Consider the following 115,343-nt stretch of genomic DNA (forward strand, 5'->3'; position numbering starts at 1 on the left):
AGGAGCGGGAGACGCTGGCAAACGGCGGTTCGCTGGCATAGATGCTGTGCCTGGCAGCGCATCAGCCCGTGCGCTACGGCCAGGAAATAGCATCTGCAACAAAATACTCAACTTACGACTGAAGTTACGCGCCCCCCGAGCGCCCGTTTTTCCGGCTCGTTGCTCGCCTTGCACCTGAGAACTTTTCAATTGCCTGTGTGTTTTGAGGTATTGAAAGACACTTTCTTTAAAATTATCTTTTCAGAAAAGACAATCTCCTCTCGCAAAGCCGCTGAGAACGCAAAGAAGATGGGCAGCCAAATCAGTTAACCTTGTATTTTTCTCTGCGTCTTCGCGACTTGAGTGAGCGCAGCGAACGGGCGTGAGATCCTGCCTTTCCATTCGCGTTTATTCGCGTCTATTCGCGGTAACTTCCGTGTCTTCCGTGATTTCCGTGGTTAAAGCTCTTCCGGTTTCCCTTCCCCACAGTCTTTGCGTGAAATTTCCCCATTCGTGCATATTCGTGTTCATTCGCGGTGGAAACTGCTTTTCCCTTTGCCTTTCTTTGCGCCTTTGCGGGCTTTGTGTGAAAATCTCTTCGTTTTTGAGCAGTCGCTCGTTGCTGCTTTTCCTTGGCGTCTTCGCGACTTGAGTGAGCGCAGCGAACGGGCGTGAGATCCTGCCTTTCCATTCGCGTTTATTCGCGTTTATTCGCGTCTATTCGCGGTAACTTCCGTGTCTTCCGTGATTTCCGTGGTTAAAGCTCTTCCGGTTTCCCTTCCCCACAGTCTTTGCGTGAAATTTCCCCATTCGTGCATATTCGTGTTCATTCGCGGTGGAAACTGCTTTTCCCTTTGCCTTTCTTTGCGCCTTTGCGGGCTTTGTGTGAAAATCTCTTCGTTTTTGAGCAGTCGCTCGTTGCTGCGACGTACCTGGCGAATCTGCCGTCACCAATGTCCAACCGACTCCTGCGCATGCGTCATCTTCTTCACCCTATCCCTTTTCTTTTCCTGCAGCTGGCGGAAAAACGCTTGACCCCTTGACCATCTACACGTAACCTCTTTTGCAGAAATACTTTCCTTTCTTTCACTGCTCTGACTGCCCATCTGCGGGCAGATATCATACTTTTCACAGGAGGTACGCTGCATGCAAGATGAACGAGACCCCATGGTGCCCGATGGCGAAGTCAATCCCATCGACACGGACTACCAGGTCGGCCAGGACAATGTGGTCATCAACCTGGGGCCATTCGGCCTGGATATTCACAACCGGGTTTTTGCCATTTCCGGTCTGGGGGTTATCGCTTTCGTGGTGCTGACTCTGGCATTTCAGAATCATGTGGAGCCCCTTTTCAGCGGTCTGCGCGGATGGCTGACAGCTCACCTCGACTGGTTTTTTATCAGCGCGGGCAATATTTTCGTACTGCTCTGCCTGTTCCTCATCGTCTCACCCCTGGGAAAAGTTCGCCTGGGCGGCACTGAGGCCAAGCCTGATTACTCTTATCTGGGCTGGTTCTCGATGCTTTTCGCGGCGGGTATGGGTATCGGCCTGATGTTCTATGGGGTTTCGGAACCCATTTCCCACTTCACCACGGCCTTTGGGGGCACTTCGGTGGAAAATGGTGTGCGCACTGACTGGTCTCCCCTGGGTGGGGCTGCCGGAGATGCGGCAGAGGCTCAGCGCCTGGGCATGGCGGCTACTATTTACCACTGGGCGCTGCATCCCTGGGCAATTTATTCTGTTCTGGCGTTGGGGCTGGCCCTGTTCGCCTTCAACAAGGGGTTGCCCCTGACCATGCGCTCGGTTTTCTACCCGCTGCTGGGCGAGCGGGTGTGGGGCTGGCCGGGCCACGTGATTGATATTCTGGCTATTCTGGCCACGCTTTTTGGTCTGGCCACATCCCTTGGTCTCGGAGCCTCCCAGGCCAGTGCCGGTCTGCACTATCTGTTTGGACTCCCCGAAGGGGTAACAACCCAGGTGCTCCTGGTTATCGGCATTACGGCTATCGCGCTGGTCTCGGTTGTGGCCGGGCTGGATGCCGGGGTCAAGCGCCTCTCCCAGATCAATATGACCCTGGCGACTCTGCTGCTGCTCTTTGTGATCATCGTGGGCCCGACCATGCTCATCCTGAGCGGCTTCTTCGCCAATATCGTTGCCTACTTTCAGTATCTGCCGGCTCTGGCAAATCCCATCGGGCGCGAGGACGCAAACTTCTCCCAGGGCTGGACGGCCTTCTACTGGGCATGGTGGATTTCCTGGTCGCCCTTTGTGGGAATGTTCATTGCCAGGGTCTCCCGTGGGCGCACGGTGCGCGAATTTCTCATTTCCGTGCTGATTATCCCTTCCACGGCCTGCATACTCTGGATGAGTGTTTTCGGAGGCACAGCCATTCATCAGTATGCACAACAGGGTTACGAAGCGGTGGCATCGGCGGGCCTGCCCCTGCAGCTCTTCACCATGCTGGATGTGCTGCCTCTGGCCCAGATCACTTCATTTGTGGCAATTATCCTGGTGGTGGTCTTCTTTATCACCTCTTCAGACTCCGGTTCCCTGGTCATTGATGTGATTTCCGCAGGCGGAAAAATTGACGCGCCCACGCCCCAGCGCGTTTTCTGGTGCACGTTCGAAGGGCTGGTAGCCATCGCGCTGCTGGTAGGTGGTGGTCTGGTGGCTCTGCAGGCCATGGCGGTGTCCACCGGCTTTCCCTTTACGATTCTGCTGCTGATCGCCTGCGTCTCTCTGGTCAAAGGGCTGGCATCGGAGCCACGCGGTACGTAACAGACGTTTTTGTGGGGGACACCGTGGAAGTTGAACACCTGGAGATTCTGGATTTTCTGCGTTCCCACCAGCCCTTTCGGGATCTGCCCGAAGAGGTTCTGGCTGGAGTGGCCAGCAGGGTGGAAATCAGCTACTTCAAGGCGGGAACACCCATCCTGGAATTTGGCCAGGAGATTGATGCCCTGCACGTGGTGCGCAGCGGCGCGGTGGAAATTTTCCGTCGCAATGGCGAACTCTATAACCGCCTCAGTGAAGGGGGCATTTTTGGAGAGTTCGGGCTGCTGCGCAACCGCCGGGTGCGCTTTCCCGCCACTGCCCTTGAGGATTCCCTGATCTACCTGATCCCGGAACCGGTTTTCAGCGAACTCTTCGAACAATTTGAACTCTTTGCCGACTTTGTGGAAATTGAGGATCGCACGCGCCTGCGTCAGGCTGTTTCGCGCCGGGAGGATGCCAACGAGCTGATGACGGCCAAGGTACTGACCCTGGTGCAGCGCGATCCGGTGGTTATCGGCGTCCAGGCCACCGCGCAGCAGGCCTGTCAGAAGATGTCCGAAGAGTCGGTCTCTTCGCTGCTGATCGTGAATGACACGGCAGAAAACCGCGAGAACACTTCCCCCATGGCGGGCATCATCACCGATCGCGATATCCGCAACCGCCTGGTCACGCCCGGTCTGGACTACAGCACACCCGTAGCGCAGATCATGTCCACAGAGCTGGTCACCGTTGAACACAATCAACTGGTCTTTGAGGCGATGCTGCTGATGCTGCGCCACAACGTCCACCACCTGCCGGTGCTGAAAAACCACAAACCCATCGGCGTCGTGGCCATATCCGACATCATTCGCTATGAGTCACAGAACAGCCTCTTTGTGGTCAGCAGCATCTTCCGCCAGAACGACGTGGAAGGCCTGCAGTCCCTGCGCGCCGATGTGCGCTCCTGCTTCCTGCGCATGGTGAACGAAGATGCCAACTCCCGCATGATCGGCAGCGCCATGGCGGTCATTGGCCGCAGCTTCAAGCAACGGCTGCTGGAATTGGCCGAAGAACAGCTGGGACCACCACCAGTGCCCTACTGCTTCCTGGCGCTGGGCTCCATGGCCCGCGACGAACAGACCATTGTCACCGACCAGGACAACGCCCTGATCCTCGACAACCATTTCGACCCGCAGCAGCACGACGAGTACTTCCAGAAGCTGGCCGCCTTTGTCAGCGATGGGCTGGCTGCCTGTGGCTACACCTACTGCACCGGCGGCATCATGGCCACCAACAGGCAGTGGCGTCAGCCCCTGCACGCGTGGGAAGCCTGTTTTCGTGACTGGATCGACAAGCCCACCCCCCAGTTCCTGCTCAACAGCTCCATATTCTTTGACCTGGAGGGAGTATGGGGGAAAACCCAGTGGGCCGACCAGCTCAACGACCTGATCGCCCACCGCGCCAGGCGCAGCTCCCGCTTCCTGGCCTGCATGGCCCGCAATGCCCTGGGACGCACCCCACCCCTCGGCTTTTTTAAAGATTTTGTCATGGAGCAGGATGGCAAGCACAGCAACTCCATCAATATCAAGCGGCGCGGTACCGCTCCCCTGACAGACCTGATCCGGGTGCACAGCCTGGCAATCGGTTCCCAGGCCCGCAACTCCTTTGAGCGCCTCAGCGACATCATAGACGCCGGCATCCTGCCCAGCGGGCGCGGGCCCGACCTGCGCGACGCCCTGGAATTCATCGCCATGGTGCGCATCCGCCACCAGGCACTGTCTCTTCAGGAAGCAGAGGAGCCCGACAACAGTGTTGTTCCTGAACAGCTTTCCGACTTTGAGCGCAAGAACCTCAAGGATGCCTTTCAGATTCTCAGCAACGCCCAGAAATTCCTGAAATTCCGCTACCAGCCCGGTCGCGTCAACTGAAGGGCACCCCATGTTCTACCTGCCTTCGCCACGCAAAGAGGAACCACAACTCAACCAGGTGGAAACCACCGCGCCCGACTGGCCCACCCGTTTGCGCGCCCTGGCGGCGAAAGCTCGCGATCAGCGCCTTCAGGCCTTTTATGGCGCCGGGGTGGTGGATGGCGACACCCCCATCTCCCAGGTGCCCCTGCTGGCCCTGGACTTTGAAACCACAGGCTTTGACCCGAAGCGCCACGGCATTGTCAGCATCGGCCTCGTGCCCATGAGCCTGCAGCGCATCCGCTGTGCCGAGGCGCGTCACTGGATTGTCAAGCCACGGGTACAGCTGGAAAGCCAGTCCATCGTCGTGCACGGCATCACCCATTCCGACGTCGCCACGGCTCCTGATCTGGCGCGAATCCTTGATGAACTCCTGGAAGCCATGGCCGGCCATGTCATGGTCGTCCACCACCGGGGAATTGAACGCAGCTTCCTGGACGCAGCCCTGAAAGCCCGTATCGGCGAGGGCATCCAGTTCCCCGTCATCGACACCATGGAGCTGGAAGCGCGGCTGCACCGCCAGAAACCTCCGGGGCTGCTGGCGCGCCTGCTGGGCAGAAAACCCGTCTCCATACGGCTGGCCGCCAGTCGCGCTCGCTGCAACCTGCCCCACTACCGCCCCCACCACGCCCTGACCGATGCCCTGGCCACAGCAGAGCTGCTGCAGGCCCAGATCGCCCACCACTTTTCACCTGAAACCCCCATACAGGAGCTGTGGAAATAACTGGAGTTTTGCATCTTGCCATCCTGGTTTCAGGTGCCATTGATCTGATGCTTACCACGTGTACGGATACTGTCCTTTTTGACCGCGCAAAAAGAACGAAAAACGCGCCCCCCGAACGCCCGTTTTTCCGGATCGTTAGCTCGCCTGTTCTGGAGATCCGGCAGCAGGCTGCTGAAAAGCCTCACCTGCGGCGTTGCACGCCTTGCACCTGAGCATTTTTCAATTGCCTGTTTATTTTGAAGTATTTTCAGCAAGCTCTTAACTGCCTTTCTTTGCGTCTTCGCGACTTGAGTGAGCGCAGCGAACGGGCGTGAGATCCTGCCTTCCCATTCGCGTTTATTCGTGTTCATTCGCGGTAACTTCCGTGTCTTCCGTGATTTCCGTGGTTAAGCTCTTCCGGTTTCCCCTCCCCACAGTCTTTGCGCGAAATTTCCCTATTCGCGTTTATTCCCGTTCATTCGCGGTGGAAACTGCTTTTCCCTTTGCCTTTCTTTGCGCCTTTGCGGGCTTTGTGTGAAAATCTCTTCGTTTTTGAGCAGTCGCTCGTTGCTGCAACGTACTCAAGCGACGCCGTCAGCGCAGAACCATTTCCGCCATTTCAGCATGGCATCAGGGTCGGTGCCGTCGGAGATGCGAACGTTGAGAGATAACAGAAAAAACCCTCTGCCAAATGGGCAGAGGGGAAGGAAAGGGGATCTATGGAAGGAAGGAGAGTTGCCAGAGAGTATTGCATATGGGATGCCAAAACAAAAACCCTTCATTGTCAACAGGTTACCTGGCAGCAAAAAAACAACTGAATGGTTGAATTTTGCCCAGGTGAGCAGATTCTGCGCAGACACGATGCGCGAAAAGCCACCCGCGCAACAGACCTCACGCCGGATGGTTGCTCTTGGCCGTGAAGGCATCCACACGCATACGCAGCACCAGCACGTGCTCCAGCACCCGGCTGTCAAAATCGAAGTCCGTCCGTCCAGAGTGGTGCTCCATAATGCGCAGCAACCCCTCCACCTTGAGGGCTTCGTCATCAACCGTCTCAACGCGCCCGGAACCGGCAACACTGCGGTATTTCATGCTCCACTGACAGGCGCTCTGCCCTTCCACCAGACGGTGATCGGTGTCGATGAAAAAGTACCCTGAATCGTTACTCCGCAGAATATCAAGCTTGCGCCCATCCCGCGCACAGTGAAAATACAGCGTCAACTGGTTTTCTTGAAAGTGGAACCCATAGTTCAGAGCGACCAGATAGGGCGCCCCCCGATCCACCAGGGCCAGGTGACACACCTGCGCCTGACGCAGAATACTCTCCACCATTTCACCATCGTGAATCTGCCGATCTGTGCGACGCATGTTCACCCCCCTGCAGCCGGTAGACGCCGGCTATGCTCTTCATGCAGCTGTCGCAGCTGCTCATCCTTCTCCTGCCAGATATCCGTTACCCACTGCTGAATCTCCTGACGCAACAGAGGATCGCTCCCGTAGTCGCCCTGACTGAAGTGCGCCGGAATCGGCTTTTCATCAATGCGCACCACACAGCGGCGAAACGCACCGCACATCATCGCCCAGAAAGTGGGAATCCCGTCAGGATAGTAAATGGTCACATTGGTCAAAGCACTGAACCGATCCCCCAGGGACTGAATCGCAAAGGCCAGACCGCCGGCCTTAGGCTTCAGCAGGTACTGGAAAGGCGACTGTGTGCGCCTGCGCTTCTGCTCGGTGAAGCGGGTACCCTCCAGGAAGTTCATCACACTGGTGGGCACCTGGGAAAACTTCTCGCAGGCCCTGCGCGTCTGCTCCAGATCCTTCCCGGCCTTTTCCGGATACCGGGCCAGATACTCACGGGAGTAACGGCGCATAAAGGGAAAGTCCAGCGCCCACCACGCCTGCCCCACAATCGGCAGATAGGCGAGCTCCCGTTTGATAAAAAACTTCAAAAGCGGCACCTTGCCCAGATAGAGGGCGTAGAGCACAAAAATATCCACCCAGCTCTGGTGATTGGCATTGATCAGAAACCACTCCCGCCGACCAATGCGACTCAACCCCTGAATATCCCACTGAACCCGGTACACATGGTTCAGCCACCACAGAATACCCCGCACCCACAAACCCGCAGTGGCCTCGACCAGGGGATTGGCCACACCCCTGGCCAGACCTTGCGGCAGAATCAGGCGCAACAGGATAAAGACATAGAGGAACGCTCCCAGAAACAGCGTATACAACAGCAGCGCAAGGGAACTCAGAACACCCAGCAGGAAAGACCCTCCCGCAGCAGGAGCTTCCCAGGCAGCATTCGACCCAGCAGTGGTTGGCAAAGTACTCCGGCCCATCGCGCTTACCCCTGCAACCCAAAGGCAGCCTGCACATATTCAGCAACATGCCGATCCGCAATATCCTGAAGCGCGCGCAGTTTGATATGACGACGCAGTTTGCCGCCACCCTCCAGAACGCCGTGGGGATCGGGCAGCATCGCCCCCCGACTGAACTCCAGCGAAACATGACCCGTATAGGCAAAAATACCGCAGAACGGTTCAGCCCCGCTGAAAAGGATGCCCCCGTACTTCATCTCTTCGCCACTCCCCTGGCAAACCGCCAGCACCGTTTCTCGCAACGCCCTCACAAGCGCGTACTGCGATTCGCTGTGGTTTTGCAGATCATTGAGAAAGGTTTCGACACGCATAGTGCTCATGGGCACTCCCGGAAAAGAAATTCAGACCAGCCCGTCTTCAATACGCCGCCAGTTGCGCCATCTTACCAGCCCCACAGCACTATCGGCAACACCCATAGCGGCACACGCTGCAGCCATGACAGCCGGAAGCATTGCACCGGCCAGAAAGAGCCGCTTTCCAGCATCTGGCGACACCATGGACGCTGAAGAAGAGTTCCATGCCACCGCCGCTGAACTCATCATCAGCCCCACCGGCCAGGTGGACCACCTCGTCTTCGAATGGAACCACGAATGGGGAAAAAGCCGTCAAGGCTTCAAGAGACATTATGAACCACGAATAAACGCGAATATGCACGAATGGGGGAAATTTCACGCAAAGACTGTGGGGAGGGGAAACCGGAAGAGCTTAACCACGGAAATCACGGAAGACACGGAAGTTACCGCGAATAGCCGCGAATAAACGCGAATGGAAAGGCAGGATCTCACGCCCGTTCGCTGCGCTCACTCAAGTCGCGAAGACGCAGAGAAAAATACAAGTTTAACTGATTTGGCTGCCCATCTTCTTTGCGTTCTCAGCGGCTTTGCGAGAGGAGATTGTCTTTTCTGAAAAGATAATTTTAAAGAAAGTGTCTTTCAATACCTCAAAACACACAGGCAATTGAAAAGTTCTCAGGTGCAAGGCGCTCGCAGAGCACGGAATGAAGCGCACTCCCCGTACGTTGCAGCAACGAGCGACTGCTCAAAAACGAAGAGATTTTCACACAAAGCCCACAAAGGCGCAAAGAAAGGCGGCCTGCAGAGGTACGCTACAGCCTCACCTGCGGCAACTCTGCCGCCACATCCCTATACCTGAGTGCTTTCCCACGAATATGGGAGCACAGTGCTGCGGCAAAGTCCCGTTCTTCAGGTGTCAGATCCCCTTCAGATGCCAAATTTTCCACCTGTTCCCCGGCGGAGTGGCACATGGCCAGAAGCGTTTTGGCCACCTGCCGTCTGGGCAGGCCACACATTTCGCACAGAAGGGCCAGCTGGAAGGCGAATATCTTCTGCGGATCAAAGGCGTCACCAATCGCCATGGCCAGGTCCTGCTCGAAGGTGGCGCCATACATCTCCACGCACAGCAGGTCATACCAGGGGGCAACGCTCATGCCATGCCGCTCCACAAAAAAAGAGATGTTTTTCCCGTGCGCATCGCTGTTGCCAATCAGCAGGTTAAACAGTACCCAGTGCAGCAGGGTGCGTTTGGCAACAGCGGGTACACGGCAATGCCTGCTGCTGGCGATCAAGTCCGGCACATTCGCTCCGGTGCGAATATGCGCCACATGCCCGCCCTTGCCAAAGGGCCGCTCATACTTTGCGCCGGGGGGAAGGTTCAGCATCTGGCAGCCGTCGATAATGTGTCGCCGCCGTATGCGGTGGGGCCCATCGGGGAAGCGGTCGAATCGCTCCACAATCAGAACGGGTTCACCATCAAAACGCCACAGCTGCGTTGGTGGCACCACAAAGCCCATTGCGTGTGCCAGCCGCATGCACAGGTACTCGTTGATGACCACATGCATGGCCATGGGGGAGCCGAACTTCAGAATATGGCTTGAAGCAAGCATGCCCTCGCCAAACCCCATGGAGCCATCTGGCCGTATCAGCAGGGGCAGCTTCTCCTGCACACCAGCCACGGACAGGCGCAGCCTGTTATCCCATAGGGCGATGGAGACATTCTGCCGCCCAGCCACTCGCTGGCCAAGCTCCTCACGGGAGATTTCCCTGAAACATGACGGGGGAGACTCAATGGAGCCTGATGGCGCGCTGAAACCCAGCGCACCCGCAGTTTCCGAACCAATGGCACCGATCAATCCGAAAATATTGTGTTTCGAGATATGCAGGTGGCGGGATACCTCATCAAGCCACCGACCTTCCGGCAGCAGATTGGACAGGAAATGGTGAACGCTTTCCGGGGAGGCCCCAGGCAATACGTGGGGTGACACGGGAAAGCCTTCCCCGGCGAGCCAGTGCGGTTCATATTCAAAGTGCAGGGTATCCTTGGCGATATCAGCGGTAATGTTCCCTATCGGCTCATGATCCAGGGTAACCTGCAGCACCGGGTTCATTCATCACCATGGGCTGCAAGGGTTATGGTAACACCGAGCATCTGGCATACCTGCAGCACCGAACTCAGGCGCACATCCCCCTTGCCCTGTTCAAGTTTTGACAGAGTGCTGACGGAAACACCGCAGAAGGCGGCAGCCTCGTGAATGCCCATACCCGTTTGTGTGCGGGCGGCACGAATAAAGGCAGCTAGGACCTGGGCATCGCTCAGGCTTTGGGGCTTCGGCATAGCGGTAGGGATAACGGCGCGGGGCACGGGCTCCTCCATATATTGATACTGCGATAGCATTATATACTGGCCGTACCAGCCACGTGTAAAGATAAATTCTGCGATAACGGTATTATTTAGCCGAGAGTGCAAGAAAAGCTCATTTGTACTGCCATAGCAGTACGAATAATAGTGGACATTCTGTCTGTCTGGCGTTCAGTGCTTTTCTGCAGTTTCTGAAATCTGCCCGCAGACTTGAAGAACCCAAAGACATTATTAACCACGGATGGACACGAATATGCACGAATGGGGGAAATTTCACGCAAAGACTGTGGGGAGGGGAAACCGGAAGAGCTTAACCACGGAAATCGCGGAAAACACGGAAGTTACCGCGAATGAACACGAATAAACGCGAATGGGAAGGCAGGATCTCACGCCCGTTCGCTGCGCTCACTCAAGTCGCGAAGACGCAGAGAAAAAAACAAGGTTAACTGATTTGGCTGCCCATCTTCTTTGCGTTCTCAGCGGCTTTGCGAGAGGAGATTGTCTTTCTGGAAAGACAATTTTAGGGAAAGTGTCTTTCAATACCTCAAAATACACAGGCAATTGAAAAGTTCTCAGGTGCAAGGCGCTCGCGGAGCACTGAATGAAGCGTACTCCCCGTACGTTGTAGTGACGCGCGAAGGCGAGCAACACCGGAGATGAGGCTTTTCAGCAGCCTGTCACGTGTAAATGGACTTGCGCAGACCAACCCGCAACACCAGGAGTGTCAACACCTCGCCATCAACGCGAAAAAGCACCCGAATCTTGCGGGCTACGATAAAGCGATATTGCCCGGAAAAGCGGCTTCCCTTCAGTTCAGTGACTTTCCCGGTCTGCTTCAGAGAATTGAAGTTATCCCGCAAATAATGGATTTTTTTGACAATGAGCTGGCGATCGACGCTGTTGAATCCGTGAAGATCCTTGACCGCCTGTTCGGAGTATTTAGGACTTATCCATAAATTACGCCGATTTTCCTGTATGTGATTATCGCCGCCGCGAGACACGTCAATCCGTAGTGAGTGACCTCAAGCTTCTCAAAGCGCACATGAATCTTCCTGAAACGGTTGAACCAGGAAATAGATGCTTCCACTATCCAGCGCCTCGCCTTCTTTGATGGGTCACGCTTCTTGTCCTCGATCTCTTCTTTTCGCTGCTTTACATGGGGTATGTATCCGCGCTGAAGAATGCTGCTGAGCGCCGGCTTTCCCTTGTAGCCACAATCTGCGCAAAGATGCTGCTCCTGCTCTGCAGGCTTCTCGAAGACTACGCCATCAAGAACGGCTTCAAGCTGGCTCACATCATGCCGGTTCGCTCCGGTTACGACGATGGACAACGGGACGCCACGACCGTCCACCAGGACATGACGCTTGCTCCCGTTTTTTTCCCCGATCCGTCGGGTTCTTCCCTACGGTTTCAAGAGCCATTGGAGCTTTGTACATTCCGCCATCTATGCTTTGCCACTCCCAAGCTATCCCCTCCATCTCGTCATACTCAGCCAGCCCCTGACGCCAAATAGCTTCGAATACACCGGCCTTACTCCATTCAATGAAGTACTTGTGCACTGCACTGGCGCAACCAAACTGCTCCTTGGGTATCGCTTTCCACTGACAACCGGTGCGCAGCACATAGACAATGCCGGAAAACGCCTTCCTGGGGTCAAGTCGCTTGCGCCCACCACCAGGCTTGCGCTTGTAGATCTTGTCAGGATCTCTTTGCTGGATTGGCAGTAAAGGCTCAACTCTTTGCCAGAAGGCATCTGAAACTTCCCATGATTGCACTTTAGACATAAATCACCGCCATGAATGATCTTTTGTGGATCATTCTACAGCGAAACATTGCTCGGGTCAATGATTATTTATGGACAAGTTCTTAATCTCCAATATCCACTCCCAACTCCGCATACACGTCCGCACTCTCCAGAACACGCATCTTTCCATCCTGGATATCCTGGCTTATTTTGTCGGCCAGCAGGGCGTCAGTATGGTCGAAGTAGTGATCAAGAGCCGACTCCACCACTTCCCTCTGCGTCTTTTGCAGAGCCTGAGCCACCAGTTCCAGCTCCTTCGCCAGGGAGTCATCAAGAGTGAAGAGCTTTTTTACCGCCATGGCACACTCCTTTCGCATATCCAATCAGATATCTGTAAGTATATGTCGTTTTGCCAGGCTGTCAAGCCTTCAAGAGGCATTATGAACCACGAATAAAGTCGCTAATATGCACGAATGGGGAAGAAAACCGTCAAGGCAGGTTTCTCGCCAAGCCGCAAAGTCGCGAGGGGAAAAACAACGGATAAATTCCCCATCTACAGGTTATGCAATAAATTGTATTTGCGCGTAACGTTTGCTGTGCTACTATGCAAGTTGAACCTGGCATCCGGCTTGGAATGATACGGTTTTGCAAGTTGCATATTTGTCGGATAAACTTTGGCAAATGCACCTCTGTGCAAAAAATTGTCGTTTCTGCAAGGGTTGCATCCAGAGCTTCAGAATGGGGGATTTTATGTGTCACTTTGGACGTTTTTTCAAAAAGTGCATAGCGTCAGTTTTGACGCCTAAATGTAGTTCGATGCTCTTCATCCTTTCTACTACAGGAAAGGCGCAAAAAATATGAACAATAAAGCGGACACCGTGACTGAGTGGCTTACAGAGCGGCCCCAGTGGCTCCAGATTGCGGCTACTCGGCTACTTCAGCAGCCTGAGCTTACTGACAAAGACGTCTCTGAGCTCGCAACCCTGTGCCAGCAGGAAGCCGAAGGTAAGCTGCCCAAAACGACCTGTTCCTTTCCCGCTACCGCGTTCTCCCAGGGCGCAGCAGGCACTCTACGTTTGTGTTCGATCAGTGATGTTGAAGGAGTAAACGCCCTTGCTCCGAAGAAACCACTGGAGTTTGGCAAGGGCAATATCACGATTGTTTATGGCAACAACGGGTCAGGCAAATCCGGTTACGTCAGACTCCTCAAACATGTATGCGGTGCCCGCGAGACGGGTACCCTTCACCGCAATGTCTATAAGCCCGGCTCTGCCGTACAGAAAGCCTGCATTTCGTTTGAGCAGGACGGCATTTCGAAAACCCATACTTGGTCAGGACAAGGCATCTGCGATGATCTCAACAGCGTTGATATTTTCGACACCTCGTTTGGCAAGGTCTTTGTCAGCAGCGAAGACGAGGTGAGCTACGAGCCGCCGGTTCTATCGTTTTTCAGTTCTCTCATCCTCGTATGCGAAAAGGTCGCATCGGCCTTGGACGTCGAGGCTAACCGGCACCAGTCCAAAAAGCCAAATATCCCGGCTGACAAGAAGGTAACCCCCGAAGGTATCTGGTACGAAGCCATCAGCGCCAAGACCAGCACCCAGGACATCGACAAGCATTGCACATTTGGCAGTGCTGACGAGACCGAGATGCAAACGCTGCAGCAGCGCCTTGCCGAACAGGCACCGGCGGAAAAAGCAAAGCAGCTGAAAAAACAGAAACAGCATATCGACACTCTGGTCCAGGATACTCAAAAGTATCTAGAGCAACTATCGGACGATAATTATCGGCGGATCATTGCTGCCAAGAAGAAGTCAATTCTCAAGAAGACAGCGGCAGACACGGCGGCGGAAAAGGTGTTCTCTGGCAGCGAGTTGGAAGGCATTGGGTCTGATGTCTGGAAAGAGCTATGGGAAGCGGCACGGAACTACTCCGTATCGGCTGCATACAAAGAGGCCGAGTATCCGAATGTTGCTGATGATTCCCGTTGTGTCCTGTGCCACCAGACCTTGACCCAGGAAGCCAAGGAGCGGTTGGTCTCCTTCGAAAATTTCGTGAAGGGTGAAATGCAGAAAGCCGCATCGGATGCGGCCAAGGAATACGAGACCGCCAGTCAAACTATCGAGGCGCTACCGACATCGGAGACGCTGAAAACACGTATCGATGCGGCTGGCATTCCACAGGATGAAGTCGCCAGCCAGGTGACGGATTTCTTTGCTCAATTGCAGGCCAGAAAAGACCTGCTCCCTGGGATCGATTCCGAAGAAGCCATTCCCGACCCGCTACTCTCACCGAAATGGATCGAAGAAGCCAACGCCCAGTCGAAAAGCCTCGGTGAACTCGCGGCAAAATATGACGAAGACGCCAAAAGCGACAATCGTGAGGAGATCAAGAAAAAGCTAAACAGTCTGCAGGCCAGAAAGTGGTTGTCTGAACACCGCGCCGCCATTGATGAAGAAGTAACCCGATTGAAGCTGCTGAACCAGATCAAGGCGGCTAAAAAATCCGCTGATACGACAGCTTTATCAAGAAAGAAAGGCGAGTTGGCAGAAGCCTTGATCACGGATGCGTTCGTACAAAGGTTCAACGCGGAGCTCAAAGCCCTCGGCGCGTCTCAGGTGAAGGTCGAACTCGTGAAGTCAAAAGTCTCCAAGGGCCGCGTCCTTCATAAGCTCCAGCTTCGAGGAGCCTCTCAGAATGGGCTCGCCGATGTGCTGAGCGAGGGGGAAAATCGGATCGTCTCCATTGCGGCTTTCTTAGCCGACGTCACCGGAAAGAGCAACAAGGCCCCGTTTGTCTTTGACGATCCAATATCCTCGCTGGACCAAAGCTATGAGGAGGCCGTGGTTCAAAGACTGATCGAGTTGTCTCAGGACAAGCAGGTCATTATCTTTACTCACCGCCTGTCCTTGCTGGGAACGGTCCGGCATTTTGCCGAGAAAAAGACCATCAAGCCAGATGTGGTGAGCATTCGCTCTGCGGACTGGGGGACCGGAGAGCCAGCTCCCATTCCACTTTCACAAAGCGACATCAAAACCGCCCTGAACACACTTATGAGCCAGCGGTATCAGAATGCCAAGAAGGCGAGCGAGAGCGGCGAATTTGAACATGCCGAAATCTTGCTGAAGTCGATATGCAGCGACTTCAGAACATTGGTGGAGCGCTCTATTGAAAATGATCTGCTTTGCGGGGTGGTTCAAAGATTTCAACGACCGGTCCATACGTTGAAGCTCAAGGAGCTTGCCAAATTGAAGAATGAGGATTGTAATCTCCTTGATTCGCTCATGACCAAATACTCAGGATTTGAACACTCGCAGCCAGCAGAATCACCTGTGGAGCTACCGAAGCCGGACGAGCTTTTGGCCGACATGACGTCACTTAAAGAATGGCGTGAGAAATATGCAAAGCGAAGCGCATAAAGGCATCGAACAAATCGTTCCAGCGGACGCGCTAAGGCGCGCCGCTGAACTCAAACGTTGGGCTGATAAGGGGTGGTGGTGATACGTCAGGCAGTGGATTTTGTGCGCAAGCATGCCGAAGAGATTCTGCGTCTCACAAAGGTGGTGTCGATTTTTGCCTCTCTAGCTGGCGCATACTATTTCGCTTCTTACCTGTATGCCTTTCGCATTCCATTTCCACTCGATCTAGCAGTTCTTCCCGTTGCTTTGCTAGCTATAGGCGTTATTGCCTTAATGATTACGGCTGTTATCATAGCTTACATTTCAGTTCTGGGATGGGCGCAGACAGACCCATTCGATCTGGGATACGCTGAGCTCATCCACTCCAATAGCAAAGGAGTTTATTACCCCAATCCGAAAGTGGCGCTTATCAATATAGGCGCTATTTTCATATTCCCTTTTGCTTGTTGGGTCGCAATACTTATCCTAACCCCAAAGGGAATGGAAGAGATTTCTTTCTACGCTTTGATGGTGTCTTATGCGGTTTGGTCAATTGCAGTCGGCGCGTATAAGGCATACCAAAGACCTCACCAGTCTCTGAAGTCATATCTCGCATTTGCATCAAAAGTATCAGGTTTTACTTTCGGTATAGCATTTTTTACACTGGTTGCTTCTCTAGTCTATATAACATTGCTCTCGACAAGAGGGTTTTTCGACACAAACGAGAGCGCACTACTGTCGTTGGCGGTCTTTGCAGCGATCAACATAACCTTGCTGTATCCCTATTTGAATGTTAGAGGCTTTGATAGAGAGAATCGCCGCGTGATGGATGGCGAACCCAGCCTAGATCCGACGATTCTAAGCAAGAGAATTCACGGGTCTGGTACCAGTATTGTAATAGTAATACTGGTTGCAGTAACTCTCTTTCAGCCGTTTTCATCATTTGTCGGCGAGCTTCCGCTTCGCCTGATCGGTTTGGCACCTATTGAGCCTAGAACACTACACACTAGCGAAAAAACAGCGAGTGCTTGGCCTGCTGAGTTGATTGACACATGCGAAAGCACGCGGTGCTCGTCGGTTCCGCTTCAAGTTCTACTGGATCTCGGCAGGATTCTATACGTAAGGAAGGTTTCCGAGAACGCGTTCGTATTTCGCTTGGAAAGAAGCGAAGTTGTCGATCAAATGTTGCCGGATGAGCGCATTAGGCGTGGGAAGCAGCCAGAATGACCCTTCAACACACCCACTGCGCCTTTTACGCAGCATCTTCGTGATGGCAAGGGCAATTCTGCCTTCCCATTCGCGTTTATTCCCGTTCATTTGCGGTGGAAACTGCTTTTCCCTCTGCCTTTCTTTGCGCCTTTGCGGGCTTTGTGTGAGAATGTCTTCACTCTTGAAAGGAAAAAGCATGAGACTTTTCACCAGCTTGCTTATGGCCTTATTGCTGGTTCCATCCGCGTTGGCCAAAGATTCCACTGAGGTGCTGCTGACATTCAGCGCTGGTTTGGCGCGTTACTCCGCGTCGGGGGATTTCATCGGCGGCAAGAGTGCTGAAAGTATGAGTGAATCGGATTTTCCGGGTGCTGCGGGTCTTGGTGTGCGCTTCTTTGGCCGTTACACGCTTGAGGTGTCTTCGGTGGAGCTGGAATTCTTCCCGTTTCTCACTGATGTGGCCTATGGGGTGCGGGGCAGCGCCACTCGCTGGCTGGCGGGGTATCAGCATCCGGTGAATGACTGGCTGGCGGTGGGCATACGGGGTGGCGTGATGGACTGGGAGGTTGAGGTGAAGCCGTCAATTTTCCATGGCTGGAGCAGCCACAGCGGGCGCGATCCCTATTATGGCATTCTGCTGCGCATGGGCAGCAATCGCTTGGCCTTTCTGCTGGGGCACGACCGCAGCCATTTTGAGGACATTGCCTTGCGCATGACCTGGGTGGGCCTGGAAATTGTGCCCGCTTCCTGGTAGGAGTCAGCAAGCGGTTAATGGTACGGTATCCCCATATAGAGATAGGCTCCGTGCCGTCCCTGGCTGCCTTGCGCAATGATGGTGTTCAATAACACGGGATTTGGAAAGGTACTGCTAGGGTCAGGTGTTTGTCGATTTGTGCTTTTCCAGGACGCGTTGGCCTTTTGGGGTCAGGCGGTATTTCTGCAGTCGGCTGTTGGGTTTTTCTGGAATGGTGTACTCAAGGAATCCAGCTTTCCGCAATGCAGGCAACGCTCTGCGGACATTTCCACTCAGACCTTTATGTCCTAATGCTGCTGCAATTTCAGCAGACGAGAGTGGTTGGCCAGCGCATGCCTCCAGTATTTGCCAATCGACTTGTGCCTCGACTTGTGCCTCGACTTGTGCCTTAGATTGCCTGTCTGATGGTATTCGATGGTGCTCCGCCAGGAAGGTGGTAAAGCGCAGCCGCAGGCCGATTTCCTCGATTTTTGGCTCCGGCAAACCAAGCCGATTGGCTTCGGCAAAGATGCGGCGCACGCCGGTACCCCATTGCTCAATCAAGCCCAGCTCCTTAAAGATACGGGCGATAACCGGATTGCGAATGCGGGAGGTGCCCTGTTTCATTTCCTCAATGGTCATGCCGGGCAGAAGAATACCCATGCTCTCCACTTCGATGCGGTCATCAAGAAATACCACGCGGATGAGGGTTTTTCAGCAGCCTGTTTCCTGTCATCCGACCATTGTCTTCAGCGTCCAGCGGCAGCGCTTGCGCACCATGCCAACCAGCTTGTCGTAAAGGGCCCTGTCTCCATGCTCCCTGGCAAATGCTTCGCGGCACGCTACGGCAACTTGTGGCAGAAGCTCTGCCAGCTCAGCTACCCTCTGCAGTAACGGTTTTGGCGGGATGGCCAGCTGGCGGGCCATTTCTTCCCACTGTGCCATGGTTATGCGTTCGGGGTTTTTCTCACTCCCCACAAAGAGCGCCATATCCCGCGCATAGCTTCCCGGTGTCAACTGATTGAGAAACTCTATGGCTACCAGATCGTAAAATGGTGCCAGCGTTGGTGCTGCCGAGCCGGGGGTGTAGAGCAAGGCCAGGTTTTTGGCGTGGCCATCCCAGTTGCCAACCAGGAAATTGAAAATCTGCCAGTCGCGCAGCTGTGACAGGGCGATGGACGGTCGATCCAGATGCTGTCGCAGCAGCTCGCCAATCATGGCAATGGAGGGGCCGCCATCGCTTTGATACTTCATGTTTACCGGCATCCCCAAGGCCTGGAGTACATCCTCCTGGTGCAATCGCACCAGCTCTCCCCTTGAATCTACCATGCGGTCGTAGCGCTCCACTTTCAGCCAGGGCACAGCCTTCTTACCAAAAGAAGTCGTGTGATAGCTGGTGGAGACCACAGGCAAGCCGATGCCCAGTGCCATCTGCCCGGCCATGTACTCGGCGAAGCAGACCCGGTTGATGGTTTCAAACTTGATGATATGGCTGGAAGGGTGATGGGTGTCGGGAAGAGAGAGTTGCCCCTGCTTGCAGAGCACTGGCAGCTTGTCCTGGGCACCAGCCAGTGAAAAGCGCTGCGCCATGGCAAAAGCCGACCCCTGGATTTGACCTTTCCTGCTGATCAACTTTTCAAAGTCATCCTGGGGGAGCGCTGTGAGGGGCAAGCGCTCCTGCGCGGGCATTTCATCATAAGGCAGGATGCTGAGCGCACCGGCGCAGTCGCCACCGATTGCCAGCAGCAGGCCCATATCGTCACTCTGGCTTATGCCCCGTTGACGGCAGATGCGCTGGCGGGTTGCCCCTTCAGGCAAAAGCCCCGCAAAGAAACTATGGGCGCTGGCCTCATGGTCAGCCCTGTGCAAGGGAAGGCTGATGGAGATGGGAAAGCCGTCACGGTGCAGCCAGTCGTCCGCGTACTGAAAGCGCATAATGCCCCGCTCATCCTCGCGCACCGTGCCTGCGCATCTGCTCTGCCACCAGACCTGGGCACTTCGCGCTGTCATGGGGAATTCTCCGGGGTGCGTTGCTGTGGAATGTCGGATGGTGATGCGCCAAGGCGAGCGCGGGGGACAATCAGCATCTCCAGCCCCAGGGCCTGTAAAGCCACCATGACCCGGCCCAGGGACGCGCTGGACTTACCCCGCTCAAACTCGGAAAGAAAGCGGATGGACAACCCCGTAAGGCTGTAAAGTTCCTCCAGGGTAAGCCCCTGCCGCTTGCGCTCCTCCCGGAACATCCGCCCGAGTTCAGCAGGGCTGAGGATATGCTGGCAGCTCTTGAAATTTTCCTGATTCGTAAATTTTGACATGCTGACCCCGCTCGCGAAAGCTATTTTCCCTTTGCGTAAATTTAGGCGGAGTGGAGGGGAAATCAAGATAAATTTTCCCTGTTCGGAAAATTGGCGTACCGAAAGAAAGGCATTCTGAACCACGAATGAACGCGAATATACACGAATGGCCCTGCCATCACGAAGATACCGTGTCAAAGGCACTGTGGGTGTCCTGAAGTGTCTATTTTCCTTCCAAAAACGAAGAGATTTTCACACAAAGCCCGCAAAGGCGCAAAGAAAGGCATGGGGAAAAGCAGCGGACAAATTCCCCATCTACTGCCTATGCAATAAATTGTATTTGCGCGTAACGTTTGCTGTGTTACCATGCGAACTGAATCTGGCATTAGGCTTGGAATGGTTGCAGCCCGAGCTTCAGGGTGGGAGATTTTATGCGTCACTTTAGACGTTTTTTCAAAAAGTGCATAGCGTCAGTTTTGACGCCTAAATGTAGTTATACGAAATAGAAAGGGGGGGCTCCCAAAATGCCGAACCAAGCCTTGTTCTACCCATGGATCGAGATAAAAGATGATCAATGGCTGAAGACTTCTCTGCTCTATTGGGATGAGTTCCGAACCATTGTTCCAGAATCTATCGAGAATCCATACAAAACAGACTCTACGATTGCGCTCTCAAGTGAAGGATTATTGCACCCGATTCGAGTGAGACCTGATATGGAGGAAATCGAAGATCTTGCTGATTCGGTTATAACTTACTTGTCCACAAACGAGGGAGCAAGAATTGTCGCATCAAATGGATATAGAGGCTCGATAATTCATGAAGAGAAGTTGCCGTACCAATTTGGGAAATTCGCAGATATACATCCAGAAAAGTTACCCTATCGAGTACGAGATGAACTGCGACATTTATTCAGGGATTCAAATAGAGATGGAGGATGGCTAACTGTTGATAGCGGGTTCGCCGATTTCTATATGACATTGTTGGCCTCGAAGCTTTCTGAACGAACCGGGGCTTCTTTAGTAACAGACAACTCAATGGCAAATGATTTGGCGGTGGCAATTCATTTGGATGCTCCTTTGGGTCAAAAAGCTGGTGAAACGTTTGGCGATGAATGGTACGGAAGGCGTCACAGGCGTAGAGGCTATGATGCCTTCGGCCCTAGACGAAGACATCCATCGGCGGTTGCTGAAGGGCTTCTAGCAAATCTTGCTATTTCCAAAATAAATATTTCCGAACAAACACCCATTCAAGATTTGATTGATTTTAAGCGGAAGTATTCGGATGAGTTTGGCCGATTCCATAAAGCTATTCATGATCTTTGTAGTGGCATAGAGGGGGATATTCCAGTTGAGGCCCTTCAGGAGCGGGTAGGTACAATTTATCGAAACGATGTAGAACCATCGTTGAATTCTTTAAAAGCCGCCTTGGATGGAAAGAAGATTAAGTGGAAGGCAGAAGGGCTTATGAAGATAGCATTCATGTCAGCAAGTTCTTATTCAGCCCTGGCAGTAGCAGGCCTCTCTACTCCCATAGCGTTATTGGCTGGGGCAGGAATATCGTTAACTGCCATGGGTGTTCTACACAACATAGAGAAACGTGAACAGATTAGGAACGATCCATTCGCATACCTGCTTAGTGCAGAGCGTGAGTTTTGATAGTGATATGAGAAAATCGTATAACAATCACATGCACTCGGACAGCAAAAAGCGCCGCTCCTTCGTCGCTCTGCTTTTTGCTGCCGGTGATGTGGTGCGTTAGAGCTAGCGATGGCAAGGGGGGGCAGAGTGTGATTAAGACTCTCGAGAATTTTATATGGCGAAGAGGTGCGAGGGGTGGTTTGGGCTGCCTGTTTTAGTTATTGGATGGCTGGTGGTGGCGAGGCAGAGGGCCGCATAAGGATGGCGAGGAGGGGTTATGAAAACTGGACTAAAGAAAGCTTTGTTTTTTGCGGCGGCTTGCCTGCTGGTGGCTGGAGCGTCACTTGCGGACGATGAATTACAGCGCTCCAGTGCGCCCACGCCTTTTGATATGGTTGCACTGCTTGCTGCTCAGGGAGATATGAATCCCATGGAGCTTGCCAATCAGATTTTTGACATGGGCATGCTGGTTAATATGCGTGTTCCAATGGAGCATTTGCGAGTGCGCTTTGTTGATACAGCCACAGGCAATGAGATTGGCCGGGATGAGCGGCGTCAGATTTTAGGGCAGTCTCGACAAGACTGGTCGCATGCACTGATTCATACCTTATTTGAAAACTTCCCCATGCCTTCTGGTACATCTGCTGCGACGATGATGGATATCTTTGATGCGGCGGCCTTCGCCTCTATGCGCATCCCGCCGGAGACACTGGCTATCGAGTTTTATGATGTTCGCACGGGGCCAACTGGGAAAACGGATGGCGGTGTCAGTGGGCGCGTTCCTGATTATGTTTATGTGCCTTCAACCAGTGAGCTTATTGAGGCGGACGCAAACGAAAATGAGGGCGCTGTGTCGCAACAGCCAGAAGTCGATGATCTGGCTGCCCGTGCGCGACAAATTGCGCTGGCCGATCAGCGTCGGCGTGAGGCCGAAGCCGAGGCACGCTTTACCTCGGATAGAGCGTACGCACTGCTTATCGAAAGAGCGGTCGATAATGGCGATGTGTTTATGCCTGAGAGTGATGCTGTCTTCTTGTCGCCCTTTTATGCGCATGCTGATTCTGAGGCAGAGTTCCTTGATCGGGTGAGGCAGGAAGCACGGCGGCTGGAGTCCCAGCGCCGAGGTTGGGCGCAAATGGGGCGAAAGCCGATTGATATCAATGATCCATTTGTTGCGGTTTATCCACTTAAGGTAGTGGACGGCATGGTTGTTTATGGCGGATTTATACCAATGCATCTAGTTGATCATCGCGGTAGAGAGCTTGCCGAAAATTTGAGTGATGATCAAGTTCGAGCGGTTCAGGTTGAGCGTGAGAAGTTCATCACTGTTTATGCCCCTGATATTCAGGAGCAACATCGAAGTGATTTAAACATAAACCCTTAGGCGCAGCGCCTATGATGCAAGAAGGCCAGCATGCAACACTCAAACACCATTATTGTTGCTATGGGAGATGCGAAACAAATCGATCATGCCAGAGTGGTAGGCAGAATGCTGGCCGGAATTCCAAATCGTAGATATACCAGCGACGCTACGTCCATTTTTGAGTTTTCATGGGACATGGCCGCCATCTACAACAGGTTCGCTCGCTTTCTCGCGAAGTACGGGAGCGGGTAATGACTATAAAAACTCCTCAAGGACACTTGCTATGCCTTTGACGCGCCAGCTTCCTGATGGCAGGGGCAATTTTTCCTCCCCTATTCGCGTTTATTCCCGTTCATTTACAGGCTGCTGGTGGATATTGCCCTTTTTGACCGCCCAAAAAGGGCACAAAAACGCGCCCCCCAAACGCCCGTTTATCCGGATCGTTGACTCGCCTGTTCTGGAGATCCGGCAGCAGGCTGCTGAAAAGCCTCACCTGCGGCGTTGCACGCCTTGCACCTGAGCATTTTTCAATTGCCTGTTTATTTTGAAGTATTTTCAGCAAGCTCTTAACTGCCTTTCTTTGCGTCTTCGCGACTTGAGTGAGCGCAGCGAACGGGCGTGAGATCCTGCCTTTCCATTCGCGGTAACTTCCGTGTCTTCCGTGATTTCCGTGGTTAAGCTCTTCCGGTTTTCCCTCCCCACAGTCTTTGCGTGAAATTTCCCCCATTCGCGCACATTCGTGTTCATTCGCGGTGGAAACTGCCTTTCCCTTATTGCCTTTCTTTGCGCCTTTGCGGGCTTTGTGTGAGAATCTCTTCATTAGTGACAAGTCGGGTTACGATGAACCGGTCATTTGTGATTCCTATAAATCGCATTGCCGCTGGATAGAGTCCTCAATCAAAGCTGCTGAGTGCTCACTCACACCAGCCAGTTCGGCAAATTCGCTAAAGCGCAGAACAGTTGAGCGCACCTGCTCAAGTATTGCTGCTGCCGATTTGATCCCATGGGCTTTGCCAAGCTCCAGCAGGTGCTTTCTGCCAGGATTGCGTCCTTCGCCCATCACTATGGTGCTGTGTTCGCCACCTGGCCCATAGGAGAAAGTCAGGTCGTATGCGGGGGCAAACTTCCACTGGCGGGCATCGTCAAGCAGGCAGGAGAAATTCTTGCTGTGATCATCCCGGTTGTGGCAGAGCACGTTGAAGCAGGCCAGGGTAAAGGCTTTTTGCGTCTCCTGAAAACTGCGGGTGACAAGTGTGGTGGCCTTGAGGACGTCATCATAGTCCAGGCAGGGAGTGCGGTGGTCGGCATGCAGCAATCCGGCAAAGCTGTGAACATGGATGCGCCTGCCACCAGCGCGGTCAAATCGCCTTATACCAAAGTACATGCCACGCTCCGTCCTGAAAAGCCTTGTGGCTGGGATCTCAATGCCCGCATCCTGGGCCATAAGGCTATAGGCATACTCTATTGGCCCAATATCAGCCGGGTCAGATGTGGATCGAAATTTCACTATCCAGCTCTCTGCATCTGCAGTACCTGAGCCTGCCCTTACGATATCTCCATCTATCAAGTCTACCATTACCTTTGGCCTGGCCCCTGCCGAGGAGCCGCTGAGTAAGAGCAGGTCTTCCAGACAAGTGCTGTCATTGCCTTGCAGGAGTTCCCAGGATTCACGGCAGAGCGTATCGAGTGAAATCTCCCCAGGTGCCGTACCGATCACAGGTTGCTGAGGCTCATAGCTCAGTGCACCCATGCCATTGACCCCCACAAGAGCCAAAAGATCCAGGGGCGTGAGGCCGCGAACGTCAATAGCATGCCTGCGCAGCTGACGATCGAGCAACAGTCGCCCCCACCCGTCAGGCAGGCTGTCATTAAAGAGCCCGAAAAGCCCGTCAAATACCTTGGGGTCGCCAAACGCGACCCCCGCTTGCAGTGGGAGTTTGAAAGGGGAGAGCTCAAGAGAGTGACCGATAAACTCAGGGTCGTACTCAAAGGCGATGCGGCGCTGGGACAAAGCCAGTCGCCCCATACGCACCGGCGGGCAAAAGCCGTGGTGAAAAAAGACGTTGAGCAGTAGAACAGGCAAGACCTTCATGTGCGTGAACCCCGCTTGGGTGTTTTGCTGACAGCCAGCAGTTCATCAAGGGATTGGGGTGAGCGATTTTGCGAATCGCAAACAGCAGAAAAATCGTCAAGACACCCAAGCACCAGGGCCAGTTTAAGGAGGGATTCCAGGGAAATCTGCCCCATGTGCTCAAAGCGCTTCAGGGAGCCAAGGCTCACCCCCGACCGCTGGGCAAGCCCCTCCTGGGTCAACTTCATCTGCAGGCGACGCTCCCGGAAGCGCTGCTGCAAGTCTCTTTGTATCTCCTGTGGAGTCGCTGAATTTACAGCCAATATAATAACCCCTGAGTGGCATTTTCGCTATTTATGTATAATATATTATCCACAAAAAGCAGTCAATACGATGCTATGCAACGATTTCCCTGAGGAAGTCAGGGGAGCGTTTCACCCGGATCATTCAAGTGCACCTGTACGCAGCAATTCTTTTCCGACAATTACCCGAACTCTATCCTGTCCACCAGGGAAAGAAAGAATTCCCGCGACCAGATTTCCAGTGATTCACGGTTACGAACGAAGGGTTCCACCTCTTCGCGGGCCTGCTGAATGTCAATGGCATGAACGGATTGTCGATAGAGCTCGCGCACGTCATCGGGTGTGACGGGGGCAGGCTGCTGCCAGTGGCCGGATTGGCGCATACGTTGCTCAAGGTGGGCCAGGTGCAGCTTGGGGTGGTGAGTGAGATACCATACGAAATCATACCACTCCCGCCCTTTTACGCGATTTTTCCAGCGCCTGAAGAGCAGGGCGTGCATCTTTCCGGCAAAGAGGTCCGGCCCGGAGCAGACCCTCACGCCAAATGCTACCGGATTCAGCAGGTAGCGGATATTCGATATTACCCTTTTTGACCGCGCACCAGATTACGCAGATTGACGAAGATTTGGAGAACCCAAAGGCATTCTGAACCACGAATGAACGCGAATATACACGAATGGCCCTGCCATCACGAAGCTGCCGCGTCAAAGGCGCTGTGGATGTCCTGAAGTGTTTATTCTCCTTCCAAAAACGAAGAGATTTTCACACAAAGCCCGCAAAGGCGCAAAGAAAGGCATGGGGAAAAGCAGCAACATGCGACAGCGAGCAACACCGCAGATGGGGGTTTTTCAGCAGCCTGACAGTCGGCACGTCCTGGCTGGGCCAACACACGGGGGAGAAACAGAAACAGGCCGTTCCCCCCTGAGCCCGTCCGGTGAGTGCGACGCCTGGCTGGCAAGACCCGAACGGGACACTCACAGGAAGTGAGTGGTCCGGCAGCACTGCAGGGATGCGGTGTCTGCCGGATCTCCAGAACAGGCGAGCCAACGATTCGGAAAAACGGGCGTTCGGGGGCGCGTTTTTGTGCCATTTTTGCGCGGTCAAAAAGGGTAATATCCACGCAGATGAGGGTTTTTCAGCAGCCTGTAAAGGCAGGTTTCTCGCCAAGGCGCAAAGTCGCCAGGGGGAAAAACAATGGATAAATTCCCCATTTACGAGCCATGCAATAAATTGTATTTGCGCGTAACGTTTACTGTGCTACTATGCAAGTTGAACTGGCAGCAGGCTTGAAGCTTGAGTGGTACGGTTTTGCAGGTTGCATATTTGACGGATAAACTTAGACAAATGCACGTCCATGCAAAAATTTGTCGCTTCTTCAAGGGTTGCAGCCCGAGCTTCAGGATGGGAGATTTTATGCATCACTTTGGACGGTTTTCAAAAAGTGCATAACGTCAGTTTTGACGCCTAAATGTAGTTGGGTGGACGCTGCGCGCGCAAAAATAGCAGCTAAGGCAAAAGGAGAGTAACATGAAATTAATTAAGGTAGAAATCAACTGTGTGGATATTACCCTTTTTGACCGCGCAAAAAGGTCGCAAAAACGCGCCCCCCGAACGCCCGTTTATCCGGATCGTTGGCTCGCCTGTTCTGGAGATCCGTCAGACACTGCATCCCTGCAGTGCTGCCGGACCACTCACTTCCTGTGAGTGTCCCGTTCGGGTCTTGCCAGCCAGGCGTCGCACTCACCGGACGGGCTCAGGGGGGAACAGGTTGCTTCTGTCTTTCCCCCCATTCGTGCATATTCGTGTTCATTCGTGGTGGAAACTGCCTTTCCCTTATTGCCTTTCTTTGCGCCTTTGTGGGCTTTGTGTGAAAATCTCTTCGTTTTTGAGCAGTCGCTCGTTGCTGCTTTTCCCTGGCGTCTTCGCGACTTGAGTTGAGCGCAGCGAACGGGCGTGAGATCCTGCCTTTCCATTCGTGTTTATTCGCGTTTATTCGCGGTAACTTCCGTGTCTTCCGTGATTTCCGTGGTTAAGCTCTTCCGGTTTCCCCTCCCCACAGTCTTTGCGTGAAATTTCCCCCATTCGTGCATATTCGTGTTCATTCGTGGTGGAAACTGCTTTTCCCCCTGCCTTTCTTTGCGCCTTTGTGGGCTTTGTGTGAGAATCTCTTCGTTTTTGAGCCGTCGCGTGTCATTGCAACGTACGGGGAGTACGCTTCACTCCACGCTCCACGAGCGCCTTGCAGCTGAGCATTTTTCAATTGCCTGCGTATTTTGAGGTATTTCAGCAAGCTGTTAAAGAGTTATTGACAATACCTTTAATGTTACGTATAGCTAAGTTTATTCATTGAAATTACCTCTAAACTCCCGCAAAGGAAAACGCTTCGGATGCGCGTAAACACCAGCAACCAGCAACATCTTGCCAACCTGTACACCAACCACCATGTGTGGCTGGTCAACTGGCTGCGCCGGAGATTACGCTGCGTGCAGGATGCCGATGATCTGGCGCATGATACCTTTGTGCGCGTCATGGGCCAGCCCGAAAAGCTGGAGGATGTCCGGGAACCCCGCGCCTGGCTCTCCACCATCGCCCGCCATGTGGTCGTAGACCATGTGCGGCGCAAGGAGCTTGAGCTGGCATATGCCCAGGAGCTGGCGCATTTACGCCCCAATCAGATCCCCTGCGAAGAAACCAGAGCCATCCTCCTGGAAACCCTGGCCCGCATCGATGCCATGCTGGAAGGGTTGAACCCGAAAATTCGCACCACATTTCTGCTCAGTCGCCTAGAAGGGTTTACCTATCTGCAGATTGCCTCAAAGCTTGGCATCAGCCTCAGCTCGGTGGAAAAATACATGGCCACGGCTCTGCGCCATTGCATGGAGTTACGCCATGAGCGCTGAGCTTCCCTCGCATATCCTTGATCAGGCGGTTCACTGGGCGGTGCGCCTGTACTCCGGCACTGCCAACGCCAGCGATCATACTGCCTGCCAGCAGTGGCGTGACGCCGATCCTCTCCATGAACAGGCCTGGCAACAGGTACAGGCCATTGAGCAGGACTTTCTCCATATTCCCCGCGACCGCGCGCCCCTCGCCAGCCGGACGCTGGCCTCTGCGGCATCCCGGCGCACCAGGGGCTACAGCCGCCGACAGACCCTTGCCATGCTTGGTGCCACAATCGCAATCCTGGGCGGTGGCTGGCTGGTTCATCGTGCTCCATGGCAGCAGATGAGCACCTACGCCACAGCGGTCGGTGATCGCGATCAGCTGTTCCTCCACGATGGCAGCCGCCTGCATCTCAATACCGACACCAGCCTGGAGGTGCGCTTTTCTCCACTGGGACGAACCATTATGCTACATCGCGGAGAAGTCTTCATTGAAACCGGCCACGACGGCAGCGCTCCCATGGGTAAACGGCGCTTCTGGGTTACCACACCCTACGCCAGGCTCGAAGCCCTGGGTACCCAGTTTGTGGTACGCAATCTTGCCGAGGCAACCCAGTTACATGTCAGGGAAGGGGCTGTCGCCATTCACCTGGAACATACCCGCATTGTGGCCCGCAGCGGGGATACCTACCTGATACGCAATTCCCGCCTGCACCCCATCACGCGGGTGTCACAGGCTCCCCTTGACCCTGAGGCATGGACCCGCAATGCCCTGATTGCCCGAGGGATGACGCTCACTGAGCTGATCATGGAACTCTCCCGCTATCATCACGCCCCCCTGAGCTGCGATCCTGAAGTGGCAGACATGCGCGTTTCCGGAGTGTTCCAGCTCGGCGAAACCGAGCCTGCCCTTCACGCCCTGCGGGCGCTCAGCAACACACTCCCCGTCAGCCTTACCCACAAGCCGGACGGGGGCATTCACCTGATGGCGCAGCCCTAGTCTTTCCCCTATGCCATGAACCCCTCACGCCATTATTCGCAGACAAACATTTGCAAATAGAAAATAAATTTTGTTTGTTCTGCCATCTGACCTCTCTCTGACATTTGCATGATGAAATAATTTCCTTCTCCCCGATACTCTGAAACTGCCTCAAGCGTATTTTCAAAGGAGAAGGAAATGACACTCGTGCGACAGCAATTCATGAAATGGCTCGTAAGCTTCCTCTTACTGGCCCTGCTGCTGACTGGATGCGGCAGCAGCAGTAGTAGCAGTAGCAGCAATGACAACCTGCCAGATGACGAAAATTCACCGAGTTCCGCAAAAAACGTTATTCTCATGATCACCGATGGCGCTTCGTTCGGAACCTGGGATGCCGCAGGGCTTTTCCAGTATGGATCAAGCACTGGGGCCGTCTACTTCGAACCTGAATTCAGGAAGTATCTGATGACAACCTACGCCCTGAATACCTCGGCAACCCCGACGGGGGGCAATGAGCAGGAGATCGGCTACGATCCTGACCAGGCATGGGGGCTGGAAAGCTACAATACGCTGGCGGGCTACATTCACCAGAACGCCACGGACTCTGCCGCTGCAGGAACAGCGATCAGCACTGGCGTAAGAACCTATAATAATGCCATGAACTGGAGCAATGACCCTGCGGGCACCGGCTCACCCCTGACTCCCACCATTGCAGAGCTTGCCAAACAACATGGAAAAGTGGTTGGAACCATATCTTCTGTTCAATGGTCACATGCCACTCCGGCAGCATTCAGCGATGCCCACAACATCAGTCGTAATGCGTATGCTGACATCGCCGGTGCCATGCTTAACGGCGATGTCATGGACCTCATCATGGGGGCCGGCCATCCCCAATGGAATGACAATGGAGTGCAAACGATCAGTGATCACCTCGCGGAAGCCCTGACTGACGGCGTGGCCCAGTATGTGGGGGGACGCGAGAGCTGGATTCACCTGAAAGAGGGAACACACCCCTCCGGCTGGACCCTCATTGAGAGCAAAGACGACTTTGAAGCCCTGTCCAGCGGTGATCTGTCTCGCTTGGAGAATAGTTCGCGCCTGGTGGGCACCGTCCAGGCAGGCAGCACTCTGCAGCAGCGACGCTCGGGCTACCTGGCAACAGATGCCCCAGAAGAAGACGCGTATCTCACCCATGTTCCCTCCCTGGCGACCATGAGCCTGGCAGCGCTGAATGCCTTGAGTGCTCTGGACAACGGCGAAGGGATCTTCCTGCAGATTGAAGGCGGCGCCGTCGACTGGGCGGCCCATGCCAGACAGACCTCTCGCATCACGGAAGAACAGATTGACTTTAATAACGCCGTCGATGTTGTGGTCACCTGGATAGGCGAAAATGGCGGCTGGGAAGAAAATCTGCTCATCATCACCACCGACCACGGCAACGCCATGCCCATGGGCCCTTCATCGGATACAGAACCCCACGCGCGCATAGCCCTGACCGATGTCCTGCACGGTCAGTATGTCGCCGGAACCAATGAGCAGGGCGTACGCTGGTGGAGCGGAAACCACACCAATGAGCTCGTACCCCTGTTTGTCAGAGGAAACGGAGCAGAATGGTTTGATGATCATATCGTCGGCGTGGATGAAAACTTCACCGTCTATTATGACGACTGGGGAACTGCCGGTTTCGATGGAACCTATGTCAGCAATATCCATATTTTCTCTGTCATGGAACAGGCCATCGTCCCATCAGAGTAAGACAATCCTTCACAGCGGAGTGCCACTGCGCACTCCGCTTTTTTGCGTCTGCAACCCTGGCAAAAAAACACACCACCCATATTAGCATTGACAAACATACTTTACGGTGACAAAATCCCGATGGTTCCCAAGCAGAACCCAACATACTCAGGAGCGTTTGCTATGGCGAAAATCGGAATTATCTACGGAAGCACCATGGGCAACACAGAAGAAGCGGCCCAGGAAATTTTCAACTCCTTTGGCGGCGATGCCGAAAGCCCAATCAGTATTGCCGATGTCACGGCTGAAGACCTGGCCGCCTACGATCACCTGATCCTGGGTACCTCCACCTGGGGCGACGGCGAACTTCAGGATGACTGGGATAACGGCCTGACCAAACTTGAGGGAGTCGATCTTTCCGGCAAGAAAGTCGCCCTGTTCGGCATGGGTGACCAGTCCGGCTACGCCTACACCTTTGTGGACGGCATCGGCATTCTGGCCACCAAAGTACGGAACCAGGGAGGCGAGATTGTCGGCAGCGTAGATCCCGACGGTTACGACTTCCAGGCATCCACCGCCATTGAAGACGGCGTCTTTGTCGGCCTGCCCCTCGACAACGACAATGAGAGCAGCCTCACCTCCAAGCGCATCAGCGCCTGGGTCGAATCACTGAAGATCGCCATGTCCTGAGCGACTTTTCTCCAAACGGGAAACCAAGCCCCCCGGATACTTTCCGGGGGGCTTTCCGTTTTCATACGACACAGCATCACTCCCGCCACTCCCTTCCGCCGGCATTGACATTTGTCAATGCCGGTTGCTTCCATCTACTTTCTTCTCTTTTTTGTACCACTCTTGACATATGTCATTTGCGATCTCCAGTTACTGCCGTATAAGTCTGTTAGCAATGACGAATTCGCGACTGCCCGGACACGTCGGCAATCGCTTCCCATGTTGAACATTCAACCTTTGCGAAGGAGAGTTTTTATGAAGAGCAGAAAATCTTCACTGGTTCTGTTGCTGGCAGCCCTGGGGCTGGCAGCAACCACGGCCATGGCGGGAACGCCGGGAATCACCGGCACCTACAGTGGGTACTATGATCTGACCGTGCGCCACGCCAGTGGCGCACCCGGTGGCACGGCCATGGGTATCGGCACCCAGTCAGAGATCTGGGAATTTGACTTTGATCAGAAGTGCGCCTGGTTCTCCGGTGGCACGGTGCAGGCCCAGCCACCCATGAGCGGCAACTATGACTACACTGTGGGGAACTTTGTGCGTGGCGCAGGGGAGACCTTCCCCATCGACGACCACGGCGATGGCACCTACACGGTGTACTACCGTTTCCAAGCCCTGAACCCCAACTTCAACTACCCCGTGGCCAATGTCTCCAGCACCCTTGAAATCACCCAGTCGGGAACCTCACTGGTCATCAGTACCATTGATATGGAAGTCGATAACAACTTCAATGGTGTCGTTGGCACGGTTATCCCCACGGGCTATGGTTTCCCCTTCACCGCTGAGCGCGACTGGAGCGGAGATGCGTGGCATGACACTGGCGTATCCCTGAACTGTCCGTAAACCCCGCCCTTCCTCACTGGCTGGTCCTGCCCCGGTGGCAGGCCAGCCATTCCATTTCACAGGAGTATTTCCATGGCTATCAGAAAATCCCTCGCCGTGATCGCCTCATGCCTCTTCTTCAGCACCCTGGCCCTGGCCGGCGGAACCCCCGGCATCACGGGCACCTATATCGGTCAGTATTTTTTTCAGGTCAACTCCCATACCAATAGTGACGCATGGGAGGCTGCCGACTTACCTCCGGGTACGCCCGGCACGCCGCCTACCTTCTATCTCATTGAGGGCGAAGATGGCACCTGGTACAACCGGGTCGCCTACAGTGTCCATCAGAGTTACTGGGAATGGGATTTCGACAACAAGGAAGTCCGTCTGTCGCCCACGCGGGCTTTCGCCATGGAAACCCAGTTTGTCCACCCGTTTCCGCGCTCGTTTGCATATCAGCGGGTGGACCGGCAGACGCGCCCACCCGCTCCGGATGAAACACCACTGCACGATCTGACCGCCACCCTTACCGATCATGGCGACGGCACCTACACCCTGCGGCACTCCATGCAGTTCTATTTCGAGGTGCCCAACTACCCGGTGGCGTACGTCAACAGCCTGTTCCGCATCACGCAGGATCCCGAGACCAGCCAACTTGAAATCGTTGCACTGCCAAGCCCCACGAATGAGGAAAACCCCGACTACATTCCCCTGAACGCAGGCATCCCCGGAACCCTTACCGGGCAGACGCTGCCCTTCCTGGTTGCCCTGCAGTTCTCCGCCCCGGTCATGTACCCCAACACTCCCCATGACTGCAACAACAACGGGCTCACCGACGCCGAATCGCGCCTGCTGGGCCTCAATCCCTGCGACGAAAACCTCACCGCGGCAGAAGTGGCTTCCCGAATCGGCCCCTATCCATTCTTCCCCAAAGACAGTAACCAGAACGGTATTTATGATATCTGGGAAGATCCCGACCGCGAGGGAACAGAGCGTATCCAGATTCACCCGCTGAACGGCAAGATGGAAAATCATATTGCTGTTGCCAGCAACCTGAAGATGCAGAACGGTGAATTTATCAGTCTGGTGGCACCAGACGGAGACTATTTCTTCGCAGGCCATGATGAAGGCCAGTTTATCAATAAAGATCCGGAAAAAGCGGACGGGCAGTCTGTTGGCGGTATTGCCAGCACGGTGATCCCCCCGGACTTTCTTGATATCCTCCCCAAGACAGAAGCTGAAGCAAGAGCGATGGAACAACACTTCACTTCCGCTGCAGGAACTGACAAACCGCTCGACTGGTCCATGGGACGCGTCTTTTTTCGCATGAGCCATGTCAATACGTCGCTCAGTCGCTATAAACAGTTCCGCGCTCCACGGGTGGCCATCTGGGACAACGAGCAAGCCATCAGTAACGCCGAAACACGGATCCCCAATTTGCAGGCCCAGATTGAGGCCCTTGATCCCGAAGATCCCCAGTACCACCTCAAAAAGGCGAATTTTGAAACGCAAATTGAAGCGCAAGAAGCAAACATACAGAAGGCAGAGTTCATCCTCCCCCTTGCCCAGGCTGATCGTCAGCCGTTTGAGGATAGCTACCGTGACGAAGGCATTGAAATTTTCGGCAGTGACGAGTTCCTGAGCTGGGAAAAGAACTTCCTGACGGCAATGCCTACCACCCGAATTCCCGTCGACCGACGGACCATCACCTCAGAGGACCCTTTCTGGAACGGAGAGCCAGTCCTCAACATGCTCAGCATCATGCGCATTGAATTTCCCATGGGGGTACCCGAAGGGCTGGTCATCCGCAAGGTAGAACTCGGTGTGCTGGACATGGATCCCCCTGTCGAGGTCGCTAACTACCCGAAACTCCCCTCTGCGGACGTGGTGCTTTACCGTGTCGTGGATGAGCATACGGTCGAAGTGCGCCTGCGAGGGATGGGTGCAACCGAAAAAGACTATACGCAGATTTACCAAAGTCGCTACGTTGGTGACCCCGAGATCAACGCGGGCGTCTATTACATTCTGGCCATTGGCCATACAGAAGAGGACCGCTTTGTGGACTACAGCCACATCGGCGCTCCCGATCCTGTGGATCCAGACCCTGAAGAGCCGTCAAAGAAAAGCTCCAGTGGCGGTACCTTCGGCTGGATTCCTCTGCTGGGGCTGGCAGCGCTGGCCCTGCGTCGTCGCTGAAACAGAATTTCCCGGCCTATCACAGCCACCGGCAGCGCCTCTGCTGCCGGTGGCTTTCGTGCCCTTGCGGGCAGCGGACTCTGTTCACCCCACAACCCACCCACGATGGATACTGCTATGTACCAGTTTTTGTATACCTGCTGCCGATTGAGTTTTGGTGCAGGCGCAGCTCTGCTGCTCGTGCTCACCGTCGCTGCGGCACAGGTCTCCCGGGAACTGCCTGCCCTGAGCGTCGTGGGCCAGACCGGTGCCGACCTGGAGGAACGGGAGCTGCAGGAGACCCTGGAACGGGTTCCCGGCGGCACCAATCTCATCAATCTTGAGGACTTCCGGGGCAGCCAGATGTCCGTGGCCCGGGTGCTGAATTCTGAGCCGGGCATTATCGTACAGGAGTTCTTCGGTGGCAACGATCAGCCCCGGGTGAATATTCGTGGTTCCGGCATTCAGGACAATCCGGTCAGCCGGGGTATTCAACTGCTGTATGACGGCCTGCCGCTGAACCAGGCCGATGGTTCCTTCATCATCGGTCTGCTTGATCCGGAGCAGGCCCGTTTCATCTCGGTTTACCGGGGTGCCAACGCCATGCGTTATGGTGCCACCACCCTGGGGGGTGCCATAGATTTCGGCCTGCGCACCGCCCGGAATACGCCGGAATCTTCCCTGCGCCTGGAAGCAGGCTCCTTTGGTCTGCGCAGGACAGGCCTCGTACTCAGCCAGCTGCAGGACGACTGGGATATCTATCTGCAGACTGCCGTCACCAGCGCCGATGGGTGGCGGGATCACAGCGAGGCCCAACGCAGCAGTCTGGCCCTGAATATCGGCTGGCGTTCCGATGTTCTGGAAAACCGCACCTATCTGAACTGGGCGGAGAACGCTTTTGATATTCCCTTTCTGCTGAGCAAGTCACGCGCCCTCTCCCACCCGCGTTCCGTCCTGGGGGACCAGAACACCAACTTCGATCTGTTCATGAATATCCGCAACCGTGAACCCCACCGCGATACTCAGCAGCTTCGTCTGGCCAATAAAACGATCTGGCATGGCTACAGCACAACCCACAGTCTGGGGATCTACGGGGAGAAGATTGATGACGAGTTCAAGAACCCCGTGGTCCAGGCCAATACCGAGGCCACCAATATCGGCCTCGACTGGGGGTCGGAATATCGTCATGACCACGGGACCTGGCGCACCAGCGAGCTGATGGTTTTTGCCTCAGCCAATCGGGGCAGCATGCCACGGGATCATTTCAGCGTGGCTCCCACCGATGGGCGGTTGCTGGAACGCTTCGCCAGCGTCGACCAGGATGCTGCCAACCTGGTGCTGGGTGGCCAGCTGCTGACAGACCTGGCCCCTTCCTGGCGCGGTCTGGTGGCACTGCAGTACGCCCGCAATACCCGTGATATCAGTGACCGACTCAATCCCGGTGTCCTGGACAGCGACTTCCGCTACCAGGCATTCAATCCCAAGGCCGGTCTGATTTTTATCCCTGATGATTTCCGCCGCTACTACGCCAATATCAGCCGCTCTTCGGAGGCGCCCACCTTCTGGCAGCTGGCGGTGAGTGCTCCCAACCCCAATGCTCCCCTGAACTCGTACCTGGAGATCGCCGACCTGAAGATGCAGACCGCCACTACCCTGGAGATCGGCACCCAGCAGCGGGGAGCGCGTTTTGGCTGGGAGGCGTCCTGGTACTACTCCGAGGTGAAGAACGAACTGATTGCCGAAGTACGGGACTTTGCCATCGACGGCACGACGGTGAACTACAACCATCCCACCATTCACCAGGGTGTGGAGCTTGGCTTCAATGCCCGCACACCTTCAGGGCTGTGGCGGGCTGACGATCACCTGAGCTTCCGCGCGATTTACAACTGGAGCGACTTCCGCTTTGACGGCGGCCGTTACGATGGCAAGCGGGTGGCTGGGATTCCCGAGCACCTGCTGTTCGGCGAAGCGGGCTACTGGTTTCACCCTGCCCTCTTCATCAGTCTGAATGTCCGCCATCAGCCCAGCGACACCTTTGTGGATCACAGCAACGCGGGGCTGAAACAGGACGCCTATACCCTGTGGGGTGCCAAGCTGACCTGGTCACCGCGCCCATGGCTGGATCTTTTTGTGGATGCCCAGAATATCACCGGAGAAACCTACCAGACCGCCTATGTCATCCGCGGTTTCTCCCCCGATGACCCCAATGTGCCCACCTTCATACCCGGTCCTGACTTCCACCTTTCGGCCGGCATGACGGCGCGCTGGTAAGAACCCATGCAGGAGAATTTTTCATGAGACGGCTTCTTTTCATCCTGGCCGGCACGACACTGCTGAGCCTTTCCGCCATGGCCCAGACCGGCACACCGGGCATTTCCGGTCTCTATGAGGGCGAATACCGCATCACCATGTGGGGTTGCCCCGGAACCTGCAGCGCCCAGAACGCCATTGTGCTGGGCCGAGGGATCAAGTCCGTTCCCTGGTACTGGTACTTCGATCTCTTTGAGGATGGCTCCGGAGAAGGAGGGGGCGAATTCCAGGGAACCACCCTCACCGTGGGCTTCGACTACGAGGTGCAGGATATCGGCAACACCAGTCCCGATCACAATATTGTCTGGTTTCAGGACAATGGCGATGGCACCTACACCGTGGAGCATGGCTTTCAGATATTCAACCCAAACGTAGGCAATCCGCGCACCGAAACCACAACGACCTTTCGGGTTGAGCGCCAGGGCAACGAACTCTGCATCACCACCCTCGACCGCGAAAGTGATGGCAGCCAGGACGGAGTGCCGGGAACCCAGATTGTGGGAGTTTTTCCCATGACCGTACAGCCGCAGATGAACGGCTGGGCGCGACTGGTTGGCGGCGACAGCAGTGGTGACGGTATTGCGGACAGCGTCAAGCTGGATCTGGGGCTCAATCCCAATCTGCGTGATACGGACGGCGACGGTATTGACGATGTGGATGAGCTGGGGCCCGACCTGGCCAACCCTCTGGACAGCGATGGCGATGGCATTATCGACGCTCTGGAGCCTGGCGATGCCGCCCATAACCCGCAGCTGGCTGCCAATCTCGGCCTGCTGGGAAGTGTGCCGGGAATGGGGGGCAGTTCAGCCACGGAAGAGAGCTTCTGCCCCTGGATGGACGGTACAGATGACGCGGGTCAGGATACAGGGGGCGGTTCGGGGGGCGGCTATACCGGCGAGCACGTCAACCTGCGTGTCTTTGAAAACTGGCGGCTGGCCGATGTCAGCGCTGGGTTAATGGTGCGGGAAGGCAATCCCGCCGAAAACCCGGAGGCACTCAAATCGTTCCTGGGTGCTGCCGGTCTGGAGTACCCCTATGGACAGATTCGCTTTGCCGCCCTGCCCTATCATCCTGGCCAGGAGACCCCTGACCGGGTAACGGTGCAGTTCGAATTTTCCGTGAAATTACCCCCTGCTGACCAGATGCTGCTCTACAGTGAAGAGCGTCTGGCCGGTGGCGGCTCCGACTTCACCCTTATGCCGAGCCACGACTGGCTGCGCCTTGACGACTCTACCCTGGAGGTCACCTTCAGTGTCGGCAGCCTGCGCGACCTCAATCCCGAAGACCCTGATCGCATCAGTGCTGCCATTGCCCCGACCCGCAATACGCTCGGCAACATCAGCCGTGACGAAGGTGGCAGCTTTGGCTGGATACTGCCGGGGTTGGTGCTCCTGTGGCTGATGCGCCTTGTAACACACCATCGATTCCCCAGGGAGGCCCCATGAAAGACCTGCGACCCCTTCCCGTTCTCTCCCTGCTCCTGCTGGTTCTGCTGGCTGTGCTCAGTGGATGCTCACCGGGCAGTGACCTGCCTTCCGAGGCTCCCGGTACCATCGTCTTCCTGACTCCCAAATCGCCACCTGCCTATCCGGCACTGCTGATGGAGGCGTCCTCCGACAGGCAGATTCCCCTTGATATCCGCACCTGGGACACGCTTGAGCAGCTGGTGAGCAGCCTGCAGAAGCGCGAAGCCCACTTCACGGCGGTGCCCCTCAATGTGGGCGCCAAGCTGGCACAACAGCTCCCCATTCAGCTGATCAACGTCAACACCTGGGGTGCGGTGTATATGGTCACCACCGACACCGAGGTGCGCCAGCTTTCCGACCTGGCAGGCAAAACCCTGCATGTGGCGTACCGGGGCGGTCCACCCGATGTTCTGACGCGCTTTTTCCTGGAAGAAGCGGCTCTCCTGGATCAGGTTCGCCTGCACTATGGCACGCCCCAGGAAATTGCCCAGCTTGTCATCGCTGGTCGCGCCAGCCACGCGGTTCTGCCAGAGCCAGCGCTCAGTGGTCTGCGCATGCATATGCAGGGGCAGCTGCACGAGCTGATGGACTTCCATGACCACTGGGAAAAGCGCTTCGGCCAACCCCTGCCCCAGGCGGGAATCGTGGTGCAGGCTGAGTGGGCCAGGGCCAATCCAGCGGAGGTGGAACGCTTCCTGAGCGCCTATGCCGAAGCAACCCGCCAGGTGATGCAGGACCCCGATGCGTCTACCGCCATTATCGCACGGCGCTTCGCGATGAACCCCGCTATCATCAGGAGTTCACTGGATAAGGTGATTCTGCGGGCTGAAACGGCAGCCCAGGCGCGCCCGGCTGTGGAACAGTACTTTCTGACCCTGATGGAAAGGGAATCAACTATACTTGGTGAGAGTCTTCCAGGTGAACACTTCTACTATCAACCCTAACATGCTCCTGATGGGAAGCCTGTCCATCGCTACGGCGGTGCTGATCTGGTGGGCGGTTTCCACTCAGGTTTCTCCGGTTATTCTGCCTTCACCGGCACAGACCTGGAGCGCCCTTGAGCGTCTGAGTGCCCAGGGCAGGCTTTTCCCGGAACTGGCTGTCACCGGCCAGCGGGTTGCCATGGCCTTCCTGCTGTCATTGACGGCAGGAACGGCCCTGGGTTGCGCCATCGGCATCAGCAGGCGGATTTCCGGTTTCTGCCGCCCCTTGATAATCACTATGCAGACAACTCCGCCGATTTCCTGGATCCTCCTGGCCGTTCTCTGGTTTGACTCCACCCACGGCGCCCCCATCTTTGTGGTCGTGGTGGCAACCTTCCCGATATTCGTGCTCAATGCAATTCAGGGCACTCAACAGATTCCCGGCACACTGCTGGAGATGGCGCGGGTTTTCCGGGTCCGTCGCCGGTATGTCATCCGCGACATCGCGATACCCGCTCTGTGGCCCTTTGTGTCGGCGGCTATTTCCATCTGCATCGGTATCAGCTGGAAAACCATCGTCATGGCAGAACTTTTCAGCAGCCAGGACGGAGCCGGTGCCGCTCTGAGCTGGGCACGTCTGCAGCTGGCCACCGATGAGGTGCTGGCCTGGACCCTGGTGATCGTCGCACTGGGTATCACGACGGAGCTGCTCTTTCAGGGCCTGAGCAGGTGTACCCGGGCTGGAAGGATTCCGGCATGGAAGTCCTGAATATCGACTTTGGTTATGGCGGCAGACAGGTATTTCAGGACTTCTCCTTCACTGCGTCGCCGGGATGCCTTACCACCATCCTGGGAAAATCCGGTGTTGGCAAATCGACGCTGCTCAAGCTGATTGCCGGCATACACCAGCCCCAGGCCGGTTCCATTTCCCATCGGGGGCAGCCCGTCCGCGCCTGCACCCTCAGCTGTGTCTTTCAGGAGCCTCGCCTGCTGCCCTGGAAAACGGCCCGGGAAAATATCGAATATGTGCTGCTCAATCGCCTGGAACGCGAACAGCGGCGCCACCTGTCCCTGCAGCTGCTTCACCAGACCGGACTTGAGCAGGACGCCCACTGCTATCCCCATGAACTCAGCGGTGGGATGTGTCAGCGAGTCAGCCTGGCCCGGGCTTTTGCCCTCAGCCCGGATATTCTGCTGCTGGACGAGCCCTTCCAGGCTCTTGATGTCGCGACCCGCAACGCAATGCATCGACTTTTTCTGCAGCTGTTTCGTCAGTACCAGCCCACCACGGTCATGGTCACCCATGATCCCGAGGAGGCGCTGGCGCTGGCAGACGAAATCGCCGTCTTTGCCTATCAACCGGTATTCGAGAGCTTCCGCCACACCCTGGCGCCTGCCACGGACAGTGATCAGCCCGGAAGCGCCGTGAATACAGAAGCTTTGCGACAGCGACTTCGCGCGGAGATGGGCGATGTGGAGGAATCCTTCGCCTGCCGACATGAACTTTTTCGCCATCGAATTCACCACCGGAGGACACCATGAATCACCGGATTCTGGGTATGGATATCGGCTCAACAGCCGTCAAAATCGTCATCATCGACCACAGCGGTACAGCAGAGTTCACCTGGTATGCCCTGCACCACGGCAAACCTCAGGAAACCCTGCGCCGCGGACTGCAGACGGTTCCCCGGGCGCTTCACGTCGGTATTGCGCAGATCGGCGCCACCGGCAGCGGCAGCAGACGCCTGCAGGAGGGACAGGTGAGTTCCTACAGTGAGCTCTCCTGCCAGAGCACCTGGGCGGCCACCAGGTATCCCCAGGTCAATACCCTGCTGGAAATGGGGGGCCAGGAGGCCAAGCTGCTGCGCTTCACTGACGAGGGCGTCCGCATTGACATGAGCAGTGACTGCTCGGCGGGCACCGGCTCCTTTCTGGAGCATCAGGCCCAGCGTCTGGACCTGGAGCTGGAGTGCTACCAGGAGGCGCTCAAGCATTACGCCCGGATTCCGCGCATCGCCGGGCGTTGCAGTGTCTTTGCCAAAACCGATATCATTCACCTGCAACAGGAGGGCGCCAGCATCCACGACATTCTGGTCGGCCTGTGTTACGCGGTGGCGCGTACCTTCAAGGGCAGTGTCATCAAGAAACATGAAGTGCGCACGCCGGTCGCCTTTGTGGGCGGGGTCGCCCGCAACCGCGCCATGGTACAGGCCCTGACTGAAGTCCTGAAACTGGATGAACCCCTGCTGGTTCCCGATGAATGCGCGCTAACCGGGGCCTATGGCGCGGCGCTCCAGGCGGCCAGCGATGCAGGCGCTGCCATGGGATTTGAAACACTGATAAACGTCCTGGAGCAGCTGGAACAACGGAACGCTGCTATTCGCACTTCCGGCTGGCCCCCACTCAGCTGGCAGGACAGCGCAGGCGCAGGTGCCGCAACACTGCCCACCGGAGCTGCCCTGGAAACCCTGCGCGCCTCCGGAGTCTACCTGGGCATTGATGTCGGTTCCACCAGTACCAATGTCGCCCTTCTCAGCCATGAGGGCGTTCTGCTGGACTTTCGCTACCTGCCCACTGCCGGCAGGCCCCTGGAGGTGGTGCGAGCGGGCCTTCTGGAGCTGGAGCAGAGTGTCGGAACAGCGGCGGTTCTGGGGGTCGGGGTCACCGGCTCCGGTCGCTACCTGACGGGCGAATTTGTGGGCGCAGATCTGGTGCGTGACGAGATCACGGCCCAGGCGCGGGCAGCAAAAGCCTATGATCCGAGTGCCGACACCGTTATCGAGATAGGCGGCCAGGATTCCAAGTTCATCCGCCTCCAGCACGGAGCTGTCATCGACTTTGAGATGAACAAGGTGTGTGCCGCGGGTACCGGCTCGTTCCTGGAAGAGCAGGCCCGCAAACTGGAAGTTCCCGTGGAACAGATGGGCGCGCTGGCCCTGACGTCCTCTCGCCCGGAGCATCTTGGCGAGCGCTGTACGGTATTCATGGAGTCGAGCCTGAGTACACGCCTGCTGCAGGGAGCCCTCCTTAACGACCTGGTGGCTGGGCTGTGCTACGGTGTGGCCGCCAATTACCTGAACCGGGTGGCCGGTGGCAAGCAGGTTGGAGAACGCATCGTCTTCCAGGGAGGGGTTGCCCACAACACGGGCGTTGTGGCAGCCCTGCGTCAACTGACCGGCAAAGCGGTAACGGCGGTGCCCCATGCCGGTATCACCGGCTGTATTGGCGCTGCTCTGCTGGTGATGGATGCGGGAATCCGTCAGAGCCACTTCATCGGGTTTCCTGCTCTGCCTGAGCGACCACTCGCATCACCAAAAGCTGCCGCCGTATCATCGCCAGAGCACCCGGCACAGGCCGGCTCCCCCGCCAATGCCGCCAGCCCGGCTGAGCCCGAGCTCTTTGCCCTGCGCACCCAGCGCTATCTGGCCGGCTATGCCCCCGCCAGGGTACCGGGGCACAAGACCATCGGCATTCCCAGGGTGCTCTTTATCCACAAGATGTTCCCCATGTTCCGCACCCTCTTCTCCCACCTCGGGTATACCGTCATCCTCTCGCGCGCCACCGATGAGACGATTGTCAAGGCGAGCCAGGAGTACAGCTTTGAAGAGGCCTGTTTCCCGGTCAAGCTGATTAACGGTCATGTGGCCGATCTTCTGGAGCAGGGCGTGGATTATGTGTTTCTGCCCAATGTGGTCACCATGAAACATCCAGTATCCCGCACCCGACAGGACTATCCCTGCGCCTTCATGCAGCAGGCGGCACTCACCGTCAAACTGGCCATGAATCTTGAGCAGCGCGGTGTCGAACTGCTGAATCCCACCCTCTCTTTCAAGTTCGGCAAGCTGTACATGATGAAGACTTTCGTCAAGCTCGGCCTGAAGCTTGGCAGCAGCCCACCCAACACCATTCGTGGGGTGAAAAAGGCTTTCCAGGTCTTCACCGCCTTTGACAGTGGCCTGGAAGCCATGGGACGTGAGTACCTCAGCAAAATCAGCGCCAGCGAAAAGGTCTTCGTCCTGATGACCCGGCCCTATGGTGTCATGGACCCGGTACTGAATATGCAGATTCCCCGGAAGCTCCATCAGATGGGCTGCCGTGTCATTCCCATGGATGTCCTGCCCGTACACCACTACGACATCAACGACGACTACCCCAATATGTACTGGCCCTTCGGCCAGCATGTGCTTGCGGCGGCCCAGATCATCCGCAATACACCCAATCTGTACGCGGTGTATCTCACGAATCACGGATGCGGCCCCGATACGATTATCAGCCACTTTGTACAGCAGGAGATGCAGGGCAAGCCCTACCTGCATATAGAAGTGGACGAGCACAGCTCTGGTGTCGGCATTCAGACCCGACTCGAAGCTTTCCTCAACAGCCTTGACTCCGCAAACCAGCAGTCAACTCCCCCGCAGAGACTCTCCTCAGCCACCAGCACCCGGCTGAAACCCGCGTCGGAAGAAGCGGCAACCCTGCTCCTGCCCAACTGGGGCAGCTACTCCCGAATCGCCGCTCAGTACCTGGGCCAGCAGGGGTACCGCGTGGAAGTGTTACCCCAGACCACAGCCACATCCCTCTCCCGTGGCCGTCAGTTCAGTATTTCCAAGGAATACTTCACCATGGTCGCCTTGCTGGGAGATGTCTTCACCTACCTGGAGCGTCATCCAGATTCCGCAACTGCTTTCGTGGTGCCCGCGACAGAAGGCGCAGAGGCCCATGGTCTGTATGGACAGCTGCTGCAGCGGGAACTGCTGCAGGCCGGCCAGACACAGGCAGTGCTGACTCCCTTTCTGGAAGACATGCTGGGTTCCGGTTCCTCCTGGGGCGGTGACAGCAGGGGGATCTTTGAGCGCCTTCTGGCGGTGGACTGGCTGGAGTATCTGCTGAGCCGCTGTGGCGGACACACTGCGGCTGATATAGAGGCTCTGGAGCTCTACCATCACGCCCTGGACACCCTGGAGGTGTGGTTTCGCGATACAGACAAGGCCAACAACCTGGCATCGGTCATGGCCCTGTATGCCCAGCCGGAGAACATTTCCATCGGCCTGGTGGGTGAGCCCTGGGCCCTTTGCAACCGCGGACTCATGGCTGAAGTGGAAGAACGTCTGCATCGGCTGGGAGCGACTCTGTATCGTCCTGCCGTATCGGAGCTGCTCTTGACCCACCTGCTGATAAAACGCCAGGAAAGCGCGGCCAAAAAGGAGGGACGCAGGTACCTGACCCTGACAGGTCACTACCGCGCGGCGGCGGCCCTGTACCGCAATTACGGCAAACGGGTTGCGGGTTCCCACCGCTGTTTCATTCAGCCGGAGCAGATTGTGCGAAACGCAGATCCAGGGCTGAAGTATTTCTTTGCCGGCCTGGCCCAGCACCGCACGGGCAAGCCAAAGCTGATGCGCCAGCAGGGCATGAACGCCGTCATGCACTTCAGCGGCATGTATGAGAACACCGGCATCATCACCAGCCTGCTCAGCGGCGCTTCAGCCAGGGCGGCGGGCCTGCCCTGGCTGAACTTCAGTTACGACGGCCGCCTTACCCAAAAAGACGAGCTGATGCTGGAGGCCTTTGTCTCCAGCATCAGACCCACGTTATCGCCCCGACCATAATCGCTGTCTGCCATTGCTTTGCGTCCGGCTTCCCCGGGCTCACCCATATCCACAAAGGAGAATCTTATGTCCCAGGAATTAATCAAGAACATTGCCTTCAGTCAGAGTGTCATGCTGGCTTCCCAGGTGGAGTATCAGCAGGGTCGTGTTGTCAGTGTCACCCTCGCCCAGAAACCCGCCGTCACCATGACGCTGTTCGCCTTTGATGAGGGGGAGCGCATCAGCACCCACGCTGCTTCGGGGGATGCCTTTGTGTATATTCTCGATGGCCGCGCCCGCATCACCATTGCGGATCAGACCATGGAAGCGTCAGCTGGACAGGCGGTGGTTATGCCCGCGACGATCCCCCACGGCCTGGAAGCCATCAACCGCTTCAAGATGCTGCTGGTCGTGGTGAAACCGGAGCGCTGATGCATGGCGGGGGAGTGCCGGTGGTGCATCATGGACGAGGTGTCCGCAAGAAAGACCGGCAGGCTACGATCGCCGCCAGCACCCCCCCGCACATCGCTCCGTAGAGATGCGCGTTGACATGCACCTGCCCGGCGATCCAGGCCTCCAGGTATCCGGTGTCATAGCCTGGCTGCTGTTCCCACAGCAGTCGTATGGCCAGCAGAATCAGCGCCAGACTGTGCAGGATCGGGTTCCGCCGCCAACCGATGAACAGGCAGGCGCTCAGTAAACCGTAGAGCAGCCCCGAGAGACCAGCATAGCCCCCCAGGCTGATATCCCGCAGATAGAGCAGCAGGCTCACCATGGGAGCACTGATCAGAAACCACAGCCAGAGAAGACCTGTATTGAGCAGATCACGGAAGATACCCAGGAGGAGCAGCCAGCCGGCCAGGTTCAGCAGGAGATGCCAGAGGGTCAGGTGTGCCACATGGGCACTCCACAGCCGCCAGTACTGGCCGGATTCGATGGCGTGGCGATCGTAGGCCAGCCAGGGCCTGCCGCCTTCGGGCAACAGGCCGACAATCAACAACAACGCGCTCAGCAAGACAATAAAGAACAGCGGGCTGCTGCTCACCTCACGCCACACCGCTGCGTTGCTCAACGGAAATTGCAGCAGCGAAAGAGGTTGCCCTGCATATCAGCGTGGTTACCCGTGTCCGTGTGTGCGGGAAGCGGCAGATGGACCACGGCACACAGGCGATCAAGGTCATGCAGAACCCAGGTATCCCCTTTGACGCAGATCAGCTCTTCGCGCCTGAAGAATTTCAGCAGGCGCGAAATGGTTTCAGGCGTGACGCTGAGCTGGCGGGCCAGGGTGCGACAGTTGACGGGAAGCTTCAGAGAGAGATTCTGCTGCTGCTGGTACAGTTCTATCAGATACAGCACCAGGCGCTGGCTGGCGTTATTGACGGTCAGCTGATCAATGCGATTCACTGCCTGATACAGCCGCGCCGACATCTCCTCCAGCAGGTGACGGGCAAAGGGTGGAGACTGATCCACCAACGCGAGCAGGTGCTCCCGCGCGAGACGAAACAGCAGACACTCGGTAATGGCCACAGCTGAAAGGGGAGAGCGGCACTGAGGGGCAAACATAATGGTTTCCGCCACCAGATCTCCCTCGCCCAGCAGATGGAACACCTTCTCTTCACCCTCATGGGTCATGCGGTAGAGCCGCAACCGGCCAGAAGCTACCCAATAGTAGGCATCAAGCTGTTCGCCGATGTGAAAGAGGTGGGAGTTATATGTCAGATGAACGGGAGCAGCCCCTGCTGTCAGCATGTCCAGCTCATCCGGACACAGGGGAGCAAAAAGATGGGTCTTTCTCAGGGATTCTTGCAGCATGGCTATCGGGCTCCGCGCTCTGCCATGATCCACAATTGGACCTTTCAGAACTTTCAGGAGTGGAAACTCCGGATTTGACAATCTGCATACATTCATAAACTCTTTTCTAACCTGACGGTTACTTATTGTCAATATCTTTCTTTGGTTTATCTAACTTTCATATTCTTTCCGCTTCCCGCCCTTTTGATTTCCATTGCCAGAACGGTCTCCATGGGGCACACTGGCGCATCACAAGTATCCTCCTTTTTCGGAAACATCGACATCAGGAGGCGCGCATGGGGAGAAAAACCATGATCCTGACAGCTCTGGCGGGTGGCCTGGCGATACTGCTGGTGGTTCTGGTGCTGGTGGCGCAGCTGGCAAAACCTGCGCGGGAGCACACCTTTTTCACGATCCTGGAGCATCGCCCGGCGGTGATTGCCCATCGCGGTGGAGCACTCCTGTGGCCGGAAAACACCCTGCTGGCATTCCGCGAATCCGTGACCCTGGGAGTGGACGGCCTGGAGTTTGATGTGCATATGAGTGCTGACGGCGTCCCAATGGTCATTCACGACAGTACCGTCGATCGCACCACCAATGGGTCCGGCAGTGTCAGCTCCCTGAGCCGACAGCAGATTCAGAGCCTGGATGCCGGTTATCATTTTTCGCCATGGCATTCTCCGCAGACCTTCCCCTGGCGTCGGCACAATGTGACCATCCCGACGCTGGAAGAGGTTTTCCGGGAATTCCCCCACGTGCCGATGGTCATTGAGATCAAGCAGGTGGAACCGGACATGGTGGAAGCGGTGGGAGAGCTTATTCTGCGCTATGGTCGCGCGGAGCGCACCCTGGTGGCCAGCTTTTCCCCGGCGGTCATGCAGGCATTCCGTCAGCGCTATCCGACCGTCGCCACAGGAGCCATTCAACGGGAAGTGGCTACCTTTGTCCTGCTCAATTCCCTGTTCAGCGCGCAGGCATATACGCCCCGCAGCGAGGCCTTCTTCGTGCCCTCCCATGTGGGGCGCTTTCCCCTGACCACCAGCCGCTTTATCGCCAACGCACAGCGTCGCAACATCTTTGTGGCAGCCTGGACGATTAATGAAACAGAGGAACTGCAGAGACTTTCCCGCCGCAATATCGACGCGCTGGTCACTGACCGGCCGGATCTGGCTCTGAACCTTCTGGAGCGTGGCCAGTAGTCGGCTGGAGCATCTTTTGCTTTGTCTCCGGCACTCCATATGGTACCAATTCCTGAATGACAGGAGGAAATATGAAAGCACTCTTACGTATAAGCACCCTCGTCCTTACGCTCCTTGCCGGTGCGCCACTCAGCCTGTCGGACGAGAACGCGCCAAGCCCCTTTGACGCGGCGCGCATTCTGATGGAAAGCCAGGGGCAGCTTGACGGCGAAACCATCGGCCGGATTTTTGACGCCGGGGTGACGGCGAACATGCAGATTCCCCCCCGCTATATCGGCGTAGCCTTTTACGATACGCGAACCGGTGGCCAGCTCGACGCCACGGAGATACGTGAGCTGATGGGAGCTCTCCGCCAGGACGGTGCCCGTGAACTTCTCATGATGGCACAGTCGCTCACGGGCAATCTGCCCATGGAAGCCCAGACCCTGTCGGATCTGCTTGACGCGGCTTTCATCGCCAGCATGCGCAACCCGCCCCAGCATATCAGTATCGAATTTTACGATACCCGCGTCGGCCCGTCAGGGCAGGGTGGTGGGGTTTCCGGCCGCACACCCGAGCAGGTGCATCGGGAGTCTGCACCCATAACCGAGGATGAGAGCAGTATTGCCCCCCAGGAAGCCTGGCTTGAGGCCGATGAGCTGATGGCGCTGGCCCGCGAGCTGCAGCTGGCGATCACCCCCAAAGAAGGGAGCATACTGGTGCCTGTTCTGCTGTGGGGCCGCACCGATGCCGAGTTACACGAAAACCTGCAGGAACTGCTGAAAGAAATGGCGGAGGCTGACCTCTTCATGGCCCACCCCGATGCCCCCTACTCCGATGTGAGGAAGCTGGAGCGCCAGGACGACCTCCAGGTGTACTTCGGTCTGATGTATATCACGGGAGACCAGGAGATTCTGCGACTGCTTCAGGAGGTATTTCCTGACATAAACCCTGCAGCCCAAAGCAAAAAACCCTGACCGAACGGTCAGGGTTTTTGTGGTAGGTTTGGTGGAGCTAGGGGGGATCGAACCCCCGACCTCTTGAATGCCATTCAAGCGCGCTCCCAGCTGCGCCATAGCCCCAAACGGTTTGTATCTATACAGGCTGCACGGGGGATTGTCAAGGAATTATGCGGCGCTTTTCTGTTTTTCTTTGCTTGCTTTTCCTGCACGGCTGCTTCTATAACTCATGTACTTCACCGAAAGGACAGATAATGGCAATGATGAGCTTTTCTTCCGACATTCCCCCGGGGCTCTCCAAGTCCAACGCGAAGGTGGGTGTCTATGTTGATGTGGCCAACCTGGTGCGCAATGGCGGTTACGGCATGCGCTACGAAGTGCTGCGGGAGTTTGCCTGCCGCGATGGCGCTGAGCTGGTACGCCTGAACGCCTATGTCAGTTTTGATGTGGATCGCGCCTCCAAGGATGCCCCCTACAAATACAAAATGACCAACTTCTACGCTATTTTGCGGGATTTCGGCTACAAGGTTATTGAAAAACCGGTGAAGTGGTATGTGGATGAGAGCGGCAACCGTTTCGGCAAGGCCAACGCCGATCTGGACATGGCGGTGGACGCGCTGCTGCAGTCGGAAAACCTCGACCGCGTCCTGTTGGTCACGGGTGATGGCGACTTTGTGCAGGTGGTGCGGGCGCTGCAGAACAAGGGCTGCCGTGTCGAGACCATGGCGTTCCAGAATATTTCGTCGGATCTGAAAAAAGAGTCCGACATGTTCATGTCCGGCTACCTGATTCCGAACCTGCTGCCCATCGACTCGGTGGATCGCCGCAGCAATCAGTGGGGAGAACTTGGCTCGCGGGTGCGAGGCTTCTGCTACCACCACGATGACAGCCAGAACTTCGGTTTCATGCGATTTCTGCAGAAGGTCAGCTCCGGGTTGTGGATCACCGACTCCCGTCGCGAGGACTCGCCCTACCGCACGGCCTACTTCCGCGATTCGAACCTGGCTTCCGACATCAATCCGCGCCACCTGCCTGATCGTAATCTGATTTTCGAATTTGAACTGGTCAAGGCAGCCAACGGCGATAATCCCGAGGCGCGCAACATCACCCTGGTGGGTCGCTCATAGGGCCTGCCGACGCGTGCCTCCTTCGCTACTGGCTCAGTGCGCGCCAGCGATCGGGGTGATCCTCATCGTCCACGACGCAGCCTGATTCCTGGTACAGCTTCCAGTAATATTCCACGAAACGGCGCGCCTGCTCCTGCCTGGGAAGCAGGCGTTTTTCTTCCCGGCAGACGTATTCCTGCAGGAACTCCATGGCGTCCTGCTTTGCGAGGTAGTGCCGTGCCAGGCGCCGGTAGATGTCCTGATACCAGCTGACAAGGGTGCCAATGGTGGCACTCTCGGTGCAGATGCGCAGCTGCTGGCCCTGAAAGCTCAGGATTCCGCTCGCAAAGAGGCCGTGCAGGTGCAGCAGGCCCTCCACGTAGTAGGGCAGTACTTCATCGCTTTCCATCCAGGCAATCAGCCCGACACTGCGCCGGATGGTGTCATCGACGGCGCGGGCGATCAGCTGCGTATCGTCAGCCTGTTGCTCGAAGAGGGTCACCAGCCCCCCTGCGGTGGCCTTGAACTCCTCAATATTCTTGAAGTTGCCCGTGCGGTTCATGGCGGTTTCCGTCTCGGCATCCATCCAGAGCACATGGCCATACTCGTGGCCGACAGTCAGGGCGTCGTACACCTGGTGCCACTGACCGGGCTGACAGAAGAGGTAGTGGCGGAAGCGCTGTTCAAAATCATCACCATAAACCAGGCGGTGGATCTTCATAAAGGGTCGGCTGCGCTGGGCCTCCAGCACCATATCGGCAAAGGCGAATATTTTTTTTCCGCAGCTGGCACTGATTACCTCGTCGTTGGGAACCACCTGGGCCGAAAAGAGCCCTTCCAGGTCGGAGCCATAGTAGAGCAGGGGGCGGCCGAGAAAGAGCCGGGTACGGCGCAGGTTTTCCTGGCTGGCCCTGATGGCTGGGTGCCCATGGGCCTGCAGTTGCTGGCTCAGCTGGTCAAACATCGCCTGCACCTGTTGCTGGCGATGATTTTCTTCCTGCAGGGCGGGATTGATCATACGCAGATCCCACTCCGGCGCCACGGCCTTGCGGTAGTGATCCTCGTAGTATTCCAGGGGATGACCGATCTGCAGCGGGCCGCTGTCAGCCATCCAGCAGCGATCCACATGGGCCCAGCGGCGGACCAGCTGCGCGGTATCGCGCTCGCTGAAAGCATCCACCAGCGCCTGAAGATAATGCCGGTGCACAAGCTCCAGGCCGAAAACCCCATCAGTGTTGCGGGCCAGTTCATCCATAAACTGGTGCAGACTGGCCACAATGCGCTGTATCTGGGTGGGAAACACTTCGGCATAGGCGAGGCTGTGCCACTGCTGTCCCTGTTTCACCAGCGCAGAGTAGCAGCGGTCGGCCTCTTCCCCGTCATGTCCCGGGTCCAGCAGTCCCTGCTCCCGCAGCCACAGGACGGCCTCCGAGCCGTGTTCCTCTTCTAGGCTGGGGTTGACGATTTCGATGATATGGCGCGTCCACTGGGGATGCCAGTGGCTGAACTCCAGGCCGGTGCGATGCACACCGTGCAGAAAAGCCCGGTAGTAGGGCGTCAGCAGCTTCTGCTCGTCCACATGTTCCAGCAGAGCCCGGTGGTCGTCCTGGTGAAGGCGGGCGCTCCAGGCATAGGCTTCGGCCTTCGCCCGGTTGATGTGGGGCTGATCGTGTCCGGCCTGCTTCAGGGCCTGCACCAGTGCATCGGTGCGCAGGTGGATCAGGCGGGTGAGGATTGCCAGACGGTGCTCACGGGTTGGTTCCAGGTCAATGGAGGTGAGAAAAGCGTCTATCTGCTGTCGACGGGCCGGAAACTCGCCGTCCAGCACCCGGTACCAGCTGGCCCGTTTCACGTACTGCTGGTGGGAGAGGTCGTAGAGCTTCTGCAGGTCGTCAAAGAATTTCTTTTCCATGGAAGTACCCTGCCTTGCTGAGGTAGCGGAATTCGGGCTCAAGAAGTATCCCGGTGCGCTGGTATACGCGGTTGGCCGCCATACGGGCCAGGACGACATAGTCATCGGGCCAGGCGCTGCCGCGCTCGAGGTTGACGATAAAGTTGGCGTGTTTTTCACTGATCTGCATACTGCCGAGCCGCATGCCCTTCAACTCGCACTTTTCCAGGAGCTGCCAGCTGGACACCGAAGCAGAGGGGTTGCGAAAGACGGAGCCAAGGGAGGGGAGGCTGGTGGGTTGTGAGGCTTTCTTGCGCTCCAGACACTGGCGAAGCTGCTGGCTCTCATCGACGCGCAGGGAGATGTCGAAGGCGGCGCGCAGAATCACTTCCCTGGCCGGATCAAAGAAGCTGCAGCGGTAGCCGAACTCCATCTGATGACGCTGCAGGCAGACGATCTCGCCGTCCCGCCAGATTTCCACCCACAGCAGGCGATCGCTGATATGCACGCCATAGCAGCCCGCATTCATCACCAGTGCACCGCCGATGGTGCCGGGAATACCGGCCAGTGGTGCAAACCCGCCATAGCCCTGACGTACGGCCAGGGTCGCAAGGCGTGCCAGCATGGTACCGGTCTTGGCTACAAGGGTTTCATCGCTGATGCTGATGTGGTCAAGCTGGCTGGTCACCAGGAGCGCTGGCACCGGATTGCGCGCGGAAAGGACGGTATTGCTGCCCCGCCCAAGCACGGGGATGGAGGGATGCCGCTGCAGGATCTGCACACACTCCTCCATGGTCTGGGGAAGGTAGAGCAGCGGCACCACGCCCCCGGCCCGCAGCGAGCTGCAGGGAGCACTGGAGCTGTTGCGCAATACCCGCACGACCGGTTCCTCAGGGCGTGACAAGCAAGGAGCAGATGGTATTGACGTTGCCGGCACCCAGGGTGATGATGGCGCCGTCTTCGCAGTGCTGCGCCTTCAGGTAGGCGACAATTTCGTCAAAGCCGGCCATATGGGTGACCTGCTTGTGACCACGGGCCTTGATCTCCTGGGCGATCTTCTGGGAGTTCAGGCCGGGAATGGGGGCTTCACCAGCCGGATAGATATCGGCCACAATCACTTCATCAGCGTCATAGAAGGACTTCGTGAAGTCCTCATAGAGCTCCCGCACCCGGCTGTAACGGTGGGGCTGGAAAATGGCGATCACCTTGCCACTGTACCACTCACGGGCGGCTTTGAGCACGGCCATGATCTCCGTGGGGTGATGACCATAATCATCGACCACGGCAAAACCATTCATATGACCGGTAATTTCAAAACGGCGGTGTACTCCGGCAAAGTGCTCCAGGGAATGGCGGATGGTATCGACGGGAACCTCGAATTCCAGGGCAATGCCAATGACCGGCAGACTGTTGACCACATTGTGAACGCCCGGCAGGCACAGGCGGAATTCGCCCAGCTCTCGACCGTTATAGTTGACATCGAAGCGCTGGCACCCGTTCGTGCGACGGATATGGTGGGCGAAAATATCGGCATTGGTGTTCAGGCCATAGGTGACGTGGCTGCGTTCGATGCGCGGCAGAATGTCCTGGATGTGCTCATCGTCCAGGCAGACAAAGCTGACACCAAAAAATGGGGTCTTGTTGATGAACTTCAGAAAGGTGTTTTTCAGGTTTTCCATGGAACCATAGTGATCCATGTGCTCCTTGTCGATATTGGTTACCACCGAAAGCACAGGAGGCAAGTGCATGAATGAGCCATCGCTCTCGTCGGCTTCCGCGACAATCAGGTCACCCTGGCCCAGCTTGGCGTTACTTTTGATTTTATTGAGACGACCACCAATGACCACTGTGGGGTCGAGTCCCGCATCGGTGAGAACCGTCGCCACCAGGCTGGTGGTGGTGGTTTTTCCATGGGCGCCGGCTATCAGGACACCATGCTTCATGCGCATCAGCTCTGCCAGCATCTCGGCACGGCTGATAACCGGAATGCGCTTGCGGCGGGCCTCGGCGACTTCAGGATTCTCCTTGCTCACCGCACTGGAAGTCACCACCACATGGGAGTCGGTGATATTGGAGTGGGCGTGTCCATAGTATATTCTGGCGCCCAGAGACTCCAGGCGGGCCGTGGTGGCACTTTGCCGGATATCGGAACCACTGACGTGGTAGTCCAGGTTCAGGAGCACCTCGGCGATGCCGCTCATTCCTATGCCACCAATACCGACAAAATGGATTTTGTTTTTTTTCCGAAACACAAAACACTCCCCGTAAATAGAAAAAGGCGAGTAGAAACTACCCGCCTGAAAATGCTATTCCCGCAACGCTTAACGCAGGGCAGTGAACGGCAGCAGCGCCATCATTCTGGAACGTTTGATAGCTGTGGCCAGCGAACGCTGGTGCTTGGCACAGGTGCCAGTCATGCGGCGGGGTTTGATTTTGCTGCGCTCGGTAATGAAGGTGCGCAGGCGCTTGACATCTTTGTAGTCGATGTAGTCGACCTTCTCGGCACAGAAAGCACAGACCTTCTTGCGGCCAAAGCGACGGCGACCACCCTGAAAAGAGCGGCGGGGTCCACCGGCACCGCCAGCAGGTCGGCCGGTTCCACCACCGGGGCGGTTGCTGTACTGGGCACGTGAACGGGGTTGCTGCTCCTGGGAAGCATTGGTATTTTCAGTGGCAGTGGTATTTTCAGTCATAGTCGTATCTCCTTGCTACAGATAATCAAAAGGGAATATCGTCATCGGGCATATCCACAGGTGGCATGGCCTGGCGGCCCTTGCCCTGGGATGGGGGCTCATAGCTCTGGTCAAAATCGCTGTAGCCATCCTGCTGAGAGCTTCCACCCTCACCACGGCCACCGCCGCTTCCACCACGCAGAAACTGCACGGTTTCAGCCACAATTTCATGTTTTCCACGCTTCTGTCCGGTGTTCTTGTCATCCCAGGTGCGGTAGATCAGACGACCTTCCACCAGGACTGGCGAACCTTTGGACAAAAACTTGGAGCAGTTTTCTGCTACTTTATTCCATACCGTCACATCGACAAATAAGGTCTCGTTATCCGCCCGCGGATTGTTCACGGCCAGTCCGAGCGTTGCCACAGCAGCGCCGGAGGGGATGAATCGCAGTTCGGGATCCCGGGTCAGATTGCCAACCAGAATGACCTTATTAAATGAGGACATGACTAGGCCTCACTTTCTTCCTGGGCAGCAGCGGGCGCTTCTGCATCTTCTGATTCTGGTTCCTCGGCACTTACGGAAGCCGCATACTGGGCTGTCTGGGCCTGGGCGGCGGCTGCCTTGGACTGCTCGGCTTTGCTCAGCGCTTCGAGAGCCTTCTTGTCCAGACGCAGAGAGATAAAGCGCATCATTTCGTCGCTTATCTTGAAGTTCCGCTCCAGCTCGTCAATCAGAGCAGAAGCGCAGCTGAGGTGGTAGAGGTAGTAGAAACCAAATGATTTGTTGTCGATTTCATAGGCAAGCTTCTTCTTGCCCCAGTTTTCAAACTTGTCGATGGTTCCTTCGTAACGGGCGATAATGCCGTCAACACGGGCGATGTAATCGGCAAGCTGCTGTTCATCAAGCTCGGGCTTCAGGATGAACATAAGTTCGTACTTCTTCATGAATGCACATTCCTCCTCATGGAATTGCCGGCTATTTTTGCGTAGCCAGCGAGGTCATTTCTTCAAAACCCAACATACTTATACGCTTCGACCCCTGCTGTCAACTGCTTTTTGCCGTCGCCCCTTCGGAGAAGGGAAAGGTGCGGGCAAAGAGCACCAGGGAGAGCAGCGCCAGCAGGAAAAATCCGCCAAAAGTTATCATGTAGGCGCTGGCACGCTCAGGATGCAGAATATCGAGCATGATACCGGTTGCCGCCGTGCCAAAGGCACCGGAAATAAAAAAGATCAGATTAAAGAAACCCATTCCCACTGCGGTGAGCTCCCGTGGCAGCACGCCGGAGATACTGCCCGCCAGGGAGGAGTGCACGATGGAAAAACCACAGTGGCCCGCAATGAGACACAGGGCGCTCAACACCACACCCAGGCCGGCAGAAGCACCCAGGCACAGGTACCCCACGATCAGGAACAGGTATCCCACCCGCACCACCCGGTTTGAGCCGATGCGACCGGCCGCCCTGCCAGACAGCCATCCCGCCACGGCCGCGCTCATGGCCGCAGGAAACATGAACACGCCTATGGCCATGGTAGAGAGGTCATATACCTGTCGCACCATAATAGGAACGGCGAAGAGCATGCCAAAAACCGTCGCCATCACCAGCAAGGCCGCGATCACACCGCCTCTGTACCTGGCAATGGTAAAAAGCTGTGGAGCGATGAAGGGATACTCGACGCGGCGCATATGCCACACCGCTGCTGCCAGCAAAGGCGCGGCAAGCAGCAGGGCGGGCCATGACGCCTGGGTCAGCGCCACCAGCAATGCCCCCACAAAAGCGCCCAGCAGCAACGCACCCATGAAATCAAAGGGTTTTCGCACATGGGATTCATCCAGGGGCAAGGAAACGTAAAGCAGGGGAATCACCGGCAGCAGCACCAATGGTATCAGGAAGAGGAAGTGCCAGTGGAACTGCCCTGCCACAAAGCCACCCAGAACCGGACCAACGCCGGAAGCAAAGGCAACGGTCGAAGCGATGACCCCCAGCATGGCACCTCGAAGGTGGGAGGGGAAATAGAGGGTCGCCAGCAGCATGCCAAGGGCTGGTATCCCCGAGGCTCCGACTGCCTGAATGATACGCGCAAGTATCAGCAGCGGAAAGGATGAAGCAAAAAAACCCAGCAAGGAGCCCGCACAGAAAACAATCAGGCCGAACGTGATAATGGATCGCAGGGAAAATTGATCAACCAGCCGGGCGTAGACCACCGAGCCGAAGGCAAAGATCACCACATAGGCAGTGATAACCCAGCTGACAGTGGAGGGAGAAACGGAGAATTCGGCGGCAATGTCGGGGATTGCTATGTTAAAGGTCACCCCGTTCAGAACGGCGAAAAAAATCACCACACTCATCAAAGGCATTATGCGCTGGCGCACCAGCTGTTCATCAAGGATCATGATGTATATACTCTCCAGGCAGACTGACGGCGACTGAAAACACCAGAAATTGAAGTGAGACGCGACAAGGCGTGGCACCCACAAGAAAGAAAGGGCTCAGTGAAAACCCCGGAACAAGGCGTCTGCACAGGAGTGAAACATACTCCCCCAGCACCTCAGAGAGGGGCTTTCAACAGCCTGTCAGAGGCTCACCTTCTTGCGCCGCCGTCCGCGCCAGGAATCCATGGCACCAAAAACCGTCACCAACAGGGCGAAAACAGGAAAGAGATAGGGATAACGGTTAAAAAGGGTTATGCGGGGAATGATATCCACATCCACACTGAACGCTCCTGAACTCTGCAGAGGAATGTGCTCCACAACCCGCCCGAACTGATCATAGACCGCCGTAATACCGGAATTGGAGTTGCGGATGAGGAACTTTCCATTCTCGATAGCTCGGGCCCTGGCCATAGCCAGGTGCTGATAAGGAGCCCAGGTTTCGCCAAACCAGGCATCATTGGTGATATTCACCAGAAAATCGGCTTCACGGGTGACTCGCGCCACCAGCTCGGGAAAAATGGACTCAAAGCAGATAAACGTCCCGGCTTTGCCATGGGGAGTCTGCAGGGCGCGCCACTGGGTTCCCGACGAGTAATCTTCACCCATGACGAACTTCTCCACAAAGGGCAGCAGCGTCTCCTTGAAGGGCGTGTACTCGCCAAAAGGGACCAGGTGAATCTTATCATAACGATCGACCAACTGTCCTTCCGCGTCCAGCACAGCAGCACTGTTATAGTAGCTCATGGTTCCATCTTCTTTGCTTTCGTAGAAGAGAGCGCCGGTGATGAGCGTGCTCTGCAGTTCACGCACCAGTCGCGTAACCCGCTGCTTGCCCGGATGGTCAGAGTTAAAGAAAAAGGGAAGCGCAGACTCCGGCCAGACAAGCAGGCCTGATGAAAAATCCTCGTGACGCGAGAGGCTGATATGGCGCTCAAGATTGGCTTCTGCATACTCATCATCCCACTTCTGAAACTGGTCGATATTCCCCTGAACCACGCGCACCGGGATACTGTCATATTCAAAGGTCTCCTCCACACCAATAACCCAGGCGCTGTAAAAAACCGTCACACCGAGAAGCGCGCCGCAACCGAGGAAAAGGTAGGTCATATTGGGACGAAACGACTTCACCAGAAGCACATAGAGGGTATAGTTAATGAAGACCACGATAAAACCAAGGCCATAGACCCCCACCACTCGCAGCACCTGGGAAATGTAGTCAAAATTCAGCACCGAGTAACCCAGGAGATTCCAGGGAAAACCCGTGAACAGAGTGCCACGCAGAAATTCCAGCGCCACAAAGAGACTGGCCACCTGCACAGCCGTCCACAGGGAGTGGTGATTTGATGTCACAATCTGTCGTATTCCCCAGGCAAAGATTGCCGGAAAGATCGCCAGGTAGGCACTGAGCAGCAACATGGCAGGAACGCCGAACAGGTGATTGGAAAGCGCGTAGGTATTGAATATATGGGGTATCCAGTGCAGAGAGGCGGTAAAGAAAACCACTCCCCACAAAAAGCCTGTCACAAACGGGCGTTTGGCAATCTGAATGGCTACCAGAAGGGGGATCAGGGCGATCCAGGCGAGCCAGTGATATCCCAGGGGTTCAAAGGCTGCTATGGTGAGAAGAGCCGAGAGAATGGCGAATACGTAAGACATTACACACTCTGCTGATTTTGGTTGTGAATAATCTGCCGGCAGGCCCAACTGGCCATATGCATTCCAAATACCGCAGGGACAAAGACCATACTGCCCTGCTGCACCCGTTCACGGCCAATGCCAGTGGGTGCTGCCACCAAGGGCATAGCGTAACAGGGATTCTCGACGGAGTATACCACTGGAAAATGGAGAGAGCACTGATTTTTTCGCAGAAACTTCCGCAGACGCCGGGCCATGGGGCAAATGCTGGTCTGCGCCATGGTCCCCAGTCTCACCATTGCAGGGTCAAGCTTTCCAGCGGCGCCCATGCTGCTGAGAAAGGTTTTTTGCTGCTCCAGCAAAGAGCGTATCAGGTACAGTTTTGGCGAAAAGGAATCAATGCAGTCGAGAACGACATCTGCATCGGCAACTCCATCTACAGAAAGAATATCCCCACGGTGGAAGGCTGTCACCGCTCGTACTTCACAATCAGGGTTAATGTCGCCAATGCGTTGCTGCGCCACCACCGCCTTGGGCTGCCCCAGGGTGGAGCGCAGGGCGTAAATTTGGCGGTTAATGTTGCTCTCGGCCACATCGTCAAAATCCACAATGGTCAATCGCCCCACTCCGGAACGAGCCAGGGCTTCCGTTACAAATGACCCCACTCCACCCAGGCCGAATACCACCATGGCGCTTTGCTGCAAACGCTTCTGACAATCACTGCCGATCAGTATCTGACTGCGGGAAAAAAGGGCACTGGCACGGTCATTCGTCGGGGATACGGACACGGAAAACTCCTCCGGAAATATTCTAACAGCTTGCTGAAGTACCTCAAAATACGCCGGCAATGGAAAAATACTCAGATGCAAGGCGCTCGCGGAGCGCCGAATGAAGCGTACTCCCCGTACGTTGCAGTGACGAGCGACGGCGAGCAACGCCGCAGATGAGGGTTTTTCAGCAGCCTGCTACAGCGTTCATCGCAGAAAACCTGCTTCTGCGGCAAGCAGCCTGTGGTAGTTGTCGCTGATCTGGCGCGCAGCTTCAGGCAGGGGCAGGCCTTTCATCCTGGCCAGGCGCCCATAGGCTTCGATCAGGTCCGACCAGCGCGCCCCCGTGTGTTCGTCGCCATCGGTTTCCACCAGGATGCGATCCAGAGGCAGGGAGGCAAAGAGCGTCTGTGCCCTGGCGGTCAGTGGCAGCCTGCAACAATAGCCAAAAAACAGCTCGCCCGTCAACAGAGGGGTCGGCAGGTGACGCCAGTGAAAGGCATGCAGCACCCCCCGGAAACGGTAGCGACGATAGAGTGCCAGCAGCGCATCCTGGTGGCCGACGCAGTGAATGATCAGAGGCAGATCAAAGTCACGGGCAAGACAAATCTGACGCTCAAAGACTTCCATCTGGCGGGGCAGATTGCCAAGGCGCTTATCCAGTCCACATTCGCCAATGGCGGCAAATCCGCCACCGCCAAGCAGCTCTGCCATGGAGTCCCAGTCAATGGCATGACAGGCCATGCGGGGATGATAGCCAAGGGCTATGGACGCGCGCCCATAGCGCTGAATCAGGAAGCGATTGTCTTCCCCCTCCACCGCCGGCACCAGACAGGGGTGGTTCCGGTAGGCAGCGTCCACCACGTGACAGCGCGGAAGATGCACGTGGGAGTCCACAAAATAGCATTGCAACTCACTGGCTATATGGTTATGATAACGGACATTCGCATTCACAGGGAGTATGCTCCTATGCACAGAATCGTTCTGCTTTTTGCCGGATCTCTCATCACCTGCGCCCTGAGCATTCCCGCCCACAGCGCCTCGGTGTCAACCTACGATCCTGACAACCCCAATATCGGCTTCCACGGCTCCCTCGGCGGCTATATCCCCCAGGGGGACGGCGACTCACAGTTCACCGGGCATATCAGCTACGACAATGATGATGTTCTGGGATCAGGGGATGGCTTCTCCCTGCACCTCAACCCCGACGAACTCATCATCCGCCTCACGGATCGCGGTTACGTCCCCTACTCCCCCTACACCATCCTGACGCTCTCATCCCACCTTACCAAACAGGACATGGTGGAGTACAGCGACGGCAATAAAGTCCGCGAAGAGCAGTATACCCGCCAGCTCAGCCATGTGGAGCTGGGACGCGGGATGCATTTCGCCCCCCACATCCGTGGCGAGCTGGCCTTCGGCCTGACCTCAGCCAGCTATGGCGGCACCACCGGGGAAGCACCCGACCCCGAAGACGAAGATGCCGTCGGCGATGGCTTCCTGGCACCAGCTGACGGCAGCACCTACCACCTGCGCGGCCGCCTGATTGCAGGAAGACTGACCGAGAACATGCACTACCAGCCCAAAACTTCCCATGTGGCTCTCCTCGAGATCGAGCAGGGGCAACGCTCCGAAAACAAGACCTGGGGAGCAGCCGGAGGCTACGGGGCACCGGGGAAAAGTTTCGGCAAGTATACGCTCCTGATGCGCGGATACAATAACTACCCCCGCTATACTCTGGGCTACCGCTTCATGATGGGCCTGAGCAGCGGGCTCGACCGCGACAACAAATTCCGTCTGGGCGGCGGCATCTCCCACCAGGAACACTACCCCCGCATTCCCGGCTGGTTTCACGATGAAATCGCCGCCAAGAGCTACTATCTGGGCAGTCTCTTCTACTCCCAGAACCTGATGCGCTTCGACAACTCTTTTATCGTGGGTTTCTGGGAGGTAACTGCCGCTTCCATCAGCAACAGCTCCGGCGATGGCACCACCAATGGCAGCGGCACCATTCTCGGCGCTTCTGCCGGTCTCTCCATCCCATCGCTGCTGGCAGGACGCCTGACCCTCCAGGTGGACTACTCCCCCGACACGGATCACGACGGAATCGGCATCCTGGCCCGCTATGACAAGAAATTCTGATGGCGGCACCATCGCCTTCCGCAGGACTGCTTGAAACCCTCCTTTTCACGCAGCAGATAACCGCACCGGTTTTCCTGCTGGTCTTCCTGGGCCTCCTCCTGCGCCGCACAAACCTGATCACCGATGAATTCAACCAGACTGCCTCGGGGCTGGTATTCAAAGTCACCCTGCCCCTGCTGGTCTTCCTGAGCCTGCTGCGCACCGACCTGACCATGGTCTTTGCGCCGGGCCTGCTGGCATACGCGATCCTGGTGACCCTCCTGGGTTTTCTCTGGCTGCTGTGGCATGCCAGAAGGCTCCCGTCTGCCGCCGATCGCGGTGTCTTCGTCCAGGGAGCCTTTCGCGGCAACCTGGGAATTCTGGCCCTGGCCCTGGCTGGCAATCAATACGGAGAACCGGGCATGGCCCTGACTTCCATTCTGATGGCCGCCCTGGTGGTGCAGTATAATATTCTCTCGGTCATCGCCCTGAACATGTGGCGTGAAACCACGGGAACACGCTGGCTCTTCATGCTTCGGGACATGCTGCGCAACCCCCTGATCATTGCCGTCACGCTGGCCATACCCGCGTCCCTGTGGCAACTCTCCCTGCCCGGCGTGGTCATGAAAACCGCCGATTCCCTGGCCTCCATGACCCTGCCCCTGGCACTGCTCTGCGTTGGAGCCGCCCTCGACCTGAAGGTACTGCGCACCACCTCGGGCACCGCCCTGATGGCCACCGCCTACAAGCTGATCATCCTGCCCGCCCCCATGCTTTTCGGCGCCTGGCTGCTGGGCTACAGTGGCATGACCCTGGGGGTGCTCTTTCTTATCTTTGCCTGCCCCACCGCAGCCGCCAGTTACGTCATGGCCCGCTCCATGGGGGGCAATGCGTCCCTGGCAGCCAACATCATTGCCCTGACCACTGTTCTTGGCACTCTGACCATCAGCCTGGGGGTTTTCGGGCTCAGCCTGACTGGCCTGAGCTGACAGCCTGCTGAAAGGGGAACTCGCCGCGACGATCTGCCGGCGCCCATCCCCGCTGCCTCCTGTGCTTCACCGATTGCAAAACCCTGACCGCAGTGGTAAGAATGCGCATCGGCAGACGCCAGCGCGCCTGCCAATACCCTGCTCAGACCAGGAGGCCCCATGCTCAACGTCGGCGACAAAGCTCCACTGGATATATGTGTCAAGGATCAGGATGACCGTGAAATCTGCCTGGGTGACCTGCTGGGTCAGAAGGTGGTTCTCTATTTCTACCCCAAGGACAGCACCCCCGGCTGCACCACCCAGGCCTGCGGTATCCGCGACAACTGGTCCGCCATCTCGGCAACGGGAGCGCTGCTCTTTGGAGTCAGCCCCGACTCGACCAGAAGCCACCGCAATTTTCGCGAAAAACAGTCCCTGCCGTTCCCCCTCCTGGCCGACACGGAACACAGGCTGGCCGAAGCCTTCGGTGCCTGGGGCGAAAAGTCCATGTACGGGCGCAAGTACATGGGGATATTCCGCATGACCTTTATTCTCGATGAACAGGGCACCATTGAGCACGTCTTCCCCAAGGTAAAGCCCAAAGAACACGCGGCTGAGCTGCTGCGGGCTCTGGGCCATTGAGGAGCTGCCATGTCCGCCGGCTGGTCCTGCCCCCACAACCAGAATGATCAGTGCGCCATCCGGCCGGCAAAGCCCTGTCAGCCAGGGTATCCGGGCTGCGTACTCTTCGGGAAGATCCGCTTCGCCGATCCCAACCATCCGGCCAACAAGGCCCTTGACGCCATAAAAGAAAAAGACCGCAAGCAGAGGTAATCTCCTTGCGTCCACTGTCCCCCAACCCCTTTCCGGAGAAATAATCTTGGCTACTCTCGACACCAGCACCATCCAGACGATCGCCCAGGCACTGAACATCAAGCCTTTCCAGGTGGAAAACTGCATCAAGCTGCACCAGGAGGGCAGCACGGTCCCCTTTATCACCCGCTACCGCAAGGAGATGACCGGGGAGCTGGAAGAGGATGGCGTGCGGCAGGTCATCGAACAGTACACCTATGCCGAAAACCTCAGGCAACGCCGCCAGGAGGTTCTCGAATCCATTGACTCCCAGGGAAAGCTGACCCCGGAGCTGCGGGCCTCCATTGAAGGCTGCCAGCGTCTGGTTGACCTGGAAGACATCTATCTGCCCTATCGCCCCAAACGCCGCACACGGGCCATGGCTGCCCGTGAACGCGGACTTGAGCCCGTCGCCATGGCTATCCTCAACGGCCAGAACACCGATCAGACTTTCCTGCAGGGCTTTGTCAATGCGGAACTGGAAGTTCCCGACACCGAATCCGTGCTGGCCGGCGCCCTGGATATCATCGCCGAGATGATCGCCGAGGAGGCCGCCGTGCGCAAGTTCGTGCGGCGGGAGCTGTGGAACAGCGGCACGCTGGAGTGCAAGAAGCGCCGGCTCGCCGACGAAAACTCGGCCTACACCATGTACTACGAGTACTCGGAACGCCTGCGGGACATCCCCCCCCACCGCATTCTGGCCATGAATCGCGCCGAAGCCGAAGACTGCATCCGCATCAAGCTCAGCTGCGACCTGGACGCCCTGGGAAAATCCATACTGGCCATGTGGCAGCGCCGCTATCCCGAAGCCAGCACCACCATGACAGACCTGGCGCTGCACGACGCCCTGAAGCGGCTGATCATCCCCTCCCTGGAAACCGAACTGCGCTCAGAAAAGACCCAGCAGGCCCATGAGCACGCCATCAAGGTCTTTGGTGAAAACCTGAAGAATCTGCTGCTCTCTCCACCGGTCAAGGTGGGTGCCATCATGGGCATCGATCCGGCATTTCGCACTGGCTGCAAAGTGGTCGTCCTCAACGGCAACGGCGACCTGCTGTGCCACGACACGGTCTATCCCGTTCCCCCCAGGAGCGATGTCAGCGGCGCCCGCAAAACCCTGGCAGCCATGGTGCAGAAGCATAACGTGGAGCTTATCGCCATCGGCAACGGCACAGCTTCTGCCGAGACCGAAGAGTTTATCAGCGATTTCATCAGCGAGCTGTTTCCCGCCGTCAAATACCTGATTGTCAACGAAGCCGGCGCCAGCGTGTACAGCGTCAGCGCGGTCGCCCAGGAGGAATTCCCCGATTACGACGCCACAGTACGCGGAGCCGTCTCCATCGCCCGCCGCGTGCTGGACCCTCTGGCGGAGCTGGTAAAGATCGACCCCCAGAGCATCGGCGTCGGCCAGTACCAGCACGACCTGAACCAGGGTTTCCTGGCGACCAAGCTGCAGGAGGTGGTGGAAAGCGCCGTGAACTATGTGGGCGTCAACCTCAATACCGCCAGCGCTTCACTGCTGCGCTTTGTTTCCGGCGTCAATGCCACCGTCGCCAGGAACATCGTGGAGTACCGCCGTCAGATCGGCCAGTTCCGCAGCCGTCAGCAGCTGCTGGATGTGCCGCGCCTTGGCCCCCAGACCTTTGTGCAGTGCGCCGGTTTTATCCGCATTCCCGAATCGGAGAACTTCCTGGACAACACCGGAGTGCACCCCGAATCCTACCCCATTGCCAGCAAGCTGCTGGAGCGGTTCAACCTGACCTTTCAGACGGCCCAGCTCAAACTGGGCAGCGTGGTGGGGGGCTCCCTGGAAAAGGTTGCCCGCGAGCTGGAGTGCGGCATTCCCACCCTCAGGGATATTGTCGGTGACATCACCAAACCGGGGCGCGACCCGCGCAGTGAAATGGAAAAGCCCATCCTGCGCAGCTCCAAACTCAATCTGGAGGAGATTGAAGCGGGGCAGGTCTTTGAGGGAGTCGTGCGCAATGTGGTGGATTTCGGCGCCTTTGTGGATATCGGACTGAAGAACGATGGCCTGGTTCACATCAGCGAACTGGCTGATACATTTGTCAAGAACCCCCACGAAGTGGTATCTGTAGGAAACCGCGTGCGTGTACGCGTGCTCAGTATTGACAAAAGCCGGGGACGCCTGAGCCTGAGCATGAAGACGCGCCCCTGATTTCCTGGTACTCTGGAGCACAAGATGGAATTCCTCACCCATCCCCATTTCATCTTCGCCTTTTCCCTGACCCTGCTGGCCGGTCTCGCCACCTCTGTCGGCGGGGTGATTGCCCTGTTCGTACGTACGACGAGCACCGTCGGACTCTCCCTGGGGCTGGGCTTTTCCGCCGGCGTCATGATCTACGTCTCTTTTGTGGAGATCTTTCCTGAAGCCATAGAAGCTTTTACCGAGCACTACAGCGCCGACTACGGCTACGCCCTGGCCACGGCGGCCCTGTTTGCCGGCATAGCTCTCAGCGCCGCCATCGACAGCTTCATCCCCAAGGATGTCAACCCCCATGAGCTCAAGAAGGAGTCGGAATTCATCGGCGGCGAAGAGGAGGTGCGAGCCCAGAAAGCCCGCGCCCTGAAACGTACCGGCGTTTTCACGGCCCTGGCCGTGGCCATCCACAACTTCCCCGAGGGTTTTGCCACCTTCACGGTCGCCATGGTGGACCCATCCATCGCCATCCCCATTGCCATTGCCATCGCTATCCACAATATCCCCGAAGGGGTTGCCGTGGCGCTCCCCATCTACCACAGCACGGGAAGCCGCAAGAAAGCCTTCTGGTACGCTACGGGCTCAGGGCTGGCCGAGCCTGTGGGCGCCATTATCGGCTTCGCCCTGCTGGCGCCCTTTCTGTCCGAGGCGACCCTGGGAATTGTCTTCGCCATGGTGGCGGGCATCATGATCTACATTTCCTTCGACGAGCTCCTGCCCACCGCGCGTCTGTACGGCACCGCCCATTCGGCCATCATCGGCCTGATGGGGGGCATGTTCGTCATGGCCTTGAGTCTGGTCATGTTTGAAACCTGGTGAGAGCCTTTGCGGCGCATGGAATCTCAACGAAAAAACGCCGGCGATCAATGATCACCGGCGTTTTATGTCTTTCATTATGGCGCCCCCGGCGCGATTCGAACACGCAACCAACTGGTTCGAAGCCAGCTACTCTATCCATTGAGCTACAGGGGCGTAGGTGACTTAGTCTACGGCGTTGTTCAGCGCTTCCAGCAACTCGTCCACATCAATGCCATGTGCTCCGGCACCCTGAGCCAGGGTTTCGAAACGGGCAGCGGCGCAGCCCAGGCACCCAAGGCCAAAGCTGGCGAAGACCTCAACGGTCTGGGGGTACTGCTGTACGATATCTATAATACTCATTTCCTTGCTGATTTTGGCTTCGCTCATAAGGGTATCTCCCATGAAGTTTCGGATAACGTTGAGTAAGGTCGCAAAACGGAGCCCATGATAGTGCGCGCCTTGTTTGGTGTCAACGGGTTTTTTCCGTGGCTTTCCTTGTGCGGCTTTTGTAACTTACGGGCCAAATCAGGGAATAATTGACACAAGTTTTTGAAATCCTGTACTATACTGTGATTTTTTTTATTCTACAGGAGAACACTTCCATGAACATTGCCGATGTGTACGCCCTGCTGAAACCTCAGGTTGCAGAGATCGAACAGGAAATTCAGTCCAATCTCACCAGCCGGGTACGCCGGGTCCAAGAAGTGGGGGAATATATCTTCCAAAGCGGAGGCAAGCGCATACGTCCGCTGCTGGTTCTCCTGACCTCCAAGCTCTGTGGCGGAGATGAAAGGCGCGCCATCAAAATCGGCGGCATCATTGAGTATATCCATACGGCCACCCTGCTGCACGACGACGTCATTGATGAAGCCTGCGTGCGCAGAGGGCGGGACTCTGCCAACTTCAAGTTCGGCAACGAAATGGTTATCCTGGTAGGGGACTACCTCTACTCCAAGGCATTCCAGGTGCTGGTCGCTGATGGCGATCCCCGTGTCCAGAAGACCCTTTCCGACGTCACCACTCTCATGAGTGAAGGGGAAGTTTTCCAGCTGGTCAAGTCCTTTGACTTTTCCGTCACCCTGGAGGATTACTTCCAGATCATCGAACACAAGACGGCGATCCTGATCGCCGCCTGCGCCAAGTGCGGAGGTTATACGGCTCCCGATCTCAGCGAAGATATGGCCGACGCCCTGTGGGACTTCGGCTACAATATCGGCATGGCCTTTCAGCTCATCGATGACATCCTTGACTATATGGGAGATGCGAGTACGCTTGGCAAGACCATAGGCACCGACCTCAAGGAAGGCAAGATGACCATTCCCGTCATCAAGTTGCGCGACCTGGCCTCAGAAGAGGAGAAGGACCGCCTGGAGAAGCTGATTGAGCAACAGATGATTCCCACTGCGGAGGATCTCTCCTTTGTGATCGGCCTGATGGACACGTACGACATACGACGCCACTCCATGGATGTGGCCTACTCGTTCCTCGACAAGGCCCGCAAAGCTGCGGAAGTTCTCCCGGCAGGAATCTATCGCGACTGCCTCCATGTGGTTGCCGACTACGTCATCAACCGTCAATTATAAACGTTAACCTTTTTCATACAGGAGAGTGGCCCGTGAGCAGCCCAAACCAGCACAGTGTTGAGACCATTGACGACGTGGTCGTCGTCACCATCGGCGAAGATCTCAACAACCCGCGATCCAACATGGCCTTTAATGATTTCCTTAAAGAAGTGTACCGCGAACACAACCCCAGGAAGCTCTTGCTCTCCTTTGAAAAGGTCGTGTTCATCGACAGCTCCGGCATCAAGGAGATCATCCTGGCCCACCGCCACCAGCAGAATGTCAAGGGGCAGCTTGCCTGTGCCCAGCTCAGCACGGCCTTGCTGGATCTCTTTAAAATGGTGCGCCTTGACAAGGTCTTCAAGATTTTCCCCTCAAGGGGTGAGGCCCTCGAAGCTCTGCGGGAGATGCCTTGAGTCTGGTTCTCGCATCAGCCTCGCCTCGTCGTTCGGAGCTGCTGCGCACCTTCGGAATTCCCTTTGTCATCAGACCACCCCATGTGGATGAATGCCTGGATGAACCTGATCCCATGCAGCTGGTCACCCGCCTCGGCGAAATGAAAGCCCGGGCGGTTGTGCTTCCGGCAGATCAGTGGATTATCGCTGCTGATACGATCGTCACCATTGACGACATTATCCTGGGCAAGCCCCGCGACCGCGAAGAAAACCGCCAGATGCTGCAGATGCTCTCTGGGCGGGCGCACAGGGTCTACGGAGGCATTGCCCTGCTCAACGCTCCCCTGAACCAGATATTTCTCCACGCCGTCTGCACCAGCGTGCGCTTTCGCAAGCTCACCACCGCGATGGTGGATAACTATGTCGCCTCTGCCGATGGCCTGGACAAGGCTGGCGGCTATGGCATCCAGGGCGGCGGCGCTGTCCTTGTGGAAAGCATTGATGGGTGTTATGATAATGTGGTTGGTTTGAGCCGGTCACATCTTTATCAGATGATGGCAGCCCAGGGTTTTTTTGAGGGAAAGGCAGAAGCGTAACGTGCGTATTATCAGTGGAACGCGCAGGGGAATGCGCCTGAGCGCGCCAAAGGGCGACGCCGTACGGCCGACGGCCGACGCGGTACGGGAGAACCTCTTCAACCTGCTGGGGCAGAACCTCCAGGGAAAACGTTTTCTTGACCTCTTCGGCGGCAGCGGGGCCGTTGGGCTGGAAGCCGCCAGCCGGGGCGCCAGTGTCGTGATTGTGGAAAAATCCCCCCTGGCCCTGCGCTGTGTCGAGCAGAACATCCAGCACTGTCGCCTGCAGGAGCAGGTAACCGTGCAGCGTGGTGACGCTCTGGCATACCTGGCACGATCACCCCAAAGCTTTGATGTGATTTTTGTCGACCCACCCTTTGACCAGACACACTATTATGGCGAGGTCATGGAAAGAGTGGCCAACAGCAGCGTCCTGGCAACCGATGGACTTCTGGTACTTGAACATCGCAGCAGAGAACCTGTGGCCGCGGCCAGCGGCTTTGAACTTCACGACCAACGCGCCTATGGAAAGAATGCCCTGAGCTTCTTTATCCGACTTCAGCACACATAAGGACTATCATGCGTCAGGCAGCAGTATATCCGGGAACCTTTGATCCCATCACCAACGGACATCTGGACATCATTGAGCGTGGGGCCGATATATTCAAAACCCTCACGGTGGCCGTGGCCCGTAACGACCGCAAACGCCCCCTCATCCCCTTTGAGGAGCGTATTGCCATGATCGAAAAAAGCACTTCACACCTTCCCAATGTGAAGGTGGAAGGCTTTTCCAACCTTCTCATCGATTATCTGGCGAAAAAAGAAATAAAGCATGTTATCAGAGGACTGCGAGCCATAAGTGATTTTGAATACGAGCTTCAGCTTGCGCTTATGAATCGACAGCTCTCGCCGGAAGTAGAAACCCTTTTCCTTATGCCCAGACAGGAGTATATATTCCTCTCATCAAACATCGTCCGGGAAATCGGACAAATGCGGGGCGACTACAGAAAGTTCGTCCCCGAAGCTGTATTCGACGATATAGATACTTTTTTCACAAGACCACCCGTATAGGAGGCTTCACCATGGACATCCAGTCCCGACTTTCCGAACGCGTCAAGGCCATCAAGGAATCTCCAACCATCGCCATCAGCACCAAGGCGAAGCAGATGAAGGCCGACGGACACAACGTTATCGGCTTCGGCGCAGGGGAACCCGATTTCGACACCCCTGACCACATCAAGTACGCCGCCATCAAGGCGCTGGTATCCGGAAACACCAAGTACACCCCCGCTGACGGCATGGTGGAGCTCAAAGACGCCATCATCCACAAGTTCAAGCGTGACAATAACCTGACCTACACCCGCAGCAATATCACCGTCAACGTCGGCGCCAAACACACCCTGTTCAACATTTACATGGCGCTGCTCAACCCTGGTGATGAGATTATTATCCCGGCTCCCTACTGGGTCAGCTACCCGGACATGGCCCTGATCTGCGGAGCGACTCCCGTTATCGTGGAAACCGAGGAAGCCGATAACTTCTGCATGACCCCAGCCCAGCTGGAAAAGGCAATAACCCCAAAGACCAAAGCCGTTGTCATCAACTCACCCAGCAACCCCACCGGCTCCGGCTACAGCAAGGACGCCCTCAAGGCGCTGGCAGATGTCATCGTGAAGCACGATATCCTGTGCATCAGCGACGAAATATACGAAAAACTCGTCTATGATGGCTTTGAGTCCTACTCCATTGCCAGCCTGGGCGATGAGATCCGTCAGCGCACCATTGTCGTTAACGGACTGTCCAAAGAGTGGGCCATGACTGGCTGGCGCATAGGCTATGCTGCCGCCAACGAAACACTGATCAAGGCCATTGCCAATATTCAGTCCCAGTCCACCACCAACCCCACCAGCTTTGCCCAGGATGGCGCCATTGCCGCCCTCATGGGACCACAGGAGCTGATCAAGCCTCTGGTAAGCGCCTTCGACGAGCGCCGCAAGTATATCGTTGACCGCTTCAACGCTATCCCCGGCATCAGCTGTCTGCGTCCCCAGGGGGCCTTCTACTGCTTCCCCAACATCAGCGCCCTCTTTGGCAAGACGTCCAAGCAGGGAATGCTCATCAAGGACTCCTCTGATTTTGCCGAGTATCTGATCAGCGAAGCCCTGGTGGCCGTTGTCCCTGGTATCGCCTTTGGCGCAGAGGGCTTTATGCGCCTGAGCTATGCCATGGGCATGCCTGCCATCATGGAAGGTCTGGATCGCATCGAAAAGGCTGTGCGCGACCTGCAGTAAGCTCCCGCCTCCTTCAGAAAGAAATAAAAAAGTCCCGCCCCAATGGGCGGGACTTTTTTTATTGGGCGCAGAAAGGTTTTTTCAGCAGCCTGTCAGGGATCAACCCTGCTCAGCTCCACCGACACGTCCTGCTGGCGCTGACGCAGCTGCTCCAGCAGAGCATGAGTCGGATAGGCATCGGCGGGCACCTTCACCATCTGCTGAAACTGGCGAACGGCATTGCGAGTCTGAGCTCCAATGCGTCCAGTGGCCTCTGCGTCATAGAGTCCGAGGGCTGCCAGGCGTTGCTGCAGTTCCAGCACTTCGCCCCGACTGAGGCGACCTTCATTGCTGTCTGCCGGTCGTTTGGCGTGCAATTGCCCCATGCCGGCCACGCGGTCTGCCATGTACCCCACAGCCAGGGCATAGTGAAGCGAGCGATTCCAGCGCATGATAAGATGAAAGTTATCGTACACGATAAAGGCCGGTCCGCGATGCCCCTGGGGCAGAACTATGGCAGCGGAAAAATCCAGATCGGGCACCAGGCGGCCATCCACCTGGCGCACTCCCAGCTTGCGCCAGTGCGACAGAGGCTGTGAGCGTTCGATATCGGCCTGTGAATAATCAAAACCACGGGGCAGAATCACCTCGCGACCCCAACGACGTCCATCCTGCCACCCCATGGCACTGAGGTAATTGGCCGCCGAGGCAAAGGCGTCGGGCAGACTGTTCCAGAGGTCTTTCCTGCCATTGCCATCATAGTCCACCGCGTAGGAGAGAAAGGTGGAGGGCATAAACTGGGTGTGCCCCATGGCACCTGCCCAGGAGCCCTTCATCTGTTCCATGTCGATATGCCCTTCTTCCAGGATACGCAGGGCGCTGAAAAACTGATTGGTGAAGAATTCACCACGCCGCCCATCACAGGCCAGAGTAACCACGGCATCAAAGACCGGCGTTTTGCCGAAATAGGTACCGAAGTTGGTCTCCATACCCCAGAAGGCTATGATATACTCGGGACGCACTCCATACTCATCGGCAATACGCTGCAGGAGTACCCGGTGCTCTCTCAGAAGCTGTCTCCCCTTCTCCACCCGATCCACGCTCACCCGGCGGTCCAGATACTGCAGAAAGGTTTCGGTAAATTCGGCCTGGGAGCGATCCAGCTCCACGATGCGCTGGTTGAACGTGACGGAAGAGAGCACCTGATTCAGGGTGTCATGGGCATGACCAGCGTCCAGTGCCTTGGTACGCAGATGGGAGAGACAGGCATCAAAGTCCTGGGCCGTGCTGGCCTGAACGGGCTGATGAACCAGAAGCAGAATGCCTGCAAGCAACAACGAAAAAGACCTTTGCAGAGTCATGGCACCGAACCTCTTTCACGGGTACATGGCGTTGACGAAATCCGGGAACACGGGCTCCGCTTTTCGCGCTAAACCCGCATAATAGCATACTGATGGTGATATCACTGAAAATGAGAAAAAATCAAGAATCATTGCGAAAAAAAACAATACATGGCATGATTCGCCCTGAAAATCATCAACCAGGAAACATTTCCGGGGCCGCCATGTATTCTTTCACCTCTGTGCTTTCAGATATCCCCCCCCAACAGGAGAGCCTCTGCGCTTTCCACGGCACCTATATCGTGGACAGCTATTCCCGCGAAGGCACTGAGGACATCTTTATCGCCAAAGGTGACTCCTTCACCTTCGGCTGCCTGCTCAGCGACCCCGGGCTCATGCACATGGTCAGCAATTCTTTTGAACAGTGGTATTCCACCGACAGGCGTTTCACCCTGACCGGTTTCCTCACTTCGCTGCGCTATCGCTGCATGGATGAATTGCACAGCGGTCATCAGGGCATTTTTTTCCTCATCAACGAAAAGGACAGCAATATTGTCCTGGCCAACTTCAGCAGCCACCGCATACTCCTGAGCAACCGCTCCCAGCAGATTTTCTGGTCCATGGACCAGCAGGAGGACTTTACCAACCCGGAGGCGCTCTTCCGAGTCCAGGTCTGTCCCCTCCAGGAGGTGGAAAGCATTATCCTGTGCAATGCCGATGACGCGCTGGAGATTGTTGCCCGGAACTTCCACCGCATCCACCTCCCCCGCCACGTCTTTGAACTGCTGAGCTCACCGGAGCTGCCAGGCGATACCAGTAAGCTCTCCTGCATTGCCATGAACTTCCTGAGCCATGAGGCAGCGCAACACTGCCTGCACCTCACCCAAAAACAGTTCACCCTTGAAGACCTGAGCACAATGGAAGATCAGCTGCAGCAAACGCTGGAAACGCTTCAGCTGCCCCGTGAAAAAATTGATCAGGCCGCCTTTGCATTCCATGAGGTATTGTTCAATGCCTTTGAGCATGGCATTCTCGGCATCGGCAGCGATCGCAAAGAGGAGCTGATCCGCCAGGAGGATTACGAATCTTTCCTGCACACCCAGGGCCTGCAGGCCACGGGCACCATCAGCGTCTCGGTAGAGGTCTTTTCCACCCAGAATCTCCTGATGATCCAGGTGGAGGATTCGGGCAGCGGCTTTGACTACCAACCCTATACGGGCCGGGCCCGCAGCCTGAGCAGCCACACTTACCGCGGTCGAGGCATCTACTGCGTCAAGGATTACTGTGACGGCATCTACTATTCACACAGCGGGCGCAAGGCCACTCTGCTCACAGGCATGGCACCCGTCAGCAACCTGAGTCTTGATGATCTCAGGCCCCTCAGCCACGAAGATACCCATAAGGGCGATATCCGCCTGCTGCTGGTGGACGATGATGAAGGCTCCCTGGAGCTGTACCGCCGCATTCTGAACCGCCTGCCCATGACCAGAACCGTCTTTGTGGCCACGAATGGCCTTGAAGGGCTCAACACCTACCATCAGCACAAGCCCGACATCATTATCAGCGACATCCAGATGCCCCGCATGACTGGCCTGGAGATGGCTCACCAGATCCGAAGGGAAGACACCAACACTCCCATCATCCTGCTCACCGCCTACTCTGATCGCGACCTTATCCTTGAGGCCATTGACGCCGGCATCAACCGTTTTGTCAAAAAGCCACTGGAGGTTCAGCAACTGCGCAGACACCTGGAATATTACGCCCAGCACATTCGCACCCGCCACGAGCTCCAGCACAAGATTGAGCAGGAGCAGCGTCAGCGCGAAAAGGAGTTTTTTGCCCTGAAGGCCAAACGTGATCACGATGAGCAGCAACAGCGCGATGCCTTTGCCAAGGAACAGCTCATCATTCATAATGATTCCGCCCTGCTCAGCGGCATCCACTGCCAGGTTCACTATCAGCCACAGGAGATACTCAGCGGCGATATCTACGGCATCTACCGCATCAACGACCAGCGCACTTTCTTCTATATCATAGACAGCATGGGCAAAGGACTGAGCGCTTCGGTCACCTCGCTTCTCTCAGCTTCCCATCTGCATACCCTGCTGCAGAGTGCCCTCGCCGCTAACACCTTTCACTTCACTGAGGTTGCCCACGCCTACACCCGTCATATCTGCCAGTACATGGTCAAAGAAGAGCTTATCTCCTTTACCTTCGCCTGCCTGGATCAGGCTGAAAACACCCTGGAGTACATCAGTTGCGGCATGTACCCCATCCTGGTCAAGGACAGCGCCAGCCAGACCATTACGACGGCCCGTGGGAACAACCCCCCATTCACCAGGCACAGTCTGCCACTGCGCAGCAGCTCCCTGAAGCTGCCCTCGGAATACAGCATCCTGCTCTACTCCGATGCCCTCTGTGAAAGCACCGGCTACACCACAGAGAATCTCCACGATTCCTTCGCCAGGCATCACCATCTGGAAGACATCATGGCCGACTTTTCCAGAGCATTGGCAAGATTTGATAACGGGATCATTCCCGACGACATCAGTGTCGTCCTTATCGCCAGAACGCTCCCCGAGTAAAGCCGCCCGCTGCGGCATCCTGTAACATTTCCCCTCAAGCCATTTTCTGTACAACAAGGAACTACTATCAACCTGACGTCCATGTCACATGAATGTCTCAAGTGATGTAACGCACATTCACACAACTACTTAACGGTACTTTCTCCCTTGAATCTGCATTCCACTTCAGGTTTTTTGTTGTACAACTCCCACTTTGCACCATCCACCAAAAAGGTGATTTTTTTCCAGGTCAAATGGGTAGCATGCCCATTGCGGTTTCCTCTCCCGAACCACAAGAATATTGATACAAATAGTGCGAGGTTGTTATGTTCCGGTCAATGAAGCTGACCGCCAAAATGATGATTCAGTTTGGTGTTGCTATTGCTGCGCTGTGTATTCTCATGGCCGTCGTCGTTGTCTACCAGGTTACCAGCAGGGTTGTGCCCCTTGAACAGGAGCTGACCCACGAGGTAGTGAGCTCAAAAGCCCAGGAGATCGGCAAATGGCTTGACGGGCACCATAATCTGATTGGCAGCCTGGCGCGCATGCCAGTCTTCCGTGAAGGGAACACCGATGAAATCGCCAGCTTTCTGCAGTACTACGGACGCTCCCTGAGCAGTGAATACGAAGTTCTGCTCTATACGGACAAAGACGGCATGGGCTACTATCACAATGGAACGGTCACCGACCTCTCTGACCGCTTCTACTACACCCGCATCATCAGAGATCGCATTGAGGATCGCCTGCTGACCAACCCTTTTCTGGCCCGCAGCACCGGCAACGTCATCGTGGCCGTAGCCCACGCTGTCACCAACTATGAAGGTGATGTGACCGGGCTGATCTTTGCCTCCATCAATACCCAGACTCTTTCGCGCATTGCCGACAATATCACCATCGCTCCCCATAACCAGGGGTGGCTGGTGGATGGTACCGGCCAGGTCTTTGCCCACCCGAATGCGGAATATCGCCTGGCCCTGAAGGTAAACAGCGCCGGAGAAAAGGGCTTTCGCAACCTGGAGCAGGCTGCCGCCGGAATGCTGCGACAGAATCCCGGCAGAGGGACATACCAGGAGCCCGATGGCATAGAGCGCACCCTGATCTACTCCCCGGTGCCATCATCACCTGGCTGGAGCTTTGCGGTCTCCATCCCCTCCAGTCATTTCATGGAAACCTCCTACGCCATACTCAACACCATCATCGCCGTAGTGGTTATCATGCTCCTGTTCATCGCCATCGTCATCTACGTCATCGCCCACTCCATCAGTCGTCCACTGGTCCGCGCGGCGGAAGCCCTGCAGGACATCGCCCAGGGAGATGGCGACCTCACCGCGCGCCTGGAAGTGCGCGGACGCGATGAAATCGGTCAGGTTGCCCACTGGTTCAATATATTTGTCGCCAAGCTCCACGATACGATTGCCAATGTACGGGCCTCTTCTGAAGGGGTTGCTTCCGCCAGCGAAGAACTCAGCAGCGCTTCGACACAAATGTCCCACAGCATGGTCAACCAGTCTGAGAGTGTTTCCCAGATTGCCTCAGCTATCCGGGAGATGAACGAGACAGCCCGCAGCGTTACCCAGGCCATCAATGAAGTGCAGCAGTATTCTCAGAATTCCCACGAAGCCGCTCAACAGGGCGGAGCGGTGGTGTCTGAGTCACGGCGGGAGATGGAAAGCATTGCCGGTGAGGTCGAGCAGGCCACGGAAATGGCCCAGTCACTGGAGGAGAAGAGCCGACGCGTTGAGGAAATCATTCAGGCCATCAATGATATCGCCGACCAGACCAACCTGCTGGCTCTCAACGCCGCCATTGAGGCAGCCAGAGCCGGTGACGCCGGAAGAGGGTTCGCCGTCGTGGCCGACGAAGTCCGCAAACTGGCCGAACGCAGCACAGACTCCACCCGGGAAATTATCCAGATCGTCGGCAGCATTCAGGAAGGCGTCCAGGGTGTCACCAAAGCCATGGAAGGAGTCAACCGCAGAGTGCAGCACGGCTCTGAGCTTTCCAGCCGCACCTCGGACGCCTTCAGCAAAATCCTGCAGGGCATCGAAGGGCTGCAGGAGTACATCAGCCAGAATGTTGCGGCCATGGAAGAGATGTCCCGCACTTCGGAACATATCAGCGACGATATCCAGAGTGTTTCCGTGGCGTCGGAGCAAACGGCGCGGGCTTCCGATGAAGTTTCACGGGCTTCTTCCGATCTGGCACATCTGGCGTCTGACGTGCAACAGACCATCTCCGCCTTCCGCGTTTCCGATGACAACGCTTCGCAATCACGGGCGCTGACCCCTTACACCTGAATATACCAAGCCCCCTGAGCTGCTCAGGGGGCTTTTTTGCTTCGCTACCTTTTGCGCAGCAGCAGCACCCGCTGCTGCTGTTCTTCGATCAACTTCAGGCCATACTCGCGACACAGGTAGATTATGGTCTGACGATGATAGAAACTGACGTGGGTAGGGTCACACTTGTAGTACCAGTCGGTGAAATTGATGGACTCATCCCACAGCTGCGTCATGACAAACAGCCAGCCTCCCGGCTTGAGCAATAAACTCAGATGCTGCAACTGTTCCATGGGCCGGTGAAAGTGCTCAAAGCACTCCGTGGCAAAGATAAAGTCGAAGGGGCCAGCAGGACAGCTGGGGAAAAAGAGCGGGTCATAATTCTCACAGCTGATACCGTGGAACTCCAGGAGCTGCGAAAGGGTCGGACCCGGACCGCAGCCATAATCCAGTCCGCGCATACCGGGATGCAGGTACACCAGGGCTGGATCGAGAATGCGGCGCAGAAAATTCACATATCCGGCGTGCCCCAGATGGTTCTGATGCTTCTCATAGACACCGCGTTCGGTCTGGCGATCCGGCAGATGTTCGGAGTCCATGAAGATAAGCGCACAGCGGAAGCAGCGCCAGTAGGCTCGTCCCTTGCGGGTCTGAAAGACCATCGCTTTCCCTGCACCATCACCACATAAAGGGCACGGATTAACGGCAGCTGACATGGTCGTGCTGCTGCAGAATTCTCTGCGCATCCAGCAGAGCCTCACTCTCCAGCTGTTCCAGCAGGGCATTGCGATTTATCCTTGCCCGCTCATGGGCTGCTGCGGCTGCGCGGTGGAAGTAGACATAGGCCTTCACCAGATCTTTCTCCACACCATAGAATCCATTGGCATATATGGCACCAAGATTATTCATCGCGGCGGGCTCTCCCTGCTGAGCTGCCCGCTCATACCAGTACAGGGCCCGTTCTTCGCTCCGCTCGATCCCCAGCCCCTGACTGTAGAGCAGTGCCAGGTTATACTGGGCACGGCAGTAGCCCTGGCGGGCAGCCGATTCATACCAGCGGGCTGCCTCAGTTTCATTACGCCACTGCGGTTCATTGATATACAAAGTAGCCAGATTGTACTGGGCCAGGAGGTGGCCCTGCTCAGCCGCTTGGCGATACCAGCTGTGTACCTCCTCGCTGACATCGTCGCTCTCCAGGGTTGCGGCAAGCAGGAAAGCCAGGGCGAACTGCGCCTGAGGGTTTCCCTGGCGAGCCGCCTTCTCATACCATTCAAACGCCCGGGGAATATTGCGGGACAACCCGGATCCGGTGGCATAGAGGAAGGCAAGGGCTTCCTGGGCTTCAGCAACGCCCTGCTGAGCTGCCCGCTCATACCATATGGCAGCATCCTGAGCACTGGGAGCCAGCCCAAGGCCATGCTGATACAGAGTGCCCAGCAGCCACTGACTGCGGGCATCGCCTTCCTGGGCCAGGGGTTCAAGGGTGCGCCAGGCGGCCTCATAGTCACCACGACTATACCACTTCAGAGCCACCAGAAAGTCATTTTCCGGCACTGATATGCCCACATCCGGCAGCTGCGGAAGCTCCTCCAGCAGGAGTACCTGCTCCCCGGGCTGCTGCCCGGAAGCCGGAAGCACGCAACACAACAGTAAACTGGCAATCAAGGCAAACGACGCGAACCTGCTCACTGGCCATCCCCTTTACGCAAATGAAGATCACTATGCTACCACAAACCCACGCCTTCGCACCAGCAGCGGGTGATTCTCCCCACAACGCAGTTACCTTACCATACTTCCCCTGCGGCGAAATGATCTACTGCCTTTCGCGAAAAAAATTGGTACAGTTTTTCTCTGGAGGTGAAAAATGGACTGCAAACCCAACACGAAGGATTGTGCCTGCTCGTATCCCGGCTGCCCACGCCACGGTCGCTGCTGTGAGTGCGTCGCCTACCACCGTGGAAAGAATCAGGTGACCGCCTGCTTTTTCTCCCCGGCTGCAGAGCGAACCTATGATCGCTCCATTGCCAATCTCGCCAGAGACAAGGGGCTGCTCTGAGCCAGAATCATGGCGCCGCAAGAACCTGGATGATCTATGGCGCCACCGGCTTTACCGGCAGACTCATCGCCGCCCAGGCAGTCACAGCCGGGTTGCGGCCGATTCTGGCTGGCCGCAACCCCAAGGCAGTACAGGCACTCTCCCGCAGCCTGGAACTTCCCTGGCGCGCCTTTGACCTTGGTGATGAAAAAGCGCCGCACTCCCTGGCCGATATTGACCTGGTGCTGAACTGCGCCGGCCCATTCAGCCATACGGCTCCCCACCTTGGCCAACTCTGCGTGCGCAGCAAAACGCACTATGTGGATATTGGCGGAGAACTTCAGGGGCTGGAAGCACTTCAGGCACTTCATCAGCAGGCACAGAGCTCCCAAGTGGCCCTGGTGGGCGCAGCAGGGCTGGCTGTTCTTCCCACAGACTGCATGACCCGGATGCTGCTGCCCGGACTTCCCGATGCCAGCAGACTCACCGTCGCCATCCAGTACAGCGACCACCCCAAAGGCTCCCTGCTGGGGAGCATCCTGCGGGCGCTGCTGGGAATGAAGCACGGTATCATGGTCGGGCCAGGCTCGGTGGCTACCGCCCTGGAAAGCCTGCGCAACCGGCCTGTCCTGCGCCAGGATTCACACCTTTGCCAGGTACCCTGGGCCTCGCGCCTCCTGCAACGCCCCATCTTCCGCCATGGGCCAACCCTGGGCGTCATCTTTCCCTGGGGCGACGTCATCTGCGCAGCGCACAACCACAGCATCCCAAACGTTGAGGCATACCTGGCCGTCCACCGCTGGGAGCTCATGGCTATGAAGTGCCTGAACCTGGTACAGCCACTGCTGCGTCCGAAAATTCTCGAGTGGTTACTGCAAAGGGCTGCCCGCCATCAATACGCAGTGCATTTCCACGAAGGCGCACGCAGCACCTTTTGGATACGGCTGGAAAACGCCACCGGCAAAGGGGTACAGGGACGGATGACCCATACCCCATCTTCCGCGCTGGCAGGCTATGATCTGACGGTGTACGGCAGCCTGGCGGTGGTGAAGCATATGCTGGAAAAGGAGATTCCCGGAGGATTCACCACCGGAGCGGGTGTGACAGGCAGTGATATCTGGCGAAGTATTCCCGGCCTGCAGTGGCATGGCGAGGAACCCGCACACCGACTCTAGCGGGCGGGCTCTGGTGGCGAGATCCAGCGGACTACTCCTGCTGTTCGCCTTCACTCTCGTCATCATCGGCGAACTGGAAATTATTGCGCCCCATGTCCTTGGCCTTGTACATGGCACCATCGGCTTTTTTCAACAGAGATGCCTTGTCCCTGCCATGATGGGGATAGAGGCTGATACCGACACTGGGGCTCGTGTGCAGGCAGTGCCCGTCAATGGTAAAGGGGCGTGCGATGGCCTCCACGATCTTGCTGGCCACCATCGCAGCGGCATCGGCTCCCGTGATATCCAGCAGGAGTATCACAAACTCGTCTCCCCCCTGGCGGCTGACAGTATCACTCTGTCGCACGCAGGCACACAGACGCTTTGCCACCTCCTGCAGCAGCAGATCACCCATATGGTGCCCGAGGGTATCATTGATGATTTTAAAACGGTCGAGATCCACAAAGAGTACGGCCAGCTGGTGTTCATTACGGCGAGCCAGCACCAGGGCTCTCTCCAGACGATCCTGCAGCAGGGCCCGATTGGGCAGACCGGTGAGCGGATCGTGCCAGGCCAGGTACTGAATACGTTCTTCAGCGGCTTTACGCTCGCTGATGTCGGAGAAGATGGCAATATAATGGGTAATGGCGTTGTCCGCATCCGTGGCGGTGCTTATACTCACCCACTGGGGATAGATTTCACCGTTTTTCCGACGGTTCCATATCTCACCCTTCCACTGACCCAGATGCAGCAGTGACTGCCACATCTGGTGGTAAAATTCCTCATCCTGACGGCCGGAGCTCAGAAGGTTGGGGTTGTGGCCAATCACTTCTTCACGACTGTAGCCGGTGATCGTGGTAAAGGCCTGGTTCACGGAGACAATGGCGTTATGGCGATCGGTAATGACAATGGCGTCCATGCTGCTCTCAAAAACCTTGGCAGCCAGGCGCAGCTCCTGCTCCGCCAGCTTTTCCTCGGTGACATCGTCGAATATGGCGACCACTTCTCCGGAAGGCAGGCGATAGACAAAGTTCTCAAAGTACCCCTGCCGCGAGTCATCATGATAGTGCGCAGGGGGAAAGTACTGTGGGGAGCCTGAGCGGTACACGTCCTGCAACACTGTCAGTAAACCGAAATCCTCCACACCGGGCAGTGCTTTGGTCAGATTACGACCGATCAGATCCTCTTTGCGGGCACACAGAATGCTCTCTGCCGACTTGTTCACATCTTTGAAGACAAAGACATCACCGCCACTTTCTACATCGTAGATGGCCACGCCGCTTTTCATGTTATCAAAAAGTTCGCGGTACTTTTTTTCATTCTTCTGGAGCGTTTCCATGATCTGGTGACGCTCCGTGATATCGGTGGCTACCTGCATGCGCACGACACTGCCATCAACCCAGCGGATTCCCTGGTCATGGCGCAGGAACCAGCGCCCCAGTGACGCATCGTATTCTTCCCAGGCGACCACTTCACCACTGGGGTTCCCATGTCGGTCAACCAGCGCCTGTTGAGCCGGGGCTGTATCCCGATTGAAACAGCTCCAGGGCTGTCCCTCAATGTCACCGTACAGTTTTCGGGCGTGGTGATTGACAAAGAGAATCTGCTCATCACCTTCCATCTGGGTGACGACGATAAGCGCATCCACCGCATCAAGAATCTTGCGCATGCGATCGGAGGAGTCCTTCAGGTAGTTCTCCATATCCTTGCGTTCGCTGATGTCACTCATGGTTCCCACCGCGCGCAAGGGTTTGCCGTCAGTGGCCCATTCGATGATCTTCCCCCGGGTCAGCACCCACTTGTAACTACCATCCTTGCAGAGCATGCGTTTTTCCACGACAAAGGTCGGGGTCTTGCCCTGGAGGTGGAGCTGTACCTCCCACTGGATCAACGGCAGGTCATCGGGATGCAGCAAATCCATAAAACTGGTGTAGTTGCTAGAGAGTTCGTGATCCGCGTAGCCCAGCATGGCCTTCAGGTTTTTTGAGAGGAACATGGCGTCCGTTTGGGTGTCCCAGTCCCAAACGCCATCCCCACTGCCCTCCAGGGCAAACTGCCACCTTTCCTCGCTTTGTCGCAGGAGTTTGATATTCTCCTCAAGGGCCTTCTGGTAACGACGCAGCGAAAGCATATTGCGAACCCTGGTGGTAAACTCAAGCATATCCAAAGGTTTCGTGAGAAAATCATTGGCGCCATGCTCCAGGGAGCGGTGTCGAATGTCCAGATCCTCGCTGGCGGTGATCATGAGTACCGGAACATGACGATGACGGGAGTTGCTTTTAAACTCACGCAGGAAGGTAATGCCATCAAGATCCGGCATCATGTAGTCGACGATGAGCAGGTCGATGTGCTGGTCCTGGCACCATTCAAGGGCATCACGGGAATTGACGAACCCTTCAAGCTGGCAGTTCTCCATATTCTTGGTCATCTGCTTCATCAGGGCCAGGATGGTTTTTGAGTCATCGACGGCGAGTATGATCATCTTGCTCATGAATACCAGTTCCTTGGGGGTGGATTATGGCGCTTCCGCAATCACGGATTCGGCCTCCTGCCTCCGGCAGGAGGAGTTTCACAAGGGAGAATCGGATGTCTTGCTTTGACACTGAGCCCGCAGGTACGCCTCTGTGCCTTCAATGGAGCGATTACACGGGGCTATGGTGGTCTGAGTGTCCAGCACCGGCAAATGGTCGCTGTTCAGAAAAAGGATCTCCCCGTCATCCTGCAGCTGACGCACAATGCGAAACGCTTCCTCCAGGAGTTCCTCGGAGTGCAGCAGTTTTCTGCTGGTTATATTTTTGGCCAGATGACCTTTCTTGCGCAGAAACTGATAGATCAGCGGAAAGACATACTCCTCTTCGTCATCGGGGCCGATGACGAGCATCTGGTCAGATTCCGCCTCAGTCCCGGGAGCTGCCAGCACCTCGCTGATCTTCTCCAGGAGATCAGAGACATTCACCGGCTTGATGAGAAAGGCATTCACATCCATGTCCACCACTTCAGAGAAGTAGTCCTCCTCGCTGAAAGCCGTGGCGGCAATAATCGGAACATCAGGGTCAATGGCCCGGATCTGCCGTATCATTTCCAGGCCGTTCATCACTGGCATATTGATATCCGTCACGACAATATCCGGACGATGCCGACGGAATAACTCCAGTCCCTCACGTCCGTCACCAGCCATATACAGTTGCTTGACCTTGTGGGCCAGTGAGCGCTCAAGGATCTTCTTTATAATAACTTCGTCCTCCACATAAAGGACCACAAGTTCTTTGAGTTTTTCGTCCATATCGGCGCCACTCCCCTGCATCAAAGGTTTTTATTTTATAACATGTTGTCGCAATATGTTGCCATCATTTTCCATGGGACAGTGCGGCTTTTTCACTGTCTGCCCGGCTCTTGCGACTTCGCAGGGACCTCTCCGGCAGCGCGATCCCATGTTCCGGTAGCCTCAAGGACTTTTGACAGCTGAGTCAGCTCCCTTTCCAGGCGGATATAAAGCAGCTCGATATCCTGCCACGCTGCCTGTCCCTGGGCGGCCCGCTCCAGGGTATTACACAGTTCAATGGCCACCGGCGCAGAGAAGTTTGCCAGCATTCCCTTCATGAGGTGCGCCTGCTGCTGCAGCGCAAAGCTCTCCTTGTCGGCGACAGCCTGAGCAATAGCCTGCAGCACGTAAGGATACTCTTCAATAAAGGTCTGGGCAATGATCGCGAACATTTCGCGATCACCGCCAAGGCGCTTCATCACCATATCCATATCCATGATATTCTGCTGATACTGGGGAGTCAGGCGCGCTGCTATGGCGAACTGTTCAAGGACCGGTTGCAGCAGCTCAGGGCGCACCGGCTTGGTAAGATGACCATCCATGCCGGCAGCAAGGCATTTCTCCCGATCCTGCTCCATGGCATTGGCAGTGAGAGCGATGATGGGCAGGTGGTTGTCCGTACCGCACTCTTTGGCCCGAATAGCCCGCGTAGCCTCATAGCCATCCATCACTGGCATCTGGCAGTCCATAAGAACAAGGGCATAGGTGTTTTTTTCGAGTTTCTCCAGGGCCTCGCGGCCATGGGCCGCCAGGTGCACCTCAAAGCCCATCTTCTCCAGCTGCATTCGGACTGCCAGCTGATTCACCCGGTTGTCCTCCACCAGGAGCACCGGCAGAACATCCCGCACCCCAGGTTCTCTGTCACCTTGTGTAACAGCTTTCCCCTCAGGAACCACAGGGCAAACGGCGCTCACAGGCTCAGACTGAACACTGCTGGTCAACGCACGCCACAGCTTTATGGAGGATATCGGATGGGAGAGGATGCAGGTGTCCATATTCGGGTCAAAGCCCATAGGCAGGCCATTGCTGCCACCAAAGGGCGTCAGGAGCACCAGACGGCACTGGCGGTGCAAAGCGAGCATCTGCGAGATCCATGCACCATCACCGGCAAGCTGCGCGCTCAGAATAACGACGTGAAAAGGCCGTTGACTCTTTCCCGTGGTGATAAGGGATTGCAGCGCCTGCTGGCGGGTGGCAGTGATGGTGCATTCCATCTTCCAGGCCCTGAGGTACTCGCCCAGCACGTTCTGATACTGGGCATCCTTCTCAATCACCAGGACGCGGAAAGGCAGCTCCGGCAACGCCCACTGCGGCTCAGCATGATTGAGGGCAGGCAGCAGAGGCAGCGTAAACCAGAAGGTTGACCCCTGTCCAAGGCGACTTTCAATACCAATTTCCCCCCCCATCAACTCAACGAGGTTGCGGCAGATGGCAAGCCCCAGTCCGGTGCCACCATATTTGCGTGTGGTGGAAGAATCGGCCTGCGTAAACGACTGAAAAAGTCGCTCGGCAACCTCAGCATCAACCCCAATACCCGTATCACAGACCTCGAAACGAATCAGGGGCGCCTGGCCACCATCACCGAGAATCTTCACCTGCAGCTGCACACTGCCCTTTTCCGTAAACTTCAGCGCATTTGAGAGCAGATTGGCCAGCACCTGACGCAGGCGCAGAGCATCGCCTCGCACATAGGCGGGAAGCTGTGGATCCACATAAGAAGTCAGGACAATGCCCTTTTTCTGGGCTGCCAGGGCAAAGAGTTCGGTCACGCCTTCAGTGAGTGAGCCCAGGGAGAATTCGGCCTCTTCGATTTCCAGTTTGCCGGCTTCTATTTTGGAAAAGTCGAGGATATCGTTGATAAGAGCCAGCAGGGCATGGGCCGAGTCAGAAGCAAGCCTGGCGTACTCCTGCTGCTCGTTGTCAAGGCGGGTATCCAGCAGGAGATCAACCATGCCGATAATACCGCTGAGAGGAGTGCGTAGTTCATGGCTCATGTTCGCCAGAAACTGGCTTTTGGCACGGTTGGCTCCCTCGGCCTGATCCCTGGCACGTTCAAGCTCAGCCGTGCGCTTTTCCACCAGTTTCTGAAGCCTTTCGTTATCCTGGGAGAGCAGCCGGTACAGCTCAGCGCTCTCCAGGGCGTAAGCGGTACTCGTCAGAATTATGGAGAGCAGCTCCATGGTAGCCACCGAAGTGCGATGCATGGAGCCCTGTCGCAAGCCATAAAACATACCTCGAACGCGATTGCGGGTGGTGAGCACGTGCAGAATCTGCGCGCTGTCAGCAGTGTCACTCTCCCCAACGACCACGGGACGATTCTGGTTGATGGCCCAGGCAAATTCACCATTTTCGATTATAATATCCAGTGCCCGCTGAATCTCCGCGCTCCGTGAAGCCGGATGACTGAGCACCAGATCAAAGCTTGAGTCATCTTCATTGACCAGCAGGAAACCCATCTGGGTAAAGTGAAAAACCTGATTGAGGTATTCGAGACTCCGCCGCAGAATCTGATCGAGATTCGCCTGGTCGCGTGTGTTGGTGTGAATATCGCCCATGGAAGCGAGAATGCCCAGGGAGTGGGCGTACCAGCGAAGATTCTCTTCCAGCAGCTCAACCCGTTCCTGCAGCGCCTGCATGTTCGTAGCCATAGGCTCACCCGCCAGCTGAGGAGAGGAGGAAGATGCTCACCGCATCCTCGTATTCACGATCAACCTGCTGCAGAATTGGCTCCAGCTTGGCCACACCAAGATTCAGATTCTGCGACAGGCTGGCGTCAAGGGGCGGAACACAGGCCTCACCGGTTCGCCCGAGCTCCATGGCGTGGGCAATGGCATCCGCAAGATGCACGATATAGGCGTCCTCCATGTGGTAGCGGGCCTGGGAGGGATCATGATGATGGGCGACGGGATCACGCATGGAGACAGGCAGTTTCCAGCTTTTCAGCAAGGCGGCACTGATAGCGGAATGGTCAAAGCCGAGCACCCGCGCTTCCGCCTGGTAGAGGGGCAGAGACTCCTCTGCACCTATCCGGAAAGCCTCGATCGCCAGCGCAGAGTAGCCTCCGTAGAGCACCAGACGTCCAATATCGTGCAGCAGGCCCAGCAGATAGTAGCGCTCGGTGTTGCCGAGGCGACAGTAGCCCGCAATGACTTTGGCCGCGATGCCACAGCCAATACTGTGGCGCCAGAACTGCTCCATATCCACCAGGTCATTGGGAAGCCCGTTGAAGAGGTGCGTAACGCTGGAGGCGATAACCAGCTCACGCAACTGTTTGGTGCCGATGAGGGTTACCGCCCGCGAAATGGTATCAATCTTCTCAGGAAACTGGTAGAGAGCACTGTTGGCCACTTTCAGCAAGTGGGCTGAAAGGGCGCTGTCCTCAGCAATAATATTCGCGAAGTCGTTGAAGTTGGAGCGCGGATCCTGCAGGGAGCGATTCAGGCGGTGGACAATTTCGGGCAGCGATGGCAGCTGCCCCATGGCGCTGATAAGTTCGTCCGCGCTTTGTATCTGCATGATCACACCCCCGCTGAAGCGCGCATGAGGATGCGCTGCTGCGCCAGGCGCTTCAGCTCAGCGGTGCAGGGGTCATCGCTGGAAGATGCATAGCGGAAAAGCTGCGCGACACGTTTGCGCGCAGCCTCGATTCGGGCGGGGTCTATATGCTCCAGGAGCTCATCGGCGGAGTCGGGATCACTGCCGTACACGGCAACTTCTGTTACCCCCCAGGTCTTCAGAACCTTGATATGCTTTTCGGTAATCTCTGTATCAGCCGAAAACAGCAACCGCCCGCTCTGATCAAAGACATCGGCGGAGACCACCATTCCCACTTCAAGATACTTGGTTCGTATTACCGGCACCGTCTGTGTTCCTTTTCGCCCGCGGTTTACGGGCCAAAAATATACCTGTCGACCATCTCCACCAGTGTACCGATTTCCGGTTTGGTCACCGTGTCATCGGCCCCTACCAGCAGAGCCTTGCGACGGTTTTCCTCGCTCATAATTGACGAGAACATGATGACTGGCAGTTTTACATATATTTCTCTTTCACGCAATCGTTTTACCAGATGCATACCGTCCATGCGCGGCATCTCCACATCGCTGATAATCAGACTGACATGATCCCCAATGTTCCCACCTTCCGAGTGGGCGATCTGTTCAAACTCCATCAGCATGTCATAGGCTTCGGCGCCATCGTTAGCGCTGATAACCCGGTAACCTGCAGTGATCAGGGTTTTTTCGATCAGCTTCCGGATAAAGGCGGAGTCATCCACCGCCAGTACGGTTTTGTCACCACGACGCTGGACCATCTGCTCACTCTGCAGCACCTTCTGATCCAGGGAGATATCATAACTCTCCATACTCTGCGCCGGATTGATGTCAGCAAAGATCTTTTCAAAATCCAGAATCATGATGAGTCGTTCCTCCATGCGGATAACAGCAACCACACAATCGGTGTCGCGGCTCTCCAGGAACTGGCTTGGCGACTCAACGTTTCCCCAGGAAATCCGGTATATCCGCGTCACTCCATCCACCAGAAAGCTGCTGAACTGTTTGTTGAACTCGGTCACGATGACCCGTTTCTCACTGAGATCAGACGCGACGGGAATCTTCAGCCAGTGGGCGATATCCAGCAGGGGGATCAGTCGCTCACGCAGGTTGAAGATACCAACGACGCTGGGGTGGGCATTGGGATAGTCAGTGGTCTCGGGAACCTTGATAATTTCCCGCACCTTGGCGACATTGATGCCAAAGTAACTTATCTTTTCACTGCCGTCAGGCAACTGCCGCCGCAGCTGAAACTCTATGATTTCAAGCTCGTTCGTCCCACTCTCCAGCAGAATCTCCTGTTTACTTGCGTGAGCTGTCATAGAGCGCTATCCTTTTGATATCATTTGCGCCACCCTCGGAAGAAGAGGCTGTCCTGAAGGCGCTGATATGCTGCCGCACCTCAGCTGCCAGCCGCGCCAGGTCACCTGCGGCAAAGGAAACCTCCTCCGAAGCTTTGGCGGTCTCTTCCGAAGCCGACGAAATGGACTGAATATCATCATTGATATGGTCGGTGGTCTTGGACATCTCCTCAATAGCGGCCACATTATCTTCAATCAGGTGCATCAGGGCGTCCATCTCCCGCAGAATACTGGCGAAAGCCCCACTGGTCTGTTCCGAAAGCTGTGCGCCGTTCTGAACCTTCTCGTTCACCTTGGCCAGGGCGTTTGTCACCGTGTTCACCCCGGTCTGAATTGTCTTGACGATACCGATGATTTCACCTGTCGACTGGGTGCTGCGCTCGGCCAGCTTGCGCACCTCGTCAGCCACCACGGCAAATCCTCTGCCGGCATCGCCGGCACGGGCCGCCTCAATGGCGGCGTTGAGAGCCAGCAGGTTGGTCTGATCGGCGATATCATTGATCACCTGAATGACCTCTTCCACCCGGCGACTCTTCTCTTCCAGTTCGCGGGCAGAGTGTGCCGTGCGATCCACTTCGCTGGCAATGGTAGTCATCTCCTGCACCGACTGACCTACCGTATCGCCACCAGCCCGGGCAACCTGCAGCGCATTCTGCGAGCTTCCCAGCACCTCTGACATATTGCGGGCAACCACATTGACGGTCTCAGCCATTTCGCTGACCGCTGTGGATATCTGTGTGATCGCCTGGGCCTGCATGTTCATGCCCACAGACATCTCGTTGGATGAACTGCTGAGCTGCTCGCTGGATGAAGCAACGCCTTCCGTGGAAGCCCTGACATTGGTGATGATCCCTTCTGTTTTCGCCAGGAACACATTGATATTATTGCTCAGGCAGGCCAGCTCATCGGAGCCCTGTTCAGGCAGCCGCACCGTCAGGTCTCCATCGCCCACTGCCAGGTTCTCCGTCACGCTGCGCACTTGATTGAGCGCCGTAAGCACCGACTGGGAGATGACATAGGCTACCAGTGTGCCAACAATAACCGCAATCACGCTGATAGATATAAGCGCCGCACGAAACCCGGCGATATAGGATTCATAGATACTGCGATCCATCGCGATTTCCAGCACACCCAGGGGATTGCCGGAGAAATCGGTAACCGCCCGGCCCAGCACGCTTACCGGCACCCCGTCAAGCTCACCTTGCAGCATCACCTGCTGGTCGTTGCGTGCAATCCGACGGGCCTGTTCCTCACTGAAGAATGAACCGGCATCGCGGAAAGTGGACGCAAAGGTTTCCACCTTTGCGTCACGTACGGTATACAGAGCGACATCCACACCAGAACGCTCCTTCACCGACTGAAAAAAGCTCTGACCAAAAGAAAAGCCGAATTCTATGGAGCCCACATGCCTGCCATCAACTTGGATGGGCGCAACTCCCCGCAACCCGAGCCCCGCGACACCGAACTCGAGCCCGCCGACCGATTTCCGGTCACGGTTGGCAACCACAACGGTTTCGCGAAATGACGCGAGATCATCGCCATACCGGTCAAGCAGATGCAGTCGCAGCATGGAGACCGCGGGAGGTGAGTGGAACTGGAGCTGACTGAGGCCGTGCTCGTGCTTCAGTTTCTGAAATACTTCCACAAAAAGCTCTGCCAGACCCTCACGATCCTCCCGCACAAACATCTCCTGGGCCAGGGGCATTGCCGCCACGGCTTCGCTGAGAACAATCGAGAGTTGTCGCTGCGCTTCAATCTGGTTCATGATGCCCTGGAAGTGGGAATTCAGCTCGCGCTGTTCAGCCGCATGGCTCATCTGCAGCGTCTGGATGCGGGCGGTGAGCAGCACTGCCAGCATCAGAAACACAAACAGCCCTCCGAATCCAAGGTACAGTCGTTTTGATATTGATATTCCCCGCAACCAGCCCATATATCCTCCCATTTCCGTAGCATTTGTCACATATCATCTATAACACTCCATATGAAACATTGCAAAGGATGTTTCCTGATCCTGTTCTGAATTGCATCAATTGCAGCACACAAGGAAGAAATCCCCTGACAGACGCACTCCTTCGCAGCTCACTCTTGTGAATAATACCACAAAGGGAATTTCACTGTCGGGAAAAAGAAAACTCCCGGAAACCCTCATGGGTATCCGGGAGCTGTGAAGCATGGAATATCAGGGGAACAGATGCCTAGAGGCGCTCCATTGACCAACGGATGACATTGATAATGGGCTCTGCCAGGAACATGGTCAACAGGATACCGGCAAAGCTGAAGCCCAGCGCACTGGTAACGCCAGCACCGGAAGGAGATGTCTCCTTCAGTTCCACGGTCTGCTCGTCAAAGTACAGTGCCTTGATAACCTTGGCGTAATAGAACAGGGAGACAATGCTCATGAGCAGACCCAGCAGGGCCAGCCAGATATACCCGCTCTGCACCGCCGCCCCAAAGAGGTAGAATTTCCCCAGGAAGCCGATGAAGGGCGGCAGGCCCGCCAGACTCACAAAGCAGGAGGCGGTGACAAAGGCCACAGCCGGGCTGCGTTTGGCCAGGCCGGCAATATCACTGATCTCGGCACTGCCCGCCATGCGGCTGAAGTGCATCAGACCAGCGAAAGCGCCAATATTCATGAACAGATAGCCAAAGAGGTAAAACACCGCAGAGGTGGCGCCATCCAGGAAGGCGATATTGGCTGGTGTGTCATTGACGGCCATGAAGGCCACGATGCCAACCAGCACATAACCGGCGTGGGAGATACTGGAATAGGCCAGCAGGCGCTTGACATTGGTCTGCGCCAGCGCCGCCATGTTCCCGAGAATCATACTGGCAGCCGCGATGACCGCAAAAGCCACCGCCCACTGTCCTGCCAGGGCATCCAGACCATTGCCCATGAACACATAGTCAATGAGACGGATGATGATGGCAAAGCCCGCAATCTTGGAAACCACGGACAAAAATGCGGTTACGGGATATGAGGCGCCCTGGTACACATCGGGACACCACTGGTGGAAAGGCACTACGGCCAGCTTGTAGCCCAGACCACCCAGAACCATGATCATGGCCATGGTGGCAGCGGGGCTCGACTCACCCTGCAGCACCTGTCCAAGCACCGCGCCAGCTTCCGCCAGATTGAGCGTTCCGGTCAGGCCGAAGATGATGGCAAAGCCGAAGAGCATGACCGCTGAGGATACTGCTCCATAGAGCATGTATTTAAAGGAAGCCTCGGCGGCGAAAGCCTTCTCCCGCTGCATGCCTACCAGCACGTAAGAGGTAATGCTCAGCAGTTCCAGGCCCAGGAACACGGTCACCATGTTTCCGGCACCCGCCAGCACCATGCCACCCAGGGTGGCAATGGCAATCAGGTAGTAGAATTCGCCCTCTTTGGTCTGCCGCTCGCGCGCATAGACAAAGGACATCATGAGAGTCAGAATACCGCCACAGAGCATCATGACCCGGAACCACCAGGAGTAGCCCGTGTGCTCAAACATGCCCGAGTAGGTAAACGTGGTTGCGTAATCCTTGATGCCGATCAGAACTGCCAGGGCCGCTATCAGGCCCAGTATGCACATGTAGCCGACCGCATGTTTGTTCTCCTTGCGGATGAACAGGTCAGCGACCGTGGCGATGAATATGGCTGCTATGACCAGCAGTTCGGGAAATATCATAATGAGATCCGCTTGGTGCGTCATGTTTTCCCCCTTCCTAACCTAACAGCCCGAGGAGCTGAACTGTCGCCGGGTTGATAATATCCAGTATAAGGAATGGCAGGATACCGGTAAGCATGACGACAAACAGACAGGCGAACATATTGAATTTCTCCAGACCGTTCATATCCCTGAGCCCATTCCACACTGCCTTGCGGGGTCCAAAGAAGACCCGCTCCTGCAGCCACAGCATATAGGCTGCTGACAGAACCACACCCAGACAGGCGATGATGGTCAGCACGGGGAAGGCCTGGAAGGCGCCCACATAGGTGAGAACTTCAGCGATAAAGCCATTGAAGCCTGGCACACCCACGGCGGCAAAAGAGGTGATCAGGAACAGGGCCGAAGCCATGGGCATCTGCTGCGCCAGGCCGCCCAGTTTGGCGATGTCTCGGGTGTGGGTGCGGTCGTAAACCACGCCCACCATGAGGAACATCATGGCTGTGATGGTGCCGTGGGCAAACATCTGCAGAATACCGCCGTTAAAGGCCATGTGGTTGAGACTGGCCAGACCGAGGAGGATAAAGCCCATGTGGGAAACGGAACTGTAGGCGATGACCTTCTTCATATCCGTCTGGGCCAGGGCCAGCATGGCGCCATACACAATATTGATGACACCAAGCACCGCCAGAGTGGTGGCCAGGTACTGGGTTGCCTCGGGGAAGAGGCCGAAGTTAAAGCGGAACAGGCCGTAGGCACCCATCTTCAGCAGCACACCCGCCAGCAGAACCGAAACGGGAGTGGGCGCTTCCACGTGAGCGTCGGGCAACCAGGTGTGCAGGGGCACCACCGGCAGCTTGACGGCGAAGCACAGGAAGAAACCGGCAAACAGGAGTACCTGTACAAACATGCTCAGTTCACGCAGGATTCCACTCTGGGAAACAGTCACGTAGTCGAAGCTGTAGGCTCCAACAAAGAAGTAGATGGCCAGCAGGGAGATAAACATGCCCGCGGAAGCCAGTACGGTGTAGAGAATGAATTTGGTGGAGGCATACTCACGGCGCGCGCCACCCCAGATTCCGATCAGGAAGTACATGGGGATCAGCTCCAGCTCCCAGAAAATGAAGAACAGCAGCATGTCAACGGAGGTGAATACCCCGATGAGAGCCGTCTCCAGGAACAGGAAGAGGGCGAAGTAGAGCTTGGGCCGCTTGTCACCGATATTCCACGATGCCAGAGCACAGATGAACAGCAGGAACGTGGTCAGAACCACCATGGGCATGGACAGCCCATCCACCGCCACGTCATAGCTGGTGTTCAGGAAAGGGATCCAGTTCCAGGTATCGCGGAACAGGTACTGGTTTTCACCACCGGCATGGGGCCAGTAGGCAAAAGCCATAACGAGGGAGAGCACGAATACCGTAAAGGTGGTTGCTGCCGCAATAAAGTGGGGAGCCTTCGTGTTCTCCGACTTGCCCTGCAGGGCAATGATGAGCACACCAATCAGAGGAATGAGCATCAATGCCGTGATTGACAGGGTATTGAGTTCGGTTGGATTCACAAACATATATTACTCCTCCCCTAAATAAACAGCAGCGCTGCGATAATGGCGACAGCGATGACCAGGACAGACAGGTAGGACTGGGCACTGCCCCACTGCAGGCGACGCAGGGTGTTGCCACCGCTGTAGGTGCCAGAACCGATGCTGTTGACGATTCCATCGATAACCACGCGGTCAAACCACCAGCTCACGTTCGCCGCGCCTACCACCACGTGCTTGCACATGGCGTTATATACTTCATCGTAGAAGAACTTGTAGGTCAGCAGTTTGTGCAGGTAGCTGAAGCGCTGCTTCATCTTCTCGGGGCAAATGGTTCCCTTGGAGTACATGAGGTAGGCCAGGGTGATGCTGCCAAGGCTGATGAGGGTGGCCAGTACCATGACGCCCACGTTGAGCTTCAGGTAGGTGCTGGCATCGGTCACCGGCGTGTAGACGAGGAATTCGGCAATATAATTGGGTCCTCCCCAGAAGTGGGGTAGGGCCAGCCAGCCAGCAGTGACGGTGAAGAAGCCAAGAATACCCAGGGGCACGGTCATCTGCCAGGGAGACTCGTGGGGGTGAGCATGGCCGCGGTACTCGCCGTGGAAAGTCATAAAGTACATGCGGAACATGTAGAAGGCGGTCAGACCAGCCGTCACAGCACCCAGGATAAAGATCACCGGGTTCATGGCCGCTGCAGCCGCCAGCACTTCATCCTTACTGAAGAAGCCGCTGAAGGGAGGAACGCCCGCAATGGCCAGACAGCCCAGCAGCATGATGCCTGCCGTGAAGGGCATGCTCTTGCGCAGGCCGCCCATGCGGCGCATATCCTGTTCGTGGTGACAGCCGTGAATGACGGAACCACTGTCCAGGAACATCATGCCCTTGAAGAAGGCGTGGGTCATGAGGTGGAACAGACCGGCCGCGTAGCCGATAGGGCCCATGCCCAGGGCGAACATCATGAAGCCCAGCTGGGATACAGTGGAGTAGGCCAGGGCCTTTTTGATGTCATACTGTACCACCGCAATGCAGGCCGCCAGGAAGGCGGTTACCGCACCGATCCAGGCAATGAACTGCAGGGTCGTGGCAGAAGCTTCAAAGAGGAAGTAGATCTTGCCCACCATGTAGACACCAGCGGCAACCATGGTGGCGGCGTGGATCAGGGCCGAAACGGGAGTGGGGCCTTCCATGGCGTCGGGCAACCACACATGCAGGGGCCACTGGGCAGATTTGCCAATGGCACCAAAGAAGATACCGATACCGGCAGCGGTCAGAATCCAGCCGGAGAGATCACCGGCCACAATGGCTTCACGCAGCCCTGAGAACTCCAGGGTTCCGGTAGTGGCGAAGATAATCATGATACCGATGAGGAAACCGAAGTCGCCCACCCGGTTGGTGATGAAGGCCTTCTTGGCCGCTGCCGCCGCCGAAGGCTTCTGATACCAGTGTCCGATCAGCAGGAAGGAAGAGACACCCACCAGCTCCCAGAAGATGAACAGGCCAAGCAGGTTGTCCACCAGGATCAGCCCCAGCATGGACGAAGTGAACAGGCCCAGGAAGGCGAAGAAACGGGAGTAGCCGCCATCGCCTTCCACATACTTGGTGGAAAACAGCTGCACCAGGGTGCTGACGGTCATGACGATAAAGAGCATCAGGGCCGTCAGGTTATCCACCCGGATGCCGAAATTCAGGTCAAAGTCCCCGGTGGTGAGCAGTCGGTAGCTCCACTGGGAGGATGACAGATCGTAGCCCATGAAGGCCCCGATGAGAATCAGCGTCGCCAGATACCAGCCAATGGCCGAAGGCACAATCACCACAGTGTGGGCCAGCTTCGGCCACGGCTTGACCACCAGCAGGGCCACACAGCCCGCCAGGATGGGCATGATACCGATAAGCCACGCGTTTGATATGGCAAATTCAATCATAGTTACCTCACCACTTCAGCACGTTGAATTTGGACATGTCAACCGTCTTGTAGTTGCGGTACACGACCAGAAGGATAGCCAGACCCACTGCCGCTTCCGCCGCAGCCACCGTCAGGATGAAGATGGTGATGATCTGACCCTCAAGGGTATCGGGAGTGACGTACTTGGATATGGCGATAAAGGCCATGGTAACGCCTGCCAGCATGACTTCAATACTCAGGAGCACTTTAATGGCATTGCGGCTGGCAATAATGCCGAAAATCCCCAGGCAGAAGACTGCCGATGCCAGAAAGAGAAAGTGGTTCAGGGTTATACTCAGCATTTTTCATCCTCCCCTTCCTTCTTCGCCAGAACAATGGCACCGGTCAGGGCCATGGAGAGGAGAATGGCCGCCAGGTAGAAGGGTACTATGTAGTTGGTGAAGTACTGGATGCCGATGTAGACCGCTGGCTGTGTCGTCAGAGGCTCGGCGTCGGAGAAGCTCCACTGGGCCGTGCTGATGGCAATGACCATCATGATAAAGAGAATACCGCTTACCGCCGCCGCCAGCATCACATTGCCGGATTTGGGACGGTCAACCTCATGGTCGCGGGGGTCGGTCAGCATGATGGCGAAGATGATCAGCAGCGAAAGACCGCCCGCATAGACCATGATCTGGACAACGCCGATAAACTCGGCATTGAGCAGGAAGAAGATGCCGGCCACACCCAGAAAGGTGCCCACCAGACAGGTAACGCTGGCGACGATATTGCGGGTGAAAATCATGGCAAGACCACTGGCCAGGATCGTCACAACCAGCATGTAGAACACGAGATGGTATACAAATTCTGCCATAATCCTACTTTCCTTTCAGTTCCCGTGATTTTTTCTCGATGTACTCAGGAAACGTCATGGCCAGTTCATCTTTGTTCATGACAAAGAGTTCCTTATAGTAGTACGCCGTCTCGTACTCCTGAGACTGGAATACCGCATCGGTGGGGCAGTGCTCGGCGCACAGACCGCAGGAGATGCACTCGCCGATATCCACGGTATACTTGTCGATGACGGGTACCTTCTTGACCTTGCCATCCACTTCGCGGTCCTCGCGGTGGAATTCCAGTTGAATGACATCGATAGGGCACGCCTTGACGCACATATTGCAGGCGATGCACTTTTCTTCAATGAAGTACAGTCGGCCGCGGGAGCGCTCGGGCAGTGGCCGCACCACTTCGGGATATTCCCGGGTGGGGCGGGGACCGCCAGCATATTTGAGAACGGTCTTCATGCCGATGCTGATGGCCTTTGCCCCGGCTGCAACCGCTTCAATTGTCTTCACAGCCACGCTTGGTTCGCTGGCTGGAGTGGCAGTGGAGTGTTCATCATGAGCCATAGCGCATTACCTCACAAGGTACAGGACAATGCCTGTCACAAAGATGTTCAGGATGGTCAGGGGAATCAGACCCTTCCAGGCCAGGCTCAGCAGCATGCCGATGGTGACCCGGGGCAGGGTAGCCCGTACCCAGACGGTGACACCGAAGAAGAAGTAGGTTTTGGCCAGGAAGACAATGGGGTTGATGAAGTAGCCGCTCATGCCCGTATGCAGTGACGCAATGGCGGGGATGTTGGCGAAGGGCAGGTACCAGCCGCCGAAGAACAGCAGGGTCAGCAGGGCGCACATGGTCAGGGATGCGATGTACTCCGCCATGAAGAAGCCGCCGAACTTGAAGCCGGAGTACTCGGTGTTAAAGCCGGAGACCAGCTCACTTTCCGACTCGGGCAGGTCAAAGGGCGTGCGGTTCACCTCAGCGGTCATGCATATGTAAAAGAGGATAAAGGCCAGAGGCTGATGCCAGAAGTACCAGCCACCCTGCTGCTGCAGCACAATTTCCTGCAGGTTGAAGGAACCCGCCATGAGGAAGATGGGCACGATGGAGAAGAGCAGGGGAATTTCATAGCTGATCGCCTGCCCCACACCGCGCATGGCGCCCAGGGTACTCCACTTGTTGTCGCTGGCATAGCCGGCAATAATGGTGGCAAAGGTTCCCAGGCCAGCAACGGCGAAGAGGAAGAAAATCCCCATGTCCATATTGCTGATCACCTGGTTCTCCCCGAAAGGAATAACCGCCCAGGCAATGATGGCAGCACTCATGGCAATAATGGGAGCAATGGTAAACAGAGCCTTGTGGACACCACGATTCATGATGTCTTCTTTGGTCAGCATCTTTATGGAATCGGCGATGAGCTGCAGCAGGCCGAAGGGTCCAACGCGGTTGGGACCATAGCGGTGCTGGAGAAAGCCAAGCCAGCGGCGCTCATACCAGACAAGCAGGATAACGGAAGTCAGAGCCACCGCCACCACCAGCACAGCAGGCACAACGGCGTAAAAAATCTGCTGAGCCCACAGTGGCCAGGCCTGTGTAAAGGAAAAGAACATCAGGGCACCTCTATCTGTCGATCTCTGGGAGGACTACGTCGTAGGTTCCAAGCAAAATTACCACTTCGGAAATGTTGATACCCACCAGGGTCTGGGCGAAAGCGTGCAGGTTGCTGAAGGAAGCTCCGCGCAACTTGGTACGCATGGGGTTGCCGCTGCCATCGGAAACCACGTAGGTTCCCAGGATGCCGCGGGCAGACTCCACTTCCGCATAGGCCTCGCCGGCGGGGGCTTTCCACATGGGGCCGATTTTCGGTTTTTCCACCTTGACCGGGCCCTCGGGCATCATATCCAGGCACTGCTCAACCATCCTGAGGGACTCTTTCATCTCCTCCATGCGCACCATGTAACGGGCAAAGTTGTCGCCCTCCTGGAAGACGGGAACCTTGAAGTCCAGCTTGTCGTAGACGAAATCGGGGCGATCACGGCGCAGGTCGAAATCCACGCCGGAGGCACGGGATATGGGGCCCATGGCGCCAAAGTCGATGGCCTGCTGTTTTGTGAGAAGGCCTTTGCCGATCAGACGGCCCCGCACAATGGGGTTGCCGGTAATGATGGCTTCCATATCGCTGAGGGCCTGAGGGAAGCTCTTGATGAATTCCCGGGTCTTTTCAATGGAGTTGGGGGTCATGTCGTAACGAACACCACCGATGCGGGTGTAGTTGTTCATCATGCGCATGCCCGTGACCTCTTCCATGATATCCAGAATGAGTTCACGTTCACGCAGGGAGTACATGACGATGGTAGTGGCGCCCATATCCAGCAGGAAGGTTCCCACCCACAGCAGGTGGGAGTGGATGCGGTTGAGCTCCATCATCAGAACACGCAACCACTGGGCGCGCTCGGGGACTTCGAGTCCGGCGATACGCTCGGCGGCCACGCAGTAGGGAACCTCGCTGTGGATCGTGGCCAGATAGTCTACCCGGTTGAGGGCAGCCGTATATTGGATCCAGGGACGTTCCTGGCCCATGCGCTCCATGGAGCGGTGCAGGAAGCCGATAACCGGCTCTGCTTCCACCACGACCTCACCATCAAGCTTCAGCATAATCTGCAGTACGCCGTGGGTGGATGGGTGGTGCGGTCCCATGGCCAGGGTCATCAGATCACTTTCGTAATCGTGTTTGAACAGGGCGGGTGCCAGGGTGCTTTGGGGTGTTGTTGTCATATCTTCAAACTCCCGTCGTTTGAGGGTACAAAATCCTTGCGCAGGGGGTAACCCTGGGTGTCGGAGGGCAGGAGAATGCGCCGCAGATCGGGGTGTCCCTCGTAGCGGATCCCCAGCAGGTCAAAGGATTCACGCTCGTGCCACTCAGCGGTGGACCAGATGGCCGAGACGGAAGGCAGAGTAACAGGCTCGCTCTTGTCGGCGGTAGCGTACTGAACGCAAAGCTGCCGCTTATCGGTAGTGCTGTACATGTGCAGCACCGTGCCGAAACGATCGGAGTACTCCACGCCGCTGAGGCAGGTGAGGTAGTCAAGACCAGCTTCCTTGAGCCTGCGACACAGGGCAACCACCTGGGCGCTCTCCACGGCAACGATGTTCCACTGGTTAGAGTCGGTACCTTTATAGGTCACGCCGCTGACATCCTTGATGATTTCTGCCAGCCAGGCGGGCGGCTCAGGGGGAGCAGCGGGCGCGGCGACTTCTTCGGCTGCGCCTTCAGCGCCTTCGGCAGCCTTGGCGGCAGCAGCGGCTTTCTTGGCAGCGGCAGCTTTTTTCATCTCTTCAATCTGCTCGGGAGTAAATTTCGGTTTGGGTGTTTCTTCAGCCATATCAACTCTCTCCCAGGATAATGGGGTAGTGTTTCCCCTCAACGTAGTTGGGATTCAGCGAACCGTCCTTAAGCCGCTTGGGCTGCTTGCCGAGATACTCCTTGCGTTTGAGCATCTTCTGGCGACGGATCTGGTGCTGCAACGTGATAATGCCGTTGAAGAGGGCTTCGGGGCGCGGTGCGCAGCCGGGAATAAAGACGTCGATGGGAATGTAATCGGGAACATTGGCAACAACGGACGGGGAGTACTTGAATATCCCCCCGGTAATCACACAGTTGCCCATGGCAATGGCGTACTTGGGCTCAGCGATCTGCTCCCACAGGGTCACAACCTGGGGCATCATCTTCTTGGTAATGGTACCGGCCAGAATCATCAGGTCAGCCTGGCGGGGGCTGGCCCGGAAGACCTCGGAACCGAAGCGGGCGATATCGTGCTGGGGACAGGAAGACGATATCATTTCAATACCACAGCAGGCCGTCGCGTAGGAGAGGGGCCACAGGGAGTTTGAGCGCCCCCAGTTGTAGACCTTTTCCAGCGTGGTGATGATCACCCCCTGGCTGCCGTCGTCAGCGTACTTGTCCAGCATGTCGATTTCATAGGGTTTACGCACTGGGCTGACTACGTCCACTGCAATCCTCCTTTTCTCCAGGCATAGGCCAGCGCAATAACCAGGATGGCGACGAAGATGAACATCTCAATCAACGCCAGCAGTCCCAGGTCGTGAAATGCGACAGCCCAGGGAAAGATGTAGATCATTTCGATCTCGAAGACAAAAAAGAGCAAGGCATAGAGATAGTAGCCGATGTGATAACGGCTTTTTGCCTCACTGGTGGGCTCCATGCCGCACTCATAGGTCGTGTACTTCAACCGCGTCCCGAATTTGGGACCCAGCAGCCACGCCAGCGTCACAAGAGCCGTTGGCAAGATCACACCGATGGCGATGATGCCCAGCAAGGGACCGTACCCGTCAATAACCATGGCAACTCCTTCCGAATACACGCTTCACACGTGTTTAATCTGTACTTCGGGGCAACATAGAACTCAAACAGCCTTTTATAGCATATAATCGTATACAATTTCCACCGCAGAAGTGCTTTTTTGTCAATAATCCACCAAAGGAAATTCTGGGCGACAAAGAGCAAAAATGGCGCACTGAAAGGCACACAGAGGATTTGAGACTTTCTTCACATGTCCCGACACACGCTTTGGCGCCATTACTCCTGGTTAAAAAGTATACGAAGTTGACGTTCACGCACATTTCCGTGAAGAGCAGTCAGCGTAACACCGTTTGGAGAAATTTCCTCCACAGACCAGTGTCGCCCTGGAAGCGCTTCACCAACTTCAAAACACTTATCCTGCAGAATTACGCACCACCGCCCCCCACGCAGGAGCGCCCCCTCAAGGGAAACGGCTGTCGTCACCGCCTCAGCTTCAGCCAAAGTCACCGACCCTGCTCCCGCACTCTCCTCCACAGGATGAGCTTTTGACCCTGACACCAGAGCAGGAGACTGCCAGCGGCGGTACACATCTTCCGCCACGTACAGCCGTAAAGAGAGTTCAAACTCCCCACCATCAGTACCCAGCAAGCGCACCTGATCCAGCGCCAGGATTCCCGGCAACTCCTGCAGAAACTCAAAAAAGTCGCTGAGGCTGTGGGATTTGCCCCGCAAGGTCAGACCATAGCCACTTACCCGCGCTGCGCCGCCAGATCCCGATACGGCAGGGCTACCGTGCAACTGCAGCACCTGAATATGATGATTTTCCAGGTACCAGGGCAGGAGATCGCGCACAAAACTCCCCCCAAAAACCTCCGATGCGGCCACAGCAGAGGGAGACGTCGATGCAGACAACTCGGACGCATGCTCAAGCGCCGCACGGACGCGTGCGATCTCATCCGCCAGACGCCGATTCTCGGCAAGGATCGCCTGGCGCACGCTCCAAAGCAATGTCATCAACACCATGAACAGGGTCACCACCACCAGGAATCTCTCACGGCGTGACCCGGAAAACACCCCCTTCACCGCACTTCCCCCCCAAGCTCCACATGCACTGACGCCAGAGTGACACTTCCCCTTTGCTGCACCGAAACCATGTCAACTCCCAGAACTCCACGCCGCTCTCCCAGAACAGAGAGATACTCCGTCAGGCTCCGCATATCCTCCGCCTGCACCTGCACCCGCAGGAGCGATGGCTCCGACTGAACAATTTCACGCACTGCCACGCCCTCCATCTGCCCCACAAAGGTTTCCAGCAGCCACTGCAGCCCGGCGACACCCATGACCATCCCCGTCGCAAACAACTCCTGGCCTTCCACCAGTGTTGCATCGCCGGAGAAGACGGCTGGAAGTTCTTCACGGGCCATGGCAGATACCGGCAACGGTGAAGCATCAAAAGCATTCAGCTGCCGCTGCAAGTGCCACCTCTCCCAAAGGGGATCACCCAGCAGCAAACCCAGCAGCACCAGAGCGCCTGACACCAGGGCCCAGGGACGGGAGCGCGCTTTCCGCGAACGAGCCGCCACCAGGTTCACACCATAGGCCCATTGCGGCTTCTTCATGGCTTCACCGCCCACGGAAACGGGCCATCACCCGGTACCCCGCGGCGCACGGCAAAGGGCTGCACCAATATCGGCTCTTCACGGTCCCCCCACAAGTCCAGCACCTGCTCACTATCCCAGCCATACACACTCCGTGGCATGGTCGCAAGTGGATGCTGAGCGGCAAAAGCGTGGAAGGTTCGCCAGAGTTCCGGGTGCTCATACTGGTGGCGGGGTATGGTTCGCTTGCACAGCAGGTGACTTCCCACACCCAGAGCGATAGTGCAGGTTGACGGCCCGCACAGGACATATCCAACACGGTGCCCGACTGGAGCAGTCTCGCGCTCTGTCGCCTTGAGCGCCACATGGAGGAAGGTGGAAACTTCCGCCACCTGCCAGCCAGAAGTGGCCGTCACTCCCTGGCACCTTTCGAACACCCGGGCCCGGTTGCCATAACAGACACTGTAGCTCATGGTCTGTGACTGGCGTCCCGGAGTGAGACAGGCGCAATCCCAGACCAGTTCATCCCGGCTGCGCCTTGTCTTCTGCTCCAGCATCGACCCGATCGCCAGGCGGGCCTTGTCCTTTGGTAGTTGCGGAAGATCCAGCAGCACCACCTCAACCTCATCCGGGGAGAGAAAGAGGCGACAGCGGCGGGCAGGCCCCATATAGCCACGCTCAGGCTGCTTTTCTGAGTTATCCTGCAGCGCCGTGGAATAGCGAAAACCCCGCTGCGGCAAAGATCTCGCGGACAGTGTCAGTTGACGCTGATCCAGAAAACCCACCGCGTTGGCATCCCTGGAAAACCACATGTTTCACCCCCGCACAAAAACAACCAGCAGCGCTCCCAGGGCCAGAAAAGGCCCGAAGGGTATTTTCATCTGCAGGCTGAAACTCCGGTGATAGATCATAAAGAACACTGCAGCCGCCAAACCGGTCAGCGACGCCAGAAACAGGGTATAGAGGACACCGGTCACCCCGACAAAGGCGCCGATCATGGCCAGCATTTTCACATCACCAAGGCCCAGCGCCTCTATCTGGCGCACGTACCGGTAGTACAGGTACACTGCCAGCAGGATGCCGCCGCCCGCCAGCGCCCCGGCCAGTGAGGCGGCAAAGTGCCCAAACCATATGGCCAGTGCCAGCCCTGCCACCAGCCCGCCAACGCTGAAAAAGTCGGGAATAATACCTTCACCCCCACCAAACTGGCTGGCACTGACCGCATCAATGACACCACAGGCGAAGAGAAAGAATACCAGGCTCAGGTACCAGACCACCTGGGGAATGTCCGGCAGGAAGTGAAACGTGACTGCGGCAAACAGCAACCCCAGGGAGGCTTCCAGTAGAGGATAGAGAGGGCTGATGGAGCCATGGCAGTGCAGGCAGCGCCCCCGACAGAACACATAGCCCAGCACCGGCACATTGGCAAACCAGGCAATGTGCTCCTGGCAGCGAGGGCAGTGGGAAGCGGGAAACACGATACTGATATCCCGCGGCATGCGATAGGAGCAGGCTGCCACAAAGCTCCCCAGACAGGCGCCCAGCACAAATGCCAGCGCCGCTGGCAGGAGCACCGACATCATGGCTCTATCCTGTTCAGAATGGAAAAATCTCCGCCCACTTCCAGCACGGCGGGATAGCGTGAAATCCCGAGCCGGCGACTATGGCTGCGCAGCTGCTCAGCGCTCACCAGCGCGAGCACGCAACGGGGACTGCTTTCCAGGCCCTCCAGAGAGCCCAGTACCCGGGGAAGCTGGTGAATATTGACGGGGATGAGGTAGGTTCTGTAGGGCGATGTGCTTTCCAGGCACTTCAGGTATGTCTGTCGGTCCACTGGGCCGATATAGAGGAAAAAGGGTTCTCCCAGATTGTGAATCAGTTCGATGGGCTGTCCATCGGGGGTATGAAGCGTCAGATCCGGGGGTACGCTGTGCGTTTGCCCAAGGGAGCGAAAAGCCGCGGAGTAGAGGATATAAAATGACAGGGCGACACAACCCATGACGAAGAGATTCTTCAGGGACCAGCGAGGTATAACCGGTGGGGGAGGAGGTGACTTCATGGTAAAAAGAAAACCGGAAGCCTGACTGGCTTCCGGCTGTTTCATTTCATCTTACAGGTGTTTTGTCAGGAGCGCTTTAAGGGCCTCTTTAGACTGTACACCCACAGCCTGATCAACCACCTGGCCACCCTTGAAGATCATGATGGTGGGGATGCTGCGCACGCCGAACTTCTGGCTGGTCTGGGGATTTTCATCCACATTCACCTTGCCCACCTTGGCCTTACCCACAAACTCTTCTGCCAGAGCATCAATGGTGGGGGAAAGCATGCGACAGGGTGCGCACCAGCTGGCCCAGTAGTCTACCAGAACCGGAGTGGAGGATTGCAAAACATCACTATCGAAACTTGCGTCAGTAAAATTCAGAACGCTTTCTGCTGCCATAGTACACCGCCTTTTATGAGTATTTTCAGGATTTATGACGGATTAGTCATGTTCTGGGAGCATGCTCCCAGAAAAGGGTACTGTTGTCAAGATTCTATATACGCTCAGCCGAGCCCAGAACTTTGCGGTTTTTATGCTTGATCAGCTCCACCAGCAGGTCACGGGCAGGGCTCAGGTACTTCCTGGGGTCAAACTCGGCGGGATTTTCCGCCAGTGCCTTGCGAATGGCCGCGGTGAAGGCCAGTCGACCATCAGAGTCAATATTGATCTTGCACACCGCGGAGGATGCCGCGCGGCGCAGCTGCTCTTCGGGCACACCCAGGGCACCTTTGATATCACCACCATAGGCGTTGATCGTATCCACATACTCGGGAACCACCGAACTGGCACCGTGCAGCACAATGGGAAAGCCGGGCAGACGCCGCTCTATCTCCTCCAGAATATCAAAACGCAAGGGGGGCACCGGCTTACCGGGGGCAAACTTGAAAGCTCCATGGCTGGTTCCGATGGATATGGCCAGGGAGTCGACTCCGGTAAATCGCACAAACTCTTCAACCTCTTCGGGATCAGTGTAATGGCTCACCTCCGAGGAAACCTCGTCTTCTATGCCTGCCAGCACCCCAAGCTCCCCTTCAACACTCACGTCGAACTGATGGGCATACTCCACCACTTTTTTTGTCAGCGCCATGTTCTCCTGAAAGCTCAGGTGGGAGCCATCAATCATGACACTGGAAAATCCGCTGTCCACGCAGTCCTTGCACAGCTCAAAGGAATCTCCATGATCCAGGTGCAGGGCAATGGGTATCGGTGCGGTCTGGTGAGCCAGCTCAACGGCTCCCATGGCCATATACCGCAGCAAAGTTCCATTGGCGTAATTGCGCGCTCCCTTGGAAACCTGCAGGATCACGGGTGAGCGCGACTGGGCGCAACCACTGATTATCGCCTGCAACTGCTCCATATTATTAAAGTTATAAGCCGGAATAGCGTACTTTCCCGCCATCGCCCCCGCAAACATGTCGCGGGTGTTACAGAGTCCGAGATCTTTAAAAGAAACAGCCATAAAGGGCCTCCTCGCCACAGAGATATAGCTATAGATGTACTCAAAAGCGCCCGAAAAGACAAGAGACGATCACAGGAGCCGCTTGGTCATCTCCAGTACATAACCACCATTGCTGGGCAGATAGCTGACCCGATCCATCAGCGAACGGATCACAAAAATTCCGCGCCCATGGTCTTCCAGAAAATCAAAATCCGGTTCGGGCAACGTGCTGATATCAAAACCCTGACCATGGTCATAGACCCTGATATGCAGAAGATCTTCCGCAATAGTAATGGTGATATACATCCTTGTCAGGATTCCCCTCATTGCCATGGCGGATAGCGTTCGTCGTGGCTTCGGTCAGCACCAGGTTGATATGGTAGGCCAGCTCATCCCGATCGCCCTCATAGTGTTCCAGGGTGCGGGCGATCTCCTCGCCGATCCTGCCAATCAGGCTCAGATAGCGGGTCTGATTGGGGACACTGATATCCAGTTCAATTTTTTCCTTCATGTGGCTTCCTTGTCACGAAAACTCTCCAGGGCTTCACGGCGACCGCCATAAATCGGGAAAACGCGATATAATCTGGTGAGCTGAAAAATTGCCTCCACCGGTGAGGCAATGCAGCACAGTCGCAGGTCTCCACCGGCAGCGCGCAATCCCTTGAATCCGGCAACCAGAGCGCCAATGCCCGACGAATCCATAAACTGCACACGGCCAAGATCGACGACGACCCGCTGTGGCCCTTTTTCCTGCAACTTCTGCAGGTACTCCTTGAGCTCTACGCTGTTATGGGCATCCAGGCGCTCACCCTCAACACAAACCACGATAATTCCATCCTGTTCTTCCACCGTGAATCCCATTGACCCTCCTCTATCTTCTCGCATCGGTACCTTATCGGTTCTTCACGCACCAGCTCCTGAGCCCTGCTTCCCATTACCCGCCACCAACACGGGACGCTTTTCTTTCACCTGTCCCGATACTGCCTCCCGCTTCAGGACTACCATGGAAATATCATCCCGGAAGTGAAAACTCCCGGTGAAAAGCCTGACCTGATCCAGCAGGGCATCGATGATCTGCTGTGCGCTCAGATGGTGGTACTCCTGCAGAAGCACCTGCAGCCGCTCCTCGCCAAAGAAGCTCCGCTGACGATTCTCCGCTTCGGTAATGCCGTCGGTGTACAGCAGCAGCACATCACCCGGATGCAGGAAGGTCTCTTCTTCCTCAAAAGGAACTTCCGGCTCAATACCCAGAATCAGGCCATCGGCATCCAGGCGTTCACACTGCCCGGTCTCTGCACGCCACAGCAGGGGTGGATTGTGACCGGCACTGGCATAGGTGACGCGGTGCGATGCCGAATCATACTGCACATAGAACATGGTGATAAAGAGCTCCGCCTTCAGCAGATCGCCGTAGAGAAAGCGATTGAGCTCAGCCAGTAATTCCGACGGATGGCGGTTATCCCTGGCGCGGGACTGGATGAAGGTGCGCGCCTGTGTCATCACCAGGGCGGCACCAATGTTGTGACCGGAAACATCGGCCACCACAAGATCCAGCAGCTCTTCGCGCAGGAGAAAGTCATAGTAGTCTCCCCCCACCTGGTGGGCCGGAATGCAGATTCCCGCCAGGGATACGCCTGGGAGATCGGGCACTTCGGCGGGCAGCAGACCCACCTGAATTGCCCGGGCAATCTGCAGCTCGCGCTGCTGCTCACTGACTTCAATAAGTTTGCGCGTCTGGCGGGCATTGCGCCATGCCACCCCGATCTGGCCGGCGATATTCTGGAAGAGCTCCATGAACTCCTTGGTGAAAATCCCCTTTGATGTCCGGGAAAAGGCCGAGAGAACCCCCACTGGTTCGCCCTCCATGGTCACGGGCACATGGGCGAAGGACTGTATGCCTTCATCGCGGGCCAGCTGAGCGGCGATGGCCTTGTCTGCCGTATCGGCGTCGTTGACCACCACTGGCGCATTGGTGATGAAAGCTGTGCCAATATAGGTTTCCAGGCTAAGATTGCGCTCGGATTTTCCCAGGTGTTCCGAGCTCATCCCCACCTGACTCTGCACCACCAGCGCCTGCTTGTCTTCATCCAGCATACGGATAACGCACAGGTCAAAGCGGAACTGCCCCTGCAGCAGCTCAAGGACATTATCCAGTATACTGGAGAGGTCATCGCCGCTGGATACCTCCCGCGCCACCTCATAGAGGACACTGAGCTGCTCGCGACTGGTGGTGCGGCTGATAGTCACCGAACCGAACAGATCAAAAACCCGCTCCATACGGCTCCCCTTGGCACTCAGGTAATTTTCCAGAATAATGCGGGCCGGCGCTGCTCCGACAGAGCCGGCCAGGGTCTTTTCCGTAAACTGCTTCAGGCCAATGACCTCGTATTCCGGCAGGTGTTTCTCGTCCAAGGCGAGGCTCTTCTCTTTCATATACTGGTTCAGGGCCACATGGGCCTGACGTTCGCCGATAAACTTGGCCATCAGATCGCGAAACTCATGGACACTGGGAGCCTGACTGATGCGCTCACGGGTCACCAGCGCAGGATCATTACCCTCAAAGACATCCACAAAGCGCTCTGCCTGCTCTTCTTCGTCTGCCGACGCGCTGGTCAGCAGGGAGAGGGCCAGATAAGCTCCGAGATTGAAGAACATGGTCCAGAAAAGCGCGTGTGACCACATATCAAAGCCACTCAGCCCAAAGAGCTCCAGCGGACGCAAAAAGGAGAGACCCCAGGGGCCCTCTTCCAGCAGCGTGCTCGTCATCCAGCCCGAGCGGATAAAAGAGGGAATAAGCAGGGTATAGGCCCACACAATAAAGCCGAGAACCAGGCCCACCATCGCGCCCAGATGGTTCCCCCGCTTCCAGAAAAGCCCTCCGATCACTGCCGGCGCGAACTGGGTGACCGCAAGAAAAGAGATCAGACCGATATTCACCAGGGCATAGGTCTCACCGATTACCTTGTAGTAGAAGTAGCCCAGCAGAACCACCACCGCGATTCCCAGGCGCTTCATGTGCAGCAGGAGACCGGACATGTCCGCGGTGTCTATTCTGAAACGCAGGATCAGGGGCATGAGCAGATGGTTCAGGATCATGGTGGCAAGGGCAACTGACGCCACCATGACCATACCGGCCGCGGCTGAAAAGCCACCGATGAACACCAGCATGGCCAGCCAGGGGTGGCCCTCCTGCAGGGGTATCAGCAGGACGAAAAAGTCCGCATTGGCCGTGTCTCCCCCTTGCAGAAGCAGGCCACCCAGGGCAATGGGGATGACAAAGATGTTGATGAGGAACATGTAGGCAGGAAAGCACCACATGGCCGTTCTGATATGTTTTTCGTCGGAGTTTTCGATAACCATGGCGTGGAACTGGCGGGGCAGGAACATCACCGCCATCATGGAGACAAAGGTGAGGGTAAACCACGTTACGTACGGCGTCTGCTCCGTATTCAACAGAAGCAGGTGACTGCGTTCCGGAAAGGTTTCCAGAAAGCGGCTGAAAATATCGCCAAAGCCGCCGAACATCCCGTAGGTCACAAAGATACCGATAACCAGGAAGGCCACCAGCTTGACGATGGACTCCACGGCAATGGCGGCCACCAAACCTTCGTGGCGCTCGGTGGCATCCAGGCGTCTGGCTCCGAAGAGCATGCTGAACACGGCCAGCAGCAGGGCCGCCACCAATGCCGAATCCATGTAGGTCGGCAGGCCCTGGATGGGACGACGCACCCCCTGTTCGATGGCACTGGCAGACAAAGTCAGGAATTCAAAGGTATTAGCCACGGCTTTCAGCTGCAGGGCAATGTAGGGCATGACGCCTATCACCGCAAAGATCGTGACCACCGCCCCCAGGGTGGCCGACTTGCCATAGCGGCTGGAGATGAAGTCCGCAATGCTGACAATATTCTGCTCCTTGCTGATGCGCACCATCTTACGCAGCAGAAACCACCAGCTGAAGGCGATCAGGGTCGGCCCCAGGTAGATGGGCAGAAAATCCAGCCCCGTGGTGGCCGCACGTCCGACGCTGCCGTAAAAAGTCCAGGATGTCAGGTAGACGGCGAGGGAGAGTGAGTAGATATAGGCATTGGAAATAATGCTGCGGGAGGCGTCACGCATTTTATCGGCATAGTAAGCCACCGCGAAGAGGAAGAGGAAATAGAGCAGGGAGATCAGGCCGACCAGGTACACAGAGATCATGACTCCCCCTGATCGCGGTCTTCATGGTCAGCTGACTCTGCGTCTCCATGGTTGAGGCTGCGGGTGAAAAAATAAATCACCGCGATGGACAGCGGCCATCCCAGCAGAAAGTACAGCACCATCATGGGAACGCCCAGCACCAGAGTGAGCTTGTTGAAAATATGGGTAAAGGGATAGTTGATCATCAGCACGCCCAGCAGGAAAAAGAGAATCCAGGCCTCTGCCAGGGGACTGAAACGCTGATGCTTCATGATTTTTCTCCGTCAGTCAGGTGACACAGAGAGGTGACAAGACAGGGCTTGTGTACGAAACCTTCAGAATAAAACGCAGTTTAGAATAGTTTACATTGGAGCTGTGGTCAACACCTTCGTTCCAGGCAGACCACAAAACCAGGCGAGTCGTTCAGCCCAGACGTTCCCAATACTGTTCGATGCACTGCAGAATTCTGACGGGATCTGAGGCAGCCAGGGCGTCGGAGACAAAGCCATCGCTTCTGGTCAGACGAGCAATACGGGCGAGCACCTGCAGGTGCTCGCTGACACGCTGGGGAGGACTGAGGATGACAAAAAAAAGGGAAGTGCTCTGCCCGTCGGGGGAGCCAAAGTCGATACCTCGGGCACTGGTGAAGACGAAGAGGCGGATCTGGTCGAGCCCCTCAATCTTGCAATGGGGAATGGCCACCTGAGAGCCAAGGGCTGTGCTGCCCAGCTCCTCACGCTCCCAGAGGGCCTGGAAAAGCGTCTGGGCGGAAAGATCGGCACAGACGCTGTTTATCTTCTGAGCTGCCACACGCAGCAGCTCATCCCTGGTGGTCGCATCAACAGCAGTGCAGATGTGCTCCTGCTGCAGAAAAGGGATGTGGCTCACCGTCAGGCTTCAGGCTGAACCAGACCGTAGTTGCCGTCCTTGCGCTGGTAGATCACGTTGATCTGGTCGCTGTCGGCATTACGGAATACCAGAAACTCATTGCTGATAAGGTTCATCTGCATAACTGCCTCGTCAACGCTCATGGGCTTGACCTTGAAGCTGCTGCTCTTGATGACTTTCGGCTCGCTGCCGCCAGCCTGCTCTTCGCGCTCCTCAAAGCTCTCGGCGGCGAAGACATTCATATTGACAACCATGTCCTTGGCCTGCTGGCGTGGCTTATGGCTTTTAATCTTGTTCTTGTAGCGCTTGACCTGGCGTTCGATCTTGTCGGTTACCGTGTCAATGGAAGCGTACATATCCTGGGTGGTGCTCTCGGCGCTGATATTGATACCGTTAACCAGCAGATTCACTTCCACCTTCTGGCGGTGCTTGTTCACCGAAAAGACAATGTGGGCATCCATAACCGTGTCGAAATAACGGCTGAGTTTGCCGATTTTTTCCTCAGCGTATTGCTTCAGGGGCTCTGTCAGGTCGATTTGTTTGCCGGTAATCTGAATGTTCATGGGATCCTCCGATTCTATGCGGGATAGTAAATTTCTGGAACAGGTCAAGACCGCAGACTAGAGCTTGTTCTTGCGGGCGGACGCCGTGGGAATCCCCAGGTCGGCCCGATACTTGGCAACGGTACGCCGGGCCACATCAAAGCCCTCAGCCGCCAGCATACTCACAAGCTTTTCATCACTCAAGGGCTTTTGCGGATTTTCCCCTTCGATAATCTCCCTCAGCCGGTGTTTCAACACATCGACAGAGAGAGAACCACCCTTTATACCGCTGCCGAAGAAGAACTTCAACTCATAAATTCCATAGGGGGTATGGGCATATTTACTGGTAGTGACCCGACTGACGGTGGACTCGTGCACGCCGATATCATCGGCCACTTCACGCAGATTCAGGCCCTTGAGATACATGGGCCCGCGGTGAAAGAATTCACTCTGGAATTTGAGAATACTCTGGGCAACCCGCAGTATGGTCTTCTGACGCTGCTCAATGCTCTTGATAAACCACTTTGCCGCCTGATACTTGCGTTCTATATAAGCATAGCTCTCCTTGTCGGGAGCTGACTTTGCCAGCTGAATGTAGCTGTGGTTCACGTTGAGGCGGGGCAGCCCGTCGTCATTGGTAAGCACCAGAAACTGCCCATCCTTGTCCTTGACATAATAGACATCGGGAATCACCGTACTGTTCTCGTCATCCACGTAGCCCTGGGCTGGCACCGGCTCCATGTCACGAATCAGGGCAATGGCCTCCAGGGCCTCTTCTTCCGTGCACTTCAGGACGCGGGTAATCTTCTTCAGGCCCTTTTTATCCATTTCCTCAAGGAACTTCTCGATAATACCCCGTACAACATCGTAGGGGGCGGTCAGCTCCCGGTGGCTCATGTTCTCCAGCTGCACCAGCAGAAACTCCTTGATGGAACGACTGCCAACTCCCAGGGGTTCAAGATTCTGCACCACCTCGACGAGCACCTCCTCCAGGAGTGCAACGGGATAGTGTTCACTGGCCAGTTCTTCAAGGGGCACCCGCAGATAGCCATCCTCATCCAGGTTGTTGACCAGAATATACGCGGCGCCACGCTGCTCTTCACCGATCTTCATCAGCCCCAGCTGCCCCAGCAGCATGGCCGTGAATGACTCGCGGTTTTTTATGGGTGTTTCATACTCATCATCGGGGATCTCATAGGAGGCCCCTTCAGAGAAATTCTCTCCGTAACTGTTCAGGTAGTTCTCAAAATCATTGATCTCCTTTTCCCCTTCGGAGACCTGGGCCGGCACCTCGTCCCATTCATCAGTGCTGCCAGCGGGCTCGGCTTCCAGCACCGGGTTTTCCAGCAGCTCGGTTTCAATCTGCTCCTCCAGCTCCAGGCGTGAGAGCTGCAGCAGTTTGATGGCCTGCTGCAGGGCCGGTGTCATCACCAGTGATTGCTGAAGTGTCTGGGTCTGCCCCAGGCTCATCCCTGTGCGCATACCATCAGCCCCGGTAGTTTTCGCCCAGGTAGGCCTGGCGCACAGCGGGAGAACTGGTGATCGTGGTGGGATCGCCCTGAGCAAGAATCCTGCCGTCGGAGAGAATATAGGCGCGATCACAGGTGCCCAGGGTTTCGCGCACATTGTGGTCAGTGATCAGAGTGGCAATTCCACGCTGCTGCAGCTGCCGGATAATGGTACGGATTTCCTCCACCGCGATGGGATCAATGCCGGCAAAGGGTTCATCCAGCAGGACCATTTTCGGATTCTGGGCCAGAGCGCGGGCAATTTCCACCCGGCGGCGCTCTCCGCCACTGAGGACGTAACCCATGGATTTGCGGATGTGGGTAATGTGAAATTCCTGCAGCAGGTCTTCCAGAATCTCGCGTTTGCGGGAGAGGCTGATATCGCGACGCAGCTCCAGCAGGGCCCAGATATTATCCTCCACCGAGAGCTTGCGAAAGACACTGGGCTCCTGGGGCAGGTAGGCCAGCCCCAGATGGCCGCGCCGGTACACCGGCAGGGGTGAGATATCCTGACCTTCAAAGAATATCGACCCGGCGTCGGCCGGAACCAGGCCAACGGTCATATAGAAGGTGGTCGTCTTGCCGGCACCATTGGGGCCCAGCAAGGCAACCACCTCAGCCTGGTTGACGTGGAAATCCACCTGGTCCACCACGGTACGTTTACCGTAGCGTTTTACCAGGCCGCGGGCTTCCAGAACTCGGGTATCAGTCTGCACGGTCATCTTCAAATATCACTTTCACCCGCTCGCTTTCATCGCCTTCCACAAAGGCCTCGCCAGTCGGCTCGTGTATGGTTATACGGGGAGCGGCAAGGGAGCTGCGACTGTCAATCAGGCGCGCGTTGCCTTCCAGCACAATGGTTTGTCGATCGTGGTAGTAGTAGAGGGTATCGGAAAACCCCCGCTTGTCCCCATAGTACAGCTCCACGTTATCCCAGGCGTGCAGGCGCTGGAGTTCCTGTCGACCAGCGGCGTTCTTCACGGCGCTCACAACCAGGGAATCGGCGTGCAGAACATAACTGGGGGACTCAAAGACGACACTCCCCCAGAAGCGACTCTCACCGATATGGGCATTGATCTCCAGATGGTTACTCTCGATGGTGTAAACGACCCCGTTGGACTGTGCCATGGCAAAATTCCAGCAAAGCGCTACCACAACTGCCAAAATCGTGTATTTCATGGGTCGAAACTCCATTTTCCGCGGATATTGCCATCAGCACGCATCCTGGCCGGCTCCCGCCAGACCTCAATGCGATCTCCCGAAAGCTCGAAACCCTCCTGGCCCGTCAGGACAAAAGGGTTCTCGGAGACAAGCCTTTGCTCCTGCACCGTATATATAGCATCTTTTCCCCGCAATACAAAACCATCAACGGTGGTCGCCGTAAAATCACGGGGCAGCAGTACCAGTTCTTCGCCCTGCCGGTAGATGCCCTGGAGGGCTCGCACCTCCTGGAGCTGGGAGTCAAAAAAAGCCATCTCAAGCTCCTCCAGCGCAATTTCCTGCAGCCCGTGGACAGCGCGCTGTGCCTTCAGGGAGTAGAGAAGCTTTCCTGACTCGGGATCCAGACGGTCGATGGTCACATTGGTACTGACCAGACCGGCCCTGCCAGTCACCTCGGCCATCTGCGGCACCGCCCGACCATACTGATAAAAGGTATAGGCCAGGTAGGCAAACAGGAGCAGGCTCACGGCATAGGCGACTTTCCTCATCGCTGATAGCGCTCCATCAGCCCCGGCCAGTGGCCCGCCTCCCGCAGGATGAATTCGATAAATTCGGCAGCAGCGCCATCCCCACCACGATTCCTGGTAATCATGTCCACCTCGCGGCGCACTTCGTCCGGCGCCTCGGGAACACAGGCCGACAGGCCCACCCGCCGCAGCACGGGAATATCAATAATATCATCGCCCATGTAGGCAATCTGCTCATCGCACAGCTCGTGGGTGCTCTTCAGCTCCTCGTACACCACCAGCTTATCGATGGCGCCCTGGTACACCATGGTCATCTCCAGCTCCCGGGCGCGATGCCCGACAATGGGACTCTGGCGACCGGTGATGATACCAGTGCGGTAGCCCGCCCGCTGCAGGAGCTTGATACGATGGCCATCGCGGACGTTGAAGCTCTTGTACTCAACCCCATGGACATCATAGGTGATTTTGCCGTCGGACAGCACGCCATCCACGTCAAAAATCACGACCTTGATCCGCTGAACTTTTTCCTGCAGTCGCATATATTTCTCCAGGTAACTGTGTTTCGCATGAGCGCCGACATCCGCGTCAGCGGTGATCCTGCAGGCGCCGCGCGCACAGCAGCCCTGTCAGAA

General features: G+C 56.4%; 110 protein-coding genes, 2 tRNA genes and 2 pseudogenes (2 of these 114 running past the window's edge). 44 read left to right on the forward strand and 70 right to left on the reverse strand.

Going from position 1 to position 115,343, the window contains the following annotated elements; translation table 11 throughout:
- From ACZ46I_RS00545 to ACZ46I_RS00560, 4 genes are all read left to right on the forward strand, one after another.
- Positions 1-41, forward strand: the 3' end of a protein-coding gene (locus ACZ46I_RS00545) for a hypothetical protein (RefSeq protein ID WP_464281094.1). It extends 634 nt beyond the left edge of the window; the window shows 41 of its 675 coding nt (coding positions 635-675); its start codon lies off the left edge, out of view; the stop codon is at positions 39-41.
- 1,084 nt (positions 42-1,125) lie between these two features.
- Entirely contained in the window at positions 1,126-2,757 is a 1,632-nt protein-coding gene (locus ACZ46I_RS00550; protein WP_464281095.1) for a BCCT family transporter, read from the forward strand.
- A 23-nt stretch (positions 2,758-2,780) separates the two neighbouring features.
- Complete coding sequence (locus ACZ46I_RS00555; RefSeq protein WP_464281096.1) at positions 2,781-4,661, forward strand: DUF294 nucleotidyltransferase-like domain-containing protein; 1,881 nt, start codon at positions 2,781-2,783, stop codon at positions 4,659-4,661.
- 10 nt (positions 4,662-4,671) lie between these two features.
- Complete coding sequence (locus tag ACZ46I_RS00560) at positions 4,672-5,424, forward strand: 3'-5' exonuclease (RefSeq protein ID WP_013505303.1); 753 nt, start codon at positions 4,672-4,674, stop codon at positions 5,422-5,424.
- A 29-nt stretch (positions 5,425-5,453) separates the two neighbouring features.
- Here the strand turns inward: ACZ46I_RS00560 and ACZ46I_RS00565 are convergent, their stop codons facing one another.
- The 4 genes from ACZ46I_RS00565 to ACZ46I_RS00580 form a co-directional block, all read right to left on the reverse strand.
- Positions 5,454-5,774, reverse strand: a complete 321-nt coding sequence (locus tag ACZ46I_RS00565; protein ID WP_464281097.1) for a hypothetical protein — start codon at positions 5,772-5,774, stop codon at positions 5,454-5,456.
- A gap of 520 nt (positions 5,775-6,294) precedes the next feature.
- Positions 6,295-6,771, reverse strand: a complete 477-nt coding sequence (locus tag ACZ46I_RS00570) for a pyridoxamine 5'-phosphate oxidase family protein (RefSeq protein WP_464281098.1) — start codon at positions 6,769-6,771, stop codon at positions 6,295-6,297.
- A 2-nt stretch (positions 6,772-6,773) separates the two neighbouring features.
- Positions 6,774-7,733 carry an acyltransferase gene (locus tag ACZ46I_RS00575; RefSeq protein ID WP_464281099.1) on the reverse strand — a complete coding sequence of 320 codons (960 nt, stop codon included), beginning with the start codon at positions 7,731-7,733 and terminating at the stop codon, positions 6,774-6,776.
- A gap of 20 nt (positions 7,734-7,753) precedes the next feature.
- On the reverse strand, positions 7,754-8,107 hold the full coding sequence (locus tag ACZ46I_RS00580) for a DUF1801 domain-containing protein (protein WP_464281100.1): 354 nt from the start codon (positions 8,105-8,107) through the stop codon (positions 7,754-7,756).
- A 175-nt stretch (positions 8,108-8,282) separates the two neighbouring features.
- Between ACZ46I_RS00580 and ACZ46I_RS00585 the strand changes: the two genes are divergently transcribed.
- The gene (locus ACZ46I_RS00585; RefSeq protein WP_464281101.1) at positions 8,283-8,546 is read left to right on the forward strand and encodes a hypothetical protein; all 264 of its coding nucleotides are present in this window, start codon (positions 8,283-8,285) and stop codon (positions 8,544-8,546) included.
- A 346-nt stretch (positions 8,547-8,892) separates the two neighbouring features.
- On the opposite strand, the gene ACZ46I_RS00590 is transcribed toward ACZ46I_RS00585, so the two are convergent.
- Together ACZ46I_RS00590 and ACZ46I_RS00595 are read right to left on the reverse strand one after the other, a co-directional pair.
- Entirely contained in the window at positions 8,893-10,191 is a 1,299-nt protein-coding gene (locus ACZ46I_RS00590) for a HipA domain-containing protein (protein ID WP_464281102.1), read from the reverse strand.
- On the reverse strand, positions 10,188-10,445 hold the full coding sequence (locus ACZ46I_RS00595) for a helix-turn-helix domain-containing protein (RefSeq protein WP_464281103.1): 258 nt from the start codon (positions 10,443-10,445) through the stop codon (positions 10,188-10,190). The genes ACZ46I_RS00590 and ACZ46I_RS00595 overlap by 4 nt, the downstream gene beginning before the upstream one ends.
- Positions 10,446-11,098: 653 nt before the next feature.
- Here ACZ46I_RS00595 and ACZ46I_RS00600 point away from each other — a divergent pair.
- On the forward strand, positions 11,099-11,398 hold the full coding sequence (locus tag ACZ46I_RS00600; RefSeq protein ID WP_464281104.1) for a hypothetical protein: 300 nt from the start codon (positions 11,099-11,101) through the stop codon (positions 11,396-11,398).
- Here the strand turns inward: ACZ46I_RS00600 and ACZ46I_RS00605 are convergent.
- Positions 11,389-12,226, reverse strand: a protein-coding gene (locus ACZ46I_RS00605) for an IS5 family transposase (protein WP_464280308.1) whose coding sequence is annotated in 2 segments (ribosomal slippage) — positions 11,389-11,820 and positions 11,822-12,226 — 837 coding nt in all. Because the reading frame shifts where the segments join, the coding sequence is not laid out codon by codon here. The genes ACZ46I_RS00600 and ACZ46I_RS00605 overlap by 10 nt on opposite strands.
- Before the next feature lie 82 nt (positions 12,227-12,308).
- Entirely contained in the window at positions 12,309-12,545 is a 237-nt protein-coding gene (locus tag ACZ46I_RS00610) for a hypothetical protein (protein ID WP_226508650.1), read from the reverse strand.
- A 498-nt stretch (positions 12,546-13,043) separates the two neighbouring features.
- Between ACZ46I_RS00610 and ACZ46I_RS00615 the strand changes: the two genes are divergently transcribed.
- From ACZ46I_RS00615 to ACZ46I_RS00625, 3 genes are all read left to right on the forward strand, one after another.
- The gene (locus ACZ46I_RS00615) at positions 13,044-15,605 is read left to right on the forward strand and encodes an AAA family ATPase (protein WP_464281105.1); all 2,562 of its coding nucleotides are present in this window, start codon (positions 13,044-13,046) and stop codon (positions 15,603-15,605) included.
- Positions 15,606-15,683: 78 nt separating this feature from the next.
- Positions 15,684-16,811, forward strand: coding sequence for a hypothetical protein (locus ACZ46I_RS00620; protein WP_464281106.1), 1,128 nt, complete (start codon positions 15,684-15,686; stop codon positions 16,809-16,811).
- Positions 16,812-16,989: 178 nt separating this feature from the next.
- Complete coding sequence (locus tag ACZ46I_RS00625; protein ID WP_464281107.1) at positions 16,990-17,547, forward strand: hypothetical protein; 558 nt, start codon at positions 16,990-16,992, stop codon at positions 17,545-17,547.
- 120 nt (positions 17,548-17,667) lie between these two features.
- Here the strand turns inward: ACZ46I_RS00625 and ACZ46I_RS00630 are convergent, their stop codons facing one another.
- The 3 genes from ACZ46I_RS00630 to ACZ46I_RS00640 form a co-directional block, all read right to left on the reverse strand.
- A complete protein-coding gene (locus ACZ46I_RS00630) occupies positions 17,668-18,189 on the reverse strand; it encodes an ATP-binding protein (RefSeq protein ID WP_464281108.1) in 522 nt (173 codons plus the stop codon).
- A 69-nt stretch (positions 18,190-18,258) separates the two neighbouring features.
- Positions 18,259-19,536 (reverse strand): HipA domain-containing protein, encoded by a 1,278-nt coding sequence (locus ACZ46I_RS00635; RefSeq protein WP_464281109.1) that lies wholly within the window; start codon positions 19,534-19,536, stop codon positions 18,259-18,261.
- Positions 19,533-19,841: a helix-turn-helix domain-containing protein gene (locus tag ACZ46I_RS00640; RefSeq protein ID WP_464281110.1), complete on the reverse strand. Its 309-nt coding sequence runs from the start codon at positions 19,839-19,841 to the stop codon at positions 19,533-19,535. The genes ACZ46I_RS00635 and ACZ46I_RS00640 overlap by 4 nt, the downstream gene beginning before the upstream one ends.
- A 503-nt stretch (positions 19,842-20,344) precedes the next feature.
- Here ACZ46I_RS00640 and ACZ46I_RS00645 point away from each other — a divergent pair.
- Positions 20,345-21,475, forward strand: a complete 1,131-nt coding sequence (locus ACZ46I_RS00645; RefSeq protein WP_464281111.1) for a DUF6236 family protein — start codon at positions 20,345-20,347, stop codon at positions 21,473-21,475.
- 259 nt (positions 21,476-21,734) lie between these two features.
- Entirely contained in the window at positions 21,735-22,841 is a 1,107-nt protein-coding gene (locus ACZ46I_RS00650) for a hypothetical protein (protein ID WP_464281112.1), read from the forward strand.
- Between the two features lie 331 nt (positions 22,842-23,172).
- Here ACZ46I_RS00650 and ACZ46I_RS00655 read toward each other — a convergent pair whose 3' ends face one another.
- From ACZ46I_RS00655 to ACZ46I_RS00670, 4 genes are all read right to left on the reverse strand, one after another.
- Positions 23,173-23,382 carry a hypothetical protein gene (locus ACZ46I_RS00655; RefSeq protein ID WP_464281113.1) on the reverse strand — a complete coding sequence of 70 codons (210 nt, stop codon included), beginning with the start codon at positions 23,380-23,382 and terminating at the stop codon, positions 23,173-23,175.
- A gap of 300 nt (positions 23,383-23,682) precedes the next feature.
- Positions 23,683-24,912 (reverse strand): type II toxin-antitoxin system HipA family toxin, encoded by a 1,230-nt coding sequence (locus ACZ46I_RS00660; protein WP_464281114.1) that lies wholly within the window; start codon positions 24,910-24,912, stop codon positions 23,683-23,685.
- On the reverse strand, positions 24,909-25,172 hold the full coding sequence (locus ACZ46I_RS00665) for a helix-turn-helix domain-containing protein (protein ID WP_464281115.1): 264 nt from the start codon (positions 25,170-25,172) through the stop codon (positions 24,909-24,911). Before ACZ46I_RS00665 ends, ACZ46I_RS00660 begins: the two co-directional genes overlap by 4 nt.
- Positions 25,173-25,375: 203 nt before the next feature.
- On the reverse strand, positions 25,376-25,732 hold the full coding sequence (locus ACZ46I_RS00670; protein WP_464281116.1) for a nucleotidyl transferase AbiEii/AbiGii toxin family protein: 357 nt from the start codon (positions 25,730-25,732) through the stop codon (positions 25,376-25,378).
- Positions 25,733-26,720: 988 nt separating this feature from the next.
- Here ACZ46I_RS00670 and ACZ46I_RS00675 point away from each other — a divergent pair.
- The 14 genes from ACZ46I_RS00675 to ACZ46I_RS00740 all read left to right on the forward strand — a co-directional run bounded on the left by ACZ46I_RS00675 (position 26,721) and on the right by ACZ46I_RS00740 (position 45,236).
- A complete protein-coding gene (locus ACZ46I_RS00675; protein WP_464281117.1) occupies positions 26,721-26,897 on the forward strand; it encodes a hypothetical protein in 177 nt (58 codons plus the stop codon).
- A 683-nt stretch (positions 26,898-27,580) separates the two neighbouring features.
- Entirely contained in the window at positions 27,581-28,093 is a 513-nt protein-coding gene (locus tag ACZ46I_RS00680) for a sigma-70 family RNA polymerase sigma factor (RefSeq protein ID WP_464281118.1), read from the forward strand.
- Positions 28,083-29,075 carry a FecR domain-containing protein gene (locus ACZ46I_RS00685; protein WP_464281119.1) on the forward strand — a complete coding sequence of 331 codons (993 nt, stop codon included), beginning with the start codon at positions 28,083-28,085 and terminating at the stop codon, positions 29,073-29,075. Before ACZ46I_RS00680 ends, ACZ46I_RS00685 begins: the two co-directional genes overlap by 11 nt.
- Before the next feature lie 177 nt (positions 29,076-29,252).
- Positions 29,253-30,809 carry an alkaline phosphatase gene (locus tag ACZ46I_RS00690; RefSeq protein ID WP_464281120.1) on the forward strand — a complete coding sequence of 519 codons (1,557 nt, stop codon included), beginning with the start codon at positions 29,253-29,255 and terminating at the stop codon, positions 30,807-30,809.
- 162 nt (positions 30,810-30,971) lie between these two features.
- The gene (locus ACZ46I_RS00695; RefSeq protein ID WP_464281121.1) at positions 30,972-31,478 is read left to right on the forward strand and encodes a flavodoxin; all 507 of its coding nucleotides are present in this window, start codon (positions 30,972-30,974) and stop codon (positions 31,476-31,478) included.
- 294 nt (positions 31,479-31,772) lie between these two features.
- Positions 31,773-32,363 carry a hypothetical protein gene (locus ACZ46I_RS00700; RefSeq protein ID WP_464281122.1) on the forward strand — a complete coding sequence of 197 codons (591 nt, stop codon included), beginning with the start codon at positions 31,773-31,775 and terminating at the stop codon, positions 32,361-32,363.
- Positions 32,364-32,435: 72 nt separating this feature from the next.
- Positions 32,436-34,538, forward strand: coding sequence for a hypothetical protein (locus ACZ46I_RS00705; RefSeq protein WP_464281123.1), 2,103 nt, complete (start codon positions 32,436-32,438; stop codon positions 34,536-34,538).
- Between the two features lie 117 nt (positions 34,539-34,655).
- Positions 34,656-36,788 (forward strand): TonB-dependent receptor family protein, encoded by a 2,133-nt coding sequence (locus ACZ46I_RS00710; protein WP_464281124.1) that lies wholly within the window; start codon positions 34,656-34,658, stop codon positions 36,786-36,788.
- Between the two features lie 23 nt (positions 36,789-36,811).
- Entirely contained in the window at positions 36,812-38,272 is a 1,461-nt protein-coding gene (locus ACZ46I_RS00715) for a hypothetical protein (RefSeq protein ID WP_464281125.1), read from the forward strand.
- On the forward strand, positions 38,269-39,237 hold the full coding sequence (locus ACZ46I_RS00720) for an ABC transporter substrate-binding protein (protein WP_464281126.1): 969 nt from the start codon (positions 38,269-38,271) through the stop codon (positions 39,235-39,237). The genes ACZ46I_RS00715 and ACZ46I_RS00720 overlap by 4 nt, the downstream gene beginning before the upstream one ends.
- Complete coding sequence (locus ACZ46I_RS00725; RefSeq protein ID WP_464281127.1) at positions 39,212-39,985, forward strand: ABC transporter permease; 774 nt, start codon at positions 39,212-39,214, stop codon at positions 39,983-39,985. The genes ACZ46I_RS00720 and ACZ46I_RS00725 overlap by 26 nt, the downstream gene beginning before the upstream one ends.
- Positions 39,973-40,758 (forward strand): ABC transporter ATP-binding protein, encoded by a 786-nt coding sequence (locus ACZ46I_RS00730; RefSeq protein ID WP_464281128.1) that lies wholly within the window; start codon positions 39,973-39,975, stop codon positions 40,756-40,758. The genes ACZ46I_RS00725 and ACZ46I_RS00730 overlap by 13 nt, the downstream gene beginning before the upstream one ends.
- On the forward strand, positions 40,755-44,825 hold the full coding sequence (locus ACZ46I_RS00735; protein ID WP_464281129.1) for an acyl-CoA dehydratase activase: 4,071 nt from the start codon (positions 40,755-40,757) through the stop codon (positions 44,823-44,825). The genes ACZ46I_RS00730 and ACZ46I_RS00735 overlap by 4 nt, the downstream gene beginning before the upstream one ends.
- A gap of 66 nt (positions 44,826-44,891) precedes the next feature.
- On the forward strand, positions 44,892-45,236 hold the full coding sequence (locus ACZ46I_RS00740; RefSeq protein ID WP_464281130.1) for a cupin domain-containing protein: 345 nt from the start codon (positions 44,892-44,894) through the stop codon (positions 45,234-45,236).
- Between the two features lie 28 nt (positions 45,237-45,264).
- Here the strand turns inward: ACZ46I_RS00740 and rrtA are convergent, their stop codons facing one another.
- Both rrtA and ACZ46I_RS00750 read right to left on the reverse strand, forming a co-directional pair.
- On the reverse strand, positions 45,265-45,849 hold the full coding sequence (gene rrtA, locus ACZ46I_RS00745) for a rhombosortase (protein ID WP_464281131.1): 585 nt from the start codon (positions 45,847-45,849) through the stop codon (positions 45,265-45,267).
- 23 nt (positions 45,850-45,872) lie between these two features.
- Complete coding sequence (locus ACZ46I_RS00750) at positions 45,873-46,616, reverse strand: Crp/Fnr family transcriptional regulator (RefSeq protein ID WP_464281132.1); 744 nt, start codon at positions 46,614-46,616, stop codon at positions 45,873-45,875.
- A 275-nt stretch (positions 46,617-46,891) separates the two neighbouring features.
- Here ACZ46I_RS00750 and ACZ46I_RS00755 point away from each other — a divergent pair, with 275 nt between their 5' ends.
- On the forward strand, positions 46,892-47,794 hold the full coding sequence (locus ACZ46I_RS00755) for a glycerophosphodiester phosphodiesterase (protein ID WP_464281133.1): 903 nt from the start codon (positions 46,892-46,894) through the stop codon (positions 47,792-47,794).
- Positions 47,795-47,865: 71 nt separating this feature from the next.
- A complete protein-coding gene (locus ACZ46I_RS00760; protein WP_464281134.1) occupies positions 47,866-48,750 on the forward strand; it encodes a hypothetical protein in 885 nt (294 codons plus the stop codon).
- A gap of 29 nt (positions 48,751-48,779) precedes the next feature.
- Here ACZ46I_RS00760 and ACZ46I_RS00765 read toward each other — a convergent pair.
- Positions 48,780-48,855: transfer RNA gene (locus tag ACZ46I_RS00765), tRNA-Ala, on the reverse strand.
- A 131-nt stretch (positions 48,856-48,986) separates the two neighbouring features.
- Between ACZ46I_RS00765 and ACZ46I_RS00770 the strand changes: the two genes are divergently transcribed.
- The gene (locus tag ACZ46I_RS00770; protein ID WP_013505290.1) at positions 48,987-49,859 is read left to right on the forward strand and encodes a LabA-like NYN domain-containing protein; all 873 of its coding nucleotides are present in this window, start codon (positions 48,987-48,989) and stop codon (positions 49,857-49,859) included.
- A 25-nt stretch (positions 49,860-49,884) separates the two neighbouring features.
- Here ACZ46I_RS00770 and ciaB read toward each other — a convergent pair whose 3' ends face one another.
- From ciaB to ACZ46I_RS00820, 10 genes are all read right to left on the reverse strand, one after another.
- On the reverse strand, positions 49,885-51,750 hold the full coding sequence (gene ciaB, locus ACZ46I_RS00775; RefSeq protein ID WP_464281135.1) for an invasion protein CiaB: 1,866 nt from the start codon (positions 51,748-51,750) through the stop codon (positions 49,885-49,887).
- Positions 51,731-52,609 (reverse strand): UDP-N-acetylmuramate dehydrogenase, encoded by an 879-nt coding sequence (gene murB / locus ACZ46I_RS00780; protein ID WP_464281136.1) that lies wholly within the window; start codon positions 52,607-52,609, stop codon positions 51,731-51,733. The genes ciaB and murB overlap by 20 nt, the downstream gene beginning before the upstream one ends.
- Positions 52,610-52,619: 10 nt before the next feature.
- Entirely contained in the window at positions 52,620-53,981 is a 1,362-nt protein-coding gene (murC, locus tag ACZ46I_RS00785; protein ID WP_464281137.1) for a UDP-N-acetylmuramate--L-alanine ligase, read from the reverse strand.
- Between the two features lie 69 nt (positions 53,982-54,050).
- Positions 54,051-54,422: a 30S ribosomal protein S18 gene (rpsR, locus tag ACZ46I_RS00790; RefSeq protein ID WP_013505286.1), complete on the reverse strand. Its 372-nt coding sequence runs from the start codon at positions 54,420-54,422 to the stop codon at positions 54,051-54,053.
- Positions 54,423-54,447: 25 nt separating this feature from the next.
- On the reverse strand, positions 54,448-54,906 hold the full coding sequence (locus ACZ46I_RS00795) for a single-stranded DNA-binding protein (RefSeq protein ID WP_013505285.1): 459 nt from the start codon (positions 54,904-54,906) through the stop codon (positions 54,448-54,450).
- A 2-nt stretch (positions 54,907-54,908) separates the two neighbouring features.
- Positions 54,909-55,346, reverse strand: coding sequence for a 30S ribosomal protein S6 (gene rpsF, locus ACZ46I_RS00800; protein WP_013505284.1), 438 nt, complete (start codon positions 55,344-55,346; stop codon positions 54,909-54,911).
- A 100-nt stretch (positions 55,347-55,446) separates the two neighbouring features.
- Complete coding sequence (locus tag ACZ46I_RS00805) at positions 55,447-56,793, reverse strand: MFS transporter (RefSeq protein ID WP_464281138.1); 1,347 nt, start codon at positions 56,791-56,793, stop codon at positions 55,447-55,449.
- Between the two features lie 180 nt (positions 56,794-56,973).
- Entirely contained in the window at positions 56,974-58,488 is a 1,515-nt protein-coding gene (lnt, locus tag ACZ46I_RS00810) for an apolipoprotein N-acyltransferase (RefSeq protein WP_464281139.1), read from the reverse strand.
- Positions 58,488-59,255: a tRNA threonylcarbamoyladenosine dehydratase gene (locus tag ACZ46I_RS00815; protein ID WP_464281140.1), complete on the reverse strand. Its 768-nt coding sequence runs from the start codon at positions 59,253-59,255 to the stop codon at positions 58,488-58,490. The genes lnt and ACZ46I_RS00815 overlap by 1 nt, the downstream gene beginning before the upstream one ends.
- 186 nt (positions 59,256-59,441) lie before the next feature.
- Positions 59,442-60,188, reverse strand: a complete 747-nt coding sequence (locus tag ACZ46I_RS00820; protein WP_464281141.1) for a TatD family hydrolase — start codon at positions 60,186-60,188, stop codon at positions 59,442-59,444.
- Positions 60,189-60,203: 15 nt separating this feature from the next.
- Between ACZ46I_RS00820 and ACZ46I_RS00825 the strand changes: the two genes are divergently transcribed.
- From ACZ46I_RS00825 to zupT, 6 genes are all read left to right on the forward strand, one after another.
- Positions 60,204-61,376, forward strand: a complete 1,173-nt coding sequence (locus tag ACZ46I_RS00825; protein ID WP_464281142.1) for a hypothetical protein — start codon at positions 60,204-60,206, stop codon at positions 61,374-61,376.
- Positions 61,376-62,344 carry an AEC family transporter gene (locus ACZ46I_RS00830; protein ID WP_464281143.1) on the forward strand — a complete coding sequence of 323 codons (969 nt, stop codon included), beginning with the start codon at positions 61,376-61,378 and terminating at the stop codon, positions 62,342-62,344. Before ACZ46I_RS00825 ends, ACZ46I_RS00830 begins: the two co-directional genes overlap by 1 nt.
- A 159-nt stretch (positions 62,345-62,503) precedes the next feature.
- Entirely contained in the window at positions 62,504-62,965 is a 462-nt protein-coding gene (gene bcp / locus ACZ46I_RS00835) for a thioredoxin-dependent thiol peroxidase (RefSeq protein WP_464281144.1), read from the forward strand.
- Between the two features lie 9 nt (positions 62,966-62,974).
- A complete protein-coding gene (locus ACZ46I_RS00840; RefSeq protein WP_013505277.1) occupies positions 62,975-63,157 on the forward strand; it encodes a hypothetical protein in 183 nt (60 codons plus the stop codon).
- A gap of 46 nt (positions 63,158-63,203) precedes the next feature.
- Positions 63,204-65,354: a Tex family protein gene (locus ACZ46I_RS00845; protein ID WP_049871079.1), complete on the forward strand. Its 2,151-nt coding sequence runs from the start codon at positions 63,204-63,206 to the stop codon at positions 65,352-65,354.
- Between the two features lie 24 nt (positions 65,355-65,378).
- On the forward strand, positions 65,379-66,215 hold the full coding sequence (gene zupT, locus ACZ46I_RS00850; protein WP_013505275.1) for a zinc transporter ZupT: 837 nt from the start codon (positions 65,379-65,381) through the stop codon (positions 66,213-66,215).
- Between the two features lie 77 nt (positions 66,216-66,292).
- Here zupT and ACZ46I_RS00855 read toward each other — a convergent pair.
- Together ACZ46I_RS00855 and ACZ46I_RS00860 are read right to left on the reverse strand one after the other, a co-directional pair.
- Positions 66,293-66,368, reverse strand: a tRNA-Arg gene (locus ACZ46I_RS00855).
- A 9-nt stretch (positions 66,369-66,377) separates the two neighbouring features.
- Entirely contained in the window at positions 66,378-66,581 is a 204-nt protein-coding gene (locus ACZ46I_RS00860; protein ID WP_013505274.1) for a DUF1858 domain-containing protein, read from the reverse strand.
- Between the two features lie 215 nt (positions 66,582-66,796).
- On the opposite strand from ACZ46I_RS00860, the gene ACZ46I_RS00865 reads away from it, so the two are divergent.
- The 6 genes from ACZ46I_RS00865 to ACZ46I_RS00890 are packed head-to-tail and all read left to right on the forward strand — an operon-like array spanning position 66,797 to position 71,017.
- On the forward strand, positions 66,797-67,777 hold the full coding sequence (locus tag ACZ46I_RS00865; protein ID WP_464281145.1) for a polyprenyl synthetase family protein: 981 nt from the start codon (positions 66,797-66,799) through the stop codon (positions 67,775-67,777).
- A gap of 32 nt (positions 67,778-67,809) precedes the next feature.
- Complete coding sequence (locus ACZ46I_RS00870; protein WP_013505272.1) at positions 67,810-68,172, forward strand: STAS domain-containing protein; 363 nt, start codon at positions 67,810-67,812, stop codon at positions 68,170-68,172.
- Positions 68,169-68,747: a Maf family protein gene (locus ACZ46I_RS00875; RefSeq protein ID WP_464281146.1), complete on the forward strand. Its 579-nt coding sequence runs from the start codon at positions 68,169-68,171 to the stop codon at positions 68,745-68,747. Before ACZ46I_RS00870 ends, ACZ46I_RS00875 begins: the two co-directional genes overlap by 4 nt.
- A 1-nt stretch (position 68,748) precedes the next feature.
- Entirely contained in the window at positions 68,749-69,297 is a 549-nt protein-coding gene (gene rsmD, locus ACZ46I_RS00880; protein WP_464281147.1) for a 16S rRNA (guanine(966)-N(2))-methyltransferase RsmD, read from the forward strand.
- 8 nt (positions 69,298-69,305) lie between these two features.
- Positions 69,306-69,797, forward strand: a complete 492-nt coding sequence (gene coaD, locus ACZ46I_RS00885; protein WP_013505269.1) for a pantetheine-phosphate adenylyltransferase — start codon at positions 69,306-69,308, stop codon at positions 69,795-69,797.
- A gap of 11 nt (positions 69,798-69,808) precedes the next feature.
- A complete protein-coding gene (locus ACZ46I_RS00890) occupies positions 69,809-71,017 on the forward strand; it encodes a pyridoxal phosphate-dependent aminotransferase (protein WP_013505268.1) in 1,209 nt (402 codons plus the stop codon).
- 92 nt (positions 71,018-71,109) lie between these two features.
- Here ACZ46I_RS00890 and ACZ46I_RS00895 read toward each other — a convergent pair whose 3' ends face one another.
- Entirely contained in the window at positions 71,110-72,357 is a 1,248-nt protein-coding gene (locus ACZ46I_RS00895) for a lytic murein transglycosylase (protein WP_464281148.1), read from the reverse strand.
- 203 nt (positions 72,358-72,560) lie between these two features.
- Here ACZ46I_RS00895 and ACZ46I_RS00900 point away from each other — a divergent pair, with 203 nt between their 5' ends.
- Positions 72,561-74,921 (forward strand): response regulator, encoded by a 2,361-nt coding sequence (locus ACZ46I_RS00900; protein WP_464281149.1) that lies wholly within the window; start codon positions 72,561-72,563, stop codon positions 74,919-74,921.
- A gap of 305 nt (positions 74,922-75,226) precedes the next feature.
- Positions 75,227-77,197, forward strand: a complete 1,971-nt coding sequence (locus ACZ46I_RS00905; RefSeq protein ID WP_464281150.1) for a methyl-accepting chemotaxis protein — start codon at positions 75,227-75,229, stop codon at positions 77,195-77,197.
- A 44-nt stretch (positions 77,198-77,241) separates the two neighbouring features.
- Here the strand turns inward: ACZ46I_RS00905 and ACZ46I_RS00910 are convergent, their stop codons facing one another.
- Positions 77,242-77,838, reverse strand: a complete 597-nt coding sequence (locus ACZ46I_RS00910) for a class I SAM-dependent methyltransferase (protein WP_464281151.1) — start codon at positions 77,836-77,838, stop codon at positions 77,242-77,244.
- 37 nt (positions 77,839-77,875) lie between these two features.
- Positions 77,876-78,865: a tetratricopeptide repeat protein gene (locus ACZ46I_RS00915; RefSeq protein WP_464281152.1), complete on the reverse strand. Its 990-nt coding sequence runs from the start codon at positions 78,863-78,865 to the stop codon at positions 77,876-77,878.
- Positions 78,866-79,040: 175 nt separating this feature from the next.
- Between ACZ46I_RS00915 and ACZ46I_RS00920 the strand changes: the two genes are divergently transcribed.
- Both ACZ46I_RS00920 and ACZ46I_RS00925 read left to right on the forward strand, forming a co-directional pair.
- A complete protein-coding gene (locus ACZ46I_RS00920) occupies positions 79,041-79,232 on the forward strand; it encodes a DUF6485 family protein (RefSeq protein ID WP_013505262.1) in 192 nt (63 codons plus the stop codon).
- A gap of 29 nt (positions 79,233-79,261) precedes the next feature.
- On the forward strand, positions 79,262-80,386 hold the full coding sequence (locus ACZ46I_RS00925; protein ID WP_464281153.1) for a saccharopine dehydrogenase NADP-binding domain-containing protein: 1,125 nt from the start codon (positions 79,262-79,264) through the stop codon (positions 80,384-80,386).
- A gap of 31 nt (positions 80,387-80,417) precedes the next feature.
- Here the strand turns inward: ACZ46I_RS00925 and ACZ46I_RS00930 are convergent, their stop codons facing one another.
- From ACZ46I_RS00930 to ACZ46I_RS01110, 37 genes and pseudogenes are all read right to left on the reverse strand, one after another.
- Complete coding sequence (locus tag ACZ46I_RS00930; protein WP_464281154.1) at positions 80,418-82,856, reverse strand: PAS domain S-box protein; 2,439 nt, start codon at positions 82,854-82,856, stop codon at positions 80,418-80,420.
- Positions 82,857-82,934: 78 nt separating this feature from the next.
- Positions 82,935-83,648 carry a response regulator transcription factor gene (locus ACZ46I_RS00935; RefSeq protein WP_013505259.1) on the reverse strand — a complete coding sequence of 238 codons (714 nt, stop codon included), beginning with the start codon at positions 83,646-83,648 and terminating at the stop codon, positions 82,935-82,937.
- 92 nt (positions 83,649-83,740) lie between these two features.
- The gene (locus ACZ46I_RS00940; RefSeq protein WP_464281155.1) at positions 83,741-86,335 is read right to left on the reverse strand and encodes a response regulator; all 2,595 of its coding nucleotides are present in this window, start codon (positions 86,333-86,335) and stop codon (positions 83,741-83,743) included.
- Positions 86,336-86,339: 4 nt separating this feature from the next.
- Positions 86,340-87,203, reverse strand: a complete 864-nt coding sequence (locus ACZ46I_RS00945) for an HDOD domain-containing protein (RefSeq protein WP_013505257.1) — start codon at positions 87,201-87,203, stop codon at positions 86,340-86,342.
- A 2-nt stretch (positions 87,204-87,205) separates the two neighbouring features.
- Positions 87,206-87,547, reverse strand: a complete 342-nt coding sequence (locus ACZ46I_RS00950) for a hypothetical protein (RefSeq protein WP_013505256.1) — start codon at positions 87,545-87,547, stop codon at positions 87,206-87,208.
- A gap of 26 nt (positions 87,548-87,573) precedes the next feature.
- Entirely contained in the window at positions 87,574-88,557 is a 984-nt protein-coding gene (locus tag ACZ46I_RS00955) for a chemotaxis protein CheW (protein ID WP_464281156.1), read from the reverse strand.
- Positions 88,558-88,771: 214 nt separating this feature from the next.
- Positions 88,772-90,454: pseudogene (locus ACZ46I_RS00960) on the reverse strand (methyl-accepting chemotaxis protein); the annotation flags it as partial.
- Positions 90,455-90,791: 337 nt separating this feature from the next.
- On the reverse strand, positions 90,792-92,288 hold the full coding sequence (locus ACZ46I_RS00965; protein WP_013505252.1) for an NADH-quinone oxidoreductase subunit N: 1,497 nt from the start codon (positions 92,286-92,288) through the stop codon (positions 90,792-90,794).
- Positions 92,289-92,301: 13 nt separating this feature from the next.
- The gene (locus ACZ46I_RS00970; RefSeq protein ID WP_013505251.1) at positions 92,302-93,810 is read right to left on the reverse strand and encodes a complex I subunit 4 family protein; all 1,509 of its coding nucleotides are present in this window, start codon (positions 93,808-93,810) and stop codon (positions 92,302-92,304) included.
- Between the two features lie 14 nt (positions 93,811-93,824).
- Positions 93,825-95,708, reverse strand: a complete 1,884-nt coding sequence (gene nuoL, locus ACZ46I_RS00975) for an NADH-quinone oxidoreductase subunit L (protein WP_464281157.1) — start codon at positions 95,706-95,708, stop codon at positions 93,825-93,827.
- 7 nt (positions 95,709-95,715) lie between these two features.
- Entirely contained in the window at positions 95,716-96,027 is a 312-nt protein-coding gene (gene nuoK, locus ACZ46I_RS00980) for an NADH-quinone oxidoreductase subunit NuoK (protein WP_041726422.1), read from the reverse strand.
- A complete protein-coding gene (locus ACZ46I_RS00985; RefSeq protein WP_013505248.1) occupies positions 96,024-96,542 on the reverse strand; it encodes an NADH-quinone oxidoreductase subunit J family protein in 519 nt (172 codons plus the stop codon). The genes nuoK and ACZ46I_RS00985 overlap by 4 nt, the downstream gene beginning before the upstream one ends.
- A 4-nt stretch (positions 96,543-96,546) precedes the next feature.
- Positions 96,547-97,077: an NADH-quinone oxidoreductase subunit I gene (locus ACZ46I_RS00990; protein WP_013505247.1), complete on the reverse strand. Its 531-nt coding sequence runs from the start codon at positions 97,075-97,077 to the stop codon at positions 96,547-96,549.
- A 6-nt stretch (positions 97,078-97,083) separates the two neighbouring features.
- Positions 97,084-98,121 carry an NADH-quinone oxidoreductase subunit NuoH gene (gene nuoH / locus ACZ46I_RS00995; RefSeq protein WP_013505246.1) on the reverse strand — a complete coding sequence of 346 codons (1,038 nt, stop codon included), beginning with the start codon at positions 98,119-98,121 and terminating at the stop codon, positions 97,084-97,086.
- A gap of 10 nt (positions 98,122-98,131) precedes the next feature.
- Complete coding sequence (locus ACZ46I_RS01000) at positions 98,132-99,286, reverse strand: NADH-quinone oxidoreductase subunit D (RefSeq protein ID WP_013505245.1); 1,155 nt, start codon at positions 99,284-99,286, stop codon at positions 98,132-98,134.
- Positions 99,283-99,894 carry an NADH-quinone oxidoreductase subunit C gene (locus ACZ46I_RS01005; protein WP_464281158.1) on the reverse strand — a complete coding sequence of 204 codons (612 nt, stop codon included), beginning with the start codon at positions 99,892-99,894 and terminating at the stop codon, positions 99,283-99,285. The genes ACZ46I_RS01000 and ACZ46I_RS01005 overlap by 4 nt, the downstream gene beginning before the upstream one ends.
- A gap of 1 nt (position 99,895) precedes the next feature.
- The gene (locus tag ACZ46I_RS01010) at positions 99,896-100,522 is read right to left on the reverse strand and encodes an NADH-quinone oxidoreductase subunit B (protein WP_013505243.1); all 627 of its coding nucleotides are present in this window, start codon (positions 100,520-100,522) and stop codon (positions 99,896-99,898) included.
- Positions 100,513-100,872: an NADH-quinone oxidoreductase subunit A gene (locus ACZ46I_RS01015; protein ID WP_013505242.1), complete on the reverse strand. Its 360-nt coding sequence runs from the start codon at positions 100,870-100,872 to the stop codon at positions 100,513-100,515. Before ACZ46I_RS01015 ends, ACZ46I_RS01010 begins: the two co-directional genes overlap by 10 nt.
- Positions 100,873-101,108: 236 nt before the next feature.
- The gene (locus ACZ46I_RS01020) at positions 101,109-101,873 is read right to left on the reverse strand and encodes a hypothetical protein (protein ID WP_156788010.1); all 765 of its coding nucleotides are present in this window, start codon (positions 101,871-101,873) and stop codon (positions 101,109-101,111) included.
- Between the two features lie 38 nt (positions 101,874-101,911).
- Positions 101,912-102,451 (reverse strand): hypothetical protein, encoded by a 540-nt coding sequence (locus ACZ46I_RS01025; protein ID WP_226508600.1) that lies wholly within the window; start codon positions 102,449-102,451, stop codon positions 101,912-101,914.
- Positions 102,448-103,242 carry a hypothetical protein gene (locus ACZ46I_RS01030; protein WP_464281159.1) on the reverse strand — a complete coding sequence of 265 codons (795 nt, stop codon included), beginning with the start codon at positions 103,240-103,242 and terminating at the stop codon, positions 102,448-102,450. Before ACZ46I_RS01030 ends, ACZ46I_RS01025 begins: the two co-directional genes overlap by 4 nt.
- 3 nt (positions 103,243-103,245) lie before the next feature.
- Positions 103,246-104,013, reverse strand: coding sequence for a prepilin peptidase (locus tag ACZ46I_RS01035; protein ID WP_464281160.1), 768 nt, complete (start codon positions 104,011-104,013; stop codon positions 103,246-103,248).
- The gene (locus tag ACZ46I_RS01040; protein ID WP_464281161.1) at positions 104,010-104,534 is read right to left on the reverse strand and encodes a hypothetical protein; all 525 of its coding nucleotides are present in this window, start codon (positions 104,532-104,534) and stop codon (positions 104,010-104,012) included. Before ACZ46I_RS01040 ends, ACZ46I_RS01035 begins: the two co-directional genes overlap by 4 nt.
- 6 nt (positions 104,535-104,540) lie before the next feature.
- Positions 104,541-104,870, reverse strand: a complete 330-nt coding sequence (gene trxA, locus ACZ46I_RS01045; RefSeq protein WP_013505236.1) for a thioredoxin — start codon at positions 104,868-104,870, stop codon at positions 104,541-104,543.
- 94 nt (positions 104,871-104,964) lie between these two features.
- The gene (locus ACZ46I_RS01050) at positions 104,965-105,930 is read right to left on the reverse strand and encodes a class II fructose-bisphosphate aldolase (RefSeq protein ID WP_464281162.1); all 966 of its coding nucleotides are present in this window, start codon (positions 105,928-105,930) and stop codon (positions 104,965-104,967) included.
- Between the two features lie 69 nt (positions 105,931-105,999).
- Positions 106,000-106,420 (reverse strand): annotated as a pseudogene (locus tag ACZ46I_RS01055) (ATP-binding protein).
- Complete coding sequence (locus tag ACZ46I_RS01060) at positions 106,417-106,770, reverse strand: STAS domain-containing protein (RefSeq protein WP_464281163.1); 354 nt, start codon at positions 106,768-106,770, stop codon at positions 106,417-106,419. Before ACZ46I_RS01060 ends, ACZ46I_RS01055 begins: the two are co-directional and overlap by 4 nt.
- Before the next feature lie 42 nt (positions 106,771-106,812).
- Positions 106,813-110,106: a SpoIIE family protein phosphatase gene (locus tag ACZ46I_RS01065; protein WP_464281164.1), complete on the reverse strand. Its 3,294-nt coding sequence runs from the start codon at positions 110,104-110,106 to the stop codon at positions 106,813-106,815.
- On the reverse strand, positions 110,103-110,357 hold the full coding sequence (locus ACZ46I_RS01070; RefSeq protein ID WP_013505231.1) for a hypothetical protein: 255 nt from the start codon (positions 110,355-110,357) through the stop codon (positions 110,103-110,105). The genes ACZ46I_RS01065 and ACZ46I_RS01070 overlap by 4 nt, the downstream gene beginning before the upstream one ends.
- 151 nt (positions 110,358-110,508) lie before the next feature.
- Complete coding sequence (locus tag ACZ46I_RS01075; protein WP_464281165.1) at positions 110,509-110,973, reverse strand: PTS sugar transporter subunit IIA; 465 nt, start codon at positions 110,971-110,973, stop codon at positions 110,509-110,511.
- Positions 110,974-110,975: 2 nt separating this feature from the next.
- Positions 110,976-111,536 (reverse strand): ribosome hibernation-promoting factor, HPF/YfiA family, encoded by a 561-nt coding sequence (hpf, locus tag ACZ46I_RS01080; protein ID WP_013505229.1) that lies wholly within the window; start codon positions 111,534-111,536, stop codon positions 110,976-110,978.
- Positions 111,537-111,593: 57 nt separating this feature from the next.
- A complete protein-coding gene (gene rpoN, locus ACZ46I_RS01085) occupies positions 111,594-112,997 on the reverse strand; it encodes an RNA polymerase factor sigma-54 (protein WP_464281166.1) in 1,404 nt (467 codons plus the stop codon).
- Positions 112,998-113,001: 4 nt separating this feature from the next.
- Positions 113,002-113,745 (reverse strand): LPS export ABC transporter ATP-binding protein, encoded by a 744-nt coding sequence (gene lptB, locus ACZ46I_RS01090; protein WP_013505227.1) that lies wholly within the window; start codon positions 113,743-113,745, stop codon positions 113,002-113,004.
- Complete coding sequence (locus ACZ46I_RS01095; protein ID WP_464281167.1) at positions 113,729-114,202, reverse strand: LptA/OstA family protein; 474 nt, start codon at positions 114,200-114,202, stop codon at positions 113,729-113,731. The genes lptB and ACZ46I_RS01095 overlap by 17 nt, the downstream gene beginning before the upstream one ends.
- Complete coding sequence (gene lptC, locus ACZ46I_RS01100; RefSeq protein ID WP_013505225.1) at positions 114,199-114,732, reverse strand: LPS export ABC transporter periplasmic protein LptC; 534 nt, start codon at positions 114,730-114,732, stop codon at positions 114,199-114,201. Before lptC ends, ACZ46I_RS01095 begins: the two co-directional genes overlap by 4 nt.
- Positions 114,729-115,250, reverse strand: a complete 522-nt coding sequence (locus ACZ46I_RS01105) for a KdsC family phosphatase (protein ID WP_464281168.1) — start codon at positions 115,248-115,250, stop codon at positions 114,729-114,731. Before ACZ46I_RS01105 ends, lptC begins: the two co-directional genes overlap by 4 nt.
- 46 nt (positions 115,251-115,296) lie before the next feature.
- Positions 115,297-115,343 carry the final stretch of an MFS transporter gene (locus tag ACZ46I_RS01110; RefSeq protein WP_464281169.1) on the reverse strand. Its footprint extends 1,132 nt past the window's final position, so 47 of the gene's 1,179 nt are visible here — the last part of the coding sequence; its start codon lies off the right edge, out of view; its stop codon occupies positions 115,297-115,299.

The organism is Desulfurispirillum alkaliphilum (assembly GCF_055378285.1).

What these genes read in the sequence shown, in the direction of transcription:
- ACZ46I_RS01025 (WP_226508600.1), bottom strand. Translation starts at nt 102,451, where the DNA reads ATGAAGAAGCCGCAATGGGCCTATGGTGTGAACCTGGTGGCGGCTCGT.
- bcp (WP_464281144.1), top strand. Translation starts at nt 62,504, where the DNA reads ATGCTCAACGTCGGCGACAAAGCTCCACTGGATATATGTGTCAAGGAT.
- ACZ46I_RS00895 (WP_464281148.1), bottom strand. Translation starts at nt 72,357, where the DNA reads ATGACTCTGCAAAGGTCTTTTTCGTTGTTGCTTGCAGGCATTCTGCTT.
- ACZ46I_RS01035 (WP_464281160.1), bottom strand. Translation starts at nt 104,013, where the DNA reads ATGATGTCGGTGCTCCTGCCAGCGGCGCTGGCATTTGTGCTGGGCGCC.
- ACZ46I_RS01015 (WP_013505242.1), bottom strand. Translation starts at nt 100,872, where the DNA reads ATGGTTATTGACGGGTACGGTCCCTTGCTGGGCATCATCGCCATCGGT.
- ACZ46I_RS01000 (WP_013505245.1), bottom strand. Translation starts at nt 99,286, where the DNA reads ATGACAACAACACCCCAAAGCACCCTGGCACCCGCCCTGTTCAAACAC.
- ACZ46I_RS00740 (WP_464281130.1), top strand. Translation starts at nt 44,892, where the DNA reads ATGTCCCAGGAATTAATCAAGAACATTGCCTTCAGTCAGAGTGTCATG.
- ACZ46I_RS00650 (WP_464281112.1), top strand. Translation starts at nt 21,735, where the DNA reads ATGAAAACTGGACTAAAGAAAGCTTTGTTTTTTGCGGCGGCTTGCCTG.
- ACZ46I_RS00830 (WP_464281143.1), top strand. Translation starts at nt 61,376, where the DNA reads ATGGCGGCACCATCGCCTTCCGCAGGACTGCTTGAAACCCTCCTTTTC.
- ACZ46I_RS00925 (WP_464281153.1), top strand. Translation starts at nt 79,262, where the DNA reads ATGATCTATGGCGCCACCGGCTTTACCGGCAGACTCATCGCCGCCCAG.
- ACZ46I_RS00660 (WP_464281114.1), bottom strand. Translation starts at nt 24,912, where the DNA reads ATGAAGGTCTTGCCTGTTCTACTGCTCAACGTCTTTTTTCACCACGGC.
- ACZ46I_RS00570 (WP_464281098.1), bottom strand. Translation starts at nt 6,771, where the DNA reads ATGCGTCGCACAGATCGGCAGATTCACGATGGTGAAATGGTGGAGAGT.
- rpoN (WP_464281166.1), bottom strand. Translation starts at nt 112,997, where the DNA reads ATGCGCACAGGGATGAGCCTGGGGCAGACCCAGACACTTCAGCAATCA.
- ACZ46I_RS01095 (WP_464281167.1), bottom strand. Translation starts at nt 114,202, where the DNA reads ATGAAATACACGATTTTGGCAGTTGTGGTAGCGCTTTGCTGGAATTTT.
- ACZ46I_RS00825 (WP_464281142.1), top strand. Translation starts at nt 60,204, where the DNA reads ATGCACAGAATCGTTCTGCTTTTTGCCGGATCTCTCATCACCTGCGCC.
- ACZ46I_RS00805 (WP_464281138.1), bottom strand. Translation starts at nt 56,793, where the DNA reads ATGATCCTTGATGAACAGCTGGTGCGCCAGCGCATAATGCCTTTGATG.
- trxA (WP_013505236.1), bottom strand. Translation starts at nt 104,870, where the DNA reads ATGGCAGCAGAAAGCGTTCTGAATTTTACTGACGCAAGTTTCGATAGT.
- ACZ46I_RS00730 (WP_464281128.1), top strand. Translation starts at nt 39,973, where the DNA reads ATGGAAGTCCTGAATATCGACTTTGGTTATGGCGGCAGACAGGTATTT.
- ACZ46I_RS00720 (WP_464281126.1), top strand. Translation starts at nt 38,269, where the DNA reads ATGAAAGACCTGCGACCCCTTCCCGTTCTCTCCCTGCTCCTGCTGGTT.
- ACZ46I_RS01065 (WP_464281164.1), bottom strand. Translation starts at nt 110,106, where the DNA reads ATGATCTCTGTGTACCTGGTCGGCCTGATCTCCCTGCTCTATTTCCTC.
- ACZ46I_RS00955 (WP_464281156.1), bottom strand. Translation starts at nt 88,557, where the DNA reads ATGACAGCTCACGCAAGTAAACAGGAGATTCTGCTGGAGAGTGGGACG.
- lptC (WP_013505225.1), bottom strand. Translation starts at nt 114,732, where the DNA reads ATGAGGAAAGTCGCCTATGCCGTGAGCCTGCTCCTGTTTGCCTACCTG.
- ACZ46I_RS00760 (WP_464281134.1), top strand. Translation starts at nt 47,866, where the DNA reads ATGAAAGCACTCTTACGTATAAGCACCCTCGTCCTTACGCTCCTTGCC.
- ACZ46I_RS00610 (WP_226508650.1), bottom strand. Translation starts at nt 12,545, where the DNA reads ATGGCGGTAAAAAAGCTCTTCACTCTTGATGACTCCCTGGCGAAGGAG.
- hpf (WP_013505229.1), bottom strand. Translation starts at nt 111,536, where the DNA reads ATGAACATTCAGATTACCGGCAAACAAATCGACCTGACAGAGCCCCTG.
- ACZ46I_RS00715 (WP_464281125.1), top strand. Translation starts at nt 36,812, where the DNA reads ATGAGACGGCTTCTTTTCATCCTGGCCGGCACGACACTGCTGAGCCTT.
- ACZ46I_RS00755 (WP_464281133.1), top strand. Translation starts at nt 46,892, where the DNA reads ATGGGGAGAAAAACCATGATCCTGACAGCTCTGGCGGGTGGCCTGGCG.
- ACZ46I_RS00630 (WP_464281108.1), bottom strand. Translation starts at nt 18,189, where the DNA reads ATGGGTATTCTTCTGCCCGGCATGACCATTGAGGAAATGAAACAGGGC.
- ACZ46I_RS00930 (WP_464281154.1), bottom strand. Translation starts at nt 82,856, where the DNA reads ATGAGCAAGATGATCATACTCGCCGTCGATGACTCAAAAACCATCCTG.
- ACZ46I_RS00945 (WP_013505257.1), bottom strand. Translation starts at nt 87,203, where the DNA reads ATGCAGATACAAAGCGCGGACGAACTTATCAGCGCCATGGGGCAGCTG.
- ACZ46I_RS00615 (WP_464281105.1), top strand. Translation starts at nt 13,044, where the DNA reads ATGAACAATAAAGCGGACACCGTGACTGAGTGGCTTACAGAGCGGCCC.
- ACZ46I_RS00750 (WP_464281132.1), bottom strand. Translation starts at nt 46,616, where the DNA reads ATGCTGCAAGAATCCCTGAGAAAGACCCATCTTTTTGCTCCCCTGTGT.
- ACZ46I_RS00690 (WP_464281120.1), top strand. Translation starts at nt 29,253, where the DNA reads ATGACACTCGTGCGACAGCAATTCATGAAATGGCTCGTAAGCTTCCTC.
- ACZ46I_RS00940 (WP_464281155.1), bottom strand. Translation starts at nt 86,335, where the DNA reads ATGGCTACGAACATGCAGGCGCTGCAGGAACGGGTTGAGCTGCTGGAA.
- ACZ46I_RS00580 (WP_464281100.1), bottom strand. Translation starts at nt 8,107, where the DNA reads ATGAGCACTATGCGTGTCGAAACCTTTCTCAATGATCTGCAAAACCAC.
- ACZ46I_RS00590 (WP_464281102.1), bottom strand. Translation starts at nt 10,191, where the DNA reads ATGAACCCGGTGCTGCAGGTTACCCTGGATCATGAGCCGATAGGGAAC.
- ACZ46I_RS00600 (WP_464281104.1), top strand. Translation starts at nt 11,099, where the DNA reads ATGAGGCTTTTCAGCAGCCTGTCACGTGTAAATGGACTTGCGCAGACC.
- lnt (WP_464281139.1), bottom strand. Translation starts at nt 58,488, where the DNA reads ATGTCTTACGTATTCGCCATTCTCTCGGCTCTTCTCACCATAGCAGCC.
- ACZ46I_RS00695 (WP_464281121.1), top strand. Translation starts at nt 30,972, where the DNA reads ATGGCGAAAATCGGAATTATCTACGGAAGCACCATGGGCAACACAGAA.
- ACZ46I_RS01070 (WP_013505231.1), bottom strand. Translation starts at nt 110,357, where the DNA reads ATGAAGCATCAGCGTTTCAGTCCCCTGGCAGAGGCCTGGATTCTCTTT.
- ACZ46I_RS00735 (WP_464281129.1), top strand. Translation starts at nt 40,755, where the DNA reads ATGAATCACCGGATTCTGGGTATGGATATCGGCTCAACAGCCGTCAAA.
- zupT (WP_013505275.1), top strand. Translation starts at nt 65,379, where the DNA reads ATGGAATTCCTCACCCATCCCCATTTCATCTTCGCCTTTTCCCTGACC.
- ACZ46I_RS01005 (WP_464281158.1), bottom strand. Translation starts at nt 99,894, where the DNA reads ATGGCTGAAGAAACACCCAAACCGAAATTTACTCCCGAGCAGATTGAA.
- ACZ46I_RS00560 (WP_013505303.1), top strand. Translation starts at nt 4,672, where the DNA reads ATGTTCTACCTGCCTTCGCCACGCAAAGAGGAACCACAACTCAACCAG.
- ACZ46I_RS00770 (WP_013505290.1), top strand. Translation starts at nt 48,987, where the DNA reads ATGGCAATGATGAGCTTTTCTTCCGACATTCCCCCGGGGCTCTCCAAG.
- ACZ46I_RS00685 (WP_464281119.1), top strand. Translation starts at nt 28,083, where the DNA reads ATGAGCGCTGAGCTTCCCTCGCATATCCTTGATCAGGCGGTTCACTGG.
- ACZ46I_RS01060 (WP_464281163.1), bottom strand. Translation starts at nt 106,770, where the DNA reads ATGGGATTCACGGTGGAAGAACAGGATGGAATTATCGTGGTTTGTGTT.
- ACZ46I_RS01105 (WP_464281168.1), bottom strand. Translation starts at nt 115,250, where the DNA reads ATGCGACTGCAGGAAAAAGTTCAGCGGATCAAGGTCGTGATTTTTGAC.
- ACZ46I_RS00890 (WP_013505268.1), top strand. Translation starts at nt 69,809, where the DNA reads ATGGACATCCAGTCCCGACTTTCCGAACGCGTCAAGGCCATCAAGGAA.
- ACZ46I_RS01050 (WP_464281162.1), bottom strand. Translation starts at nt 105,930, where the DNA reads ATGGCTGTTTCTTTTAAAGATCTCGGACTCTGTAACACCCGCGACATG.
- ACZ46I_RS00905 (WP_464281150.1), top strand. Translation starts at nt 75,227, where the DNA reads ATGTTCCGGTCAATGAAGCTGACCGCCAAAATGATGATTCAGTTTGGT.
- rpsF (WP_013505284.1), bottom strand. Translation starts at nt 55,346, where the DNA reads ATGAAGAAGTACGAACTTATGTTCATCCTGAAGCCCGAGCTTGATGAA.
- ACZ46I_RS00635 (WP_464281109.1), bottom strand. Translation starts at nt 19,536, where the DNA reads ATGACAGCGCGAAGTGCCCAGGTCTGGTGGCAGAGCAGATGCGCAGGC.
- ACZ46I_RS00965 (WP_013505252.1), bottom strand. Translation starts at nt 92,288, where the DNA reads ATGACGCACCAAGCGGATCTCATTATGATATTTCCCGAACTGCTGGTC.
- ACZ46I_RS00900 (WP_464281149.1), top strand. Translation starts at nt 72,561, where the DNA reads ATGTATTCTTTCACCTCTGTGCTTTCAGATATCCCCCCCCAACAGGAG.
- ACZ46I_RS00700 (WP_464281122.1), top strand. Translation starts at nt 31,773, where the DNA reads ATGAAGAGCAGAAAATCTTCACTGGTTCTGTTGCTGGCAGCCCTGGGG.
- ACZ46I_RS00680 (WP_464281118.1), top strand. Translation starts at nt 27,581, where the DNA reads ATGCGCGTAAACACCAGCAACCAGCAACATCTTGCCAACCTGTACACC.
- ACZ46I_RS00920 (WP_013505262.1), top strand. Translation starts at nt 79,041, where the DNA reads ATGGACTGCAAACCCAACACGAAGGATTGTGCCTGCTCGTATCCCGGC.
- ACZ46I_RS00675 (WP_464281117.1), top strand. Translation starts at nt 26,721, where the DNA reads ATGAAATTAATTAAGGTAGAAATCAACTGTGTGGATATTACCCTTTTT.
- ACZ46I_RS00985 (WP_013505248.1), bottom strand. Translation starts at nt 96,542, where the DNA reads ATGGCAGAATTTGTATACCATCTCGTGTTCTACATGCTGGTTGTGACG.
- ciaB (WP_464281135.1), bottom strand. Translation starts at nt 51,750, where the DNA reads ATGGAAAAGAAATTCTTTGACGACCTGCAGAAGCTCTACGACCTCTCC.
- ACZ46I_RS00860 (WP_013505274.1), bottom strand. Translation starts at nt 66,581, where the DNA reads ATGAGCGAAGCCAAAATCAGCAAGGAAATGAGTATTATAGATATCGTA.
- rpsR (WP_013505286.1), bottom strand. Translation starts at nt 54,422, where the DNA reads ATGACTGAAAATACCACTGCCACTGAAAATACCAATGCTTCCCAGGAG.
- ACZ46I_RS00705 (WP_464281123.1), top strand. Translation starts at nt 32,436, where the DNA reads ATGGCTATCAGAAAATCCCTCGCCGTGATCGCCTCATGCCTCTTCTTC.
- lptB (WP_013505227.1), bottom strand. Translation starts at nt 113,745, where the DNA reads ATGACCGTGCAGACTGATACCCGAGTTCTGGAAGCCCGCGGCCTGGTA.
- ACZ46I_RS00640 (WP_464281110.1), bottom strand. Translation starts at nt 19,841, where the DNA reads ATGTCAAAATTTACGAATCAGGAAAATTTCAAGAGCTGCCAGCATATC.
- ACZ46I_RS00565 (WP_464281097.1), bottom strand. Translation starts at nt 5,774, where the DNA reads ATGAACACGAATAAACGCGAATGGGAAGGCAGGATCTCACGCCCGTTC.
- ACZ46I_RS00585 (WP_464281101.1), top strand. Translation starts at nt 8,283, where the DNA reads ATGGACGCTGAAGAAGAGTTCCATGCCACCGCCGCTGAACTCATCATC.
- ACZ46I_RS00795 (WP_013505285.1), bottom strand. Translation starts at nt 54,906, where the DNA reads ATGTCCTCATTTAATAAGGTCATTCTGGTTGGCAATCTGACCCGGGAT.
- nuoL (WP_464281157.1), bottom strand. Translation starts at nt 95,708, where the DNA reads ATGATTGAATTTGCCATATCAAACGCGTGGCTTATCGGTATCATGCCC.
- ACZ46I_RS00865 (WP_464281145.1), top strand. Translation starts at nt 66,797, where the DNA reads ATGAACATTGCCGATGTGTACGCCCTGCTGAAACCTCAGGTTGCAGAG.
- ACZ46I_RS00935 (WP_013505259.1), bottom strand. Translation starts at nt 83,648, where the DNA reads ATGGACGAAAAACTCAAAGAACTTGTGGTCCTTTATGTGGAGGACGAA.
- nuoH (WP_013505246.1), bottom strand. Translation starts at nt 98,121, where the DNA reads ATGTTCTTTTCCTTTACACAGGCCTGGCCACTGTGGGCTCAGCAGATT.
- ACZ46I_RS00970 (WP_013505251.1), bottom strand. Translation starts at nt 93,810, where the DNA reads ATGTTTGTGAATCCAACCGAACTCAATACCCTGTCAATCACGGCATTG.
- ACZ46I_RS00990 (WP_013505247.1), bottom strand. Translation starts at nt 97,077, where the DNA reads ATGGCTCATGATGAACACTCCACTGCCACTCCAGCCAGCGAACCAAGC.
- ACZ46I_RS00910 (WP_464281151.1), bottom strand. Translation starts at nt 77,838, where the DNA reads ATGGTCTTTCAGACCCGCAAGGGACGAGCCTACTGGCGCTGCTTCCGC.
- ACZ46I_RS00645 (WP_464281111.1), top strand. Translation starts at nt 20,345, where the DNA reads ATGCCGAACCAAGCCTTGTTCTACCCATGGATCGAGATAAAAGATGAT.
- ACZ46I_RS00550 (WP_464281095.1), top strand. Translation starts at nt 1,126, where the DNA reads ATGCAAGATGAACGAGACCCCATGGTGCCCGATGGCGAAGTCAATCCC.
- ACZ46I_RS00710 (WP_464281124.1), top strand. Translation starts at nt 34,656, where the DNA reads ATGTACCAGTTTTTGTATACCTGCTGCCGATTGAGTTTTGGTGCAGGC.
- ACZ46I_RS01030 (WP_464281159.1), bottom strand. Translation starts at nt 103,242, where the DNA reads ATGTGGTTTTCCAGGGATGCCAACGCGGTGGGTTTTCTGGATCAGCGT.
- ACZ46I_RS00840 (WP_013505277.1), top strand. Translation starts at nt 62,975, where the DNA reads ATGTCCGCCGGCTGGTCCTGCCCCCACAACCAGAATGATCAGTGCGCC.
- coaD (WP_013505269.1), top strand. Translation starts at nt 69,306, where the DNA reads ATGCGTCAGGCAGCAGTATATCCGGGAACCTTTGATCCCATCACCAAC.
- ACZ46I_RS01040 (WP_464281161.1), bottom strand. Translation starts at nt 104,534, where the DNA reads ATGAAACAGCCGGAAGCCAGTCAGGCTTCCGGTTTTCTTTTTACCATG.
- ACZ46I_RS00625 (WP_464281107.1), top strand. Translation starts at nt 16,990, where the DNA reads ATGAGACTTTTCACCAGCTTGCTTATGGCCTTATTGCTGGTTCCATCC.